Annotated in this window: 112 protein-coding genes and 1 other annotated feature (2 of these 113 running past the window's edge); of the genes, 37 read left to right on the plus strand and 75 right to left on the minus strand. The window is 41.6% G+C overall.

Features of this window, described 5'->3' with window-relative positions:
- The 7 genes from polA to AKG37_RS03625 form a co-directional block, all read right to left on the minus strand.
- Positions 1 to 1,506: the 5' portion of a DNA polymerase I gene (polA, locus tag AKG37_RS03595; protein WP_060697588.1), read on the minus strand. The gene continues 1,134 nt to the left of window position 1, outside the view; the window shows 1,506 of its 2,640 coding nt (coding positions 1–1,506); it begins with the start codon at positions 1,504 to 1,506; its stop codon lies off the left edge, out of view.
- Positions 1,507 to 1,761: 255 nt separating this feature from the next.
- Positions 1,762 to 3,504, minus strand: a complete 1,743-nt coding sequence (gene pnpS / locus AKG37_RS03600; RefSeq protein ID WP_060697589.1) for a two-component system histidine kinase PnpS — start codon at positions 3,502 to 3,504, stop codon at positions 1,762 to 1,764.
- Positions 3,497 to 4,225 (minus strand): response regulator transcription factor, encoded by a 729-nt coding sequence (locus tag AKG37_RS03605; RefSeq protein WP_060697590.1) that lies wholly within the window; start codon positions 4,223 to 4,225, stop codon positions 3,497 to 3,499. The genes pnpS and AKG37_RS03605 overlap by 8 nt, the downstream gene beginning before the upstream one ends.
- Positions 4,226 to 4,411: 186 nt before the next feature.
- Positions 4,412 to 5,350: a malate dehydrogenase gene (gene mdh, locus AKG37_RS03610; RefSeq protein ID WP_034320949.1), complete on the minus strand. Its 939-nt coding sequence runs from the start codon at positions 5,348 to 5,350 to the stop codon at positions 4,412 to 4,414.
- Between the two features lie 34 nt (positions 5,351 to 5,384).
- The gene (gene icd / locus AKG37_RS03615; protein ID WP_060697591.1) at positions 5,385 to 6,656 is read right to left on the minus strand and encodes an NADP-dependent isocitrate dehydrogenase; all 1,272 of its coding nucleotides are present in this window, start codon (positions 6,654 to 6,656) and stop codon (positions 5,385 to 5,387) included.
- Between the two features lie 149 nt (positions 6,657 to 6,805).
- Entirely contained in the window at positions 6,806 to 7,924 is a 1,119-nt protein-coding gene (citZ, locus tag AKG37_RS03620) for a citrate synthase (RefSeq protein WP_060697592.1), read from the minus strand.
- Positions 7,925 to 8,299: 375 nt separating this feature from the next.
- Positions 8,300 to 8,764: a DUF441 domain-containing protein gene (locus AKG37_RS03625; protein WP_007501699.1), complete on the minus strand. Its 465-nt coding sequence runs from the start codon at positions 8,762 to 8,764 to the stop codon at positions 8,300 to 8,302.
- A gap of 100 nt (positions 8,765 to 8,864) precedes the next feature.
- On the opposite strand from AKG37_RS03625, the gene ytvI reads away from it, so the two are divergent.
- Positions 8,865 to 9,983: a sporulation integral membrane protein YtvI gene (ytvI, locus tag AKG37_RS03630; RefSeq protein WP_060697593.1), complete on the plus strand. Its 1,119-nt coding sequence runs from the start codon at positions 8,865 to 8,867 to the stop codon at positions 9,981 to 9,983.
- Positions 9,984 to 10,006: 23 nt separating this feature from the next.
- Here the strand turns inward: ytvI and AKG37_RS03635 are convergent, their stop codons facing one another.
- The 7 genes from AKG37_RS03635 to dnaE all read right to left on the minus strand — a co-directional run bounded on the left by AKG37_RS03635 (position 10,007) and on the right by dnaE (position 20,436).
- A complete protein-coding gene (locus AKG37_RS03635) occupies positions 10,007 to 10,396 on the minus strand; it encodes an FxsA family protein (protein ID WP_060697594.1) in 390 nt (129 codons plus the stop codon).
- A gap of 99 nt (positions 10,397 to 10,495) precedes the next feature.
- Positions 10,496 to 12,256, minus strand: coding sequence for a pyruvate kinase (gene pyk, locus AKG37_RS03640; RefSeq protein WP_060697595.1), 1,761 nt, complete (start codon positions 12,254 to 12,256; stop codon positions 10,496 to 10,498).
- A gap of 27 nt (positions 12,257 to 12,283) precedes the next feature.
- Entirely contained in the window at positions 12,284 to 13,243 is a 960-nt protein-coding gene (pfkA, locus tag AKG37_RS03645; protein ID WP_060697769.1) for a 6-phosphofructokinase, read from the minus strand.
- Between the two features lie 341 nt (positions 13,244 to 13,584).
- Complete coding sequence (gene accA, locus AKG37_RS03650; RefSeq protein ID WP_060697596.1) at positions 13,585 to 14,562, minus strand: acetyl-CoA carboxylase carboxyl transferase subunit alpha; 978 nt, start codon at positions 14,560 to 14,562, stop codon at positions 13,585 to 13,587.
- Positions 14,547 to 15,422: an acetyl-CoA carboxylase, carboxyltransferase subunit beta gene (gene accD / locus AKG37_RS03655; protein WP_060697597.1), complete on the minus strand. Its 876-nt coding sequence runs from the start codon at positions 15,420 to 15,422 to the stop codon at positions 14,547 to 14,549. Before accD ends, accA begins: the two co-directional genes overlap by 16 nt.
- A 304-nt stretch (positions 15,423 to 15,726) precedes the next feature.
- Positions 15,727 to 16,959 (minus strand): NADP-dependent malic enzyme, encoded by a 1,233-nt coding sequence (gene ystJ, locus AKG37_RS03660; RefSeq protein ID WP_060697598.1) that lies wholly within the window; start codon positions 16,957 to 16,959, stop codon positions 15,727 to 15,729.
- A gap of 141 nt (positions 16,960 to 17,100) precedes the next feature.
- On the minus strand, positions 17,101 to 20,436 hold the full coding sequence (gene dnaE / locus AKG37_RS03665; RefSeq protein WP_060697599.1) for a DNA polymerase III subunit alpha: 3,336 nt from the start codon (positions 20,434 to 20,436) through the stop codon (positions 17,101 to 17,103).
- A gap of 137 nt (positions 20,437 to 20,573) precedes the next feature.
- Here dnaE and ytrH point away from each other — a divergent pair, with 137 nt between their 5' ends.
- From ytrH to AKG37_RS03680, 3 genes are all read left to right on the plus strand, one after another.
- A complete protein-coding gene (gene ytrH, locus AKG37_RS03670; protein ID WP_024424798.1) occupies positions 20,574 to 20,915 on the plus strand; it encodes a sporulation membrane protein YtrH in 342 nt (113 codons plus the stop codon).
- Complete coding sequence (gene ytrI / locus AKG37_RS03675; protein WP_060697600.1) at positions 20,912 to 21,415, plus strand: sporulation membrane protein YtrI; 504 nt, start codon at positions 20,912 to 20,914, stop codon at positions 21,413 to 21,415. Before ytrH ends, ytrI begins: the two co-directional genes overlap by 4 nt.
- 106 nt (positions 21,416 to 21,521) lie before the next feature.
- Positions 21,522 to 21,707, plus strand: a complete 186-nt coding sequence (locus AKG37_RS03680) for a YtzJ family protein (protein WP_012010870.1) — start codon at positions 21,522 to 21,524, stop codon at positions 21,705 to 21,707.
- 52 nt (positions 21,708 to 21,759) lie between these two features.
- On the opposite strand, the gene AKG37_RS03685 is transcribed toward AKG37_RS03680, so the two are convergent.
- Complete coding sequence (locus tag AKG37_RS03685) at positions 21,760 to 22,701, minus strand: DHH family phosphoesterase (protein WP_060697601.1); 942 nt, start codon at positions 22,699 to 22,701, stop codon at positions 21,760 to 21,762.
- Between the two features lie 147 nt (positions 22,702 to 22,848).
- Here AKG37_RS03685 and AKG37_RS03690 point away from each other — a divergent pair, with 147 nt between their 5' ends.
- On the plus strand, positions 22,849 to 23,151 hold the full coding sequence (locus AKG37_RS03690) for a YtpI family protein (RefSeq protein ID WP_003216665.1): 303 nt from the start codon (positions 22,849 to 22,851) through the stop codon (positions 23,149 to 23,151).
- 37 nt (positions 23,152 to 23,188) lie between these two features.
- On the opposite strand, the gene AKG37_RS03695 is transcribed toward AKG37_RS03690, so the two are convergent.
- From AKG37_RS03695 to sppA, 14 genes are all read right to left on the minus strand, one after another.
- On the minus strand, positions 23,189 to 24,511 hold the full coding sequence (locus AKG37_RS03695) for a CBS domain-containing protein (protein WP_060697602.1): 1,323 nt from the start codon (positions 24,509 to 24,511) through the stop codon (positions 23,189 to 23,191).
- Between the two features lie 147 nt (positions 24,512 to 24,658).
- Positions 24,659 to 25,342 (minus strand): metal-dependent hydrolase, encoded by a 684-nt coding sequence (locus AKG37_RS03700; protein WP_060697603.1) that lies wholly within the window; start codon positions 25,340 to 25,342, stop codon positions 24,659 to 24,661.
- A gap of 64 nt (positions 25,343 to 25,406) precedes the next feature.
- Positions 25,407 to 26,162 (minus strand): SDR family oxidoreductase, encoded by a 756-nt coding sequence (locus AKG37_RS03705; protein ID WP_060697604.1) that lies wholly within the window; start codon positions 26,160 to 26,162, stop codon positions 25,407 to 25,409.
- Positions 26,163 to 26,257: 95 nt separating this feature from the next.
- Positions 26,258 to 27,163: a phosphotransferase gene (locus AKG37_RS03710; protein ID WP_060697605.1), complete on the minus strand. Its 906-nt coding sequence runs from the start codon at positions 27,161 to 27,163 to the stop codon at positions 26,258 to 26,260.
- A gap of 118 nt (positions 27,164 to 27,281) precedes the next feature.
- Positions 27,282 to 28,655: an argininosuccinate lyase gene (gene argH / locus AKG37_RS03715; protein WP_060697606.1), complete on the minus strand. Its 1,374-nt coding sequence runs from the start codon at positions 28,653 to 28,655 to the stop codon at positions 27,282 to 27,284.
- The gene (locus AKG37_RS03720; RefSeq protein ID WP_048239076.1) at positions 28,652 to 29,863 is read right to left on the minus strand and encodes an argininosuccinate synthase; all 1,212 of its coding nucleotides are present in this window, start codon (positions 29,861 to 29,863) and stop codon (positions 28,652 to 28,654) included. Before AKG37_RS03720 ends, argH begins: the two co-directional genes overlap by 4 nt.
- Positions 29,864 to 30,036: 173 nt before the next feature.
- The gene (locus AKG37_RS03725) at positions 30,037 to 30,552 is read right to left on the minus strand and encodes a MogA/MoaB family molybdenum cofactor biosynthesis protein (RefSeq protein ID WP_060697607.1); all 516 of its coding nucleotides are present in this window, start codon (positions 30,550 to 30,552) and stop codon (positions 30,037 to 30,039) included.
- A 105-nt stretch (positions 30,553 to 30,657) separates the two neighbouring features.
- The gene (locus tag AKG37_RS03730; protein ID WP_060697608.1) at positions 30,658 to 31,842 is read right to left on the minus strand and encodes an acetate kinase; all 1,185 of its coding nucleotides are present in this window, start codon (positions 31,840 to 31,842) and stop codon (positions 30,658 to 30,660) included.
- 229 nt (positions 31,843 to 32,071) lie between these two features.
- Positions 32,072 to 33,046 carry a class I SAM-dependent methyltransferase gene (locus AKG37_RS03735; protein ID WP_060697609.1) on the minus strand — a complete coding sequence of 325 codons (975 nt, stop codon included), beginning with the start codon at positions 33,044 to 33,046 and terminating at the stop codon, positions 32,072 to 32,074.
- Between the two features lie 88 nt (positions 33,047 to 33,134).
- Positions 33,135 to 33,635 (minus strand): thiol peroxidase, encoded by a 501-nt coding sequence (gene tpx / locus AKG37_RS03740; RefSeq protein ID WP_060697610.1) that lies wholly within the window; start codon positions 33,633 to 33,635, stop codon positions 33,135 to 33,137.
- A 113-nt stretch (positions 33,636 to 33,748) separates the two neighbouring features.
- Positions 33,749 to 34,201 (minus strand): GerW family sporulation protein, encoded by a 453-nt coding sequence (gene ytfJ, locus AKG37_RS03745; protein ID WP_007501733.1) that lies wholly within the window; start codon positions 34,199 to 34,201, stop codon positions 33,749 to 33,751.
- 14 nt (positions 34,202 to 34,215) lie between these two features.
- A complete protein-coding gene (locus AKG37_RS03750; RefSeq protein WP_060697611.1) occupies positions 34,216 to 34,923 on the minus strand; it encodes a DUF2953 domain-containing protein in 708 nt (235 codons plus the stop codon).
- Positions 34,924 to 35,021: 98 nt separating this feature from the next.
- The gene (locus tag AKG37_RS03755; protein ID WP_060697612.1) at positions 35,022 to 35,546 is read right to left on the minus strand and encodes an RDD family protein; all 525 of its coding nucleotides are present in this window, start codon (positions 35,544 to 35,546) and stop codon (positions 35,022 to 35,024) included.
- A 14-nt stretch (positions 35,547 to 35,560) separates the two neighbouring features.
- Complete coding sequence (gene sppA, locus AKG37_RS03760; RefSeq protein WP_060697613.1) at positions 35,561 to 36,562, minus strand: signal peptide peptidase SppA; 1,002 nt, start codon at positions 36,560 to 36,562, stop codon at positions 35,561 to 35,563.
- Between the two features lie 445 nt (positions 36,563 to 37,007).
- Here sppA and AKG37_RS03765 point away from each other — a divergent pair, with 445 nt between their 5' ends.
- The 8 genes from AKG37_RS03765 (at position 37,008) to AKG37_RS03800 (ending at position 45,376) form a co-directional block, all read left to right on the plus strand.
- Positions 37,008 to 37,811, plus strand: a complete 804-nt coding sequence (locus AKG37_RS03765; RefSeq protein WP_060697614.1) for an NAD kinase — start codon at positions 37,008 to 37,010, stop codon at positions 37,809 to 37,811.
- 100 nt (positions 37,812 to 37,911) lie between these two features.
- Entirely contained in the window at positions 37,912 to 39,354 is a 1,443-nt protein-coding gene (locus AKG37_RS03770; protein WP_060697615.1) for a DEAD/DEAH box helicase, read from the plus strand.
- Positions 39,355 to 39,543: 189 nt separating this feature from the next.
- On the plus strand, positions 39,544 to 40,599 hold the full coding sequence (gene desA, locus AKG37_RS03775; protein WP_060697616.1) for a Delta(5) desaturase DesA: 1,056 nt from the start codon (positions 39,544 to 39,546) through the stop codon (positions 40,597 to 40,599).
- 117 nt (positions 40,600 to 40,716) lie between these two features.
- Positions 40,717 to 41,853 (plus strand): sensor histidine kinase, encoded by a 1,137-nt coding sequence (locus tag AKG37_RS03780; RefSeq protein ID WP_060697770.1) that lies wholly within the window; start codon positions 40,717 to 40,719, stop codon positions 41,851 to 41,853.
- Positions 41,850 to 42,449 carry a response regulator transcription factor gene (locus AKG37_RS03785; protein ID WP_058838277.1) on the plus strand — a complete coding sequence of 200 codons (600 nt, stop codon included), beginning with the start codon at positions 41,850 to 41,852 and terminating at the stop codon, positions 42,447 to 42,449. The genes AKG37_RS03780 and AKG37_RS03785 overlap by 4 nt, the downstream gene beginning before the upstream one ends.
- 199 nt (positions 42,450 to 42,648) lie before the next feature.
- A complete protein-coding gene (locus tag AKG37_RS03790; RefSeq protein ID WP_060697617.1) occupies positions 42,649 to 43,572 on the plus strand; it encodes an iron-hydroxamate ABC transporter substrate-binding protein in 924 nt (307 codons plus the stop codon).
- A gap of 110 nt (positions 43,573 to 43,682) precedes the next feature.
- On the plus strand, positions 43,683 to 44,372 hold the full coding sequence (locus AKG37_RS03795) for a response regulator transcription factor (protein WP_060697771.1): 690 nt from the start codon (positions 43,683 to 43,685) through the stop codon (positions 44,370 to 44,372).
- Positions 44,372 to 45,376, plus strand: coding sequence for a sensor histidine kinase (locus AKG37_RS03800; protein WP_060697618.1), 1,005 nt, complete (start codon positions 44,372 to 44,374; stop codon positions 45,374 to 45,376). The genes AKG37_RS03795 and AKG37_RS03800 overlap by 1 nt, the downstream gene beginning before the upstream one ends.
- A gap of 72 nt (positions 45,377 to 45,448) precedes the next feature.
- On the opposite strand, the gene AKG37_RS03805 is transcribed toward AKG37_RS03800, so the two are convergent.
- Together AKG37_RS03805 and AKG37_RS03810 are read right to left on the minus strand one after the other, a co-directional pair.
- Complete coding sequence (locus AKG37_RS03805) at positions 45,449 to 46,699, minus strand: FtsW/RodA/SpoVE family cell cycle protein (RefSeq protein ID WP_060697619.1); 1,251 nt, start codon at positions 46,697 to 46,699, stop codon at positions 45,449 to 45,451.
- Positions 46,690 to 47,034 (minus strand): PadR family transcriptional regulator, encoded by a 345-nt coding sequence (locus AKG37_RS03810; protein ID WP_060697620.1) that lies wholly within the window; start codon positions 47,032 to 47,034, stop codon positions 46,690 to 46,692. The genes AKG37_RS03805 and AKG37_RS03810 overlap by 10 nt, the downstream gene beginning before the upstream one ends.
- Before the next feature lie 336 nt (positions 47,035 to 47,370).
- Between AKG37_RS03810 and AKG37_RS03815 the strand changes: the two genes are divergently transcribed.
- On the plus strand, positions 47,371 to 48,132 hold the full coding sequence (locus AKG37_RS03815) for an ABC transporter ATP-binding protein (protein WP_060697621.1): 762 nt from the start codon (positions 47,371 to 47,373) through the stop codon (positions 48,130 to 48,132).
- Positions 48,122 to 50,059 carry an ABC transporter permease gene (locus AKG37_RS03820; protein ID WP_060697622.1) on the plus strand — a complete coding sequence of 646 codons (1,938 nt, stop codon included), beginning with the start codon at positions 48,122 to 48,124 and terminating at the stop codon, positions 50,057 to 50,059. The genes AKG37_RS03815 and AKG37_RS03820 overlap by 11 nt, the downstream gene beginning before the upstream one ends.
- A gap of 38 nt (positions 50,060 to 50,097) precedes the next feature.
- On the opposite strand, the gene AKG37_RS03825 is transcribed toward AKG37_RS03820, so the two are convergent.
- Together AKG37_RS03825 and AKG37_RS03830 are read right to left on the minus strand one after the other, a co-directional pair.
- A complete protein-coding gene (locus AKG37_RS03825) occupies positions 50,098 to 51,450 on the minus strand; it encodes an amidohydrolase family protein (protein WP_060697623.1) in 1,353 nt (450 codons plus the stop codon).
- Positions 51,451 to 51,555: 105 nt separating this feature from the next.
- On the minus strand, positions 51,556 to 52,143 hold the full coding sequence (locus AKG37_RS03830; protein ID WP_060697624.1) for an NAD(P)H-dependent oxidoreductase: 588 nt from the start codon (positions 52,141 to 52,143) through the stop codon (positions 51,556 to 51,558).
- A 117-nt stretch (positions 52,144 to 52,260) separates the two neighbouring features.
- On the opposite strand from AKG37_RS03830, the gene AKG37_RS03835 reads away from it, so the two are divergent.
- On the plus strand, positions 52,261 to 52,692 hold the full coding sequence (locus tag AKG37_RS03835; RefSeq protein ID WP_060697625.1) for a MarR family winged helix-turn-helix transcriptional regulator: 432 nt from the start codon (positions 52,261 to 52,263) through the stop codon (positions 52,690 to 52,692).
- Positions 52,693 to 52,816: 124 nt separating this feature from the next.
- On the opposite strand, the gene AKG37_RS03840 is transcribed toward AKG37_RS03835, so the two are convergent.
- From AKG37_RS03840 to AKG37_RS03860, 5 genes are all read right to left on the minus strand, one after another.
- On the minus strand, positions 52,817 to 53,431 hold the full coding sequence (locus tag AKG37_RS03840) for a LysE/ArgO family amino acid transporter (RefSeq protein WP_060697626.1): 615 nt from the start codon (positions 53,429 to 53,431) through the stop codon (positions 52,817 to 52,819).
- A gap of 123 nt (positions 53,432 to 53,554) precedes the next feature.
- Positions 53,555 to 55,135, minus strand: a complete 1,581-nt coding sequence (mbcS, locus tag AKG37_RS03845) for an acyl-CoA synthetase MbcS (protein ID WP_060697627.1) — start codon at positions 55,133 to 55,135, stop codon at positions 53,555 to 53,557.
- Positions 55,136 to 55,361: 226 nt separating this feature from the next.
- Positions 55,362 to 55,574 carry an alpha/beta-type small acid-soluble spore protein gene (locus AKG37_RS03850; RefSeq protein WP_024424829.1) on the minus strand — a complete coding sequence of 71 codons (213 nt, stop codon included), beginning with the start codon at positions 55,572 to 55,574 and terminating at the stop codon, positions 55,362 to 55,364.
- 88 nt (positions 55,575 to 55,662) lie between these two features.
- Positions 55,663 to 56,868 carry a tRNA uracil 4-sulfurtransferase ThiI gene (thiI, locus tag AKG37_RS03855; protein ID WP_060697628.1) on the minus strand — a complete coding sequence of 402 codons (1,206 nt, stop codon included), beginning with the start codon at positions 56,866 to 56,868 and terminating at the stop codon, positions 55,663 to 55,665.
- 4 nt (positions 56,869 to 56,872) lie between these two features.
- The gene (locus AKG37_RS03860; protein WP_060697629.1) at positions 56,873 to 58,015 is read right to left on the minus strand and encodes a cysteine desulfurase family protein; all 1,143 of its coding nucleotides are present in this window, start codon (positions 58,013 to 58,015) and stop codon (positions 56,873 to 56,875) included.
- A 185-nt stretch (positions 58,016 to 58,200) separates the two neighbouring features.
- Here AKG37_RS03860 and brnQ (AKG37_RS03865) point away from each other — a divergent pair, with 185 nt between their 5' ends.
- Both brnQ (AKG37_RS03865) and brnQ (AKG37_RS03870) read left to right on the plus strand, forming a co-directional pair.
- Positions 58,201 to 59,544: a branched-chain amino acid transport system II carrier protein gene (gene brnQ, locus AKG37_RS03865; protein WP_060697630.1), complete on the plus strand. Its 1,344-nt coding sequence runs from the start codon at positions 58,201 to 58,203 to the stop codon at positions 59,542 to 59,544.
- Positions 59,545 to 59,747: 203 nt separating this feature from the next.
- The gene (gene brnQ / locus AKG37_RS03870; protein WP_060697631.1) at positions 59,748 to 61,091 is read left to right on the plus strand and encodes a branched-chain amino acid transport system II carrier protein; all 1,344 of its coding nucleotides are present in this window, start codon (positions 59,748 to 59,750) and stop codon (positions 61,089 to 61,091) included.
- 40 nt (positions 61,092 to 61,131) lie between these two features.
- Here brnQ (AKG37_RS03870) and ezrA read toward each other — a convergent pair whose 3' ends face one another.
- Entirely contained in the window at positions 61,132 to 62,835 is a 1,704-nt protein-coding gene (gene ezrA / locus AKG37_RS03875) for a septation ring formation regulator EzrA (protein WP_060697632.1), read from the minus strand.
- Between the two features lie 338 nt (positions 62,836 to 63,173).
- Here ezrA and hisJ point away from each other — a divergent pair, with 338 nt between their 5' ends.
- Positions 63,174 to 63,989, plus strand: a complete 816-nt coding sequence (gene hisJ / locus AKG37_RS03880) for a histidinol-phosphatase HisJ (RefSeq protein ID WP_060697633.1) — start codon at positions 63,174 to 63,176, stop codon at positions 63,987 to 63,989.
- Here the strand turns inward: hisJ and refZ are convergent.
- Entirely contained in the window at positions 63,959 to 64,624 is a 666-nt protein-coding gene (gene refZ, locus AKG37_RS03885; RefSeq protein ID WP_060697634.1) for a forespore capture DNA-binding protein RefZ, read from the minus strand. The two genes, hisJ and refZ, sit on opposite strands and share 31 nt — an antisense overlap.
- A 126-nt stretch (positions 64,625 to 64,750) precedes the next feature.
- Between refZ and AKG37_RS03890 the strand changes: the two genes are divergently transcribed.
- The 3 genes from AKG37_RS03890 (at position 64,751) to AKG37_RS03900 (ending at position 66,965) form a co-directional block, all read left to right on the plus strand.
- On the plus strand, positions 64,751 to 65,248 hold the full coding sequence (locus AKG37_RS03890) for a GAF domain-containing protein (RefSeq protein WP_060697635.1): 498 nt from the start codon (positions 64,751 to 64,753) through the stop codon (positions 65,246 to 65,248).
- Positions 65,249 to 65,547: 299 nt separating this feature from the next.
- Positions 65,548 to 66,150 (plus strand): 30S ribosomal protein S4, encoded by a 603-nt coding sequence (rpsD, locus tag AKG37_RS03895; protein WP_060697636.1) that lies wholly within the window; start codon positions 65,548 to 65,550, stop codon positions 66,148 to 66,150.
- 266 nt (positions 66,151 to 66,416) lie between these two features.
- The gene (locus AKG37_RS03900; RefSeq protein WP_060697637.1) at positions 66,417 to 66,965 is read left to right on the plus strand and encodes a hypothetical protein; all 549 of its coding nucleotides are present in this window, start codon (positions 66,417 to 66,419) and stop codon (positions 66,963 to 66,965) included.
- Positions 66,966 to 67,016: 51 nt separating this feature from the next.
- On the opposite strand, the gene AKG37_RS03905 is transcribed toward AKG37_RS03900, so the two are convergent.
- The 3 genes from AKG37_RS03905 to AKG37_RS03910 all read right to left on the minus strand — a co-directional run bounded on the left by AKG37_RS03905 (position 67,017) and on the right by AKG37_RS03910 (position 68,438).
- Positions 67,017 to 67,583: a cysteine hydrolase family protein gene (locus AKG37_RS03905; RefSeq protein WP_060697638.1), complete on the minus strand. Its 567-nt coding sequence runs from the start codon at positions 67,581 to 67,583 to the stop codon at positions 67,017 to 67,019.
- 71 nt (positions 67,584 to 67,654) lie between these two features.
- Positions 67,655 to 67,786, minus strand: a complete 132-nt coding sequence (locus AKG37_RS19265) for a hypothetical protein (RefSeq protein WP_273700870.1) — start codon at positions 67,784 to 67,786, stop codon at positions 67,655 to 67,657.
- Positions 67,787 to 67,859: 73 nt separating this feature from the next.
- Complete coding sequence (locus AKG37_RS03910; RefSeq protein ID WP_413597980.1) at positions 67,860 to 68,438, minus strand: esterase/lipase family protein; 579 nt, start codon at positions 68,436 to 68,438, stop codon at positions 67,860 to 67,862.
- Positions 68,439 to 68,709: 271 nt separating this feature from the next.
- Between AKG37_RS03910 and AKG37_RS03915 the strand changes: the two genes are divergently transcribed.
- A complete protein-coding gene (locus AKG37_RS03915; protein WP_060697640.1) occupies positions 68,710 to 69,051 on the plus strand; it encodes an antibiotic biosynthesis monooxygenase family protein in 342 nt (113 codons plus the stop codon).
- Positions 69,052 to 69,165: 114 nt separating this feature from the next.
- Here AKG37_RS03915 and tyrS read toward each other — a convergent pair whose 3' ends face one another.
- Both tyrS and acsA read right to left on the minus strand, forming a co-directional pair.
- Positions 69,166 to 70,434: a tyrosine--tRNA ligase gene (gene tyrS, locus AKG37_RS03920; protein WP_060697641.1), complete on the minus strand. Its 1,269-nt coding sequence runs from the start codon at positions 70,432 to 70,434 to the stop codon at positions 69,166 to 69,168.
- Between the two features lie 53 nt (positions 70,435 to 70,487).
- Positions 70,488 to 70,726 (minus strand) — a binding site (T-box leader).
- A gap of 60 nt (positions 70,727 to 70,786) precedes the next feature.
- Positions 70,787 to 72,511, minus strand: a complete 1,725-nt coding sequence (gene acsA / locus AKG37_RS03925; RefSeq protein ID WP_060697642.1) for an acetate--CoA ligase — start codon at positions 72,509 to 72,511, stop codon at positions 70,787 to 70,789.
- A gap of 155 nt (positions 72,512 to 72,666) precedes the next feature.
- Between acsA and AKG37_RS03930 the strand changes: the two genes are divergently transcribed.
- The 3 genes from AKG37_RS03930 to AKG37_RS03940 are packed head-to-tail and all read left to right on the plus strand — an operon-like array spanning position 72,667 to position 75,137.
- Complete coding sequence (locus AKG37_RS03930) at positions 72,667 to 73,299, plus strand: GNAT family N-acetyltransferase (RefSeq protein WP_060697643.1); 633 nt, start codon at positions 72,667 to 72,669, stop codon at positions 73,297 to 73,299.
- A gap of 39 nt (positions 73,300 to 73,338) precedes the next feature.
- Positions 73,339 to 73,980, plus strand: a complete 642-nt coding sequence (locus tag AKG37_RS03935) for a CBS and ACT domain-containing protein (RefSeq protein ID WP_060697644.1) — start codon at positions 73,339 to 73,341, stop codon at positions 73,978 to 73,980.
- The gene (locus AKG37_RS03940; protein ID WP_060697645.1) at positions 73,977 to 75,137 is read left to right on the plus strand and encodes an acetoin utilization protein AcuC; all 1,161 of its coding nucleotides are present in this window, start codon (positions 73,977 to 73,979) and stop codon (positions 75,135 to 75,137) included. Before AKG37_RS03935 ends, AKG37_RS03940 begins: the two co-directional genes overlap by 4 nt.
- 40 nt (positions 75,138 to 75,177) lie before the next feature.
- On the opposite strand, the gene ccpA is transcribed toward AKG37_RS03940, so the two are convergent.
- The 11 genes from ccpA to AKG37_RS03995 all read right to left on the minus strand — a co-directional run bounded on the left by ccpA (position 75,178) and on the right by AKG37_RS03995 (position 87,123).
- Positions 75,178 to 76,179, minus strand: a complete 1,002-nt coding sequence (gene ccpA / locus AKG37_RS03945; protein WP_024424851.1) for a catabolite control protein A — start codon at positions 76,177 to 76,179, stop codon at positions 75,178 to 75,180.
- A 453-nt stretch (positions 76,180 to 76,632) separates the two neighbouring features.
- Complete coding sequence (locus AKG37_RS03950) at positions 76,633 to 77,709, minus strand: bifunctional 3-deoxy-7-phosphoheptulonate synthase/chorismate mutase (protein WP_060697646.1); 1,077 nt, start codon at positions 77,707 to 77,709, stop codon at positions 76,633 to 76,635.
- A 382-nt stretch (positions 77,710 to 78,091) separates the two neighbouring features.
- Positions 78,092 to 78,415 (minus strand): bacillithiol system redox-active protein YtxJ, encoded by a 324-nt coding sequence (gene ytxJ / locus AKG37_RS03955; protein ID WP_060697647.1) that lies wholly within the window; start codon positions 78,413 to 78,415, stop codon positions 78,092 to 78,094.
- A gap of 33 nt (positions 78,416 to 78,448) precedes the next feature.
- Entirely contained in the window at positions 78,449 to 78,919 is a 471-nt protein-coding gene (locus tag AKG37_RS03960; protein WP_060697648.1) for a YtxH domain-containing protein, read from the minus strand.
- 26 nt (positions 78,920 to 78,945) lie between these two features.
- Positions 78,946 to 79,365, minus strand: a complete 420-nt coding sequence (locus AKG37_RS03965; RefSeq protein ID WP_060697649.1) for a DUF948 domain-containing protein — start codon at positions 79,363 to 79,365, stop codon at positions 78,946 to 78,948.
- A gap of 416 nt (positions 79,366 to 79,781) precedes the next feature.
- The gene (gene murC / locus AKG37_RS03970) at positions 79,782 to 81,080 is read right to left on the minus strand and encodes a UDP-N-acetylmuramate--L-alanine ligase (protein ID WP_060697650.1); all 1,299 of its coding nucleotides are present in this window, start codon (positions 81,078 to 81,080) and stop codon (positions 79,782 to 79,784) included.
- A gap of 302 nt (positions 81,081 to 81,382) precedes the next feature.
- The gene (locus tag AKG37_RS03975; protein ID WP_060697651.1) at positions 81,383 to 84,136 is read right to left on the minus strand and encodes a DNA translocase FtsK; all 2,754 of its coding nucleotides are present in this window, start codon (positions 84,134 to 84,136) and stop codon (positions 81,383 to 81,385) included.
- Positions 84,137 to 84,332: 196 nt separating this feature from the next.
- On the minus strand, positions 84,333 to 84,938 hold the full coding sequence (gene ytpR / locus AKG37_RS03980; RefSeq protein ID WP_060697652.1) for a YtpR family tRNA-binding protein: 606 nt from the start codon (positions 84,936 to 84,938) through the stop codon (positions 84,333 to 84,335).
- A gap of 16 nt (positions 84,939 to 84,954) precedes the next feature.
- Positions 84,955 to 85,767: a DUF1444 domain-containing protein gene (locus tag AKG37_RS03985; RefSeq protein WP_078060967.1), complete on the minus strand. Its 813-nt coding sequence runs from the start codon at positions 85,765 to 85,767 to the stop codon at positions 84,955 to 84,957.
- Between the two features lie 20 nt (positions 85,768 to 85,787).
- Complete coding sequence (locus AKG37_RS03990; RefSeq protein WP_060697653.1) at positions 85,788 to 86,108, minus strand: thioredoxin family protein; 321 nt, start codon at positions 86,106 to 86,108, stop codon at positions 85,788 to 85,790.
- Positions 86,095 to 87,123 (minus strand): PTS sugar transporter subunit IIC, encoded by a 1,029-nt coding sequence (locus AKG37_RS03995; RefSeq protein WP_060697654.1) that lies wholly within the window; start codon positions 87,121 to 87,123, stop codon positions 86,095 to 86,097. The genes AKG37_RS03990 and AKG37_RS03995 overlap by 14 nt, the downstream gene beginning before the upstream one ends.
- Before the next feature lie 200 nt (positions 87,124 to 87,323).
- Between AKG37_RS03995 and AKG37_RS04000 the strand changes: the two genes are divergently transcribed.
- Positions 87,324 to 87,770, plus strand: a complete 447-nt coding sequence (locus tag AKG37_RS04000) for a YtoQ family protein (RefSeq protein WP_060697655.1) — start codon at positions 87,324 to 87,326, stop codon at positions 87,768 to 87,770.
- A gap of 109 nt (positions 87,771 to 87,879) precedes the next feature.
- On the opposite strand, the gene AKG37_RS04005 is transcribed toward AKG37_RS04000, so the two are convergent.
- Positions 87,880 to 88,953 (minus strand): M42 family metallopeptidase, encoded by a 1,074-nt coding sequence (locus AKG37_RS04005; RefSeq protein ID WP_060697656.1) that lies wholly within the window; start codon positions 88,951 to 88,953, stop codon positions 87,880 to 87,882.
- A gap of 199 nt (positions 88,954 to 89,152) precedes the next feature.
- Here AKG37_RS04005 and AKG37_RS04010 point away from each other — a divergent pair, with 199 nt between their 5' ends.
- Positions 89,153 to 89,467 (plus strand): PepSY domain-containing protein, encoded by a 315-nt coding sequence (locus AKG37_RS04010; RefSeq protein WP_003217759.1) that lies wholly within the window; start codon positions 89,153 to 89,155, stop codon positions 89,465 to 89,467.
- 41 nt (positions 89,468 to 89,508) lie between these two features.
- On the opposite strand, the gene AKG37_RS04015 is transcribed toward AKG37_RS04010, so the two are convergent.
- The 3 genes from AKG37_RS04015 to trmB form a co-directional block, all read right to left on the minus strand.
- Positions 89,509 to 91,206, minus strand: a complete 1,698-nt coding sequence (locus AKG37_RS04015) for an NAD-dependent malic enzyme (RefSeq protein ID WP_060697657.1) — start codon at positions 91,204 to 91,206, stop codon at positions 89,509 to 89,511.
- Between the two features lie 73 nt (positions 91,207 to 91,279).
- Positions 91,280 to 92,128, minus strand: a complete 849-nt coding sequence (locus AKG37_RS04020; RefSeq protein WP_060697658.1) for a YtnP family quorum-quenching lactonase — start codon at positions 92,126 to 92,128, stop codon at positions 91,280 to 91,282.
- Positions 92,129 to 92,243: 115 nt separating this feature from the next.
- Positions 92,244 to 92,885 (minus strand): tRNA (guanosine(46)-N7)-methyltransferase TrmB, encoded by a 642-nt coding sequence (gene trmB, locus AKG37_RS04025; protein WP_060697659.1) that lies wholly within the window; start codon positions 92,883 to 92,885, stop codon positions 92,244 to 92,246.
- Positions 92,886 to 93,073: 188 nt separating this feature from the next.
- Between trmB and AKG37_RS04030 the strand changes: the two genes are divergently transcribed.
- Complete coding sequence (locus AKG37_RS04030; protein ID WP_060697660.1) at positions 93,074 to 93,349, plus strand: YtzH-like family protein; 276 nt, start codon at positions 93,074 to 93,076, stop codon at positions 93,347 to 93,349.
- Here the strand turns inward: AKG37_RS04030 and AKG37_RS04035 are convergent.
- The 4 genes from AKG37_RS04035 to thpR form a co-directional block, all read right to left on the minus strand.
- Complete coding sequence (locus tag AKG37_RS04035; protein WP_060697773.1) at positions 93,346 to 94,146, minus strand: phosphotransferase family protein; 801 nt, start codon at positions 94,144 to 94,146, stop codon at positions 93,346 to 93,348. The genes AKG37_RS04030 and AKG37_RS04035 overlap by 4 nt on opposite strands.
- A 285-nt stretch (positions 94,147 to 94,431) precedes the next feature.
- A complete protein-coding gene (locus AKG37_RS04040; RefSeq protein WP_060697661.1) occupies positions 94,432 to 95,361 on the minus strand; it encodes a YegS/Rv2252/BmrU family lipid kinase in 930 nt (309 codons plus the stop codon).
- Positions 95,362 to 95,410: 49 nt separating this feature from the next.
- Positions 95,411 to 96,346 carry a hypothetical protein gene (locus tag AKG37_RS04045; RefSeq protein WP_060697662.1) on the minus strand — a complete coding sequence of 312 codons (936 nt, stop codon included), beginning with the start codon at positions 96,344 to 96,346 and terminating at the stop codon, positions 95,411 to 95,413.
- A gap of 25 nt (positions 96,347 to 96,371) precedes the next feature.
- The gene (gene thpR, locus AKG37_RS04050) at positions 96,372 to 96,923 is read right to left on the minus strand and encodes an RNA 2',3'-cyclic phosphodiesterase (RefSeq protein WP_060697663.1); all 552 of its coding nucleotides are present in this window, start codon (positions 96,921 to 96,923) and stop codon (positions 96,372 to 96,374) included.
- 94 nt (positions 96,924 to 97,017) lie between these two features.
- Here thpR and cysK point away from each other — a divergent pair, with 94 nt between their 5' ends.
- Positions 97,018 to 97,947: a cysteine synthase A gene (cysK, locus tag AKG37_RS04055; RefSeq protein ID WP_060697664.1), complete on the plus strand. Its 930-nt coding sequence runs from the start codon at positions 97,018 to 97,020 to the stop codon at positions 97,945 to 97,947.
- 42 nt (positions 97,948 to 97,989) lie between these two features.
- On the opposite strand, the gene AKG37_RS04060 is transcribed toward cysK, so the two are convergent.
- Positions 97,990 to 98,622, minus strand: coding sequence for a Type 1 glutamine amidotransferase-like domain-containing protein (locus AKG37_RS04060; RefSeq protein WP_060697665.1), 633 nt, complete (start codon positions 98,620 to 98,622; stop codon positions 97,990 to 97,992).
- 29 nt (positions 98,623 to 98,651) lie between these two features.
- Positions 98,652 to 100,052, minus strand: coding sequence for a dipeptidase PepV (gene pepV, locus AKG37_RS04065; protein ID WP_060697666.1), 1,401 nt, complete (start codon positions 100,050 to 100,052; stop codon positions 98,652 to 98,654).
- Between the two features lie 94 nt (positions 100,053 to 100,146).
- On the opposite strand from pepV, the gene AKG37_RS04070 reads away from it, so the two are divergent.
- Complete coding sequence (locus AKG37_RS04070) at positions 100,147 to 101,445, plus strand: NCS2 family permease (RefSeq protein ID WP_060697667.1); 1,299 nt, start codon at positions 100,147 to 100,149, stop codon at positions 101,443 to 101,445.
- Positions 101,446 to 101,812: 367 nt separating this feature from the next.
- Entirely contained in the window at positions 101,813 to 102,034 is a 222-nt protein-coding gene (locus AKG37_RS04075; RefSeq protein ID WP_008356419.1) for a DeoR family transcriptional regulator, read from the plus strand.
- 69 nt (positions 102,035 to 102,103) lie between these two features.
- Here the strand turns inward: AKG37_RS04075 and AKG37_RS04080 are convergent, their stop codons facing one another.
- A complete protein-coding gene (locus tag AKG37_RS04080) occupies positions 102,104 to 102,820 on the minus strand; it encodes a pseudouridine synthase (protein ID WP_060697668.1) in 717 nt (238 codons plus the stop codon).
- An 18-nt stretch (positions 102,821 to 102,838) separates the two neighbouring features.
- Positions 102,839 to 104,461, minus strand: coding sequence for a putative polysaccharide biosynthesis protein (locus AKG37_RS04085; protein WP_060697669.1), 1,623 nt, complete (start codon positions 104,459 to 104,461; stop codon positions 102,839 to 102,841).
- 175 nt (positions 104,462 to 104,636) lie between these two features.
- Here AKG37_RS04085 and AKG37_RS04090 point away from each other — a divergent pair, with 175 nt between their 5' ends.
- The 4 genes from AKG37_RS04090 to AKG37_RS04105 all read left to right on the plus strand — a co-directional run bounded on the left by AKG37_RS04090 (position 104,637) and on the right by AKG37_RS04105 (position 108,428).
- A complete protein-coding gene (locus tag AKG37_RS04090; RefSeq protein WP_060697670.1) occupies positions 104,637 to 105,905 on the plus strand; it encodes a BaiN/RdsA family NAD(P)/FAD-dependent oxidoreductase in 1,269 nt (422 codons plus the stop codon).
- Positions 105,905 to 106,102 (plus strand): hypothetical protein, encoded by a 198-nt coding sequence (locus AKG37_RS04095; protein ID WP_060697671.1) that lies wholly within the window; start codon positions 105,905 to 105,907, stop codon positions 106,100 to 106,102. Before AKG37_RS04090 ends, AKG37_RS04095 begins: the two co-directional genes overlap by 1 nt.
- A gap of 140 nt (positions 106,103 to 106,242) precedes the next feature.
- Positions 106,243 to 107,775: a glycine betaine transporter OpuD gene (opuD, locus tag AKG37_RS04100; protein ID WP_060697672.1), complete on the plus strand. Its 1,533-nt coding sequence runs from the start codon at positions 106,243 to 106,245 to the stop codon at positions 107,773 to 107,775.
- 128 nt (positions 107,776 to 107,903) lie between these two features.
- Positions 107,904 to 108,428, plus strand: a complete 525-nt coding sequence (locus tag AKG37_RS04105) for a CbrC family protein (protein WP_060697673.1) — start codon at positions 107,904 to 107,906, stop codon at positions 108,426 to 108,428.
- 45 nt (positions 108,429 to 108,473) lie between these two features.
- Here the strand turns inward: AKG37_RS04105 and AKG37_RS04110 are convergent, their stop codons facing one another.
- From AKG37_RS04110 to AKG37_RS04140, 7 genes are all read right to left on the minus strand, one after another.
- Positions 108,474 to 108,656 (minus strand): sporulation protein Cse60, encoded by a 183-nt coding sequence (locus tag AKG37_RS04110; RefSeq protein WP_003217582.1) that lies wholly within the window; start codon positions 108,654 to 108,656, stop codon positions 108,474 to 108,476.
- A gap of 104 nt (positions 108,657 to 108,760) precedes the next feature.
- On the minus strand, positions 108,761 to 109,072 hold the full coding sequence (locus tag AKG37_RS04115; RefSeq protein ID WP_060697674.1) for a rhodanese-like domain-containing protein: 312 nt from the start codon (positions 109,070 to 109,072) through the stop codon (positions 108,761 to 108,763).
- A 52-nt stretch (positions 109,073 to 109,124) separates the two neighbouring features.
- Positions 109,125 to 109,808 carry a YesL family protein gene (locus AKG37_RS04120; RefSeq protein ID WP_060697675.1) on the minus strand — a complete coding sequence of 228 codons (684 nt, stop codon included), beginning with the start codon at positions 109,806 to 109,808 and terminating at the stop codon, positions 109,125 to 109,127.
- Between the two features lie 24 nt (positions 109,809 to 109,832).
- Positions 109,833 to 111,122, minus strand: coding sequence for a Gfo/Idh/MocA family protein (locus tag AKG37_RS04125; protein WP_060697676.1), 1,290 nt, complete (start codon positions 111,120 to 111,122; stop codon positions 109,833 to 109,835).
- Positions 111,123 to 111,139: 17 nt separating this feature from the next.
- Positions 111,140 to 111,664 (minus strand): hypothetical protein, encoded by a 525-nt coding sequence (locus AKG37_RS04130; RefSeq protein ID WP_060697677.1) that lies wholly within the window; start codon positions 111,662 to 111,664, stop codon positions 111,140 to 111,142.
- Positions 111,661 to 112,773, minus strand: a complete 1,113-nt coding sequence (locus AKG37_RS04135; RefSeq protein ID WP_060697678.1) for a glycoside hydrolase family 88/105 protein — start codon at positions 112,771 to 112,773, stop codon at positions 111,661 to 111,663. Before AKG37_RS04135 ends, AKG37_RS04130 begins: the two co-directional genes overlap by 4 nt.
- An 18-nt stretch (positions 112,774 to 112,791) precedes the next feature.
- Positions 112,792 to 113,757 carry an ABC transporter permease gene (locus tag AKG37_RS04140; RefSeq protein WP_060697679.1) on the minus strand — a complete coding sequence of 322 codons (966 nt, stop codon included), beginning with the start codon at positions 113,755 to 113,757 and terminating at the stop codon, positions 112,792 to 112,794.
- 231 nt (positions 113,758 to 113,988) lie between these two features.
- Here AKG37_RS04140 and AKG37_RS04145 point away from each other — a divergent pair, with 231 nt between their 5' ends.
- On the plus strand, positions 113,989 to 115,343 hold the 5' portion of the coding sequence (locus AKG37_RS04145; RefSeq protein ID WP_060697680.1) for a helix-turn-helix domain-containing protein. It continues 946 nt past the right edge of the window; only the first 1,355 of its 2,301 coding nucleotides appear in the window; it begins with the start codon at positions 113,989 to 113,991; its stop codon lies beyond the right edge, outside the window.

Below are 115,343 nucleotides of genomic sequence, written 5' to 3' on the forward strand. Positions count from 1 at the left end.
GCGCTCAATATCTACCTTTACTCCAAGGGATTCCATTTCACCTAAGATGAGGGCAAGCGGGAGCTCTAAATCTTCGTACAGTTCATGCTGATCATTTTTTTCTAACGCTTCAAGTGTTAAATCATGCAGAGCAGAGATCGCCGCAGCTTTTCGTCCAAGATGTTCCTTCAGTTCATCTTCAGGTGGAATCGCCTGCTTCGCTCCTTTTCCGTACACTTTTTCATCAGAAAGAGCGATATTGAGGCCATATTCCTTCGCTACACTTGCAACGTCCTCATAGGATTTCTGAGGGTTGACGACATAAGAGGCGAGGAGGACATCGTTATCGACACCCTTTAGATCGACATCATGCCATCTAAGGGCGACAACAGCTCTTTTTGAATCAAAGACCCATTTCTTTTTCGTTTCATCCTGTGCCCATTGTTTGAATACGTTTGATTGAAGCGCATCTTCTTTTGTGATAAAAAACGCACCGTTTTCATTATGGATCGCAAAACCGATCAAATCCGCTTCATGATAATTATCTCCAAGCTGCTCTACCACAAGCGCCGCATGGTCTGTGAGCATCTCATCTGTTACATCTGTCATTTTTTTCACTTCTAATGCTTCTACTTCGACCTGTTCACCTGTTTCTGGTGCTTCTCCTAGGCGCTCTAGCAGCGTTTGAAAGCCCAGCTCTTTATAAAGAGAGATCACTTGCTCCATGTGAGGGCCTTCATATGCGAGATCCTTACTTGATACGTCAATTGGCGCTTCTACAAGAATCGTTGCGAGTTTTTTACTCATCACCGCTTGCTCTTGATATTCTTCAAGCTTTTCTTTTAGCTTTTTCCCGCTAACCTCATCAATATGTTCAAGCAGGTTCTCAACCGTTTCAAACTGCTTTAACAATTTAATCGCTGTTTTTTCACCTACACCTGGCACTCCTGGGATATTATCAGAGGAATCTCCCATCAAACCTTTCATATCGATGATTTGATCTGGGCGAAGGCCATATTTCTCTTCAATATGAGCCGGGGTGTAATATTCTACTTCTGTGATGCCTTTTTTCGTAATAGCCACCGTCGTATGATCTGTTGAAAGCTGCGTTAAGTCTTTATCTCCTGAGAAAATTTTGACTTCAAAGCCGTCTTTTTCTGCCTCCACAGCCAATGTACCGATAATATCATCTGCCTCATATTGAGGAAGCTCGTACCTTTTCACCTGATAGGCATCCAATAGTTCACGAATAAACGGCATTTGTTCTGACAGCTCTGGCGGCGTTTTTTGTCTTCCACCTTTATATTCTTTAAATGTCTCGTGGCGGAACGTTGTTTTTCCCGCATCAAATGCGACGAGCATATGGGTTGGTTTCTCGTCCTCAAGCATCTTCATCAGAATCATCGCAAAGCCATAAATGGCGTTTGTATGTACACCTTTATCATTTGATAATAGCGGCAAAGCAAAAAAAGCTCGATAAGCGAGACTGTTTCCATCCACTAGTACTAATTTCTTTTTGTCTGTCATGTTTTAATCCTCCATCGGCTGAGCAAATCCAGCCGTCTCTTTCACACATTGTATCATCATTTTATCAAAGTTTATTTTGAAAAGAAAATAGTCGAACCCGCATAAAAAAAGGGACGAAAACAACAAGTGTTTTCGTCCTTACATAATTGGCTCCTTGGATGAAGGGGTTCCTATTCATCCTACCAATGATTGTTTAACTGAGCATGAATTCATTGTAAAGATCATGTAAATTTTAACGTGTCTTTCCTTTTTTCTCTATGTCGATCTCAGGCTCACTGTAAAAGTCGTTCCTTTGCCTTGTTTGCTATGGACTGAAATCGTCCCTTCATGCGCCTCGACAAGGTGTTTGACAATAGCAAGACCAAGCCCTGTACCGCCTGAATTTCTACTTCTATCTTTATCAATTCGATAAAATCTCTCAAATATTCTTGGAATCTCACTTTTCTTCATACCGATTCCTGTATCTGCTACATCAAATTCATAGGCGCCTTTCCGCGGTCTTGCCGAGATGGTGACACTCCCCCCCTCTGGGGTATAGGTAAGGGCATTATTCACGAGATTGAGGAAGATTTGCTTCAATCTCAGCGGGTCTGCCATCACATAGGCCGGCTCTTTTGGGACACGCACTTGTAATTGTACCCCTTTTTCTGCGGCCTTTTGTTTTAAGAGCACTTCAATCTCTTGGATGATTTCTGTCGCATTGGCGTCTTGAATATTCAGTTTAAAATGCTGTTGTTCGATTTTAGAAAGGTCGAGTAAATCTTGTATGAGAGTTTCTAGGCGGACACTCTCTTTTAGAATAATTGAGAGAAATTGTGTCAGTGCTTCTTTGTCATCAATCGCTCCATCAAGAAGAGTTTCGGAGAACCCTTTTATTGACGTAATCGGTGTCTTTAATTCGTGAGATACATTAGCAACGAAATCTTTTCGCATCTGCTCTAGCTGCTTTGTTTCTGTCACATCATGAAATACAAGGACAATTCCTTTCCATTCATCGTCTGTACTTAAAATGGGGACACCATCCACTTGGAAATAGCGGCGTTCAATGTCAACCGCTAGGCGTAAAAACTTCCGCACCTTCGTTTCTGTCATAAAAATTTCGTCAATCAGCTCAATAATCTCTTCATGTGTAAACGCTTCATGATACAGCTTGTGCATGTAAATGTGCTTTTGCACCTTAAACTGCTTACGGAAGGTTCGATTGACTAGGTTGATATAACCCATTTTATCAATCAAAATAATCCCTGCTCCGATGTTTTCAATGACTGTTTGCAGACGGTCTCTCTGCATTTCCCCAGTACTTGTCATTTCCTGAAGGCTTTCTGCCAGACGCTTCATGGATGTATTAAGCTCACTTGTTTCAATGATCAGCTCTTCATAATGATTCGTATCATAGTTCCCGCGTTCCAGCTGTTTGGCTACCTTTGTGGCATAATCTATCGGTTTTACATATTTCATCGACATACGGTATCCAAAGAAAACGATAATAATAATTGCCGAGCCAAGACATACGGCTAATGCGAGCCAAAGCTGGCCATCAATTTCATTTAAAGGCTGGAATGACGCATGGAGAAATAAATAGCCTACCGGTTCGTTTTGTTTCAGTATAGGGACTGCGTAATGAAACAGCGCAACCTTCTCATCCTCAATGACGACTCCTTCTGTTTGAAGGCGTTCATTATTCAATGTGTCTTGAATGATGCCCCTTTGCTCTGCTTGACCCGTTGTATGTATGATATTCCCCTTTAGATCCACAATCGACGCATTCATATCGAGATGCTGCTTTGCTTGATTAAGGACCTCCTTGTTTTGCTTCGCCTGCAGATCATCACCATTCATGGAAGAAAGAAGAAAGCTCGATTCATTTTCCATTCGTTCCGTTAATTTTGTTTCATAAAAAACATGGAACATGTGATCCAAAAAAAGGCCCAGTGCAACAAACACAATAAAAAGGAGGAAAATAAGTCCCGAAAATAAGCGGGTTCTCATTTTACTCATTTGGCTTTGGCTCCTCCAATTTGTAGCCTAAGCCGCGAATGGTTTTAATGTATGTTGGTTTTTTCGTATTTTTTTCAATTTTGTCTCGTAAGTGGCTGATATGTACATCCACAATACGAGTGTCACCTGCAAAGTCATAGTTCCAAACGGCACTTAGCAGTAGATCACGTGTGAGAACACGCCCTTTATGCTTGGCTAAATAGAGCAGCAGTTCAAATTCCTTTGGCGTAAGTTCTAGACGTTCTTCTTGGAAATAGACTTCGTAGTGTTCTGGTAAAATGCGCAGTTCTCCAATTTTGATTTGGTCTGCAATGAACTCTTCCTTCTCCTCTTGTGTAGGGGCAGGCTGAGATTGCTGCGCTCTTCTCAAGATGGCTTTTACCCGAGCACCCACTTCTCTAGGACTAAATGGCTTTGTCATGTAATCATCGGCGCCAAGTTCAAGACCGAGCACCTTGTCAAATTCATCGTCCTTTGCTGTCAGCATTAAAATAGGGAACATCATTTTTTGAATTCTCAGTTGTTTGCACACTTCAATGCCGTCCATCTTCGGAAGCATTAAATCTAATATGATGAGATCAGGCTGTTCACTTGCTGCTTTTTCAAGCGCTTCTTCCCCGTCTCTTGCTGTGACGACATCATAGCCTGCCCTTTCAAGGTTATAGCTAAGAAGTGTTACAATCGATTCTTCATCATCCACAACTAATATTTTTTTATTCATGTTGTGCCTCCAATTAGTGATTTCCCCTGCATCCGTTTTTTTGTATCTTATGTGAAAAGCGAGAAGTCATGCTTTCTCTTTCATTTTAACGAAAGCTTAACAAGAGGACAATTTAAAATTTCGAAAGATTTGTTTTGTAAACAAAAAGAAGGCTCCTCATAAGAGAAGCCTCCTTTTTTATTCATATTAAGACAATACTTTCATGACGTTCTTAACAGATTCAACAGAACGGTCAAGCTGACTTCTTTCTTCTTCTGTCAGTTCAAGCTCAATGATCTGCTCAAGGCCGTTTCCACCTACGATTGTTGGTACACCAAGGTAAATGCCTTCGTAGCCATATTCACCTTCGAGGTATGCAATCGTTGGCATGACGCGGCGCTGATCTTTTAGAATCGCCTCAACCATTTCTACTAGTGAAGCAGCAGGTGCATAATAGGCACTACCGTTACCTAATAGGTTCACGATTTCGCCGCCGCCTTTTCTTGTTCTTTCAACAATCGCATCAATGCGATCTTTTGGAATCAATGTTTCAAGCGGGATACCGCCTGCATAAGAGTAACGAACAAGCGGAACCATGTCATCGCCATGTCCACCAAGGACAAAGCCCGTCACATCTTTAACAGATAGGTTTAATTCTTGAGCAACGAACGTACGGAAACGTGCTGTATCAAGAATGCCTGATTGTCCAATGACTTTTTCTTTTGGTAATCCTGATTCTTTATAAACTGCATATGTCATTGCATCAACAGGGTTTGTTAACACAACAATAATGGCTTCTGGAGAATATTTAACGATTTCGCGTGTCACGCTACGCATGATTTTTTCATTTGTTGACACGAGATCGTCACGGCTCATTCCCGGCTTTCTTGCAATTCCTGCCGTAATGACCACGACATCAGAACCGGCTGTATCTTCGTAGTTAGAAGTGCCTGTAATGTTCGCATCGAAGCCTTGAACAGGGCTTGCTTCCAGCATATCAAGAGCTTTCCCTTTTGTTGGGTTCTCAAGCTGCGGGATATCGACCAATACGACATCCGCTAATTCTTTTTGAGCTGTTAGAAATGCTGTAGTTGCTCCGGTAAAACCTGCTCCGATAACAGATACTTTTTTACGCTTGTTTGCCATTTCCTTTTTCCCCTTTAACTTTAAAGTTTAAGAATCAAGACAAGTTTTTGATGAGCTCGTCAGCAAACTCAGAACATTTCACTTCTGTTGCGCCATCCATTAATCTAGCAAAATCGTATGTGACGACTTTAGATTCAATTGTTTTTTCAACAGATTGAATCACTAGATCAGCTGCTTCCTGCCAGCCAAGGTGCTCAAGTAAAAGCACGCCTGATAGAAGAACGGAAGATGGATTCACTTTATCTAGACCAGCATATTTTGGTGCTGTTCCGTGAGTCGCTTCAAAAATAGCGTGTCCTGTTTCGTAGTTGATGTTCGCACCTGGTGCGATACCAATTCCACCAACTTGTGCTGCAAGTGCATCAGAGATGTAATCTCCATTTAAGTTCATTGTAGCTACAACGTCGAACTCAGCAGGACGAGTTAGGATTTGTTGAAGGAAAATATCTGCAATGCTGTCTTTGACAATGATTTTGCCTGCAGCTTCTGCTTCACTTTGCGCTTTGTTTGCCGCATCTTTTCCATCTTGTTCTACAATACGATCATATTGTGCCCATGTAAAGACCTTGTCGCCAAACTCTTTTTCAGCCACTTCGTAGCCCCAGTTTTTGAAAGCACCTTCTGTAAATTTCATGATGTTTCCTTTGTGAACAAGCGTCACAGATTTACGGCCTTGGTCAATTGCATATTGGATAGCCGCTCTGACAAGGCGAGATGTTCCCTCTTCAGAAACTGGCTTGATTCCGATACCTGACGTTTCTGGGAAACGGATTTTGTTCACACCTAATTCGTTTTGCAAGAAGTCAATTAACTTCTTCACTTCGTCTGATCCTTTTGCATACTCGATTCCAGCATAGATATCTTCTGTGTTCTCACGGAAGATGACCATATCTGTGTCTTCTGGACGTTTCACAGGAGATGGTACACCTTGGAACCAGCGAACTGGACGTAAGCATGTGAATAAATCTAGCTCTTGTCTAAGTGCCACGTTTAATGAACGGATTCCTCCGCCAATTGGCGTTGTCAGTGGTCCTTTAATCGCAATTAAGTATTCACGAATGTCTTCAAGCGTTTGCTCAGGAAGCCACTCTCCAGTTTTATTGTAAGCTTTCTCACCTGCATATACTTCTTTCCAAGTGATTTGTTTTTCACCTTTATATGCTTTTTCTACAGCTGCTTCAAGTACTCTTGATGCTGCTTTCCAAATGTCAGGACCGATTCCGTCCCCTTCGATAAACGGGATAATTGGATTGTTTGGTACATTCAATACGCCGCCAGTAACTGTAATTTTTTCGCCTTGTGACAATGATATTACCTCCCAGGTTATGTAGTGAATATTTGAAACTTCTCAGCTTGATGTCTGCAAACAAAGAAGTTTTTCACGTGATTCGTTTTTGTGTTGATATGGAGGCTGAATTAGTTGATTGAGATCAGCCTCCGCTTATTCTATAAACATTAGTCTCTTTCACTGATCGGAACAAAAGTTTGAAGATCAGGTCCAATGTAGTCAGCTCTTGGACGGATAAGACGGTTGTTGTCATATTGCTCTAGAATGTGAGCAATCCATCCAGAGAATCGGCTGATCACGAAAATTGGTGTAAACAAGTCATGATCAATACCTAGACTGTGATATACAGATGCAGAATAAAAATCAACATTTGGTGGAAGATTTTTCTCTGATGTCACGATTTCCTCTGCGCGAACAGACATTTCATACCATTTCGGCTCGCCAGTGAGGTTTGTTAAACGCTGGCTCATTTCTTTTAGATGCTTTGCACGCGGGTCACCTTGACGGTATACGCGGTGGCCAAAGCCCATAATTTTTTCTTTCTTCTCTAGCTTACCATGAATATAGGAATCTACGTTTTCAACTTCGCCAATTTCTGAAAGCATCTTCATCACGCCTTCATTCGCGCCGCCATGAAGTGGTCCTTTCAGCGCACCGATAGCCGCTGTTACACCAGAGTAGATATCTGATAGTGTAGCAACACATACACGTGCTGTAAATGTCGATGCGTTTAATTCATGATCCGCATGTAGAATGAGCGCCTTATCAATCGCTTCAATTTCTACTGGTGATGGCTCTTCGCCATTTAGCATATACAAGAAGTTCGCAGCATAGCTGTATTCTTCTTTTGGCTGTACAGGCTCAAGTCCTTTGCGAATGCGTGAAAACGCAGCGACTAGTCCAGAAATTTTCGCCTGTAAGCGAATCGCCTTTCTGTAATTCGCTTCTTTGTCCATAATCTCTGATTCGTCATCGAGTAAACCTAGTAAGGATACCGCCGTACGAATCGCAGACATTGGATGAACCCCATTGAGTGAATAAGATTTAAAATGCTCAATGATTTCTTGCGGAATCTGAGCATTTTCATTGAGCTGCTGTTTTAGTTCGCTCAACTCTTTCTCATTCGGCAGCTTTAAGTGCCATAACAGGTAGACAATTTCTTCGAATGTAGCTTTTTCAGTTAGATCATCGATATTGTACCCTACGTAAGTAAGAGTATCATCAATAATTGAGCTTACAGATGAAGTTGTTGCCACGATACCTTCAAGACCTCTAGTTGCTGTCATGTTTAATCTCCCCTTTTTAAAAAGATTCCCCTTCGTTGCAGAATTCTCACTTTTGAAAGCGCTATCCAATCCGAATAAGATGGCAGCTTCAGAAAAGAAAATGCTTACATTTACCTATACGGTTAGAGCGCTTTTAGCCTCATATCTCTTGTGTGATCAATGAGTTCAAAATTAAGCCTATTCCCATTATAAACAATAATCAGACATTTGTTAAATGTTTAACTATAATTTTTTTTGATATTTTTTTTTCCAGTCTCCCATATAAGGCATGGAATAAAGGGATTTTGCTTCTTTTAATATATTTAATTATGTTTTTTTGCAAAAGCTCACACAAGAAAAAAATAAAAAAAGAAAGTGACATGAGCCACTCTCTTTTCATCCGCTGAAAAATTTCACAGCCTGCATCGCCAAATAAGCAATTCCTGCCCCGATGAGCGGACCGACAGCCACACCTTTAAATAAGCTGACTGCTAAAATCGTACCGAACACAAGGGCTGCTGTAATATGCGGATCATTTTCGAGTAGCACAATGCCGTTTTTTGCAATGAGTGCTACTAATATACCCGCTCCAAGTGCTATCCAAGCATAGGAAGATTTCATCGCTTCACCAAGCTGCTTAAATCCAATGTCACCTGTTGCAATCGGAACGAGCACAGCAATTGTAATGACGGTGACCCCCCAATTGATGCCTTTAGATTGGAGAACCGGAAAAATTTTTTGATCCAGACCGATCAGTTTGATCGCAATCAGCACAGAAACCGCTAATATTAACGAATTGTTCTTTGCAATAAGTGCAATAACAAGTAAAAGAACCAAAAATAAATTTGCTTGAGTAAACATACGCCGCCCCTTCCTTTCTTTTTATTGCGACCTTTTCATATTACTAATCTTTTTGAATAAAATGAAGTATCGGACATGCTGTTTTTTTGGAGGGGATTGTGTGAATCACACCTATGTAGCCATTTTTCTGCGAAGTTTGATGATGATCAGCATTGCCATTTTTGCGGTTGTCTTTTTATATCAGTCTTTTCCGTTTTTATATCCTTTTTGGATCGCCCTTATTGTATCCTGTTTGATTCATCCAGCCGTATGCAAAATAGAAGAGATCACCGGGATGCCAAGAGGATTGGTTGTGGTCATTGTTCTATTGCTCTTTTTAGTGGCAGCTGCCGGCTTCATTACGCTTTTAATAGCAGAGCTGATTTCAGGAAGTGCCTATTTAGCAAAGGTGCTGCCTAGCCATCTTGATCAAATGATGAATATTGTGGAGCGATTTTTCACAGATAAGATTTTGCCCTTATATCATGATGTAACAGCCCAATTCAACACACTTCAAGCAGGTCAAAAGGAATCCATTTTGGGACAAATTCAAGCACTCGGTGATGAAGCTGCCGCAAAAATCGGGACTTTTCTTTCAAAAACACTTGAGCTCATTCCGGCTTTTTTAGGTCTTTTGCCTGATGCAGCAGCAACACTGTTATTTTCTGCCCTGGCGACTTTTTTTATCACGAAAGATTGGTTTACGTTAAAATCATATGGCTCACGTATCTTTCCCGCAAAATGGATGGAGCATACACGCGCTATTTTAACTGAAATAAAAAAAGCCATTACCGGTTTTATGAAGGCTCAGCTTCTGCTTGTAGCCATGACCATTGGTATCGTATTGATTGGACTGATCATTTTAAAGGTCGAGCATGCCCTCGTGATTGCTTTATGTATTGGGCTCGTCGATCTACTTCCATATATCGGTAGCGGCACCGTTTTTCTACCGTGGATTATTTATTCTGCTATGACAGGAAACCTTTCACTCGCCATCGGGCTGGGTATTTTATATATTGTCGTGCTCATTCAAAGGCAAATATCAGAGCCAAAAGTCTTAAGTAAATCCATCGGGCTTAATCCTTTAGCAACGCTTGTGGCGCTGTTTGTCGGGTTAAAATGGTTTGGTTTTCTTGGACTTGTCATTGGTCCCGCTTCCCTTGTCGTATGGCAGGCGTTTCGTAATGCAGGTGTTTTCAAAGATATTTATCAATACATTCGGTATGGCATGCCAAAGTAAAAGAGACCTCGCCTGAAGGTCTCTTAACGGATAATCGTATAGCGATTGCGATTAGACATGTTTCTAAGCCAGCGTTCAAAGAGCGGCTTGATCCGCTTTCTCGTCACCGGAATGAGCAGCAAGGCCCCGATGAGATCTGATAAGAATCCTGGGATGAGCAGCAGCAGACCGCCAATGAGAATACAAAAACCATCGACAATCGCACCCCCTGGCATCTTGCCATATTGTAAATCTCGCTGCACTTTTTGGAAGGCTTCTATTCCTTGCTTTCTTGCAAAATAAGCACCTAATGCACTTGTCAGCACAATAAGCAGCATTGTTGGTAAAATGCCAATGATTTTACTTGAGATTAAAAATAAACTAATTTCCACCGCAGGGAACAGAATCAATAATAGTAGAAAATATTTCTTCAACCATATCACCTCATGGGGTATCTTTCATCGAAAGCTGTTTACTTTTTTTAGTGTAACATAAAAAAAGAGAGGAGTCAGACAACTCCCCTCTTGTATGATTTAAAGGACGCTCGCACGGCCTTTATAGATCGCTCCGCGTGCTGGATCTACTGTAATCTCTTCGCCTTCTTTTAACAATGTTGTTGCGCTGTCAAGACCGACAATCACTGGAATGCCAAGGCTGAGGCCAACGACTGCTGCATGGCTTGTTAAGCCGCCTTCTTCTGTGATAAGGGCAGATGCTTTTTCTAAAGCTCCCATCATATCACGGTCTGTGCAGTTTGCGACTAGGATGGCACCATCGTACATTTTTTCGTCTGCTTCTTTTCCGCTTTGTGCAATGACAACCGGTCCGAATGCAGATTTACGTCCAATTCCTTGACCTTTCGCAATGATGTCACCGACAACATATACTTTCATTAAGTTCGTTGTCCCTGTTTCACCAACTGGCACACCTGCTGTAATCACAATTAAATCACCGTGTCTTACATAGCCTGTTTCAATAGACTTCTCTACTGCATTTTCAAGCATTTCATCAGTAGACGTCGTTTTTGAACCGCTCTTTGCAAATACACCGAATACGAGTGATAGCTTTCTCGCCACTGATTCGTTTGCTGTGACTGCTACGATTGGTGCTTTTGGTCTATATTTTGAAATCATTCTCGCTGTATGTCCACTTTCCGTAGGTGTCACAATGGCTGCCACATCAAGCTTCATCGCTGTATGTGCAACAGATTGACCGATGGCATCAGTAATGCTGACTTCTACTTCTTCGCTTCTGCGAGAAAGAATGGCTTTATAGTTGAGCGCATCTTCTGAACGTGATGCAATATTATGCATCGTTTGTACAGCTTCCACTGGGTATGTTCCTGCTGCTGTTTCACCAGAAAGCATAATCGCATCTGTGCCGTCAAAAATAGCATTTGCCACGTCGCTTGCTTCCGCACGAGTTGGACGAGGGTTACGCTGCATGCTGTCCAGCATTTGAGTCGCTGTGATGACAGGCTTGCCTAAGCGATTGCATTTTTTGATCAGCATTTTTTGAACAAGTGGTACTTCTTCTGCCGGGATCTCTACACCAAGATCTCCACGAGCAACCATTAACCCGTCTGATACCTCAAGGATCTCATCGATGTTATCAACGCCCTCTTGGTTTTCAATCTTAGGAATGATTTGAATGTCAGCCGCATTATTCTTTTCAAGCAGCTCACGAATTTCAAGAACATCAGAAGCTCGTCTCACAAAAGAAGCAGCGATGAAATCGACGCCTTGTTCAATACCAAACAGAATATCATTGGCATCCTTTTCTGTAATACCTGGCAGGTTTACACTGACGCCAGGTACGTTGACGCCTTTTTTATTTTTAAGCGTGCCTGTATTCATGACCTTTGTGAGTAGCTCTTTGCGGTCCTTGTTAATTTCTTTCACTTCTAAACCAATTAGACCATCATCTAGTAAAATTGTTGAGCCTACTTCTACATCATGAATTAATTCTTCGTATGTCACACTAATTTTTTCCGTATTTCCAACAATGTCTTCCATACTAACGATAAGATCAGTACCAGCAACCAGCTCAATTGAGCCGTTTTCAACTGTACGTGTACGGATCTCTGGACCTTTTGTATCAAGAAGGATCGCAATGTCCTTGCCTAATGTTTTACCTGCTTTACGTATGTTTTCAATGCGTGCACCATGCTCTTCAAAATCTCCATGAGAGAAGTTTAGTCTGGCTACATTCATTCCTGCTTCAATCAATTCAGTCAGCTTTTCAATGCTTTCACTTGCTGGACCGATTGTACAAACGATTTTTGTCTTTCTCATCACTGTTCCTCCTAAGGTCTTCTCGTTTTATATAGAGAGCTCTTGTGAAAGTCGGTACATATTTTTATCGACTGTATGTTTTTTATCTAAGATTTCTAAAATATCGTGATGGACAAGTTCATTGCTTTGAATGCCCACACAGCGTCCGCCTTTTCCTTCAAGAAGAAGTTCGACTGCATATGCGCCTAAACGACTTGCCAGCACACGGTCAAACGCACTTGGAGAACCTCCGCGCTGAATATGCCCTAAGACAGATACACGTGTATCAAGGCTTGTCTCTTCTTCAATCCGCTTACCAAATTCAACACCGCTGCCTACGCCTTCCGCCACGATGATGATACTATGCTTCTTGCCGCGTTCGTGTCCTCTTCTTAACCTAGCAATAATTTCGTCCATGTCATAATCTGCTTCAGGAATCAAAATAGATTCAGCTCCACCCGCAAGACCTGACCAAAGAGCAATATCACCAGCATGTCTTCCCATTACTTCGACTACGTATGTACGTTCATGAGATGTGGCTGTATCACGAATTTTATCAATGGCGTCAATGACAGTGTTCAATGCTGTATCAAAGCCAATAGTGAAATCAGTACCTGGAATATCGTTGTCAATCGTGCCAGGGACACCTACACATGGAAAACCGAGCTCTGTTAATTTCTTCGCTCCCATAAATGACCCGTCTCCACCAATGACAACAAGTCCTTCAATACCGAATTTTTTTAAGTTTTCAATACCTTTTTCACGACCTTCAACTGTCTTGAATTCAGGACATCTTGCCGTGTAAAGTTTTGTTCCTCCACGATGAATGATATCGCCTACTGAACCTATTTCGAGTTTTTCAATTTTACCGTTAATTAGACCTGAATATCCATTATAAATACCGTAAACTTCAACATTATGGTAAATTGCTTTTCTTACAACTGCGCGCACAGCTGCATTCATTCCTGGGGAATCCCCACCGCTTGTTAAAACTCCAATACGCTTCATCTTTTTCACCTCAGAGACCATATATGAAATAAACATACCATTTCCACTGCTTGAAAACAATCGTGAGCAAATCTGGATGTTTTCAATACGAATTTCTAAAACCGTACTTATTATACAATTAAATAAACCGTTTTTAAACAAAAGTTAAGAACGTCATGAAAGTAAATCTCTCTAAAACTTGCATAGACAAGCGCTACAAACCTTATCATATCAGGGTTTTCAGACGTTTCAAATTTTATGAAAACAAAAGAAAATTATTTTCAAATAGCGCTTACATGAGAAGGGTTTTCATGAAAAAAGATGAAAAAAAATAAACGCCAGCCAAAAAGGCTGTCGTTTATTTAGTTTACCCCAATATATTGATTTTCAATCGATACTTTCCCGATTGCTTTGTATTTTTGATATCTTTGTTCGACTAGTTCTTCAGGCGTTAGTTTGAGCAAAGATGTAAGTGACTGTTTTAATACTTTTTCCATGTAGGCTGCTTGTTGTTTCACGTCTCGATGTGCTCCACCTTGCACTTCTTTAATAACATCATCTATAATATCTAATTCTTTTAGGTCTGGAGCGGTAATTTTCATTGATTCTGCAGCTTTTTTCGCAAGTGATGAGTCCTTCCAGAGCAGTGCTGCTGCACCTTCAGGTGAAATCACTGAATACGTTGAGTTTTCCAGCATGAATAGGTGGTTTCCTACGCCTAAGCCTAGAGCACCGCCGCTTCCGCCTTCTCCAATGACAATACAGACAACTGGTACACGAAGTCCTGCCATTTCGAATAGGTTTTTCGCAATTGCTTCACTTTGCCCGCGTTCTTCAGCTGCTTTACCAGGATAAGCTCCTTTTGTATCAATAAAGCAAATGATGGGGCGATTAAATTTATCTGCTTGTTTCATCAAGCGCAACGCTTTACGGTAGCCTTCTGGATGAGGCATTCCGAAATTACGGCGCAGGTTTTCTTTTGTATCTTTACCGCGCTGATGACCAATGACAGTGACAGGAAGACCTTTAAACGTGGCAATTCCTCCAACGATCGCTTCATCATCACCATAAAAACGGTCACCGTGACATTCAAAAAAGTTGTCAAACAGCTCTTGAATGTAATCGAGAGTTGTTGGGCGCATTGCATGCCGAGCAATCTGCACTCTGTCCCACGGCTTTAAATTTGTATAAATGTCCGCTTCAAGCTTGCTCAGACGTGTTTCAAGACGCTCAATTTCTGCACTTAAATCCATTTCTGAGTTTTGTGTGAACTTTTTCAGTTCATCAATTTTCGCTCGAAGTTCAATGACAGGTTTTTCAAATTCTAGTTCTCCAGCCACTCTCGTTCACCTCCTGTGCTGTGTAATGCTAAGATTCGGCCTAACGTTTCCTTCATCTCTGCACGATGGATCACAGCATCAAGCTGTCCATGCTTCAATAAAAATTCAGCCGTTTGGAAGTCCTCTGGAAGGTCTTCACGAATTGTTTGTTCAATGATTCTGCGTCCTGCAAAACCAATTAAAGCACCAGGTTCTGCAAAGTTATAATCACCGAGAGACGCAAAACTAGCTGATACACCGCCAGTTGTTGGGTTCGTCATCACAGAGATAATCAAACCTTTGTCCTCACTGAACAGCTTTAATGCTGAACTTGTTTTTGCCATCTGCATGAGACTGAGAATTCCCTCTTGCATTCTCGCTCCGCCAGATGCAGTAAAGATAATAAACGGCACCTTGTCCGCTTTTGCTTTCTCGATCGCCAGTGTAATTTTTTCACCAACAACCGATCCCATGCTGCCCATACGGAACGTGGCATCCATGACAGCAATTACAGCAGGCTTGCCTTCGATTTCACCTTTACCTGTGACAATGGCTTCATTCAAAGATGTTTTTTCTCTGTCTTTCTCAAGCTTTTCTTCGTAGCCTGGGAAACCGAGCGGGTTTTCTGAAATGAGGTGCCCGTTAAATTCTTCAAATGTGCCTTCGTCTAAAAGGCTTTCGATACGCTGTTTTGCATTCATTTGCAAATGTCTGCCGCAATTCATACAAACACGTAAATTTTTATCTAGTTCTTTGGTGAGCATTATTTTTTTACATTGCGGACATTTGGTCATGATGCCTTCAGGCACATCTTGACTTGCCTGTTCAGAGGGTACAGATGCATATTTTTTCTTTTTACTGAAAATATTCTTGATTGACAAATGACTACCTCCCTTTTTGAAGGGTTTTTTCTTTACACGCACATCCACTATTATAGGACATGTCATTACTGTACCGAAACTATTGTACTTTTTTTGTCAAACGCTGTCATCCTTCATTCAATTTTTTCAGTGGGGAATTGATGAGAAATGAGTATGTGTTTGGGGCGCTGAGCAGTTGATATGTGTGAGTTGTGAACGTCTACAAAAAAATCTCATTCCGGATGAAAAAATTTTCGCGTAAGAGAGGAAATGGTGCACGTTTTCTCTCAAATTTGAGAAAGAACGTGCACACTTTTCCGATTGATTATTCGCCGATAATCGTTAATTTTCTTGTTTTTTCAGCGACAGTTTCTGGGTCGACTTTGATTCTTGCAACGCCAGTTTCCATTGCTGCTTTTGCTACCGCTTTTGCTACCGCTGGTGCCACGCGTGCATCAAATGGTCCAGGGATAACGTATTCAGCTGACAATTCTTCGTCTGACACAAGAGAAGCAATCGCTTCAACAGCTGCAATTTTCATTTCTTCGTTAATGTGTGTTGCACGTACATCTAATGCTCCGCGGAAAATCCCTGGGAATGCAAGTACGTTGTTCACTTGGTTCGGGAAGTCAGAACGGCCAGTTCCTACAACACTTGCACCTGCTGCATGTGCATCTTCTGGCATGATCTCTGGATTTGGATTAGCCATAGCGAAGATGACAGGATCTTTTGCCATTTTCCCAACCATTTCTTTTGTTAAAGCGCCTGCTACAGAAACTCCAATAAAGACGTCTGCTCCTTCAATCACTTCTTCTAACGAACCTTCTTTGCGGTCTTGGTTCGTGAATTTAGCTACTTCGTTTTTCACTGCATTCATACCGTTCGGGCGGCCTTCGTAAATGGCGCCTTTTGTATCACACATAATGATATCACGTACACCGAAATGATATAGAAGTTTAATGATTGCAATTCCCGCTGCTCCAGCGCCGTTTGCCACCACTTTGATTGAAGACATTGATTTTCCAGATAGTTTCAATGCATTCACAAGACCTGCTACTGTAACAATCGCTGTTCCGTGCTGGTCATCGTGGAAAACTGGAATGTTTGTCTCTTTTTTCAAGCGTTCTTCGATGATAAAGCAGTTAGGAGCTGCAATATCTTCAAGGTTCACACCGCCAAAAGTTGGTTCAAGAAGCTTCACTGTTTCAACGATTTTGTCTACATCGTTCGTTGCAAGCGCGATTGGGAAGGCATCTACGCCTGCAAAGCTTTTGAATAATACAGCTTTTCCTTCCATTACTGGAAGAGATGCTTCTGCACCAATATTTCCAAGCCCTAAAACAGCGCTTCCGTCTGTGACAACAGCGACCATATTGCCTTTCATTGTATAATCATACACTTTGCTTGTGTCGTCATAAATATCTTTACATGGTTCTGCAACACCAGGTGAATAAGCCAAGCTCAAGTCTTTCGCATTTTTCACTTGTACTTTTGATTTTGATTCAAGTTTACCTTGGTTCTCTTTGTGCATATGTAATGCTTCTTCTCTTAATGACATGTGATGAACACTCCTTCAAGTGGAAAATGATTTAATGATTTGCTAAGTTGATAAGCACATACTGGCAGTTTTAAATAAACAGAATCTTTAAAATGATAACACAATAGGTGAATTTGTAAAACATATTCAGGCGATTTGTCATCATTTAATCACAACGTTTTGTTCACCGAGCAGTTCTTTTAACTGGAAAATCACAGCATGATCTGCATGAACTTTGTATGCATCTGGAAGTCTCATCGTCTTTTTTTGTTTCTCATAATACAAATAGACATCTGCTTCTCCGCTGTGCATCGAGATCACTCGTTTTACTTGCTCTAGCAGCTCCTGCGTATGCTTCTCTTCTTTCACCCGAATGTAGATAGACTCTTTTCTTTTCGTGCCCATCTCTTCAAGCAGGCCAGCTTCTTGCACGATGATTTGACTGCTGTCATTTCTGACATCTATTCTGCCTTCAACATAAAGCATGGCGCCCTCCTCAAGTAAGGGGGACAGCTTTCTAAATTGCTCTGGAAAGACGACGCCTTCCATTTCTCCCGTTTCATCCCCAAATGTAACAAATGCCATCGATTGTCCATTTTTTGTCCGTATCGATTTCACTTTTGTCAAAAGACCACCCATTGAGATTTTTCGCTTTATATAGGAAGAAAGTCTGATGATCTCCACTGCACCATTCTCTCTTAAGCGGTCTCGGTACGCTTGTACAGGGTGATTTGATAAATATAGCCCGAGTGCCTCTTTTTCAAATTGCAGGAGATCAACAAGCGGCAGTTCTTCTATCTCCGCATATTTTGGCTTAATGGAGAAGGTTGTATCCCCAAGAAAGTCCAGTTGATCCTCTGGATTTAAAAATGACACGTGGTCTAACGCAATATCTATTGATGCTAATAACGAAGCACGATTAGGATAAAGCTCATCCATCGCTCCTGAAAAAATGAGCGCTTCAATCGTTTTTCGGTTGACACTCTTTGATGAGACTCTTGCGCAAAAATCAAATAAATCTTCAAACGGCTTTTCCTGTCTTGCTCTGTATATATCCTTTACAGCTGACACTCCGACATTTTTAATCGCTCTTAAGCTGTAGCGGATCTCCCCTTTTTCAACCGTAAATGGAAATTCACTCTTATTAATAGAAGGCTTCAACACAGATATCCCTTTTTCCTTCGCCTCATAGAAATATTGAGCGACTTTGTCTTCATTTCCAATTACACTCGTTAAAAGACCGCACATAAAATATAACGGATAATGCGCTTTTAAATAAGCAAGCTGAAAGCCAATCATGCTATATGCAACAGCATGGCTTCTATTAAAACCATAGTTTGCAAATTTGACGATTAAGTCATAAACGTCATTTGCAATGTTAACAGGATACTCCTTTTTTAGGCATCCTTCAACAAAATGGCTTCGCTCTTCATCAAGGACCTTTTTATCCTTTTTCGAAACAGCTCTTCTTAATAGATCTGCCTCGCCCAGCTGGAAGCCTGCCATCTTCGCTGCAATCAGCATAATTTGTTCCTGATAGACAATGACCCCATATGTATCCTTTAATATGTCATACAAATCAGGATGCGGGTAGGAAACATTGACTCTGCCGTGCTTTCGATCGATAAAAAGCGGGATATTCTCCATTGGTCCTGGACGATAGAGCGCATTGACCGCCACGATGTCTTCTAAACTAGACGGTTTCAGCCGCCGTAGCACCTGACGCATTCCTTGTGATTCAAGCTGGAAAATCCCAGTTGTATCTCCCGCTGATAACAATTCAAACGTTTTCTGATCCTCATATGAAATGTCACTAAAGTTAATGTGGACGTTTTCCTGTCTTTCAATCTGGTTTTTAATGGATTCAATTAATGTTAAGTTTCTTAGTCCTAAGAAATCCATCTTTAAGAGTCCAAGATCTTCTAAATAGTTCATGGCATACTGCGTTAAATACACACCTTCATGACCGTCTTGAATTGGAACGACCTCTGTCAGCGGCTCCTCGCTCAGCACAACACCAGCTGCATGTGTCGAGGTGTGCCTTGGCAAGCCTTCTACCTTTAAAGCGGTTTGGAAGACCTGTCGAAGCTCTTCAGACTGCTGGAGCATCGTTTTTAATTCAGGAGATCCAGTCACCGCTTCTTTCAGCGTCGTTCCTGGCTTTGGTGGAATTAGCTTGGCAAGACGGTCCGCTGCCTTTGAATCAATCCCCATCACACGTCCAACATCTCTTAAAGCAGCCTTTGCCGCAAGTGTTCCAAACGTAACAATTTGCGCTACATGCATGTCTCCGTATTTATCTTTTACATAAGAAATGATTTCATCTCTTCTCGTGTCGGGGAAATCAATGTCAATATCCGGCATGCTGATTCGCTCTGGGTTTAAGAAACGTTCAAATAAAAGACTGTGACGGATCGGATCCACATCTGTAATAAACAAAACATACGCAACAAGTGAGCCTGCTGCTGATCCCCGGCCAGGACCTGTGACAATACCTTGATCATGCGCATACTTCATAAAATCCCACACAATGAGAAAATAATCACTGAAATTCATTTTTTGGATAATGCTCAGTTCGTACTCAAGTCTTTTGACATACGTTTCATTTGAAGCAATCTTTCTTTGCTTCATCCCTTCTGCGCACACTCTTCGTAGAAACTGATCTGCAGTAGATTGATCAGGAGTTGGATAAGATGGGAGTTTTGTCTGCCCAAGATTTAAATCGACCTCACATCGGTCTGCGATCTCCACCGTCCTTGTCAGCAGCTCTCGATCATCCGTATACCATTCCAGCATTTCTTCAAAAGATCTAAAATGCTTTTCTCCTCGGTCTTCCTCTATCTCTGAAAGCTGCTGCCCAGCTTTAATAGCCTTTAAACATGTATAGGCTGTTTTATCTTCTCGATTGATGTAGTGGACATCCCCCGTCGCAACAAGAGGAATATCCGCACTTTGTGAGACATCCCGCAATTTTCCGGTAAGCGATTCGTCTTGCTGAAATGGCTGAAGTGCGATGTACACATGTCCCTCGCCGAATATATGCTTCAATTGCTTTGCCGCTTCATGCGCTTCTTCTATCTGATCATGCTGCAAAAGCGTTTCAATATAGCCTGATACGCCTGGTGTGATGGCAATGAGCCCGCGGTGATAGCTTTTAAGCCATTTTTCCTTCAGTCCGGCTTTTGATTTTGATTTCAGCACACTGCTGATTTTGATCAGATTTTGATAGCCTTCATTATTTTTTGCAAGGAGTACCAAGGGATAAGCCTCTGTCTCCTGTTCATCTATGAAGACAGAAGCTGTTAAACCAATGACCGGCTTGATGCCATGTTTTTTACATTCCTTATAAAATTCTACCGTTCCATACATCACATGGTCATCGGTAAGAGCGAGCGCCTTGCAGCCAAATTCTTTTGCTTTCAGCACAAGCTCCTTTACTTTAGCTGCACTGCTTAACAAGCTGTATCCACTGTGGACCTGAAGATGAACATAAGACATGCTAAATCCACTCCTTTCGTCTAAAGTCATTCTTTCATTATAAAACGCGATGCGGTGAGAAACAAATGTTCTTTCTTTTCTGTCCGTTCATACTTGTCCAGCACACACCATATATTGAATAGAGTGAGGTGGACAAAATGGATGTGAAGGAAGCTTTTATTCCGAATTTTATTAGCTGTTATTTTATCGCACTTGGGGTTATTTTGGGTGGTGCTATTATAGGCGGTGTTGGTGCGTATTTATCCGGTCAGCCGCCCTTATCCATTATTACTAGTCTTGCCAACCGTTTAAAGATTTGGGCGCTTGTCGCCGCTATCGGTGGCACATTTGATGCCGTTTATAGCTTTGAACGAGGTATTTTTGAAGGAAACACACGAGATATTTTCAAGCAGATTTTATTAATTATCTCTGCCATGGGCGGTGCACAAACAGGGTATCTCATTATTACGTGGCTCACCCAGGAGCATGTGTCATCATGAGGGTGCCGGAGCTGTACAAACGTCCAGGCTGGCAGCGTTTTTTTGCAGGAATGATGTTTGGTGCAATTGTGAGCTGGCTCATTTTCCTCTTCACATACGGAACCTTTCAGGAAAAGCAAGTGACACTGCTGAGAAGCCAGCAGCACCATATGGACAGCTTGAAAGAACAAATCACACTCTATCGGGAAGATCTGCATAAGTTAAACGAGGATAATAAGCAGCGGCTTCTGATCCAAAGCGTAGATGTTCATCTCGTAAATCGTGAGCAATATAAAATCCCAGAGCCAGATACGCTAAAGTTTGAAGATCAGGTCAAGGAGGATATATCAGAAGTCATTACAAAGGATATTGAAAGTGTCTATAAAACAAAGGAATTACTAAAGCGGACTGTGGAAAACAAAGAATATATGATTCGGGAAAAGGCATACCGCGCGAAAGTGACAGAGCTGACAATTTATACGAAGCTTTCACTTGAAGTGCGTATTTCATTTGCTGAATAAATGATGTGGAATTTTTATGAATTTCTGCCCTCAATGATCGCTTTTCACGCTTCAATTTTATACACTAAAAGTAGAACGAGATCTTAAATAGAAAGAGGTGAGGACAATGGAGGTTTACAGCTATCGTCAAATGGCACGAGACAAAGCAGGCCGGATCAAAGACGGCATGTGTGCTTATGCTGAGACAGAAATGATGGCTCATTTAATTAAAAAAGAATTAAAGCATCAAAATCTCCAAGCCTATGAAGATTCAACTGACATCGGCTGCTGGTTTATCCCTGTATGCAAGTAACCCTTTTCTCCATGACAAAAAAAGAGAGAAGGGACTTGAAATCCCTCCTCTCTTACGATGATGATTTACATACTTCTTCTAAATCACGCAAAATCTCATCTGCTACCGCCCAATCATAAATGGACGCACCAGCTGCAAGCGGGTGGCCGCCGCCATGATATTTTTTCGCAATGGTGTTAATGACAACGCCTTTAGAACGGAATCTGACACGAATTTGATCGTTTTCTTCCACAAAAAAGACCCAAGCCTTAATCCCTGCAATATTTCCTAATGTCCCAACAAGCTGTGATGCTTGCTGCGCTGTCGTTTGGAACGATTCCAAAATTTCACGCTTAATGAAAACAGATGCGACCCCATTTTCTGACAAAGAAATATGTTGAAAAATATAGCCATTTAATTTCACGACATTCAAATCTGTCTCATACAATTGATTGAAAAGCTCGGAAGATGAAAACGGATATTCGATGAGTTCCCCTGCGTATTTGAGTGTCTTTTTCGTTGTGTTTGGGAAAAGGAAGCGGCCTGTGTCTCCTACAATGCCGGCATAGATCAATTCAGCCGCCTTTGTATTCAGCTGATATCCTTCTTCTTTCCCCTCTAAATACAATTCATAAATCATCTCACTCACAGAGCTTGCCTCTGTATCCACCCAAAGCAAATCGCCATAAGGATCTTCATTCGGGTGATGGTCAATTTTCATCAGTTTATCGCCCATTGAATAGCGCTGATCATCAATTCTCGCTTGATTGGCCGTATCACAGACAATGACAAGGGCTCCTTTATACACGTCATCTGGTACCTCATCGAGTTCATATAAAAATGAAAGGGATGGCTCCGGGGTTCCTGTCGCATAAATATTTTTTTCTGGATAGGTGGCACGCAAGATTTCCGTAAGGCCGCACTGCGATCCATACGCGTCTGGATCTGGTCTTACATGTCTATGGATGATGATGGTGTCATATAATGATATGGTTCTAATCAGTTCTTTTTTCATAAAAACTCCTTCTCATGCGATACTCTTTTTATTATTAAATCATAATCTATCGTGACGGAAAAGTGAGGAATAGACAATTTATTCTAGTAAGCAAGCCTATTTACGTTTAAAATAGGGTTGTAACCACTTACAATGGAGGCTTGGCACATGCTTGTTTTGATTGTGTTTATTATTTGTTCTGCCATGTTTTATTTATACTACAAAGCAAAAAATGTCCGTACAAACCGGCCAGTCGAGAAAAAATTCTGGTCGGCGAAATCCAGTATGGCCCTTGGCTGCTTTGTCCTGCTTTTCGGTGTGAATCAATTATTTTTAAACCGCTCGTCACTCGCATTTGTCATTGGATTTATTTTTGTTGCCGTCGGTATCGGCAGTACGTGGGCTGGGTATAAAGCCTACAAGCATTACCTTCCGCTCTTTTTAAAGGAAGGCGAAAAAGATCACGCGTAATTAGGGAAGGGGCGACATGAGTTCGCCCTTTTTATGATTATCCTCTCTCCATCAGCTGCACCATCAGCATCGCTTTTCCTACGATATTCGATTGGTGGTACACCTCGACTTCCAGCTTTCCAAACTTACGTCCTACTTCTAAAATATTGGGCTTGATCTGTATGGTGGATTCCATTTGAACCGGTTTTAAGAAGTAGACCGAGAGACTCTCGACGATCAGCTCGCCCTTTTTATGAGATTTTAAGAAGCGGTTCGCGGATTCGATTAAAATTTGTGTGAACACCCCATATGAAATGTTTCCAAGCTGATTCGTCATTTGTGGTGTGACCTCGTATTGATAAACCGCATCTGCTTTTGGTTTTTCTGTATCCGTTTCTTTAAACCCTCTTGAGACAACATCATCCAGCTTTTCTCCGACCTGCGGCTGCTTTTGAATCATTTGCAGCGCCTTGAGCACATCCTGACGGCTGATCATCCCAATCAGCTTCGCATGATCATCTACAACTGGCAGCACCTCAATGCCCTCCCATACCATCATTTGAGCAGCTGAGGCGACAGAGGTCTTGCCAATGACCGTCAGCGGATTTTTTGTCATCACCTTTTCAATCGGTGTGGAGCGGTCATGGCCGGCTATATCCTTTGAGGTGAGAATCCCGTGTATTTTCATTTGGTTGTCTGCCACCGGGAAACGGCCGTGGCCAGTTTCATAATTCTTTTCATACCATTTTTCAAGCTTATCCTCTGGTGATAAATACACCGTCCGTTCTATCGGCGTTAAAATATCTTCCACCAGCACAATCTCTTTTTTAATTAATTGGTCATAAATGGCTCTGTTAATGAGAGCTGCTACGGTAAAAGTATCGTAGCTTGTCGATAAAATCGGCAGCTCAAGCTCATCTGCAAGCTGAATGATCTCATCATCTGTTGAGAATCCGCCTGTGACCAACACAGCCGCTCCTGCCTCTAATGCCTGCTTATGGGCATTGATTCGGTTTCCGACGATCAGCAGGTTGCCAGCTGCCGTATAGCGCATCATCGCATCCAGCTCCATCGCTCCGATGACAAATTTATTTAACGTTTTATGTAAGCCTGCTCGTCCTCCAAGCACCTGTCCATCAATGACATTGACCACTTCTGCATATGTCAGTTTTTCAATATTTTCTTTTTTCTTCTGTTCAATTCGAATGGTGCCGACTCGTTCAATGGTGCTGACGAATCCTTTATTTTCTGCATCTTTGATGGCCCGGTAAGCGGTGCCTTCACTCACTTTCATTTCTTTCGCTATGCGCCGGACAGAGATTTTCTCCCCGACATCTAAAGAATCAATATACGATAAAATTTGCTCATGCTTTGTCGCCAATCCCGTTCACCCTTTTTGTTTTCAGCGTTTTCATCTATGTTTCATTATAAGGGCAGGAGGCTTTTAATAGCAATTTGTCTTTTCTTTCAGCAAGATGAGGGCAAAGAAAAAAGCTGGCATGTGTGTGCCAGCTTCGTTCTTTACTGATTAAATCTCGACGGATTCTCCGCTGTTTAACACATGACCGACACCGCCGTGCAGACTGTCTGCAAATGCATGCGGGTCCTGTTCAATCGGCGGGAATGTGCTGTAGTGAATCGGAACGACCTGCTTAGCACGAAGCCATTCTGCTGCAATTCTTGCATCGTCCGGCCCCATGGTGAAGTTATCACCAATTGGAAGGAAAGCAAGGTCAATATGATTCAACTCACCAATCAGCTTCATATCTGAAAAGAGTGCAGTGTCTCCAGCATGATAAATCGTTTTGCCCTCTGCGGTAAATAAAATACCTGATGGCATGCCAGTATACGTAATCGTCTGTGCCTCTTCATCAATGACGGCTGAACCGTGGAATGCTTGCGTGAGCTTCACTTTACCAAATTCAAACTCACGTCCACCTCCAATAGAAAGAGGGTGCGTTTTCACCCCTTGCCAGCTTAAATACGTGGCAAGTTCAAAAGGCGCGACAATAAGCGCATCATTATTTTTAGCAATTTCAATCGTGTCACCGATGTGATCTCCATGCCCGTGTGTCAGTAAAATGACATCCGCTTTGACATCTTGCGGTTTGATATCCGTGAACTTATTTCCATTTAAAAATGGATCAATCCAAATATGGTATCCGTTTGTTTCAATGTGTACGGCTGAATGTCCATGATATGTAGCTTTCATGTAGTATGTCCACCTTTCAATTTTGATCTCATATCATTATTCCCTCTATAAAAAGTTGAAAAACTTAATGCCGGTGAATCACGTTAAGGCCGCCTGTTGCTTCAATGACGGTCCCTGTAATGAGGTCTGAACGGTCATCGCATAAAAATGAGATAATACGCCCGATATCCTCTCCAGTACCAGACCTGCCAATCGGCGTTTCATCGTCTTTGATCTGGCGTGCTTCTTCTATTGTCGACTCTTTCATGTCTCCAACGATTTTGCCTGGACAAATCATATTGGCTGTAATGCCGTTTTCGGCTTCTTCAATCGCAATGGTTTTCGTCAGTGACGCCAGTCCCACTTTTGCCGCTCCAAAGGCTGATCTGTGCATCCAGCCTGGCGCATGGTCTGCACCTTGAAAGCCGTATGTGATAATGCGGCCAAAGCCTTGCTTTCTCATCATGGGGATGACCATCCGGAACAAGTGGAATACAGCTGATAGGTTGCCTTCCATCATTTGATACCATTCATCTTCAGAGTAATCCGCCAGTTTCTTTCGTTCAAAAATATAAGGACCAGCATTGTTAATCAAGGCATCTATCCGCCCAAATCGCTCTGTTGCCAGCTCTACCATGTTTTTTAAATCTGCTTTGTTTGTCACATCTCCTTGGACAAATTGAAGCTTTTCTTCGTATTCCTGCAATTCTTCTTTCATCTGCCGGACAGCTTCATCATCACTTCGATAATTCACTGTCACAGAATACCCCATATTCAGTAAAGACTCGGTGACTTTCCTGCCAAGTCCTTTAGAACCCGCTGTTATTAATGCGTGTCGCACACAATCTCCTCCTAAAGCAAAGGTTGCAAGTTCATGTGTTTCTTTTGTTATCTTTACTTTACTATAAACCGGCATCTGACGCACTTATGAACCCTTTATCGATGCGGGTAAAACAATATTGGGTGATTCATCCACTTTTTCATATCCCATGAGCCATGGATATCGAGAAGCAGCGAAATAAAACGATAACATTCTCTCACCTCTTGAAGCTGGCGAGGAAGCGGGCAAATCTCCTCATATCCCAATTGAACCTCCTGTGCAGCTTCTTTCGTCAAAAGGTATTCCAATGCAATAAAATCAAACGAAGCTGGTCCAAATACGACATACTCCGTATCAACTAGACTCGTCACTTGATCATCTTTTTCAATATATTGTGACGGATCTAAATCAATTAAAATGAGACTGGCTGAATCAGGGGGTCTTAGCTTTTCAATTTTTCTTTGCACAATTTCTGCATAACACTGAAATTCAGCCTGATCAGCGTAATAGCGGCTTATGAGTTTGGATACAGCCTTTTTTAATAGAGGATGGAATTCTCTCAGATGCCTCTTTTCAGCCTCGTATACTGCACCAAAAGAGTGCGTTCGATATGAATGAAGATGTGCTAGTTTCCTCCCATAATCTTTATAAAAGTCTGATGAACGCCCCTCAAAAGATGTTAAAGGCGTTCCTTCTACTTTTTCCATGACATAATAATGTCTCCCTGCCTTCTTCACTTTACGAACAACTTCTGGAATATGAAAGGAATTCGTATGAGACAGTTTTTGATTGATTTGATCGATATGCTCTTGGACAGTATGGGCACTTACTCCATAAATCATATTGATCCCAAACATAAATTCACTTTCTTCCATTGCAGTTTTAGGTGATTTTATTACATATTCCGTTTGATCTTGTAAGGAGATAAGCCACACATCATTAGCCCGTCCGTCATATTGTTCTCCTAACGGTTTCATTGTTACGATCGGTTGATGAAACAAAGCCTCAAGGGTTTTCCTCATGATCTGCTGTCACTCCCTCTTCTGCTTGACGCTGGTATGCTTTCATTTTCTCCAATGATGATCAATCTCCTTGTTCCATAACAAAAAACCATCCGTATAAACGAATGGTTTTGGTAAGTTACGCTAGGCAGGCTTTTGCTTTTTCTAAAGCGAGCTGAATTTGTTTAAATCCTGTTCCGCCTGCACTTGTTCTTTTTTCAACAGCAACATACGGATCAAGAATAGTGTAAATGTCTTGTTCAAAAAGATCGCTTGCTTCTGTGAATGTTTCAAAAGGAAGATCCGTTAAGTAGATCCCTTTTTGAATACACGTATACACAAGTTTTCCAACGATCTCGTGTGCTTCACGGAATGGCATACCTTTTTTCGCAAGGTAGTCTGCCACTTCTGTCGCATTTGAGAAGTCTTCTTTTGTTGCTTTTTTCATGACATCTTCGTTCACTGTCATCGTTTGAATCATACCTGTGAAGATTTGCAGGCTGCCAGCGATGGTTTTCACTGTATCAAACATGCCTTCCTTATCTTCTTGCAGGTCTTTGTTATACGTAAGCGGCAAGCCTTTCATGATCGTAAGAAGCCCCATCAGGTTGCCATACACACGGCCTGTCTTCCCGCGGATCAACTCAGCCATATCCGGGTTTTTCTTTTGCGGCATCATGCTGCTGCCTGTTGCGTATGTGTCATCAAGCTCAATGAATTTGAATTCTTGCGAACACCATAAAATGATTTCCTCACAAAAACGTGAAAGGTGCATCATCACAAGACTGCTATTCGACAAGAACTCTAAAATGAAATCCCGGTCACTCACACCATCAAGGCTGTTTTCGTAAATATGGTCAAAGCCCAGCAGCTCTGCTGTATATTCACGATCAATCGGGAATGTCGTTCCTGCTAACGCTCCGCATCCAAGTGGAGACACGTTGATTCGCTTCAATGAATCTTGGAAACGTGCTTTATCACGTTCAAGCATCCAGAAATAGGCGAGCATATGATGGGCAAAGGAAATAGGCTGTGCACGCTGTAAGTGCGTATATCCTGGAAAAATCGTTTCAACGTGCTTTTCTGCCTTTTCTACAAGCACTGTTTGAAAGGAAGAGATCAGTTGAATGATATGCTCTACTTGGTTATTCAAATATAAATGCATATCGGTTGCGACCTGATCATTCCGGCTTCTCGCTGTGTGCAATTTGCCGCCAAGCGGACCTATCTCATCAATGAGCATTTTTTCAAGGTTTAAATGAATATCCTCGTAATCTACTGAGAAATCTAGTTCATCCGCCTCTGCCTTTTTCATGAGCGTATTCAATCCGTCTTTGATGGCAGCGGCCTCCTCATCGCCGAGGATACCGCATTTATTCAGCATACTTGCATGAGCAAGGGAGCCGGTCAGATCTTCTTTCACTAATTGTTTGTCGAAATGAATGGACGCACCAAACTCATCGACCCATTTTTCTGGTGTTTTTTGAAATCGGCCTCCCCAAAGCTTTTTCATGCTTTAACCTGCTCCTTTTTATTCACGATGCTGTTTACTTTTGTCGGTAAGCCCCAAAGGTTAATAAATCCTACAGCTGCATCATGATCGAATTCATCTGCTTTTGTGTAAGTTGCTAGATTTTCATCATAAAGTGAATATGGTGATTTACGTCCTTCTACAATCGCATGGCCTTTAAATAGTTTCACACGTACAACACCTGTTACGTTCTGTTGTGTTTCTTGTAAGAATGCATCTAGTGCTTCTTTCAGCGGTGAGAACCATAAGCCGTTGTATATTAATTCAGCCATTTTTTGTTCAACGATTGGCTTAAAGTGAGCGACTTCTTTAACAAGCGTTAAGTCTTCAAGCTCTTTGTGCGCTTTTAGAAGTGTGACAGCACCTGGGCACTCGTACACTTCACGAGATTTGATACCAACCAAACGGTTTTCAACGTGATCGATTCTGCCCACGCCATGCTGACCAGCAACTTCATTTAAATGAAGGATGAGATCAGATAATGAATACTGGATACCGTCAATCGCTGTTGGTTTTCCTTTTTCAAACGTGATTTCAATAATTTCAGGTGTGTCAGGCGTTTTTTCAAGTGGATTTGTCAGATCATATGCACCTTCTGGCGGCGCAGCCCAAGGATCTTCTAAAATGCCACATTCGTTACTTCTGCCCCAAAGGTTTTGGTCGATTGAATATGGGCTGTCTAAGTTAATCGGAATTGGAATACCGTGTTTTTGTGCATATTCGATTTCTTCATCACGAGACCATTTCCATTCACGCACTGGTGCAAGAACTTCTAGGTCAGGATTTAATGCTTTAATAGATACTTCAAAACGAACTTGGTCGTTTCCTTTTCCAGTACAACCATGAGCAACTGCTACTGCATTTTCTTTCTCTGCCACTTCCACTAATTTTTTTGCAATAAGCGGGCGAGATAGGGCAGATACTAGCGGATATTTTCCTTCATACATAGTGTGTGCTTGTAATGCAGTCAGTGCAAATTCTTCAGCAAATTCTTCTTTTGCGTCGATCATGTATGATTGAACCGCTCCAACTTGAAGTGCTTTTTGTTGAACGAATGCTAAATCTTTTCCTTCACCTACGTCCAGGCAGCAAGCAACGACTTCATAGCCTTGCTCTTGTAACCATTTAACTGCAACAGAGGTATCAAGACCTCCGGAATATGCTAATACGACTTTTTTATTTTGTGACATGATTGAAAAGCTCCTCTCGCTTGTTTTGATTCTGTGAATGTTTTTTGCATAAAAATAAGTTTTAATTTATAAACATGCATTTAGTATGTATACACTGTAACAAGGAAAAATTGTTTTTTCAACCCCTTTATGAAAAAAACTCTGCCAAATTTTCTTGGCAGAGTCATTTTGGGCTATTTTTGATCCTTTTCAAGCTCTCGTAAGACATGTGGAAGCTCTGGAATGATGAGTTTTGTCATCGCTAAACGAACGGCTCCGGTCGATCCTGGTGTGGCAAAGACCGCTTTTTGATTGATGACCCCTGCCGTTGCCCGGGACAAGATCGCCGCTGAACCGATGTCTTCTGTATAGCTGAGCATGCGGAAGATTTCACCGAAGCCAGGCAGTTCCTTGGAGAAAAGAGGGGTGATGGCTTCAATGGTGACATCCCTTGCAGCTATTCCTGTCCCGCCATTTAACAAGACCGCATCTATTTTCGCTTCGCTTGTTCCTTCCAGCACAGCGTCTTGAATGGCTCCAATATGATCTTTTACCACATCGTATGCAAGAACAAGATGTCCCTGTTCTTTGAGCAAATCGATCATCAGACGGCCGCTTTTGTCTGTTTCTTTTGTCCTTGTATCACTGACTGTGATGACTTTTACATAAAGTCTCTCTTTCGCCTCACGTTTATGTTCTGTCACGCTCATCTTTCGCACCGCTCCCTTTTGCTTCGTATTGGACAACATTATAGCATGCTGCTTTTAACAGAAAAAAGCTCTTTTCCAATAAGGAAAAGAGCTTTTCAAACTTGATTACGCTAAACGCATAACGTCTCTTGCAATCATTACTTCTTCGTTCGTTGGAATAACGATGACTTTTACTGGAGAGTGAGGGTAGCTGATGAATGCTTCTTCGCCTCTCATGTTGTTAAGGGAAGGATCCCAGTAAACGCCCATGAATTCTAGACCACGAAGTACACGTGCTCTGACTTCAGAACTGTTTTCACCGATTCCTGCTGTGAAGATGATCGCGTCTACGCCATTCATTCTTGCTGCATAAGAACCAATATATTTATGAATACGGCTCGCAAAAATATCAAGAGCTACTTCTGCACGGTCGTTTCCTTCTTCTGTTGCTTCTTCGATATCACGAAGGTCACTTGACAGACCAGACACACCTAAAAGACCACTCTTCTTATTTAAAGTAGAAAGCACTTCTTCAGCAGTATGTCCTGTTTTCTCCATAATGAATGGAATAAGGGCAGGGTCAATGTTACCTGAACGTGTACCCATTGCAACACCCGCAAGTGGTGTGAAGCCCATGGATGTATCGATTGATTTTCCGCCTTCAACTGCTGCGATACTCGCACCATTTCCAAGGTGGCAAGAAATCAAACGAAGCTCTTCTAGAGGGCGGCCTAATAGCTCTGCTGCACGCTCTGTTACGAACTTGTGACTTGTTCCGTGGAATCCGTATTTACGAATACCAAAGTTTTTGTAGTAGTCGTAAGGAAGGCTGTATAGGTAAGACTGCTCTGGCATAGTTTGGTGGAACGCTGTATCGAATACAGCAATCGCTGGTACGTCAGGCAGAATTTGTTTGAATGCTTTGATTCCTACAACGTTTGCAGGGTTGTGTAGTGGTGCAAGCTCTGAAAGCTGATCAATGTCATTGATCACTTCATCTGTTAAAAGAACAGAATCGCTGAATTTTTCTCCGCCGTGAACAACGCGGTGTCCTACGCCATCAATTTCATTAAAGTCTTTGATGATGTTAAATTCAGTTAGTTTTTCAAGTAGCATTTTGACCGCTACTGCGTGATCTGGAATATCTGTGACTTCTGTTTTCTTTTCTCCGTCTACAGAAATCGTGAAGATACTGTTGTCCATTCCGATTCTTTCCACAAGCCCTTTTGTTAAAACAGTTTCTTCAGGCATGTCGAACAATTGGAATTTAAGAGATGAGCTTCCTGCGTTGATTGCAATAATTTTGGACATTACTGTCGCTCCTTTTACTCAGTTGTTATATAAGGTTTCACGTTTTTTCCGGTGCTATATTCAACCTGTTTGACGGGTCTTTTATAGTTTAACGATAAGTCCGAAAAATATCTGACTTTTTCATTTAAACATTGAAAACTTTGCATTTCAAGTGCACCTTCCAACTGTTACCGCTTACATCAATAAGTCGTTATTTTCTGAATAGTAAAATAGCCAGAGATAACTCTGGCTATTCTTTCGTTTCTTTTTCTTCTATAAACCACTGGTCTAATTTTCTCATCACACCGACCATTGCTTCTTTCTGTGAGAAAGACGGCAGATTGGCAAATAGCATCCGTTTTGGTGCTTCCAAGCCTTCTTTTTTCTTTTGCATCACAAATAAGCTTTTGGCGTGTTTTTTGTCCTTGAACATTGAGACCGGCAGTTGAATTAACGCATTCATATACGCATGATCTTTGATGAAATCCTTTAATTGTACGCTTTCTTTTCCTTCAAACAAGTCGTTTGGAATGATGAAGAATAAGAAACCGCCTTCTTTCGTATAACGAAGGCTTTGTTCGATGAATAAATAATGCGCAAAGGCATGTCCTTCTTTCGCCTTTAATTCGAAGTCCTCTGCACGCTCATCATTTGGATAGTAGCCGACTGGCAGGCTGCATACAGTGACATCGACTGGTGAGATCAGAAGCGGCTCAAGGCTGTCCTGATGGAAAAGCTCGACTTCTTTCTCTTCTAAATTCGCCTGGGCCCAAGCAATTTTAATGAGCACATCATCAATTTCTGACGCAAAGCCGCACTTTGTTTCTGCCGTGAGGTTATTTAAAACAGCAAGCAGTAAGTTTCCTGTTCCTGCGGCTGGATCAAAGACAACGAGCTCTTTTTGTCCTTCTAAAAATTTATTGACTAAATAGCTGACAAACAGCCCAATCGTATCTGGCGTCATCTGGCGATTTGGATGGGAAATATCCTTTTGTCCTTTCAATACGGCGAACTGAAACGCTTTACGAATCTGCTCATGATCATAAGAAGCAAAATCTGCTTTCTCTATTAAATCCTTTAATAAACCGTTTCGATCATTTACTTGAAAAAAGGCTTCTCCTGCTTCAGCCAATGCTTCAATGTAGGAAATGCTCTGTTCCTTTTTTAATCGAATAGAAGCTGTATCGAGCAGTTCAAAAATAGTACTCACTTGATCTTTCTGCAATGCTTTTCTCTCCTCGCTTTGTTAAAAGCTATATGTTTTCATTGAAAAGAGCCCCAGGATGAAGCCGGAGCTCTTGTCGATGCTGCTTTTATAACAGTGATTTTGCAGCTTCAATGGCTTTTTCATAATTTGGGTGATTCGTTGCTTCACTTACGTATTCAGTGTAAACCACTTTTCCGTTAGGGTCTAATACGAAGACTGCGCGTGCCAATAAACGCAATTCTTTCATATATACTCCGAATGCTTCACCAAATGACATATCTCTGTGATCAGATAATGTTTCAACATTTTCAATTCCGTTTGCTCCACACCAGCGTGCTTGTGCAAATGGAAGGTCTGCACTAATCGTATAAATATTGACCGGACCTAAACCTGCTGCCTCTTCATTGAAACGTCTTGTTTGTGCGTCACACACACCTGTATCAATAGAAGGAATCACTGAGATGATCGTCACTTTTCCTGCTAAATCAGAAAGTGAAACTTCTCCGAGTGAGTTCGTTAAAACCGTAAAATCAGGAGCCTGCTCGCCTACTTTTACTTCTTTTCCTACAAGCGTTACAGAACTCCCTTTAAATGTGATCGATGCCAAAACAATTCCTCCCTTATCAAATGTATGGTTCTATCATAGTAGAGAAAGCAAAAAACTGCAAAGCCTAATCGTCCATTTTGAAAAAAAAGTTAACTGCAAGCGCAGTTAACTTTTTAAAGGTCTATGTCATCTAGTTTTCGTTCTTTATGACGATGCTCCCGCTCATCCTTCTTAAACATGTGCTGAAGACGTTCAATTGCTTGAGGAGCAGAATCCAATATTTTATCAAGCAGATGTGTGTGTTCATCCAAATGAAGCATTCGTACTCCGTTTGTTCCGACAATTAAGAAGGCGATTGGTGTAATGGACACACCGCCACCGCTTCCGCCGCCAAATGGGAGTCTCGGTTCTTTTCGTTCCTGTTCATCAGAACGTTTTTCTTTCTTTTGGTTCCCGTTAAATTCACTGCCGCCGGCTGCAAATCCAAAACCAACCTTTGACACAGTGAGAATGACACTGCCATCAGGGGTTTCGACTGGATCGCCGATGATTGTATTCACATCTATCATTTCTTTTAAGTTTTCCATCGCTGTCTTCATGAGACCTTGGATTGGATGATCTGCCATTTTCGGGTTCCTCCTTAAACAGATGATTCATTCTTCGTTGCTTGAAGAGAGGCACTTTTTCTCGCCTTTCTCCCTTTTAACCAATGGACAAGTAAACGAATGGCTGCAAGCATAGCATGTCCAATACGAAAATAAGCTATACATGTAAACTGAGTCTGTGACACATTGTGCTGAAAGGCCGGAATCACTTCATATACCGGTTTATGCTTAAAGGTGAGATGCTCCTGCATAAAGGCAAGGAGTGCTCCTTTCACTGACCACACACCACCAGCTGCTACACCTGTTAAAGCAGCGTCATGAAAGCCAATCCATGTCGACCAGTGAAATGATACGATTCTGATGTGAATGAAGAACTTGCGCATGATCCGGTTTAAATCAACAATCTCTTTTGTGATGCGCTCCATTTGATGGAGGATTTGCTTCATATCACGTTTTCCCACTTTTTTATGCATGGATTCATTTTCGTGACTTGGCGTTTTGGTGCTCTTCATTTTCTTTTCACGAATATCAATCGTTTGATCTTCCGCATTGACCCTCACCATTGGGATCTCTTTTTTGAGTCTGACCATTCCATATAAGGTGATGACCTTCAGTGCAATATGGTCATCGTCGTTTGTATGCGAAAAGTCCAGTGAAATGGTTACTTTCATGAAAATCAACAAGATCACAAGAAACAAAAACGCTGCGATCCAAACGTAAAGCACTGTGCTCACTTCCTCCATAACAAATGATGCTTCCCCTACGATTATGGCTCTCATTCTGGATTTTATACCCAATCATGAAAAAAGAGTTTGACCGGTCCCCGGCCAAACTCCTCTGATTATACGTTTGATTCTGTTTTTTCATATAAATGTTCATGAACAACCACCGTATCGGCGAAGTAATCATGAACCCCTTGCTTTTTCGGTGAAAATCCAACGACCGCATAGAGAACAAAGATCGTATTAATGTAGCGTCCGACAATCTCTCTAAAGAAAATAACATCCCAAGTCAGCTTCTTCTCAGGCTGAAGTGAGACCACTTTAATCCCAAACACCATTTTGCCGAGTGTTTGCTGAAAAATTTTTGTCATGATGGCGAAATAAAGAAGGAACACAATCGTTGTTGTGATGGAAAATGGAGAAAACCATCCCCCTCCTTTGGACCAGCCAAACAGACTAAAGATTGGAGAAACCGTCAAATGGTTGACACCCCAGACGACGAGCCAATCAAGAATAAACGCCCAAAATCTAATCCAAAAACCTGCAAACGCCTGTGCTTCAATTGAAGCACGCTTCACAAATACCGGCTTTGATTCTTCCTCTTGGCTGCGGCTTTCGCTTACTTCATCGAATGTAGAATCCATCTATGATCCCTCCTTTATTTTGAATAGAGATACATCGGTTTAGACCCATTTGAGCCAGCCAGTGTTTCTTTTAAATTTAGAAAATCAATTTCACTTTTAAAGAGTTTGCTTGCACTCATGTTGAAGAGAGAATTCCAGCCAAAGCTTTGAGAATAGCTGATCACTGTTGCTCCTTTTAAGCCTTTTTCATTTTTCTTCATCGCTTTTAATGCATCTTCATAATAGCCAAGCTCATCGACTAATCCGTTCGATTTCGCCTGTGTTCCATCATATACTCGGCCGTCCGCAATTTTCTTGACGTCCTGTTTTGACATGCCGCGTCCTTCAGAAATGACTTTGACAAATCCTTCATAAGAGTTATTGACCATGCTCTGCATGATGTCGCGCTCATCTTTTGTCATATCACGGTCTGGAGACATGATGTCTTTGTATTTTCCGCTCTTAATCGTTTCATATTTAATTCCCAAGTTATCTGCGAGCTTTGAATAATTCAAACTTTGCATAATGACACCTAACGATCCTGTTAATGTTTCAGGTGAAGCAAAGATTTTCTTCGCTGGAGTTGACACATAGTAGCCGCCAGAAGCTGCCATTGAACCCATGGATACGTAAATCGGCTTTTTCGCTTTTTTCACTTCTTCTAATTTTTTATGTATTTCAGCACTTTCATAGACACCGCCGCCAGGAGAGTTTACACGCAAGAGTACACCTTTTACAGAAGCATCCTCTTTCGCTTTATCCAGCTCCTTCAAGAATGCACGATGATCATAACCTTCTCCACCTAATAGGCTTGATGCACCGCCATTATCTTGAATCGTTCCATTAATCTCAAGAACAGCAATTTTACCTGCGCTGCTACCATCCTCTAGTACCTTCTCTTCTATTTCATCCCCGAATTGATAGCTCATTTTATTGTCATTGAAGCTGTCGAACAAGGCCATCGTGACACTAATCACGATAGAAAATCCGAAAACACCTAGTGCAATGATCAACGCTACCCATCTTTTCGCATTCATCTTTTTCTCCTCCTTTTTGTCTCACTTCAGTCATACGAATACTCACATGAAATGTTTCACAGGAATTGTGGTTTTTTTACATTTCATGTAGGCATATGATAGCACCTCTCTTAAATACCGTTCAACTTTCCATTGCCTGCAATGATATGTGTGTGACGAAAAATTGGCTTTTTTATCCTCTCCCTGCACCTAATAGGCTATATCTCCACCGCAACGAAACACCTAAACCATTCTTTCATAAGAAAACAACTATTCAATTATGCTCAGACTTCAGCCGTTTTGAATCACTTACATCGACTCATTTCTAAAAAGCGAATGCGATCATTCATCGTTCTTTCTAATATTTTTACTTTCATATGAAAAAAGTGTAAAATGTGAGCAAGGGTTTTCATGTAAGCCCTTTACTACTCGAAATCTATTTTTGACAACAAAGGGGAGAACGTCAATGACAGACAATCGTCGCAATGTATTTTTCTTTTACAAAAAAGATCATGAATTGGATGGACACATTTCTTCTCTCGAGAAGGTCGCTACCGATCAAGGCTTTCACGTCGTCAAGCGTGCAGAGGATGCCCATATTATTGCTTCAATTGGCGGGGATGGCACATTTCTTCAAGCGGTCCGTAAAACGAACTTCCGGGATGACTGCTTGTATGTAGGGGTATCAAAATCAGAGAATACGCACCTATACTGCGATTTTTCTTTAGAGCATTTTGATAAAATGATTGACGCCATGAACACTGAACAGATTGAAGTGAGAAAATATCCGATCATCGATGTAAGCGTTGACAGTACAAATCAGTTCCATTGCTTAAATGAACTGTCGATCCGCTCCAGTATTATTAAAACATTTGTAATCGATGTGTATATAGATGACTTCCACTTTGAAACATTTAGAGGCGACGGCATGATTATTTCTACTCCAACTGGCTCAACGGCTTACAATAAATCCATAAGCGGCGCCGTGGTTGATCCGATGCTTCCTTGTATGCAGGTAACAGAGCTTGCATCGCTGAATAATAACTCATATCGTACACTTGGCGCTCCTTTCATCTTAAGCAGTGACCGCAAGCTGACTCTAAAGGTGGTGCAGGATGGAAACGATCATCCAATTATCGGGCTTGATAACGAAGCGCTCGGCACAAAGCACGTCAAACAAATTGACATTGGCCTTTCAGGAAAAGTGATTAAAACGGTGAAATTAAAAGACAACTCTTACTGGGAAAAAGTAAAACGCAGATTCCTTTAATCAAAAAGCTCCTTCATGGGGCTTTTTTTTATGTTTTTTCATTCACGGTCATGGTTATGGTATGATGTCACAAGTATGAATGTACGAAAAGGAGAACACGATGACATTACACCATTTTGATCAATATCCATTAAGCGATGAATTGAAACAAGCGTTAGAAGCGCTTCACTTCCATACACCTACACCCGTTCAGCACGAGACATTATCCGTTGCTTTTTCAAAGCAGGATTTAATCGTCAAATCTCAGACTGGTAGCGGCAAGACCGCAGCCTATGGCCTGCCGATTTGTGAAATGGTTGATTGGGCTGAAAATAAACCGCAAGCTCTTATCCTCGTTCCAACACGAGAACTCGCGATGCAGGTTAAACAAGACCTCACAAGCCTTGGGCGATTGAAACGAATCAAAGCCGCAGCCATTTATGGAAAAGCCCCTTTTCAAGCGCAAAAAGTAGAGCTTTCACAGAAAAATCATATTGTATGCGGGACACCAGGCCGAATTTTGGATCACCTTGAGAAAGGCACTCTTTCTTTAGAAAATCTCAAATTTTTCGTGTTAGACGAAGCCGATGAAATGCTGAATATGGGATTTATTGATCAAGTCTCTTCTATTATTCAATATCTGCCGCCAAAGCGCATGTCGATGCTGTTTTCAGCGACGATGTCTGATGACATGAAGAAATTGAGCGAACAGTTTTTACAATCACCAACCGTCATTGAGATCGCACGTGAAGAAACGTCTGTACCACAAATCACCCACACCGTGATTGAAACGGAAGAAGAAGCGAAATTCTCCCTTCTTCAGCGGACGATCGTCATTGAAAATCCAGATAGCTGCATTATTTTCTGTAATACTCAAGACCGGGTGAATGAGCTCACGTTGAAGCTGGACGAATGGGATGTGCCCTGTGACAAAATTCACGGCGGCATGAGACAGGAAGACCGCTTTGATGTCATGGATGAATTCAAAAACGGTGAGTTCCGTTATCTCATCGCAACTGATATAGCAGCGCGGGGAATTGATGTCAGTGATATGACGCATGTTATTCATTATGATCTTCCCTATGAAAAAGAGCGCTATATACACCGGACTGGTAGAACAGGCAGAGCAGGAAAAAGCGGAAAAACGATTGCCTTTATGACAAAGAATGCAAAGCCGCTTATTGAGGAATTAAAGCAGGATGCCGGTATTGATTTTCAGACTCAGCCTTATCCAACGAAGGAAGAAGCAGAGCAGCATGTAGAAAGCTTTGAAAAAAAGATTGAAACGCCTATTCAAAAGGAAAATAAACAGGCAGGCGTTGAGAAGAATATTATGAAGCTTTATTTTAACGGCGGGAAGAAAAAGAAGCTTCGTGCTGTTGATTTCGTTGGGACCATTGCCAAAATAGAAGGCGTGGAATTCGATGACATTGGGATTATTACGATTCAAGATACGAAAACGTATGTAGATATTTTAAACGGAAAAGGCCCTCTTGTGCTGAATGCCATGCGCCACACAACTATTAAAGGCAAGCAGTTAAAAGTACATGAAGCTCGTTCATAAAAAGTAAAGGCCATGCGCCTTTACTTTTTTATTGTTGATGAGAAGAGCTCACAAACCGTGATGCCATCAGCTTTTTTGATGTCAGACATGACAAATGTCATGTTGCATACATGATGGGTGCTACTATGAGCATGACACGTTTCCTTCTATACTTTGAAGTAGAAAGAAACGGAAAGGACTTGAACGTTCATGACGACTTCAACAAACACACAGCAGCAAGCCAGTTTACGAAAACAAGTTGGTCAATTCTCTGGTGCTGATTCGAAAAAAAGTATTATTCAGCTTTTCAATACATTTGTTCCTTTTTTTGGACTTTGGTTTCTTGCCTATTATAGTCTAAACATCTCCTACGTTTTAACCCTCTTTATTGCGGTGATTGCAGCTGGTTTTTTAGTACGTGTCTTTATTATTTTTCACGACTGCTGCCACCAATCCTTTTTCAAGCAAAAGCCGCTGAATCACCTATTCGGTTTCTTAACAGGTGTACTCACTCTTTTCCCTTATCTTCAATGGCAAAGAGACCATTCCATTCACCATGCTACAAGCAGTAATTTAGATAAACGTGGTACTGGTGACATTTGGCTCCTGACAGTAAAAGAATATCAAGAAGCGACGAAATGGACGAAATTCCGCTACAGATTTTACCGTAATCCTTTTGTGATGTTTATTTTAGGTCCGATCTTTGTATTCCTTATTCAAAACCGGTTCAATGTAAAAAGCGCCCGTAAAAAAGAGCGCTGGAACACGCATTTGACAAACGTAACCATTCTTGCGCTAGCAGCCGCAACATGCTTTCTATTTGGCTGGCAGGAGTTCCTGCTCGTTCAAGGTCCGATCTTCCTCATCTCAGGATCTATCGGTGTATGGTTGTTTTATGTCCAGCATACGTTTGAGGATTCTTACTTTGAAGCAGATGAGCATTGGAACTATGTGCAGGCAGCTGTTGAAGGAAGCTCGTTTTACAAATTACCAAAGCTTCTTCAATGGTTAACAGGTAATATTGGCTACCATCATGTCCATCATTTAAGCCCAAGGGTGCCGAATTATCATTTAGAGCATGCCCATGAGCAAAGTGAACCGCTGCAAAATGTCCCAACCATCACGTTGAAAACAAGTATTGAATCCATGAAATTTAGATTGTGGGATGAGGAAACGAAAGCATTCGTTACCTTCAAAGAGGCGAGGCAATCTAAAAAGATGAACGTCCCTGTCATCAAAGGAGACATTCTGAAGAAAAATGCATAATTGGTTCAAGCTCTTTCTTACACTAGAAGGAGCTTGTTATCATTTACAGGATGCAGCCGCATGTTGAATTTGATAAAGTAAGGAAAAAGAATGAAAAACGAAAAAGGTGGCACACGGATGAAAAAACAGTTTAAAATTCAAAAATTGCATGGGATTTCCCCCTATATATGGGCCATTTTTTTCATCCTGCCCTTCTATTTTATCTTTAAAACACCTTCGACTTTAGGCATTGTCATCGGCATTATTTTGAATGTCGTCTTTTTCGCTGTGTATCGTTTTGCCTTTGTCGCAAAAGGATGGTCTGTATATGTCTTCGGCCTTCTCTTGATCGCCATTTCAACTGGTTATGTGATGCTCTACAGCTATATTTATTTCGCTTTTTGCATCGCCTATTTTAACGGGCATATTAAACGAAAAGTCCCCTTTTATATCTTGTACTATATCCACCTGGCGAGCGCCGCGGTTGCAGTGAACTTTAGTCTGATCTTAAAAAAGGGCTGGTTTCTTACACAAATCCCTTTTGTCGTCATCACCCTGATTAGTGCGATCCTTCTTCCTCTCAGCATTCGGAGCAGGAAGGAACGGGAACGGCTAGAGGAGAAATTAGAATATGCCAATGAACGAATTGCAGACCTTGTAAAGCTTGAAGAAAGACAGCGCATTGCACGTGACCTGCATGACACCCTCGGTCAAAAGCTTTCTCTGATCGGTTTAAAGAGCGATCTTGCCCGGAAACTCGTGTATAAAGATCCTGAACAGGCGCGTGCCGAACTCAAAAGCGTGCAGCAGACTGCCAGAACGTCTCTTAATGAAGTGCGGAAGATTGTTTCCTCCATGAAAGGCATCCGAATCAAAGATGAAATATCGAACATTGAGCAAATTCTCGAAGCAGCCGGAATTGAACTGATCTATGATGAAAAGGAAGCACCGAAACACATCTCACTTCTGAACGAAAACATTGTGAGCATGTGCATCAAAGAGGCGGTAACAAATGTCGTCAAACATAGTAACGCGACTGTCTGTAAAATCACCATTCACCAACAATCAAAGGAAGCCATCATCACCGTCGAGGATGATGGAACATTCAAAGGAAATTACCCGCCCTCTCAAACAAAAGGACATGGCCTTTTAGGAATTAGAGAAAGATTGGAATTTGCAAATGGCCGCCTGCGTGTTGAGACAAAGGACGGGACAAAGCTCATCATGAGCATTCCAAATGATTCAGCAGCAAAGGAAAAGGAGGGGATAAAATGATCAACATCTTTATCGCAGAAGATCAGCAAATGCTGCTTGGTGCACTCGGTTCACTTCTCGATTTAGAAGACGATATGACGGTGGTTGGGAAAGGCACGAATGGCCAGGATGCCATCGATTTTGCTAAAAAACACGCTGTTGATATTTGCTTAATGGATATTGAAATGCCGGGAAAATCCGGACTGGATGCAGCGGAAGAGCTCAAAGGATCAGATGTGAAAATCATTATTTTGACAACCTTTGCCCGCTCTGGTTATTTCCAAAGAGCGCTAAAAGCTGGCGTCAGCGGCTATATGCTGAAAGACAGCCCAAGCGAGGAACTCGCAAGTGCGATTCGCAGTGTGATGAAAGGGAAAAAGGTGTATGCCCCTGAATTAATGGAAGACTTATATAGTGATGAAAATCCCTTAACCGAACGAGAAAAATCGGTCCTTGAACTCGTCGCAGACGGTAAAAACACAAAAGAAATTGCAAAAGAACTCAGTATTAAAAGCGGCACTGTTCGCAACTACATTTCCATTATATTAGATAAGCTAGAAGTGAAAAACCGCATCGAAGCCATTACACGATCAAAAGAAAAAGGCTGGTTTAAATAAGAAAAAAGATCAGGACACACGCTGCCTTGGTCTTTTTTTTGATAAAAAATCTCTTCTTTATTTTTTATCACCAGCTATCAAAATGTCATTGACAACAGCCCACAGTCCTATGATATGATATCCGAGTGATAATAATTATCATTATCACTAATTCAACCAAATATACGGCTATGTGCCGATTTCAAAGGAGTCTACTTTCATGAAGAAAATATTGTTCCCTCTGATGCTCATCATTGTACTTGCGTTGAGCGCATGTGGCAATAGCAGCAGCTCTTCCTCAAATAAAGGAAATCAATCAACATCATCATCAGACAAAATTACATATCAATCTGAAAATGGCCCTGTGAAGCTTCCAGCGCATCCAAAACGTGTCGTTGTTCTTGGTTCTTTCGCAGGTAATGTATTGTCACTTGGTGTGAACGTCGTCGGTGCTGACTCTTGGTCAAAAAAGAACCCGCGCTTCCAAAAGGAATTGAAAGATGCGGAAGAAATATCGGATGCAAATGTAGAGAAAATCATGAAGCTAAAGCCTGACGTCATTATTGGCTTAAGCGGTGCTAAAAATGTAGAAAAACTCGAAAAGATCGCACCAACCGTTTTGTTTACGTATAACAAAGTCGATTTCCTACAACAGCAAATTGAAATCGGTAAAGTATTAAACAAAGAAAAAGAAGCCAAAGCTTGGGTAAAAGATTTCAAAAAACGCGCAGCTGAAGCTGGAAAAGAAATCAAAGCAAAAATTGGTAAAGATGCAACAGTTTCTGTCTTTGAAAGTGGCACAAAAGAGCTCTACGTCTTTGGAGATGCATGGGGCCGCGGAACAGAAATCCTCTATCAGGAAATGAAATTGAAAATGCCTGAGAAAGTGAAAGAAAAAGCATTAAAAGCCGGCTACTATGCAGTTTCGCAAGAGGTCATTCCTGAATTTGCTGGAGATTATATGATCATTAGTAAAAACAGCGAAATGGACAATTCCTATCAAAACAGTAAAATTTACAAGTCCATCCCAGCTGTCAAAAAACATCGTGTGTATGAGGCCAATGCAGAAGAATTCTATTTTAATGACCCGATCACACTTGAATACCAACTCTCATTCTTTAAAAAGCACTTTTTAGGTAAATAAGCTGAAGCAAGGGATCTCTTCCCTTGCTTTTTTCTTGTCTACTTCTAGCGGCAGCGCTTTTTTTTCGATACAATGACATACAAGCGAATACAAAAAGTGTGGTGCTGATTTTGTTTAAGATTTTACTGATTGAAGATGATACAACCCTCTTCCAAGAAATCAAAGAACGTCTAGTCAACTGGTCCTATGATGTCTATGGGATTCACGATTTCAACCAGGTTCTGCAGGAATTCACTTCTGTCCAGCCTGATCTCGTCATTATTGATATACAGCTGCCGAAATATGATGGCTTTCATTGGTGCCGGATGATTCGGCATCATTCAAATGTTCCGATCATCTTCTTATCATCAAGAGACCACCCTGCTGATATGGTCATGTCGATGCAGCTCGGTGCAGATGATTTTGTTCAAAAACCCTTTCACTTTGACGTGCTCATTGCCAAAGTGAGTGCGGTTCTTCGGCGTGTGCATGATTATAATGCAGAACCGGCTAGCCTAAAGGTATGGTGCGGCGCTGCCATTGACCTAGAAAAAAACACCGTAACAAATGATCACGGTGAAGTTGAATTAACGAAAAATGAGTTGTTTATTCTCAAGGAATTGATTCAGCATAAAAATCATATCGTCAGCCGGGAATCACTCATTCAAGCATTGTGGGAGGATGAACGGTTTGTTAGTGACAATACATTGACTGTAAACGTCAATCGTCTTCGAAAAAAACTAGACGAGATTTCCCTTGGAGCCTTCATTGAGACAAAAGTAGGTCAAGGCTATCTTGCGAAGGAAAAGGATGATCAATGATGCTGCAAGCATTTTTAAAAGAACGAAGAAGCTGGATTCTTTTCTTTCTTAGTTTGCAGCTCCTCATTCTGTTCGTAGCTTACTTGGATACGACCATTCCCATCGCTTCTCTTTTCTATATTGTGATATTATCTATATTTCTCATGATCGTCTTTCTCTTTTTTCGTTACCGAAAAGAAACAGCGTATTATGAAAGGCTGAAAGAATGGGATGATGATATTGATCATCAAATACGGCTCACTCCCTCTTCCCCATTTGAACAGCTCATACATGATGCAACGACAGAGCAAATTGCACGCTACCGGCAGATGGCAGCAGAGCAGAAAATCGCCCTTGAAGAAGAAAAGGATGAATTGCTCTCATGGATACATGAGGTCAAAACACCGCTCACAGCAATGCGCTTAATGATTGACCGCTTAACAGAGCAGCCGCTGAAATCGAATATGACGTATGAGTGGCTCAGAATTCATTTATTACTAGATGCCCAGCTTCACCAAAGCAGAATACGTCATATTGAAAATGATTTATTTATTGAAAAGCTGGACCTGCAAAACATCATAGTGAAAGAAATCAAAGCGCTTCAATCATGGTGCATGCAAAAAGGAATCGGCTTTGAACTCACGCTAGAGGAACGTGGCGTATTAAGTGATACAAAATGGCTATCCTTTATGATCAGACAGGTGCTCACAAATGCAGTCAAGTACAGCCAATCATCCGATATTGTCATCCAAAGCAAGCGAATGAACGACCAAGTAGTGCTGACGATCACAGATCAAGGCAGAGGAATTGACCCAAGAGATATATCTCGTATTTTTGAAAAGGGCTTTACCTCAACAAGACATCACAATGACACCGCCTCTACAGGAATGGGGCTCTATTTAACGAAAAAAGGAGCTGACGCTCTTCATATGACGATCGAGGTCAACTCCGCGATAGATCAAGGCACAACCTTCACCTTCATCTTTCCGAAAAAGAATGATTTTGTTCATATTGCGAGCATGTAAAAAACAATCGAGTCACACCCAAACTCTTCGCGTCTGGCGAAAAACTAGCGCGAAGAGTTTGAGGTGATTGACTCAGGAAATACTCCCCGCTTCTTGTTGAGAAACATCTCCCATCTGTCTTCGTCTATAAATACTTAAGATCATCCCAACAGCCATCAGTTCTAGAAGAATATGCGAACCTCCATAGCTCATGAAAGGCATCGACACTCCAGGTAACGGCAGCAAGCCAAAGTTTGTGAAAATGCTTAAGAGACATTTTGCTGCAAACACAGCGGCTATACCTGTCATGACCATTTTGCCATAAGCCATATTCACTCGTAATGCTGTATGAAATACTCTGTAAATAAAGATGACAAACAACATAAGAGCCATCAGCCCTGCTAACCAGCCAAATGAATAAATGATATATGTAAGCATCCAATCCGTGTGAACCTCAGATATAGCAAATAATGGAGTGATCTGAAACCCGTTTGAGCTGAATTCATGAACTGTGCGAAGGTACCAGCCTGCTTGAAAAAGAGAAAATAATTCAAACATTAGATATAAAACGCCTGCTGCTGTCAGCGGAATGATTTGTCTTAAACTTGCGCTAGACACATACATCACGGTTAAGCACATAACCAGACAGATAATGGTCGCAGGAAGAAAGCCAATCGTACTGATTAACATCATTGGTAAAGCCACAATCCCTACTCCAAGCAGGGCCTTGAACTTATTCCCCCAATTCCAAGTGTGAAAGATACCGGCTAAAGAAATAGCTAGAAGAAATGGCATAACCTCAGTCAAATTCACTGATATATCACTTATTCTTAAAAAAAGAATACCGTTCACTCTTGTCCCAAATATCATGGAAAGAACCAGCGTTCCGAGCGTTACAATGTATAAATGCCAAGAGTATTTCAATAAGCGCCGATAATCGAATGAAAACAAGATAAACATAAGCACTAAACCAATTAGATAAAAGACAAGACTTTTATAAAAAATATTCGTGTTTTGAAGATCTGTAAATTCAGAATGAAACTGCAAAAAGTACATGACAAGCAGCCCGCAAGAACATGTAGCTAACACGAGAAGAATCATTTTAAGATCCATTTCGGTTTTATGTGTTTCATGAAGCTGCGTCCCGAGAATGGCCGCATCACCAATTTGGTCCAACGCTTGATCTACCGCCTCTTCTTCAGACATCCCAGCATTCATGGCTTCCTCTTTTAACGTGTATAGATGATCCATCAGCTCAAGTTTTACACTCGAATGAACATCTTTATTTTTGATAAGTTTACATACACTATGAATATACTTCTCAAACTTTTTTTCTAATCCCATGCGATTTTCTCTCCGTTCAAAACGCCATCGACTGCATGTTTGAAAACATTCCATTCTTCTTTCTTTTCCTGTATGAATGCTTTACCTTGTTCATTTATTTTGTAATACTTTCTTTTCCGGTTCCCATTCCCCTCGCCCCAGTAAGAGATAATGAATTCTTTCCCCTCCAAATTGTGCAAAATCGGATAGATTGTTCCTTCTTTAAAGCTGAAAATCCCTTCCGACTTCGCTTCCAATTCTTTAATCATTTCATATCCATACATCGGCTTTTCATTTAGCAGGCTTAAAATAAGGGTAGCTGTACTTCCCTTTAGAAGCTCTTTACTTACTTTCATTCTTTTAGTTACCTCCAATACATAGATTTACTATGCATATATTTAATATGCATATCATACATGAATATAATGATCGTGTAAAGCTACAAAACGCCATCATGATAAGAAAAATCATAGAAGAATGATACATACGAGTGAAAAACAGATAAAATAATGGATAAGAAAACTCGCCCTGCATAAGAAACGGATTGACATAAAATATGTGAATGGTTTAAAAAACAAGCATGTGACAACAATGTCACATGCTCGTCTGTTTTGTTCGCCAAATCGAAGGAAGTTCAGCAAGCTTCTTTTTATACTAGAGATATCAATTAAATAGAAAAAGGGGTTCAGCAAATGAACATATTAGAAGCTCGCAAGATTTATAAAAGCTACGGAAATAAATTCAACAAACAAGAGGTACTGAGAGGCATTGATTTGACCATTGAAGCCGGAGAATTCGTCAGCATCATGGGGCCATCAGGCTCGGGGAAAACGACCCTTCTGAACGTATTGTCTTCTATCGACCATGTATCCAGCGGATCGATTCGTATCGCTGATGCGGAGATGACTCAAATGAAGGATCAGCAGCTTGCTGAATTCAGAAAAAAAGAGCTTGGCTTTGTTTTTCAGGATTATAACTTACTTGATACGCTCACGGTCAAAGAGAACATCCTTTTGCCTTTATCCATCTCCAAAACACCTAAAAAAGAAGCTTTTGAACGTTTTCAACAGCTTGCAGAAGACATGGGAATTTTTGAACTAAGAGACAAATACCCGAATGAACTTTCTGGTGGACAAAAGCAGCGGACATCAGCGGTTCGTGCCTTCATTCATGAACCAAGTCTTATTTTCGCGGATGAACCTACTGGGGCGCTTGATTCCAAATCTGCATCTGATTTGCTCAACAAACTGCAAGATTTCAACCGCAAACGTAAAGCAACCATTGTGATGGTAACACATGATCCTGTCGCAGCCAGCTATTCAAGACGCGTGATTTTTATCAAGGACGGACAGATTTATACTCAGTTGAATAAAGGCGCTTTAGAGAGAAAAATGTTTTTCGAGGATATTATGAAAACGCAAGGTGTTCTGGGCGGTGTGAAGCATGAACATTAATCAGCTCATCTTCCGTAATCTAAAGAAAAATTTAAAAAATTACTATTTATATGTGTTTGCTCTCGTGTTTAGTGTGGCGCTCTACTTTTCTTTTGTCACCTTGCAGTACTCACCAGCACTTGATGCTGTAAAAGGCTCCATTAAAGGCGGCGCTTCAATTAAAGCCGCTTCGGTTCTACTCATTGCCATCGTCGGTATTTTCCTGCTATATGCGAATAGCATTTTTATTAAGCGCAGAGGAAAAGAAATAGGTCTCTTACAGCTCATTGGTATGACGAAACAAAAAATTTCCAGACTGCTCAATGCAGAGAACTTTATCCTATACGTGACAGCCATGGCTATCGGCATCGTTGCCGGCTTTATCGGTTCAAAGCTGATGTTGATGGTGTTATTTAAAGTGACTGGTGTTAACGCCATTGCCAATCTGCATTTTTCAGGCATGGCCCTTCTGCAAACACTCATTGTCTTTTTCATCATCTATGGATTGATTATGCTGAGAAATAGACGTTTTATTAATAAACAGACGATTTTATCTTTGTTTAGAACAACATCTTCGACAGAACAGCGTGTGAAAAAGATCTCTGTGTTTGAAATCATCATTGGAGTTTTCGGTATTGTCTTGATCAGCTCAGGCTATTATATTTCTTCTAAGCTTTTTACCGGCTCATATACGTCCATGCTTGAGTTACTTTTAGCCATGATTTATATTCTAGCCTCTGTCATCATCGGTACCTTTCTTTTTTACAAAGGCTCTGTTTCTTTCATTGCCAATATCGTACGTAAAAGAAAAAATGGCTATCTCGCCATCCATGAAGTGTTATCTTTGTCATCCATTATGTTCCGGCTAAAATCAAATGCACTGCTTTTAACGATTATTACAACCGTATCTGCACTTGCCATCGGTTTGCTGGCTCTTAGCTACATTTCCTATTACTCAGCAGAAAAAACTGCTCAGCAGCAAATTCCAGCTCATTTCGTCATGGGCTCAGAAAAAGAAGCAGCCACCTTCACTCGTGCACTTTCTGACAAACATATTGCTTATGATCAAAAGCAGGTCAAAGTGATTCAAGCGAAATTTGATGCGAAAAAAATCATGGATTCAGAGTTGAAAAATATGAAGAATGATCCAGGCGTATTGACACTACCTGTGATCAGTGAGAAAAATGCACCAAATCTTCGTGTGGAGAACAACGAAGTTATTTTAAGCGGCTACAGTGATCTATTAAAGAAATTCATGCCGATTCAAAGCTCAGGCGATGTGAAGCTTCTCATTAAGAAACCGCTTGATTTGAAAGTCATAGATATGAAGAAAGATTATCTCATTTCTTACAACTTCACTTTTGGCGGTCTGCCTGTTGCCGTCGTGAGTCAAAATGTTTTTGAGCAGCTCGACCAACAGAAAGATCCTAAGCTGCAGCTTGAGAATAGCCAATATAACGCAGTCAATATAAAAGATGATAAAAATCTTGAACAAGCAAATAGCGTGTTTACATCTTTAAAACTAAGTGACAACAGCATGTCTCAATTAGCTTCAGCTCAGCAGCAAAAACAAACAATTGGACTGATGATGTTTGTGGTCGGATTTTTAGGTCTTAGCTTCCTAGTGACATCAGGCTGTATTTTATACTTTAAACAAATGAACGAAAGTGAAGAGGAACAAAGCTCCTACACGATCTTGCGTAAGCTTGGTTTTACTGAGAAGGACCTATTAAAGGGCATTCGGCTCAAACAGCTATTTAATTTTGGGATTCCTCTCATCATCGGATTGCTACACAGCTACTTCGCTGTACAATCAGGCTGGTTTTTATTCGGCGGTGAATTGTGGACTCCAATGCTCATCGTTATGACGATTTACACTGTTTTATACTCTGTCTTCGGATTCCTGTCTGTCCAATATTATAAAAAGGTCATTAAAGAATCATTGTAATGAATTCCCCATAGGCAGCTGCCTATGGGGTTTTTTATTTATGATGGAGTTGATTCAAACTTGTGTGATAAAATATGGTCTCTTGCCGCATAAGCTTTTCGTTTGACCTCTTCAAGGTCCACACCGACAAGCTTCCCGTTCTGTTTCACTGCTTTTCCAGCCACATAAACAGAATCAACATTAGAAGGATGTGCTGTTTGAACAACCGCTCCAGCTGGATCTGTCACCGGAAGAAGATTCATGCTTGTCCGATCGATCAAAATGAAATCAGCTTCCTTTCCAGGTGTAAGCGACCCAATTTTATGATCAAGCTGTAATGCACGAGCCCCATTGATCGTCGCAGCCTCAAGCATTTGATGAGCAGACAACCCAAGTTCAGGTCCCGGCATGATCCCATCCATCAACAACGATTGATTTTGAATTGCGCGCTCTGCTTGAAGACCGAATTTCATTTGGGCAAACAAATCTCCGCCTGTCGCTGTCACTACGTCTACACCGAGCGTTGGAAGAACACCTTGTTCAATCGCGAGTCCTGTGACAGGATAACCGTGACCCATCATCATTTCAATTTCAGGGGTAATGGAGATAGAGCTTCCGCTGTCTGCCAGCATCTTCATTTGATCCGCATCGATTGCGTTAATATGCACCATGTTCAAATCCGGTCCGAGCAGCCCTGCTTTGTGAAGCCGCTCAATCGATCGATCCTCCGCTCCCCAATTTCCAAAGCCGATGTGCATACTGCATAGAGCATCTAGAGACCGAGCTGTTTCAATTTCAAATACCGACGTCTCCCATGAAGAAAACTCTGGGCCGCGAATCGCAAGTCCCATTGTTAAAAGCTGATCTGATGATTGAAAATGCGCTTTTTTCACACGTGCTGCGTACTCCATATTGGTGAGCGTACTCTCCCGATCCCAATATTCAGCATCTCCAGAGGAGCCAAAAGCAAATACAGCTCGAATGCCCGCATCTTTTAATCCTCCAATGAGCTCTTCTGTATGATCCATTGAATTGATCATCGTCCAGTCTAAAAACGTTGTCACGCCTGCATCTAAAGCCTCTAATGCCCCTAAATAATTTGCGATTCGATCGTCGGATGGGCGTCTCATCGCTCCATAATTGCCATAATATATTTTGCTCAAATATGTCTGCAATGACCAATCTGTTCCTATGCCCCTGATAACAGACTGCCACACATGCCGATGTGTATCCACAAGACCTGGCATGATCACCATATCGGACGCATCGATCATGTCAGCATCAGGTGCTTCAATGGAAGGTCCGACTTCTAAAATGTGTGCCCCTTCAATTAATAAATCTCCCTTTTCCAAAAAACCTAAAGATGGATCAAGTGTTAAGATAGCTGCATCTTTAAACAATGTTTTCTTCATCCATATCCCCCTTTTCAAATGACGAGGATGAGTAACCCCCACCCTCACTGTCATTTTAAAACAGAACAGGATCAAATTAGAAGGAAAGTGACTTATCCTATTAATTTATGAGCTGATGTTTCTGAAATAGTTGTATATGCGTTTTAATTTGATGTCATGTTTTCCTTTTGGACTTTCCATCATACCAAACTCAAAGAACTTCACAGGTTTGATCCCGACATATTGTAAAAGCGCTCTTTTCATTAACATCTTGTGTGCATTTTGTAAAAAGAACAAAGGATAATTGGTCGGTCCTTGCATCGTCGATACACAAACGGCGCTTTTCCCTTTTAATAAACCTTCTGGCAGCAATCCGCCTGTTTGACGATAGGCGAAATTCGCAGCAAACAGACGATCAATGAAGCCAAACAGCATAGCTGGCGGCCGCCCCCACCAAATTGGATAAACAAACACGATTTTATCCGCCCATTTGATCTTCTCCTGATACTCGCGAATATCAGGGTCTTTATGCATATCACGCCTTCTTTTCTCTTCATTAAAAACGAGGACAGGATCAAATTTTTCTTGATATAAATCAATGATTTTCACTTCTTGAACGATTGGATTTTCTTCACTGCCTCTGACAATTTCTTTGAAAAAAGCACCATTCAAACTATTGTGATGAGGATGAGTATAAATAATGAGGACATTCATGTTTTTTCTCCTTTAGTTATCATTTGATAATTAAATAATACATCCCACGTACTTTGTTGTCAAATGATAATTGTTTTTTGATAATAAATTTGATATGTTACATAGGAGGTGATTAACATGCAACATCCACATTTCTTCAACGAATTCGTAGCATTTGCTTCTACTTTTTCAGAGTTAAAACATGATCTGATGAGCAAAGTCAAACCACCGGAATTAACAACCTTACAATATTTGATTTTAGAGCAGTTAGCGGTCAGCGAACCGCTTACCCCTAGTGAAATCGCAGACTGTCAGCATATGTCTCTTCCAAATGTCAGCAGAGAACTAAAAAAGCTTTACGAAAAACAATTCATTGATAAAGAAGAAGACCGAGACGACAAACGAAAGCAAGTCATTATGCTTTCTGACAAAGGCCGTACTTGTATGAACGAGGCATTCCAGCATATCGAAAGGATGATCATAGACAGCCTATCTCCATCAGATATAGAACAAATGGATGACATCGTACAAGCTCTCCGCCTATTAAATCAAACGATATTCAAAAAATGACCTAATGAAAAAAGCATGAGCGCTATTCTCATGCAAAATTGGGTGGCTGCACCGTCAACTTGCACACAAAAAAGCGCTGGATCTCTACATCCAAACGCTTCTTTGTTTTACTCTCTAAGTACCTTTACACAATCAATTGGTACGCAATGTATAGCGCAACAAGCCAAATCATAACCGCTGAAGCCTTATTAATACGGTTCATCCACTTGCCGTTTGTATCTAATTTACCTAGCATTTTCCCTAAAAGAGCAAGCCCAATAAACCATAACCAGGACACAATGATACAGGCGATTGTAAACGCCAGCTTTTCTGCCCCGCTATATTGAAGTGAATTCGTCCCAATGACACCAATGGTATCGAGAATCGCATGAGGATTTAATAATGAAACGGAACAGGCAAATACAATTTGTTTTCTCGCAGGCATTAATTCCAGCTTTTCTTGATCACCTGATGTTGAGCTTGTATTCCATACGGACCATCCCATATAAAGTAAAAAGAAAAATCCAATGATAAAAAGGCCGACTTGCAAGATAGGGATGGTGAGTACAACGACGGAAACCCCAATGACAGCTAGAGTAATTAAAAATGTGTCACATAGAGCAGCAGTGACGATGACAGGCAACACCCGATAGAATCGTGGCTGAAGCGCACCTTGTTGAAATACAAATACATTTTGCGCCCCCAAGGGTAAAATGAGACCAAAGGCAAGCACAATTCCATGAATGATCGCAATGAACATCTTCTAACATTCTCCTTTTTCAGCAATTCCTACACATTTTAACATAAAACCTCGTATTCGCTTTCGATGATTTTGTACAAAAAAAGCGCTGGATGCTTCCATCCAAACGCTTTTCTTTAATCATTATTTACCTTTTCGTGCAAGCTCTCTTTCTCTCAGCTCTACACGGCGAATTTTCGCAGACGGTGTTTTTGGCAGTTCGTCAATGAATTCGATTTCTCTTGGGTATTTGTAAGGTGCTGTTGTGTTTTTCACATGTGTTTGCAGCTCTTTGATCAGTTCATCACTTTGATCAGTTCCCTCACGAAGGACGACATATGCTTTGACGATGGATCCTCTGATTTCATCTGGGCTCGCCACAACCGCACATTCCTTCACTGCTGGATGCTTGATCAGCGCATCTTCTACTTCAAACGGTCCAATTGTATAGCCTGAGCTGACAATGATATCATCTCTGCGGCTTTCAAACCAGAAGTACCCATCTTCGTCTTTTTTCGCACGGTCACCCGTAATAAAGTAATTCCCGCGGCGCTGCGCCTTTGTACGCTCTTCATCTTTGTAATATTCCTTAAATAGAGCCGGTGTTTCGAGATGGACCGCAATGTCACCAATTTCTCCAGGAGCGCAGACGTTTCCGTCCTCATCAATGATGTCCACTTCATTGCCAGGGGTTGGTTTCCCCATACTTCCTGGTTTGATTTCCATTCCTTTTAGCACTCCTACAAGCAGTGTGCTTTCAGTTTGGCCATAACCATCTCGTACTTCTATATCGAAATGCTTTTTGAATGTATCAATGACTTCACGGTTCAGCGGCTCTCCTGCTGAAACAGCACTATGCAGCTTCGGCAGCGCGTACTGGCTCAAATCATCTACTTTCGCCATAAAGCGATATTCTGTCGGTGTACAGCATAGGACATTGATTTCATTTTTTTGAAGCAGCTCTAAGTATGTATTTGGATTGAATTTGCCTCCGTATACAAAGCCTTCCGCTCCACTTCCTAACACAGATAAGAGAGGACTCCACACCCATTTTTGCCAGCCTGGTCCTGCTGTCGCCCACACTTTGTCTCCTTCATTAATGGAAAGCCATGCTTTGGCAGCTGTACGTAAATGTGCATACGCCCACCCATGTGTATGAACAACCCCTTTAGGGTTACCTGTTGTACCTGATGTATAGGATAAAAAAGCCATGTCTGTGCGCTTAGTATCTGCCAACTCAAGTTCGTTTGATTGCTCTTCCTTTTGCGCTAGAATGTTTGTCCAGCCATGATCGTTTTCACCGATTGAGAATGTTTTAAAATCGTTTGGCTGTTTGGTTCCGTCGAACGATTGAACGAATGAAGAATAAACGATCGCTCCCTTTGCTTCAGCGTGTTCAATTCGGTAATCTAAATCTTTCGCACGCAGCATTTCCGAACAAGGAATGACAACCATTCCTGTTTTCAAAATCGCTAAATAAATGCTGTATGCCTCTAGCATGCGCGGCACCATCACAATGATTTTATCGCCTTTTTTAAAGCCTGCATTTAATAAAACATGTCCAATTTTATTTGCCTCTTCCACTAAGGCTGCATATGTCACATGCGCTTCGTGGCCATTTCCATCCTGCCAGTGCAGGGCCATTTTCTCCTTGTCATGACTGAACGCTTCAATCTCACTGACTAAGTTATATTGTTCTGGTGCAATTAAGTCTTCTCTTTTCATGGTACAGCTCCTTTTAGCCTCTTTCTTATGAAACGAAACATGTTTCAATTTACCTATTCTAACACTCATAACTGAAAAATGCTTGAATTAGGACCTACTCCTAGTATTATGCCATAATTTTTTCAATCCGTCTTCTTTTTTGAAAATATTCTAACTATTTATAAGTACAAAAAGAAAAGAGCGGGAATGATCCCGCTCATAAGCCATAGCTTTTTAATTGTGTGTCTTAGAAAGATCCGCCACCCATATGTTGTTGAGCGTAAGATACAAGACGCTTAGTGATTTCTCCACCAACTGATCCGTTAGCGCGAGATGTTGTTTCTGCACCAAGGTTTACACCAAATTCAGAAGCGATTTCGTACTTCATTTGGTCGATTGCTTGTGCAGCGCCTGGTACTAGTAATTGGTTAGAACTGCTTTGTCTGTTTTGTTGAGCCATGTGTTCTCACCTCCTTGTGAATATAGAATGTGTAGAAACACATGACTTCATGCGATTGATTTTATGGTAATTATTATGAAATTTTTATTTAGAATAAATCAGCGAATTCGTCTGCCGCTTTCTGTTCATTTGTCACGATGATTGTTTCCATTTGCTCCACTGCCTCATCCAGCATCGGCTCGAAATCAGCAAAGCTTTCGTAGCGTTCCACTTTCTCAAGCTTTGGTTTTGTTTTAGGAGACGGTGGCGTAAAAATTGTACAGCAATCCTCAAAAGGCTGAATACTTGTATCGTATGTTCCAATTCGTCTCGCTTCATCAATAATGTCATTTTTATCAACAGCAATAAGCGGGCGGATAATTGGTGTATTGGTCACATGATTAATGGCATACATGCTTTCAAGTGTCTGACTTGCGACTTGACCAAGGCTTTCACCGGTAACAATGGCAAGAGCATCACGCTTCTCTCTTATTTTGTCAGCTATTTTCAGCATCATTCTTCTTGTCGATGTCATTGTATAGTTTTCAGGTACTTGTTTGTGGATCAGTTCTTGAATTTTTGTAAAAGGTACGATGTGAAGCTTCACTTCGCCTCCATATGCTGCTAGGCATTCTGCAAGATCAATGACCTTCTGCTTGGCGCGTTCACTTGTATATGGCGGGCTAAAGAAATGCACAGCTTCAATTTGAATTCCGCGTTTCATTGCTTGATAGCCGGCAACTGGGCTGTCAAAGCCACCTGAAAGCATGAGCATCGCTCTTCCGCTTGAACCAACCGGCAGGCCGCCTGCACCTTTGACATCTTTAAAAGTAATGTACGTTGCTTGCTCTCTGATTTCAATGCGTAAATGTACATCCGGCTGTTTCACATTAACCGTTAAGTTTTCCGTATTCCTTAGAACATGTCCGCCAATTTCGCGGTTCATTTCATTTGAATCAAGTTCAAATTGTTTATAAGAGCGTTTCGTGGAGACTTTAAATGTATTTCCTTGTTCATACACTTCTTGAATCGCTGTTAGTGCCGCTTCTTTAATCGCATCTAGATTCGTCTCACATTTTACTGCCAGACTAAAGCTTTGAATGCCGAATACACTTTTGAGCTGTTCTGAAATCGGTTCAGGGTCTTCTCCGTTCAGCATAATCGTGATACGATCTCGATCAGAAGCGTACTTTAATGCTTCAAAATCCTTTAAAACGAACCGGATATGCTGTCTTAGTTTTTCAATGAATTTCTTTCTATTCTTCCCTTTTGTTGAGATCTCACCAAAACGGACTAAAATATGATCATATTTCATGCTGTTATCTCATTCCTTTTAATTTTTTCACACTTTGTGCGATCGATGTGATGATTTGCGGCGTTAGCTCTGGTCCTTGTCCATACGTCAAACTGATTCTCATACTGCTTTTCGCCACTTCTTCTGGTTTTCCCATGGCAAGCAGTACACGGCTCGGCTCTTTTTTCTTGGCTGAGCAGGCGGATGTTGTCGAGACATACATCCCTTCTTTTTCAAGCATATGGAGGAGAACTTCAATTTGAATACCCGGTACTGAAAAATTTACAATATGCGGTGCACTTTGCGTCAGCGGTGTGTTCATGACAATGCCTTCTATTTCTCCAAGCTGTTTTTGCAGCTGCGTTTTTAAATCCAGCATCTCATCATGATGCTTTTCGAGCTGTTCAAATGAATGTTTCATGGCTTTCGCTAAGCTGACAGCTCCAGCAGGGTTTTCAGTTCCCGAACGCAGTCCCAATTCCTGCTCTCCTCCAGTAATGAAAGGAGCGAGAACGACACCTTTCTTTAAAAAGAGCGCTCCTGTGCCTTTTAAACCGTGAATTTTGTGGCCTGACATCGTCAGAAGATCCACATCCAGCTGTTTACTGAGAGCTACCTTGCCCATCCCCTGCACACCGTCGACATGAAATAGCGCGCTGCCAGTATGCTCACGAATGATGCCAGCTGCCTCTTCAATCGGCTGAATGGCACCTGTTTCGTTATTGACGTGCATCATGCTGACAAGCACTGTATCAGGGCGAAGCACCTCTTTTAAATGAGTTATATCTGCATGGCCATGCTCATTTACTTGAATATAGGAGATATCAAAGCCAAATAAAGCCTTCAGCTGTTCAAATGATTCAATGACAGAGGGATGCTCTATTGCTGTGGTCACAATGTGTTTGCCCTGATTCATTTTGGCAAGAGCTGCTCCTTTAATGGCGATGTTATTCGCTTCCGTTGCACCTGAAGTAAAAATAATCTCATATTGTTTCAAGCCTGTATAGTGAAGCATTTGTTTTCTCGTTTCGTTTAACAGCCGGCTTGCATCTATTCCTAGCTGATGAAGCGAAGATGGATTTCCAAAATAACGCTCACTCACTTGCTGATATACTTGTAAAACCTCTGGGTACGGTTTTGTTGTTGCACTATTATCAAGATACATCATGACGAACTCCTTATCCTCTTGCATTTAACTGACATCATCAAAATCCCTTATTTTTGAAAACCAAGCGGTATATTGACAACCTAATCAATTCACTATATCATGCATAGTGCCATTGTCATATTTCATCCATAATTGACAGAATATTTAAATATGGTTGAAAAATAAAATAATAAGGGGGTAACCTTATGAAAAATAAGTTAAGTCAAACAGACACATTAGCCATTGGCTTAATGTTGTTTGCACTCTTTTTCGGCGCAGGCAATATGATATTCCCGCCTGTACTTGGACAATACGCAGGTGAAAACGTGTGGCTTGCGATCGGTGGGTTTTTACTAACAGGGGTTGGACTTCCGCTCTTAGGCGTCATCGCCGTTGCCCTGACAGGAACTGGAGCAAAAGGGCTTGTTGATAAAGCGCATCCTGCATTTGGTACCATTTTCACCGTCATTTTATATTTATCCATTGGGCCGTTTTTTGCGATTCCTCGTACTGGAACAGTTTCATATGAAATTGGACTGGCACCGTTTCTTTCTGAAGCCCAGTCTGAATCATGGATTCCATTATTGTTGTTCTCAATTGCCTTTTTCGGCATTACCTATGCCCTTGCTTTAAATCCATCGAAGCTTGTTGATCGAATCGGTAAAATTTTAACACCAATTTTACTCGCTGTCATTGCTTTAATTGTGATAAAAGCAATCGCGACACCAATGGGTGGAATTGGCAGTCCCCATCCATCCTATGAAGGAAGCCCGTTGTTTACCGGCTTTTTAGAAGGCTATAAAACGATGGATGCTCTTGCTTCAATCGTTTTCGGAATTGTCGTTGTTACAGCTGTGAAAGAGCGTGGTATTACAGAGCGTAAATCTCTTGCATCCGCTTGTATTAAAGCAGGACTTGTCGCAGCTGCTGGACTAGCCCTTGTGTACATATCACTTGCTTATGTCGGAGCATCCAGTCCTGAGGCAACAGGAATGGTCGGGGCAAATGATGGCGGTAAACTCCTTTCGCTTGCGGCGAACTTTTTATTTGGTTCTGCTGGAAATATGGTGTTAGGGGCTGCGATCTTATTTGCATGTTTAACCACAAGTATTGGACTAGTCTCATCATGTGGGGAATATTTCTCGACACTTTTCCCTCGTTTATCGTATCGTACAGTTGTTTTGATTGTGTCTTTATTTAGTACATTTATAGCGAACCTTGGACTGGCGCAAATTATTTCGCTCTCTGTTCCGGTTCTTGTTGCAATTTATCCGCTAGCCATCGTGATCATTCTCTTATCTTTTCTTGATCGCTGGATCAACGGAAGACGAATCATTTATATCGTTTCACTCATCTTTACAGGTATCTTTGCTGTGATCGACGGATTAGTGGCAGCGAAGATACCGCTTGGCGGGTTACATGAATTTTTAGAAGCAGTGGTTCCTTTATACAAGCTTGGAATCGGCTGGGCCATCCCTGCCGTTCTAGGAGCCATTGTCGGCCTACTCATTTCCTTATTCACAAGTCCGCCTAAACAGCTTGCTTCATAAGCTTCAAACATCCCTTTCCATAGGTGAAGGGGATGTTTTTTATTGTTCTCCATATACTAATATAGAAAAATTCATGACTTTTGTATGAAAACAGATGTTGACATCAGGCGTACATCCTTTATAATTAGTGAATGTTAATGAAGAACGGTTTTAGCAACTAATTAACAGAATATTTCAACATAATATTGGAGGCTTTATATTCAATGAAGGCAACATTGTCGACGAAAGATACGGTTATTATCGGTTTTATGCTATTTGCTCTATTCTTCGGCGCCGGAAATATGATTTATCCACCAGAGCTTGGCCAGTATGCAGGAACAAACGTATGGAGAGCTATGGGCGGATTTTTATTAACGGGTGTCGGTTTACCTCTTCTTGGAATTATTGCGATCGCTTTAACAGGGCGTGATGCAAAAGGACTTGCAGATAAGGCACACCCAGTGTTTGGAACAGCATTCACTGTTATTTTATATTTATCTATTGGACCGCTGTTCGCTATTCCGCGTACAGGAACGGTCTCATACGAGATTGGTGCATTGCCATTTTTATCAAGTATACCACCTTGGCTATCACTTCTTTTATTTACACTTATCTTTTTTGGTATTACGTATTATCTTGCTTTAAATCCAACGAAAATCGTGGATCGTGTTGGGAAAATTTTAACACCGATTAAATTTACGATTATCTTGATTATCATTGTGAAAGCAATTTTGACCCCGATGGGTGTAATTGGTACTCCAGATGTATCATATAGTAATGGATCGTTTTTCAAAGGATTTTTAGAGGGCTACAAAACGATGGATGCTCTTGCTTCTATAGTATTTGGAATTGTTGTCATCAATGCGATTAAAGGACGCGGCGTAACAAGTAAAAAGGCACTCGCTTCTGCTTGTATCAAAGCTGGTTTGATTGCAGCTGCCGGATTAACCTTCGTTTATTTATCACTTGCGTATTTAGGTGCTTCTAGTACACATGCCATTGGGTTCGTTGGAGACGGCAGCAAAATCTTGGCTCAGTCTTCTCAATTCCTTTTCGGCAGTCTAGGAAATATCGTGTTAGGTGCTGCGATTACAGTCGCTTGTTTAACAACAAGTATCGGCCTTGTCACTTCATGCGGAGAGTATTTCTCAAAATTACTTCCTAAACTTTCTTATAAAATGGTCGTGACACTTGTTACATTATTTAGTTTCATCATTTCTAACTTTGGACTTGCTCATATTGTTGCTTTCTCTGTTCCAGTCTTAACAGCGATTTATCCGCTGGCGATTGTGATCATCGTTCTATCACTTGCTGATAAATGGCTTGGACATAGAAGACCAGTATATGTCCTCTCGTTAATTTTAACAGGGTGCGTCAGCTTATTTGACGGCTTAGCCGCAGCACAACTTCCGATCGGTCCAGTAAAAGACATCTTCCAAACAGTGCTGCCTTTTTATGATCTTGGCATTGGCTGGCTTGTCCCTGCGATACTTGGAGTCGTCATCGGTTTTGTGATCTCACTTTTCACTTCTTCTGCTTCAGAAGAACGTCAGGAACAGGCGTCATAATACAAAAAAGCTGAAGTCCTATTAATGGACTTCAGCTTTTTTATTGATGCTGATATTCTTTTTCTTGCTGAGCTAAAAGCTTCTGAACCGCTCCAGGTGATGCTTTTTCCACAGCAGCTGCTGCTACATCAAATGAACCGTTATAATCATAGGCATAAAATTTTCGCTCTGCCTCTTTTAATTGTTCTGAAAGAATGTGGTTTTGGCTTCTAAAACGATTGCCGTATTGAATGATTCGTTCAATTTGATCAACTTTAGTGAGCATTTCTTCTGTTTCACCCACGACATTTCTTACTGTGTCAGAGGCTTCTTTTAATTGTTGATTCACAGCCGGCATATTGAGCGGCAGGTTCTCCAGCTGCTCGTGCACTTGCTGAATCATCTCCTGTGCTTTTTCTGCCCGCTCTTTTATGTCAGCAGGTACACCCGGAATATTGCTTTTTTGCAGATGGCGTACTGTATCTGTCAGCATCGTTTTGAGCTCAGCCAGTGTTTCTCTCGCTTGTAATTCTTCTTTTCTTAATGATTGAAGATGCTCTTTAAACGTGTCATGCAATGCTTTTGCATCATCGATAAAGGTCTCCAGTTGATGGATCTCATCCATTAATAATGAATATGCTACATGGTCACGATCGAGCTTCTCACGAATTTGTTTCATCAGCTTTTCGATTTCTTCTAAGCGTTTTTCAAACGCCTTCTGTTGATCGAGCTCACCGGCTGTCAGTTTGTAGCTTTCTTTCACAAGAGCTGTTTCTGCCTTTGTTTCGGTGTGATCCTGCTCGAGCTTTTCAAATGCTTCCGTCAGCTCAGGCATTTTGCTTTTGATTTCCTGACCTGCTTCTACTTCCGCTTCCAGCTGATCATACAGTGTCTGAATCGCATCATCAATCATTTGCAAAATGTTTGATGCCTCATCCATATTGAGTTCATCAATAAGCAGTTTTTCCGCACGGGTCAGCTGTTTGTTTAAGTTCTCAAGCTCTTTAGTGATCTGGATGTGCTCAAGCTTGTAGCCTTTGTCTGTCATTTCTTTATATCCGTCTTTCAGCTTCGTCAGCTGGCCTGGTACGGTTTGTTTACAGTCTGCAATGAGCTTCGGTACATCATTGATATACAGTTGAAGCTGATCGAGTCTGCGGTCTTGCTCAAGCAAAATCTTTCTTGCTTTCATGTAGTTGCCGTTTTCTGTCTCTTCCTCGTACTGCTTGATCCCTTCCCATGCCTCGTCTAAGTCCTGCTCCATTTTGTCATAAAGGGTGCCGTATAAATGGCTGTACGCAAGCAGATTTTTTCGAACCGTTTGATATTGTTCTTTGACCTTTTCAATGTCTTTGCGATTTTGCTCCTCACTTGTGACAAGGTCTGCAATCTCTTTTAAAATGTCTTCAATGTTCGAATCAGCAGCACTCAGCAAGTCCTCAATGTGCGTTAGAACCTGCTTGGCTTTGGAGAATCGATATTTATCAGAATACTCTTCTGCATCATATAATAGCTCCTCTACCTTTGGAAGATGGGCTGTGACGATATCGTCCCACTCTGCACGCCATCTTTCAAAAAATTGCTCTGTTTCTCCGGTCATTTTTAAATGTTTGATTTTTGAAATTTCTTCTACAATTGATCTGTTTAAAATTTCAATTTTCCATGCTTCCAATCGGTCAATCTCTTTATATATATTTTTTCGCAGGAAATAACCGACTGAAAACAAAGCAAGCAAAATGACAATTAAACCGATGATTAACTCCATAATGAGCCCCCTTGTTGTGATCTAAGTGATGTCAGGGTAAAGTGTCCCGAGTAGACCTGAGAACCCTTTCGTGTCCGCTTTGCAATTGTTTTTATAAGCAGGATCGTATGTTTTCCAATACCATCCATTCACGGTTTTATGTATGTTTTTTCAAGAAAGTATTTGAGCGCTTTCTATCTTTTGATCACTCGTATCGATGTGACCTGCTTTTATGTATGCGGAAGCTGTCGTTTTCATTGTTATTATGATACCATGTAACCAGCATTTTGGGTCATGATTTTTCATTATTTTCGCTGATAAACATTACGTTTTTCAAAATATCAACAAGAGGTGACGACATGCTGAAACAAGATGCACATCTACACACACCATTTTGCCCGCACGGCTCGCTTGATCCTTTTCATTCTTATATTGAAAAAGCCATCAAAAAGGGATTTGATTCCATAACCTTTACCGAGCATGCCCCGCTGCCTCCATCGTTTCAGGACCCAACACCTGAGCAGGATAGTGCCATGAAGCTCCAAGACCTTGAAGCATATCTCACAAAACTTGCTGAGCTGAAACAAGAGTACAAAGGACAATTAATAGTAAAAACTGGGCTAGAGGTTGACTATATCAAAGAGTATGAAGAGGAAACAAGAGCCTTTTTAGACTGCTACGGTCCAGAACTAGACGACGGCATTTTATCTGTTCACTTTCTTCCTGCTGGCGATAATTATATTTGCCTTGATTTTGACGAGCATGCTTTCCAGCAGCTAATAAGCATCTATGGCAGCATCGAACAGGTCTATCAAAGCTACTATGACCAAATTCATTCTTCCATTCTATCATCTTTGGGTCCCTATAAGCCAAAGAGAATCGGTCATATCACCCTTGTCCAGAAATTCAAACAGCTTTTCCCATATGAGATGTCATCAGAACTTTGTCAAAAGGTCACCCTTTGTCTAGAAGAAACGGCAAAAAAAGGCATGTCCTTAGATTTTAATACATCAGGTCTTCGTAAAACATATGCCAGAAGTATCTATTTAGATCAATGGATGATTGATCTTGCAAAACAGAAAAAAATTCCGCTCATATTCGGGTCAGATGCCCATCAAGCGGAAGATCTCGGATATGCTTATGATCAATTCGAGGACATCATGAGCTTGAGATGAGAATCTAATGCCGGCTCTTTTGGTTCTAGCAGATGATGAAGTGAGCGGCTCAGCTCCTTAAAGTACATTTGATAGAAATACGGCTCACTTGGATTCAGATAAAGCACCTCTGTTAAATATTGCGGCTGTAAATATGGCATCATGAGAAGTGATTTCAGCTGAATCATAAAGGATGAAAGTGAAAGCTGCTCACAAATAACATGGGTGCTTTTTCCTTTTTCGATGATCAGCTGAAACAAATACTTTTCTTTTGTTAAATATGTCGACATGATTTCTCTAATGAGCGTCGAATCAATCGTCACCTCTCGATAAACGAAACGGGTTAATTGACGGTGCTCGTGCTGATAAGATAAAATATCAAAAACCACATGAAGTAAGCATTCTTTTGCGTGACGGGTTTCCATGTGATGGATATGTGTTTCAATCATGTGAATGTAGCCTTCATAAAAATCGGCTACGAGCTGTTCAAGCAGCCCCCCTTTTCCTTGAAAGTAATAAGATATATGGGCAACGTTGACGTTTGCTTCCTTCGCAATCTCACGGACAGAGGTTCCAGAAAATCCTTTTTGGTTAAATAGTCTGATGGCAGCATCAATAATACGGTCTTTTGTTTGCACACTTGTTGATGTTTTCATCCGCTCACCCCTCTTCATGAGTACATACTTCAAGATGAAGGCGGAAGTTCCTTTTACAATTGCTCGACAAATCCCACATACGAGACGCAAGTTATGTATTTTTAAGATAGAAAGTAGGAGATTTTCATGTTTCATGTCGAAAAACAGTCTGGCGATCCGTCAAAAGACTATCAATTGCTTGTTAAACAGGTAGAAGCCATTACTGATGGTGAACCTGACCTGATTGCCAATTTGGCAAATGCAGCTGCGCTGCTCTATCACTCACTTCCTGAAGTCAATTGGGCAGGTTTTTATTTGGCAAAGGGCGGCGAGCTTGTGCTTGGACCGTTTAACGGACTGCCTGCATGTGTGCGCATCCCTTCTGGTAAAGGCGTTTGCGGTACAGCGTTTGCGACAGGTGAAGTGCAGCGTATCGCTGATGTGCATGCATTCCCTGGACATATTGCATGTGATGCAGCATCACAATCTGAAATTGTCATTCCGCTCAAGGTCAATGGAGAAATCATTGGGGTGCTCGACATTGACAGCCCAGTGAAAGACCGCTTCAGTGAAGTAGATGAGACTTACCTTATTCAATTTACAGAGATTCTTCAACAGGCGTTATCCGTCTCTTTGGATGCATAATCGAATAGAAAAAGCAGACACATTGTCTGCTTTTTTATTTTCCTTTGTTTGATGGTGAAGTTCACTTCTGCCTCTAAATAGGTTGACTTCTCCTATCCAGCGTCATATAATAGAGTTTGTGTGAAATATGGCAGCCTTTTTGTTCGGCTTTTTTGTATCATTTTGTTCCTTCTATAGAAGGTGCATCTTGTAACTCCCTGCTGCTGGAGCGAGGATGCATGAAAACATAATGACGAAAAAGAGGAAGAACAGACGGTTTTTATTTTTCACAAATAAAAACAATAAGGAGGAGTCACATTATGGCTCGCTATACAGGTCCAAGTTGGAAGATTTCCCGCCGTTTAGGCATTTCATTAAGCGGAACAGGTAAGGAACTTGAAAAACGCCCTTACGCTCCAGGCCCACATGGTCCAGGACAACGCAAAAAACTATCTGAATACGGTTTACAATTACAAGAGAAGCAAAAGCTTCGTCACATGTACGGTGTCAACGAACGTCAATTCCGTACACTATATGACAGAGCTGCTAAACTTCCTGGTAAACAAGGTGAAAACTTCATGATCCTTCTTGAAACTCGCCTTGACAACCTAGTATACCGTCTTGGCCTTGCTCGTACTCGCCGCCAAGCTCGTCAGCTAGTAAACCATGGTCACATCCTTGTTGATGGAAGCCGTGTAGACATCCCATCTTTCTCTGTGAAACCAGGTCAAACGATTGCTCTTCGTGAGAAATCTCAAAACCTTTCAGTAGTGAAAGAATCAGTTGAAGTTAACAACTTCGTTCCTGAATACCTTTCTTTCGATGCTGAAAAGCTTGAAGGAACTTTCACTCGTCTTCCAGAGCGTTCTGAATTAGCGCCTGAAATCAGCGAACAACTAATCGTTGAGTTCTACTCTCGTTAATTTCATTACTTCTCTAAGAGAGAGCAAACAAACCCTAGATACCTTGATTGTTCAAGGATTTCTAGGGTTTTTTGTTTCGCGTAAATTATATAACGTAAAAACGAATGTATGACAGACCCTCATTCTTACTTCAATTAAACCTGTCTTAATTTTTATATACAAATATAGGTAATATTTCATTGAATTGCCTTTTTTCTATTGGTACAATATTGATAGATGACATATCAGTCGTTTGGTCTTCTATAGTACGCAGATGGAGGAGTTCCATGTATAGTATCACAATCATTCTATTTTTACTTTTAATCTTAGCAATGATCGCCTATTCTCTTTTAAGAAAAAAACAAATCATAGATGAACCACCCAATAGATTTGCTGCAAGTCTGTTTATCTTCCTGCTCTTTTTTTCTATCTGCTTTGTGATCGCCGTTCCTAGTATATTGCTATACATCACCGTTTTAGGTGTGAATTTTCTTTTTGGAGAAACCATCACGTACGATTCGTTTTTTTCTTTGATCTCTTTCTCTTTGTTAGTGAGTGTCATCGTCGTTTTTTGGTCACCAGTCCTTCTATTCATAGGAAAAGGACTGGCTTATCTCCTTAAACTTCCTGTATGGCTCACTTATGCTTTGGAATGGGTAAGTTCTTGGATCGTTTTACATCTCTCTATCAAGTATGTCCTTTACTTAAATTTAATGAATGTATCGATAGGGGATTCCGGCATATTGATCTTATCATTCTTTGTCAGCTTTATATTTATTGAAATTGATCTCGTTTACTCACGTATGAAGCAACGTAAACAATCGCTAGACACATAGACTTCGTATGAAAAAAAGCTCCTAGATATTTTACTAGGAGCTTTAAACCGTTCATTCTTCACTTGTCCATTTTGCGAGTAGCTGCTCTGTTGTCAGGACCGTCGCAAATTCATCATGCAGTGTTGCAAGTGAGAGCCGATGGATCGTTTCTGGGTCAAAATATGTACCGGTTTGATCTGTTAGTCCAAAGGCGGCTGTTGCATCTGAGATTAGGTACGTATCAAAGCCAAGATTTCCGCTCATTCTTGTTGTTGTTGATACGCAGTGAGGTGTTGTGAGTCCTGCGATCACGACAGTGTCAATCTGGTTTGATCTTAGTTGTTCCTCTAAGTTTGTGCCTATAAAGCTGCTGTTGACTTTCTTTTGGATGACCATTTCTTTCTCTAGCGGTCTGGCAATCTCTTTGAAAAGATGTCCTTCATTTGCCGGATGAAATACAGAGTCCGGATTGTCAGCTGTATGCTGAATATGAATCACTTTCCAGCCTTTCTCTCTCCAAAATGTTAATAGACGGCTGATATTCTTCTCTGCCTCTAGATTATTCCGTTCTCCCCATTTTTCATGCTCAAACGCCTTTTGTACATCAACAATGATTAAAGCTTTTTGATTCGTTTGCACAAACGCCCACCTCCGAAGATTCTTATTCACTACATGTAGTGTAAGTAATGGTGAAGGTTTTGTACATGTTTTTATTTCTCTTCATCCTGTTTTGCTTGTTTTTTGCATCCAAAAACAAACCACACACTGGCCATGATGTAATAGATCCCAATGATTGATATGCAGTTAGACAGCACCTCACCTACTTGAACTGATTTGATCATCTTCATCTAACAGCTGTCGTATATCGCGTGACATCAAAAAAGACAGCATAAGCCTGCTGTCTTTTTTCATTATTTAATTCGTATTCTGTCCTCCGCCGTTCAGTCCTTCTTTAATATACCCTTTGACTTGGCTTGAGGTTAATAGACCAATATGTCCAACGCCATGGATTTGGACGTTTTTTGCACCAATTAAACGAGAAAGGCTGTTAACGACGATGAGATCGGCTGAGCTATAGACGGATGTGTAAAGAATTTTTTGATTTGGATCGGTGCCTGGTAAGGCTCTGCTTGAAACGAGTCCGTTTGCTCCACCAATTGTGACAACGTTTTCAATTTTATCTCCGCCATCTAGATTTTTAATATAGTATAATGTGTTCGCCCCACCCATACTATGAGCCACAATATCTACTTTTTTGGCACCCGTTTTGTTTAACACATCTTGGACGAATTTAGATAGACGCGGACCATTGTTGCGGTTATTTCCTGTTTTGTCTATGAAATCGATAGCATATAATTGGTTTCGATCCCAGCCTTGTCCAACCAAGTAACTTTTAATCGAAGCAAAGTTATAAGAGGCACCACCAATACCATGCACCATCACAACCGGATTATGCTCAGCCGCCTTCACCTCTTTCGGCTGGATAAAAGCCATTGAACCAATAACTAATGCAAGTGCAACGAGAATTTGCAAACTTCTTTTCTTAAATAGAATCACTTTCATTCCCCCTTATTCATCTTATTCCCCTCTATTTTATATAATATAAATATGTCAGAAAAGTGAACAAGGTAATATTTATGAAATGATTAAACAGCACTATAAATAATCAAAAAGCATCTTGGACTTTTTTAAATCAAACCTAAAAGACTACGAGATCTATTTTCTTTCATATATAATACGAATAGACAAAAGGAGGTTCTACTAGATGCTATTTAGGCAAACACCTGCCCCACCCTACTATGCCGTGATTTTTACATCAAAACGAACAAATGTCGAGCAGAAAGAATACGCTGCTGCTGCTCAAAAAATGGAAGAATTAGCGAAAGACTTAGACGGGTTTCTTGGAATTGAAAGTGTACGAGATGAACATGGTGTTGGGATCACTGTTTCTTACTGGGATTCATTAACAGCAATCAAAGAATGGAAAGCACATACAGCACATCAGCGTGTTCAGAAAAAGGGGAAAGCAGATTGGTATGAATCCTATACCACCCGTATTTGCAAGGTCGAACATGCTTATACAAACGAAAATTCACTCCTTGAATAAGAAGCAAACGATTGTAAAATAATCAGCCAACATCAGCTTGATTCCTATTTCTAAAAAAGAAAAGCACCTCAATGTATACCTACATTTGAGGTGCTTTTGTTGTTTTATTAAGATTTATTTATATGTCACAAGGAAGTATTTCTTTTTTCCTCTTCTTAAGACAGTAAATTGGTTTTCAATTCTGTCTTCAGTTGAAAGGACATAATCTTTATCGGTTTGTCTCTCTCCGTTGATGGAGACAGCACCATTTGTAATATCTTCACGTGCTTGACGTTTTGACGGAGACAGCTTTGATTCCACAAGTACATCGACAAGTGTTAATTCTTCTGTGCTGCTTTTCTCCATTGATGGAACATCCTTAAAGCCTACTTTCACTTCTTCAGCTGTAAGAGATTTGATCTCACCTTTAAATAGCGCATTTGAGATGTTGACTGCCTGTTCTAGTGATTCCCGGCCATGTACAAGCGTTGTCACTTCCTCTGCTAGACGGCGCTGTGCTTCACGTTTTTCAGGTGCTGTTTGCACTTTTTCTTCGTACGATGCGATCTCTTCTTTCGATAAGAACGTAAAGTATTTTAAGTATTTCACGACATCACGGTCATCTGTGTTGATCCAGAATTGGTAGAACTCATAAGGAGACGTTTTTTCTTTATCTAACCAGATAGCGCCGCCTTCTGTTTTACCAAACTTTGTTCCGTCTGCTTTTGTGACAAGCGGCATCGTTAGACCGAATGCTTTTGCCCCTTCTGCTTCAGACTTACGGATTAACTCAAGTCCAGATGTGATATTGCCCCACTGGTCACTTCCGCCAATTTGCAGCTTACAGTTTTCATTTCTGTAAAGGTTTAAGAAGTCTAAAGATTGCAGGATCACGTAGCTGAATTCTGTGTACGAGATTCCTGTTTCAATACGTGAGCTGACGATATCTTTTGCCAGCATGAAGTTCACACCGAAGTTCTTTCCAATATCACGAAGGAACGTGATGACATTCATTTGGCTGATCCAGTCGTAGTTATTGACGATAACAGCTGGGTTTACGTCTGCTTCAAAATCAAGAAACTGCGACAGCTGTCCTTTGATTTTCTCTGTCCACTGCTCTACGATTTCTGCTGGATTTAGTGAACGTTCTGCTTTTTTAAAGCTAGGGTCGCCGATTAGTCCAGTCGCGCCGCCAACAAGAGCAATCGGGTGATGACCTGCTTCCTGGAATCTGCGTAATGTTAAAATTGGCAATAGGTGACCTATGTGTAAGCTGTCAGCTGTCGGATCAAAGCCGGAGTAAAGCTTGATTTTCTCTTCTGCTAATAATTTTGTTAAGCCTTCTTCATCTGTTTGCTGCTGAATTAATCCTCTGAATGATAACTCTTCCATCAATTGACTCATATCCAATTCTCCTTTTTTTACAATTCAACATAAAAAACGCCCCTTCGAATGAACGAAGGGACGATATATATCGCGGTACCACCCTGCTTAAAAGACAAAAAACCTTGTCTTTTCACTTACACTGATAACGGATAGATCCGTTCTTTCACTAATCAGGGCAACATATATGCTCCTTTTCGTAAAAGCGGTTCGTGAGGGTAATTCGAATATCTCTTTGTACTGACTCGCACCAGCCGTCAGCTCTCTTGGACAGGGAAAGATGATTCTACTGAATCTCAGTCAAAACCTTTTCATATTCAACTAATGTCATTTTTAACATACTTTCGATATCAAGTCAACTGATGAAAAAATGTTAATCTTCCATTGTCGAAAGGTCGCCAGCCGGTAAATTCAGCTCCCACGCCTTTAGCACACGTCTCATGATTTTTCCGCTTCGTGTTTTTGGCAGTTTGTCTTTAAACTCAATTTCACGCGGTGCTGCATGTGCTGCGAGTCCTTTTTTCACAAAGGTACGAATCTCTTCTTTCAGCTCATCTGTCGGCTCATATCCGCTTCTGAGCGCAATAAATGCTTTAATAATTTCGCCGCGGACTGGATCTGGCTTTCCAATGACACCAGCCTCTGCAATGGCCGGATGTTCGACTAATTTACTTTCCACCTCAAATGGACCGACCCGCTCTCCTGAAGTCATGATGACATCATCGACACGTCCCTGGAACCAAAAGTATCCGTCTTCGTCCATATAAGCTGAATCTCCTGAAACATACCAATCTCCCGGCATAAAGTACGATTCATATTTTTCAGGATTGTTCCAGATCGTATGCATCATAGAAGGCCAGCCTTTTTTAATAGCGAGGTTGCCCATCCGGTATGGTGGAAGTTCATTTCCGGCATTATCCACAATCGCCGCTTCTACGCCTGGAATTGGTTTTCCCATCGAGCCTGGCTTGATGTCCATGCATGGATAATTACAAATTAGCTGTGCACCGGTTTCTGTCATCCACCAAGTGTCGTGTATTCGTTTGCCAAATACAGCATCTCCCCAGCGGATGACTTCTGGATTAAGAGGCTCTCCTACACTTAAAACATGACGAAGCGAGCTGAGGTCATATTTTTGAATGAGATCATCCCCTGCCCCCATCAGCATTCTAAAGGCGGTCGGGGCACTGTACCAGACGGTCACACCAAGTGATTCAATGGTTTCATACCACGTATCTGGATTAAACCTGCCGCCTAAAATCACATTCGTTGCCCCATTGAACCACGGTGAAAAAATACCGTACACTGTGCCTGTTACCCAGCCTGGATCAGCTGTACACCAATAAACGTCATTTTCTTTCAGATCAAGCACCCATTTACCAGTCTGGCCTTGCTGCACCATCGCACCATGGACATGAAGTACACCTTTTGGCGTACCGGTTGATCCTGATGTGTAATGTAGCAGGAAGCCGTCTTTTTCATCCATCCATTCAATCTCAAGTTCCTTTGCTGCCTCTTCAAATGCGTCTTCATAGTGAATTGTCCGCACACCATCGATGTCTTCATTTTCACCACCAACAATGATGACAGATTCAAGCTTCGGAAGCTCTGCAAATGGAATTCGCTCAAGCAGATCAGGTGTTGTCACGATGACCTTTGCCTCGCTATTTTCTAAACGGTCTTTGACGGCTCCTTCCATAAATGCCTCAAATAACGGACCAGCGATTGCACCAATTTTGACTGCACCAAGTAGAAGGAAATAGAGCTCGGGTGATCTTGGCATAAAGATAAACACGCGATCCCCTTTTTGCACATGTGCCTTTTCTCTGAATAAATTTCCCGCTTTGTTCGTATTGATTTTCATATCCCTGAACGTATACTTTTCATCCCGCTGTGAATCTTTGTAGTGAAGCGCCACCTTGTTCTTACGAAACGAGTCCGCATGTCTGTCAATCGCTTCATAGGCTGCATTTATTTTTCCTGTTTCATACCAAGAGAAATGTTTTCTTGCTTCCTCCCATGAAAAATCTTTGTATGCCTGCTCATAATCATGTAAATGATAATCCCCTTTTACTGATGGTAGCGTTTCCAATTTCATCAAACAGTCCCCCTTTGCATACGTTTACAATGACCATTATAGTATAGATGACTTTTTTTCTCAATTTTTAAAAAACTTATAGTGAAACCGTTTTAATTCTTGCAAGATTTAAGATAAAATAGAGACGACTCACTAGAATTTGAGGCGGTGGATACGTGGAGCATCCTAAAACTTATTATTCAAAAACCATTGAGCGAGAAACAGATTCCATCCTCATTGAAGGACCGGTATCTGCATCAGCGCTTGCGAATTACACGTTTCATGAAGGACTAACGGCTTTTCGCACGCCTGAGGAACAGAAACAAGCACTTGTTGAAATAGCAAATCTTCCAGAAGGACGTATTATCATTGCAAGAGTGGATGAGCTTGTCGTAGGCTATGTCACGTATTTGTACCCTGATCCGCTTGAGCGCTGGTCAGAGGGCAACATGGACAATTTAATTGAGCTTGGCGCAATTGAGGTCGCCCCTCCATTTAGAGGATGCTCGCTTGGCAAGCATTTACTTGATGTGAGCATGATGGATGAACAAATGGAGAATTACATCATTATTACAACTGAATATTACTGGCATTGGGATTTAAAGGGGACAAAGAAAAATGTGTGGGAGTACCGCAAAATGATGGAGAAAATGATGAACGCAGGCGGCCTTGTCTGGTTTGCAACAGACGAGCCTGAGATCAGCTCACACCCTGCCAATTGTTTAATGGCCCGAATCGGCAAACATGTGAGTCCTGATTCAATTGAGCGTTTCGATCGTCTTCGATTCCATCAGCGCTTTATGTATTAACGTTCAATTCGTTTTTTTGGCAAAGGGGATTGGTAAACAATGATGATTGAACAAATTATGGAGCGTGATGTGATCACGCTGCGAAAAACCGATACGATTGAAGAAGCCATTCAAAAGATGAGTGCACATCACATTCGGCATATTCCGATCGTATCTGATCAAGGATCTGTCATTGGGATGGTGACAGATCGGGATATTAAAAATGCCAGTCCAAGTATTTTCGAAACAGAAAAAAGACAGCTCTTTATTCAGCGCCCTGTTGAAGAGATCATGGTATTAGAGACAATCACTGCTCACCCGCTTGATTTTGTTGAGGAGATTTCAAGTGTCTTTTTCGAGCACGGTATTGGCTGCCTTCCAGTGGTGAGACGCGGAAAGCTTGTAGGCATTATCACAAAGACAGATTTGCTTCGTACGTTTGTCAAACTGACAGGTGCAGATCAGCCTGGATCACACTTAGAGGTTGAAGTGGAGCAGATGACAGAAGGCCTCGCAGATATTACGGCCATTTTAAAGGAGCAGCATATTCAAATGCTGAGTGTGCTTGTATACCCGCATGCAAATGATGCCTCTAAAGTGCTCGTATTCCGCCTTCAAACCATTCATGCAGATCATGTGACGAAGCTGATTCGTGCAAAAGGCTATAAGGTGCTCTGGCCTATGGAGCAGACGATCAAATGAAGGAAGCGACCTTTGTTTTTTCACCATCTTTTCAAACGTACCAGTTTCACCAAGATCATCCCTTCAATCAGCTTCGTGTCTACTTAACGTACGATCTCCTTCAAAAAATGAAGGCATTAACAGACGATGAGATCGTCGCACCTCGTATGGCTACTCTAGAAGAATTAAAGCTTGTCCATACAGCAGATTATATCCAAGCTGTGCAGCGGGCAAGTGCAGGAAAGCTGTCTACAGAAGAGGGTGAACGCTACGGTCTTGGCACCGAGGATACACCGATGTTTGCTGGCATGCATGAGGCGGCATCTCTCCTTGTTGGCGGAACATTAACAGCGGTTGATCAAGTGATGCTCGGTCATTCGCAGCATGCACTCAATCTTGGCGGCGGGCTCCACCACGGATTCAAAGGACGTGCATCTGGCTTTTGTATTTATAATGACAGCTCTGTGGCCATTCAATATATTCAAAAGACATATGGCGCAAGAATTTTATATATTGATACGGATGCTCATCACGGCGATGGTGTACAGTTCAGCTTCTATGACGACCCAGAGGTATGTACGGTTTCCATTCATGAAACGGGACGCTACTTGTTCCCTGGAACTGGACAAGTACAGGAAAGAGGTCATGATAAAGGATATGGCTTCGCCTATAATATTCCGCTCGATGCATTTACAGAGGACGAATCGTTCCTCGAAGCATACCGAACAGCAGTGACTGAGATTGCTGCTTTTTTTAAACCAGATGTGATTTTGACTCAAAACGGGGCGGATGCACACTACTATGATCCGTTAACTCATTTATCTGCTACCATGAAAATATATGAGGAAATTCCTAGACTTGCCCATGAGCTTGCACATCAATATTGTGATGGTAAATGGATTGCTGTTGGTGGAGGTGGATATGATATTTGGCGCGTCGTTCCAAGAGCGTGGGGACGCATTTGGCTTGAGATGAAAGGTATTACACCGCCGACTGAGCTTCCTCAGGACTGGATTCAAACATGGAATAAGCAATCGCCTGTCACCCTTCCACCCGCGTGGAGAGACCCTGACGATTTATATCCACCGATCCCAAGAAAGGCAGAGATCACAGAAAAGAATGCTCAAACAGTAGAAAAAGCACTCATGCCTGTCAGAAGAGAAAAGAAAAAAACATAAGAAAAGCAGGCTCCCTATGAGGGAAAGCCTGCTTTTTGTATTATTTTGTTGATTGTCTTTCTTCAATTCTGTGCGGAAGCTCAACAATTTGATCGTCTACTTGTTCTTTGTTCATCAGCTTTGTCAGTAGTCTCATTGCGACAGCACCAATATCATATGTCGGCTGAACAACTGTTGTCAGCTGAGGACGCACCATGAGAGAAAGTCTTGTGTTATCAAAGCCAATGACTTCTAAATCTTCAGGAATGGATACACCTCTGTCTTGTGCTCCGTGAATGACACCTAAAGCCATTTCATCTGTAGCCGCAATAACAGCTGTCGGCTTGTCAGACTGCTCAAGCAGATGAGCAAGTGCTTCAATTCCAGAATCATAAGAGTAATCACCTTCAGCGACGAGGGCATCGTCAAACGCTATGCCCGCTTCTTCAAGCGCACGTTTATAACCCGCAAGCTTTCTCACTGAATTAATTGGTTCTGACATTGGACCAGATACGAATGCGATTCGTTTATGTCCTTTTTCAACTAATAGCTGAACTGAATCATAAATCGCCTGCTCGTAGTTAATGTTGACGGATGGAGTTTGAGCCTGCTCTTCAACAGATGCAGCAAGAACAATCGGCACAGGAGAGCGCTTAAATTCTTCCACATGCACATCTGTGATGTTTCCGCCCATAAAGACAATCCCGTCTACTTGTTTGCCGAGCATCGTATTTAACAAATGAAGCTCTTTATCTGTATTTTGATCTGAGTTGCTCAAAATGATGTTGTATTTATACATCGTCGCGATATCTTCAATACCACGTGCAAGCTCTGAATAAAAAATACTTGAGATATCTGGGATGATTACCCCGACTGTCGTTGTTTTTTTACTTGCAAGGCCTCGTGCCACTGCATTCGGACGGTAGCCTAGGCGATCAATCGCTTCAAGCACCTTTTTTCTTGTTGTTGGTTTTACGTTCGGATTACCATTCACTACACGTGATACCGTTGCCATACTTACATTTGCTTCTCTTGCTACATCATATATTGTAACATTATTCACATAAATCACTCCTTCAAATACACTTCATATCTATAGCATTCACCAATTGATTAGAGACATGTCAGATACGAGGAAAATAATATCCTATTTGTCATTAAAACGATGAAAAGAGACACATAATTTTTCAATCTACATCAAAATGACATTCTTTTATGAAATTATACACGTTTTTGTGTCATATGAAAACGTTCCCTTTCTTTTTATAACTAAATTAAACAAACTTTAATCAGTTTGTTACCTGTATATTGAATCATATTTCATAAAAAGTCAGCGGGAACATCAGCTATGACAATGATCTTAGCAGATTCTATCGAATTTTAAAAATGAAAACATTGTGAACAAGCACTTTTTAGGGTTGCAATGTGCTTTTTACCTTTCATATCCAATCTTCATGGTATTTTCTCCATAAAAAAGCCGCCGGGCAGTCATCCGGCGGTTTTTTACTATCTATGATTACGCGTGAATGTTGACAAGTGGTCTTAACGCATCTAACCATTTTTCGAATTGTGGAATGTCCATTTGCTGCGCTGAATCAGATAGAGCAACAGATGGATCTGGATGTACTTCTGCCATGACACCGTCTGCTCCAATCGCAAGAGCTGCTTTCGCTGTTGGAAGGAGAAGATCTCTACGTCCAGTTGAGTGCGTCACATCAACGAAGACTGGTAAATGTGTCTCTTGTTTCAAGATTGGCACTGCAGAGATATCTAGTGTATTTCTTGTCGCTGTTTCGTATGTGCGGATACCGCGCTCGCAAAGGATGATTTGATCATTTCCTTGAGCGATGATGTATTCAGCTGCATTAATGAACTCTGAAATAGTTGCAGCAAGACCGCGTTTTAGAAGAACTGGTTTCTTCACAGAGCCGGCTTCTTTTAATAGCTCGAAGTTTTGCATGTTACGTGCCCCAATTTGGATGACATCAATATGTTCGATCGCTTCTTCAATATGAGCAGGGTTAACGATTTCACTAATAACAGCTAGACCGTATTCATCCGCTACACGCTTTAGAATCTTTAGACCGTCTACACCAAGTCCTTGGAAATCGTATGGACTTGTGCGAGGTTTAAATGCGCCTCCGCGGAGTAGTTTTAATCCTTGCTGTTTCGCTGCTGCCGCAACTTCTGCGACTTGCTCGTAGCTTTCAACGGCACATGGTCCAACGATGAAGCGTTGTTTCCCATCACCGATCGCTTCCCCATTGATGTTTACGATTGTATTTTCTGGTTTTTTCTTACGAGAAACAAGAAGTGCTTTGCTGTGGTCATCTTCTTGAAGCTCTAGACCTGCTTTGAAAATCTCTTTAAAAATATGCTGGATGGTTGAGTTTTCGAACGGTCCATCATTTTCTTCAAGAATTTGGTTCAGCATCGTGCGCTCTCTGACAGGATCATAACGGTTGACACCTTGCGCTTCTTTCGCCTTTCCAATTTCTTTTACAATGTTTCCTCTTTCATTGACCAGTTTTAAGATTTGAAGATTTAGTTCATCTGCTTGCTGTCTCAATTGTTCTAGTTCATTGTTGCTCATTTTTGTCATCCTTTCCTCTGCCTGCTCTCGCTTTTTATTTTTTCATTCTTTCATGATAGGGTTTATTATAAACAAAGATTTCGGAATTGTCACGAAAATCTTCTTTATTACCCAAACGCTTTTAAGCGGTAAAGTATTGTATGTAAGAGTATAGCATACTTTTGGTTCAAGTAAACCTTTTTTTATAAAAAAAAACGTCAGCCGCTACTGACGTTTTAACCATTTGTGATCTTTTCAGCGTGATAGAAAACCTTTGCAGTCTAGGAAGGGCGAGCACCGGAACGGAGCGAATTTGACATTCGTGAGTACCGGAGCGCAGACCTGACAAAGAATGCGTGGATTTGTCTACACGCTGAAACGCCAGCCACTGCTGACGTTTCTTCTACATATTATGTTCAAGCGCTTCTTTCGTAATGCTTGAGTGAGATGCATGCCACTTCACTTTTCCACCACTAAAGATGAGTGCTTGAGGACTTTCGTGCTTTACACCCGATTTTTCAGTTACATAGGATGAAAGCTCTCTTGTGTTTTGAATTTGCAAGAAATAAGCAGGCACGTCTTCATGTGCAGACGCAAATGCTTCAAACTCTTGAAAAGCCGCTTGGCTGATCGGACATGTCAAGCTGTGCTTAAAAAAGACAAACGTCCCATCTTGATTCGTTAGTTGATCAAACTGTTCTTCTGTTTCAATGAGTTGTTTTGACATGATGTTCTCCTTCTTCACTCCGAGCAGTGAGAGTTAGCCTTTAGTCGATTGTTCTACTTTTTCTTTTACATCTTTAATGCCGTCTTCAATTTCTGATTTTGCTTCTTGTGCTCGTACTTTTGCTTCATCTGCTACATCAGATGCTTCGCTTGCTAGATCAGCTGCAGCATCTTCTGCTTCACTTTTCACATGATTAGCTTTACCAGCTGCACGGTCTTTTATGTCTTTCACTTTGTCTAAAATCTGGTTTGACTGCTCTGCTACCAGCTGAGACAATTCAGACGTTTTATCTTTCGCAATCGTCACATATTCAGTGCCTCTTTCTTTTGCATCTGTTGCGAGTCGATCTGTTTTTTCTTTTAAAACATTCGCTTGGGTGTTCAAATCATCGCGAAGCTCTTTCCCTGACTTCGGTGCTAAAAATAATGCTGTTGTTGCACCAACAATTCCACCAATAAGTGTTCCGATCAAAAAGTCTTTGCTATTGATTCCGTCTTTGCTCATGATTATTCCTCCTATGCGAATATGGTTTATTTTTGGTGTTTACGCTGTTTCCATTTTTTATAAATTTCAAGTGCTGCGTTACTCCAGCTTACCACATCCGTGACTTTTTCTTGATTTCGTTCAACGGATGAAGAAACCGCACCAGCTGCCTGCTTTATGCTTGTATTAAATTGGTTGATCGAGCCGCCAATTCCCTGCACCGCATCCACAACTGTGCCTAGTTTTGCCGATTTGTCTTGAATATCTTCAGCAAGCTTGTTCGTCTTATGTAGCAACTGTGCTGTCTCTGTGGTGATGCCTTGCATCTGACCTTCAAGACCTTCTAAAGTTGATGCAACATTCTTTAATGTCAGCTGTAAAGATTTTAATGTTTTGGACAAATAGATGACAAGAATGAGGAAAGCAATTGCGATCAGTGCAACGCTTAGATATAGAATAATAATCATCTGATACCTCCTTTGCTGCGGGCATATTCAATTCATTACCCTCTCGTTGTATCATTCAAACATCGCCTAGAATGACCGATTGAATAATAATTCTACACTTATTCGCTAATTCCTGTCCACAGCGAACGAAAAAAAGCGGCACATGTTGACACATTTAGCCCATTTGTCACATTTTATTCAAAATAAAAAGTGCCGATTTAACGGCACTTCACATTATTGACAAAGGGCTAAAATGATTTATATTTTAGCCCTTTGTCTTCTTTTCAGCGTGATAGAAAACCTTTGCAGTCTAGGAAAGGCGAGTACCGGAGCGGAGCGAATTTGACATTCGTGAGCACCGGAGCGCAGACCTGACACCGAATGCGAGGGTTTGTCTACACGCTGAAGTGCCGATTTAACGGCACTTTTTGTTGCATTTATACAGCGACTTTTTCATAAGCACGCAAATATTTTTGAATGTCTCCTGCACCCATAAAGATGAGAATCGCATCTTCGTGCGCTTTCAGGACAGATGTATCATCTTCCTCAATCAATTTGGCCTGCGGGATTTTTTCTTGTAAATCTTCGATGCTCAGCTTTCCAATGTTTTCACGGGCTGAACCGAAAATATCACAAAGGTAGACATAGTCGGCTTTCTTAAGACTGTCAGCAAATTCGCCTAAAAATTGCTGTGTACGTGTGAACGTATGCGGCTGGAAGACAGCCACAATATCACGGTCCGGATATTTTTGACGTGCTGCTTCAATCGTGACCTCAATTTCAGTTGGATGATGGGCATAATCGTCAATTAAGACCTGTTCACCGATCACTTTTTCATTAAAGCGTCGTTTCACCCCGCCGAATGTCGTTAATGCGCCTTTGATGAGCTCTACATCAATGGATTCATAGTGACACAATGCAATGACAGCTAGCGAGTTGAGGACATTATGATTTCCGTAGGCAGGAATGTAGAAGGTATCATAAAACGTATTACGTACAAATACATCAAATGTAGTGCCTTCTGTGTTTTTCACAACATTGCGTGCTTGGAAATCATTTTCTTCGTTGAATCCGTAGTACACAACAGGTACCTTCGCTTGAATCTTAGGCAGATGTTCATCATCACCGCAAGCGATAATGGCTTTTTTCACTTGAAGTGCCATGTTTTGAAACGCATCAAACACGTCTTCAATATCCGAGAAATAATCAGGGTGATCAAAATCAATATTGGTCATGATCGCATAGTCTGGATGATAGCTGAGGAAGTGTCTGCGGTATTCGCATGCTTCAAAGACAAAATACTCGCTATTTTCTTTCCCCTTTCCAGATCCATCACCGATTAAGTACGAAGTAGGTTTTGCTGCTTGCATCACATGCGCCAGCAGTCCTGTTGTCGATGTTTTTCCATGAGCACCAGTAATCGCAACGTTTGTAAATGAATCCATGTATTCTCCAAGGAATTTATGGTAACGAATGACAGGAATCCCTTCAGAAAGGGCACGTTCAATCTCAGGGTGTGTATCAGGAAATGCATTACCTGCGATGACGGTCATCCCTGGCTGAATATTATCTGGGTCAAATGGTAGAATTTTAATATTTCTTTCTTCTAATGCTTTTTGTGTAAAGATATGTTTTTCGATATCCGATCCTTGGACAGTATACCCAGTATCATGAAGAATTTGGGCCAGTGGACTCATACCTGTCCCTTTTATTCCAACAAAATGATAAACAGTCATAATTGTACCTCCAACAAACGTCTATCTGACTTACAGTATATGACGCTCATTTCAATTTGCAACTTGTGATTTTTGCTTCTAGCCGATCACAGATTGCAGCTCCAAATTAAGATTTTTTCCGATCTTCCTATTCTAATCAATATTAACTATGATTAGTATCCGACAACTTTCCCATTTCTAACACCTGCTCCCGCTTATTTTCCATAAAAAAGCGTTCCAGCAGGCATGCGAAAAGCGTCCAATTCCAAAATTGCACCTATGTGCTATCATACCATGTTTATAAAAAAAATGAAGTGGTTTGTTTAGATCAGCTGTTCTAAATCACTCAGCGTCATCAGCACTTCTCTTGGCTTACTGCCTTTCGCACCAGAGATCATGCCCTCGCGCTCCATCATGTCAATCAATCTAGCTGCACGATTGTAGCCAATTCTAAATCTTCGCTGCAAGCTTGATGTACTAGCACTATTCTGCTCGATGGCAAAACGGCAGGCATCCATAAACAATTCGTCTTCGTCTGTAATCGCAGAGCCTTGGAGCATTAGTTCCTCCTGTTCGAAAAGGAACACTGGCTTGCGCTGCTTTCTTACATGAGCCACCACTTGATCAATTTCCCGATCTGATACAAAGTTCCCTTGCAGCCTTGTCGGCTTGCCGGAACCATTTTCTAAGAAGAGCATGTCTCCTTTTCCGAGAAGCTTTTCTGCCCCTGCCATGTCAATGATGGTTCTTGAATCAACCTGACTTGAAACAGAGAACGCAATTCTTGTTGGGATGTTCGCTTTAATGAGACCTGTGATGACATCAACTGACGGTCTTTGTGTCGCAATCAATAAGTGTATGCCGCATGCTCTTGCCTTTTGTGCAATTCGGCAAATGCTTTCTTCAACTTCATTTGGTGCGACCATCATTAAATCAGCCAGCTCATCAATTACTACGACGAGATAAGGCAGTTTTTCACCCATTTGTTTTTCTTTCACAAGCTCATTGAAACGTTTAATTTCTCTCACGCCTGAGTGTGCAAACAGTTCATAGCGTCTTTCCATTTCATCTACTACCCATTTCAGAGCAGCTGTTGCTGTTTTGGCATCGGTAATGACAGGGCTCACGAGATGCGGAATGTGATTATATGGCGCTAATTCAACCATTTTAGGGTCAATTAAGAGCATTTTCACTTCATCTGGTGACGCTTTAAACATTAAGCTCACTAAAATGGTATTAATGCAGACGCTTTTTCCTGAACCAGTTGCTCCGGCAATTAAGCCATGCGGCATTTTTTGCAAATCAACGACAACTGGCTGGCCTGAGATATCTAGTCCAAGTGCTGCTGTTAAAGGAGATGGATTGTCCCTAAACGCACTGCTTCTGATCATTTCTCTTAAGAAAACCATTTTACTGTGCAGGTTCGGCACTTCGATCCCGATCGTGTTCTTTCCTGGAATCGGTGCTTCAATTCGAATATCCTTTGCGGACAAACTAAGTTTAATATCATCTGACAGGTTCGTGATTTTGTTTACTTTGACACCCGGTTCTGGATGTACTTCAAACCTTGTCACAGAAGGGCCCTGCGTGACATGAACCACATTTGCTCTTACATTGAAATTTTTAAGCGTTGCATTGAGCAGCTCTGCCCGCTCTTTCACCCATTCCCCGTCCTCTTCTTTTTGAGCTGGAGGTACGTCTAAAAGGGCGAGACTAGGAAAAACATATCCTGGTGTATCGGCTGCTTTCTTTTGTCCTTGCACGCGCTGATCACTTTTTAACATCATGACGTTAAAAGGCACCGTAGAGGATTGACCGCTTGTGCGTTGTGGCTGAGGAGATGTCTGTTTTGGTTCTTCTTCTTTGACTTCATGCGCTTGTTCTTTTTGCTCTGGCTGCTCTATGACAGTTTCTGCCGCTTTAATTTCAGTTTGTTCCTCTGTTACTTGTTCTACTGGCATGACTTGAGCTTCAACCATTTCAGCTTCTTCCAGTACTTGATCTTCTTGCAGGTCGTGTTTGACTGGCTCAGCTTCTTCAAATGCTGGCGCTTCTTCTTGTTTGTCTTCTATCAAATCGGCTTCTATTTCTTCCACCGGTTGTGCTGCGATCTCTTCTGTTAACACAGCTTCTTCTGCTGGAATGTCTACTTCCATTTCAATGGCTGGCTCTGGCTGCGAAGGTTCCGGCGTTTCGAATGTCAGCATGTCTGTTTCCTCTGTAAGAGCTTCAAACGGATGGACAAGCTCGTCTTTTAATTCTTCGTTATCGCTGAAGACAGTCTGTTCCTGTTCCGGCTCAAACTCTGCCGGCTGTTCCTGATATTCTTCGGCTTGCTGCTTATGTAAGTCAGCTTCATGATGATCTTCTAGCTGCGAGAAGACAGGCTCTTTTTCCTCTGTTTGAGTGAGGGGCTCATCATTTAAACGTTCCATCGTCGATTGAACATGATCTTGATAAGCGAGTTCCTCTTGCAAAGTAAGCGGGGTGACGTCTGGCTGCTTGTCCGCTTTCTCTTCTGCTGGCGCTGAAACCATTTCCTCGATACGTTTTTCTTTCTGTATGGACGGGATGTTCATTTGCTGTCTGACATTTCGTTCACGCTCTGCCTCTTCTGATAACAGTGTGACACGCTGCGCTGTTTCTCCTGCAGCTTTCATTTGTGCTGAGGCTGTTTCTTCTTTTGCTTCTGTCCGTTTTGGGCGCATCTCCTGATGGTAGCCATAGATCGGTGATGGAATTTGCTCTGTTTTGAATGGCTTTTTATTTATATCAGGCTGTAACGTTTGCTTAGGCTGATAGGTTGTTTGCTTCGCCTTTGGCTGGCTTGGTTTAGCTCGTCTTCTCTCCTGCTTCACTCCGTCACGCAAAGGTTCATCTGGGACGAGCGGAAAGCGGAAGTTGCCTTTTGGATATTCATAATACACTTTCGTATCTTCGATTTTTTTATATTCTTTATGCTGTTCAAAAGCTGGCTGCTTAGGTGCAGCTAAGCCTTCTTCAGGTCTCTCAGCTTTTTCTTCTTTCTTTTCTTCTCCTAAAAATACACTGAAAAATTTATCTAACCAACTCATCATTTATCACTCACTTTAACTCCCCTTACGTTTTCTTGGGCGATTTTTAGTATACCATTGCTTTTTCATGCAGAAAAGCGAGAAAAGTGCCGCTTTTGACTGTTCGTGCTGTCTGTAGATGAAAAAAAGTCACTAAGTACGTACTTAGTGACTTTTGGTATAACACATTCTTCGCTCATATGTGCCCGTTTATGGGAGGTTAAGCCTGAAAGGGTTCGCCAGCTTGGTGACTTCCTTCTAAAACTAGAATCCCTTTTTCAGCAGGCGCGTCTGGAAGATCTAACTCTTTTGCTGAACAAATCATTCCGCTTGATGGAACCCCTCTTAGCTCAGCATCTTTGATGACCAAACCGCTTGGCATGACTGCGCCGACCTTCGCCACCACGACATATTGGCCTTGGTCAACGTTTGGTGCACCGCACACAATTTGTAAGGTTTCATCGCCAACATCTACTTGGCAAATGTTTAATTTATCAGCATTTGGATGCTTTTCTTTTTCCTTCACATAACCAACAACAAATTTTGGTGATAGATCTACAGTTAGCGTTTCACTGACACCGTTGCGATTTAAAATTTCATTAATATCTTGAACCATTGTTTCAGAAAGCGGGACAGACCCGTTTTCTTCAATTTTCATGTAAGTGGATGCGTTGAAGATATTAAAGCCTGTTGTTTCCTTTGTTTCTTGATTAAAGATTCTTACGACATCTCCAAACGTCTCATGACCTACTTCTTCTCTCGTCACATCTTTCAATGAAATAAGGAGTGTGTCGCCTACACCTTCTGCATTATAAAAAACATTCATTCTTCAAAATTCCCTTCTACTGCTGTTTTGGTCTGCTTTTTGCAAGAATAAAGATCGGTTCGAGCTTGCCCTCGTCATATAAAAATGACAATGCAGTAATCGGAACCGTACCGCTGGCGAAGAAGCTCATCGACATCTGTCCTAAAATATCATAGCCTGATTCATTGCGAACATCTGCAATGATGAATACATCTTGATGCGGGACAGAAATCGCCATCTGGCCTTCTATTTTTTGCGCGTATTCTTGTAATAGCGATTCATTTAAAAGTCTGCTGGCATCATATCCGTCATTTGCACGGAAGAAATAAAAACGGTTGCCTGCCACTTCATCCATTTTCACCACAGTTTCAAGCGAGCGGACGTTGAAGCTTGCGGTTTCCCTGATTCGCTCTTTTGTCCAGTTTTCCTTTTGAAGCATCTTCTCATCGATTAATCTGTAGGTGCTTCCAAGATCAAGTGCATAATAGATTCTCGTTTCAGCTGTATGCTCATCAAACACGAGCGGAATCCCATCACTTGATGCCTCAGGAAAGGAAGTGGAACGAATAACCGGATAAATCTGCTTTTCTTTCCCCGAGATGTGCTGCGCTTCGCCTTTCATAGCGCTTAGCGCTTCTTTCACATAATAAACAATCTCATCAATTGTTTCATCAGGCTTCACTTCCCACTTTGCGATGATTGGCGGAAGCTCTAGTGTGATGCCTTTGCCTGTTTGTTTATCTTCAATACGAAGTGTATCTTTTTCCCGATCAAACTGGTGTGACCAGCTGTCATTCGTCAGACGGCTTTTGAGTTCGTTCGCAAGCTGTCTTGATGTCATTTTTGCCATAGTGTTAGACTCTCCTTTCGTTATTTAGAAAGAGAATCTGTTAAAAATGCTTCAATCTCTTCCTTCGTCTTACGATCTTTGCTGACAAAGCGGTTAATCTCTTGCCCGTTTTTAAAGACTAAAAAGCTTGGAATGCCGTAAATGTCCCACTCTGCACAAGTGTCAATGAACTTGTCTCTATCGACATAGAAGTACTCAAATTCTGGGTAGTTCGCTTCAAGCTCTGGCAAGAATGGCTCAATAAATGTGCAGTCTGGGCACCAGTCAGCTGAAAATAGCAATACCGTTAAGTCTTGTTGGATCACTTTCTGTAATTCTTCGTTTGATTCAATTTTTTTCATGTTTTATTCCTCCAGTTTGTATGGTTAAATCTCCGAATTGTATATAGCCTTTCTTTCTCATCCATTCTGATACTACCAAACTAATCACTGCCGGGCCAACGATATGCAAGAGAGCTATCGCCAGAAATACAGATGGATGAAACCCCATCACTGTCAGGGTCATGAGCTGTCCCACAAGGCCGCTTGTTCCCATACCTGCTCCTGCCGCATTATTGACCATCCCAAAGCCAATAATACCAATTGGCGCAAGAATTAAGCCTGCTACCGTCGGTGGAATCAAGATAAGGGGGTTTTTCACAATGTTAGAAAGCTGCAACTTTGACGTCCCAATGCCGACAGCTGCAAGACCGCCAAAGCGATTTTCTCTAAAGCCTGAAGCAGCAAAGCCGACCATTTGAGCGCAGCAGCCAATTGTTGCAGCACCAGCAGCTGTTCCGCTTAAGTCAAGCATGAGCGCAAGTGCAGCACTTGAGATAGGAGAACTGAGAGCAAGTCCAACAATGGTTGCTACTAGCATGCCCATGATGAGCGGACTTTGGTCTGTCCCCCACATGATAAGCCTGCCAAGCCCTGTCATCATTGCCTGAATACCAGGACCGATGAAAGCAGCAGTGAGAAAGCCTGTGATAATGGTCACAAGCGGCGTTAAAATAATATCAATTCTTGTCTCACCACTGACAAGTTTGCCTATTTCCACCCCAATTAGAGCAGCCACGAAGCTTCCAGCTGGTCCCCCAAGCTCTGCTCCAGCGGCACCTGAGACAACACTTGCAAAAATGATTAATGGAGAAGCATTTAAGCGATAAGCAACTGCTACGCCAATTGCCGGTCCCATCAGCCCCATAGCAAGCGTACCCATTTTCACAATGAGAGAAAATGATAACAGACCACCTGCTGTTTTTAAAATCAGACCGACTACTAATGTAGCAAATAGACCTAAAGCCATATAAGAGAGTGCATCAATGAAATACACCTTTGGCGAAAGGGAGATTCCCTTTCTTTTTAAATAAGTCATCAACGTCGTCTTCCTGCTTTCTCATAGGAAAGACGAAATGGCCTGTCCTTCCCATTATATGTAGTATTCTTACGATGAAAAATAGTCTCTACCATGAATATCATAATCATATTTTTTTTGCTTTATCAAGCACTTCTTGTGTAACATGAAAAGAAACAGGGCAAACCTTTACTAAGTTTGTGCAAAAGGAGGAGATCGTTATGCAATTAACCATCTATTTAGCTGGAGAAATACATAGCCAGTGGCGTGATGAAATCAAGGAGAAAAGCCAATCCCTGAAGCTGCCGGTGACATTTGTCGGTCCAATGGAGAATCATGACCGCTCAGATCAAATTGGTGAGGATATTTTAGGTGAGCAGCCGAATGCCATTTTCAAAGATGATGCTGCTTCTGATTTAAACAATTTTCGTACTGAGATTTTATTAAACAAGGCAGATGTCGTCATCGCCCGATTTGGTGAGAAATATAAACAGTGGAACACAGCCATGGATGCCTCTGCTGCTATTGCAAAAGGAAAACCTCTTATTTTGATCCGCCCAAAAGAGCTGCACCATCCATTAAAGGAACTTTCAAACAAAGCGAATATCACTGTGGAAACCGTGAATCAAGCGATCAAGGCATTATCTTACGTGTTTGAACAGCAATAGCTAAAAGCGTGTTAGACAACCTTTGCAGCACCGTCTCGCAATGAATGCGAGGGTTTGTCTACATACTAAAGGCTGCTCTCATTGAAGAGGCAGCCTTTTTCTATGACATTTATACCTGTTGATAAATAGAATCCACTGTGCTTCGATCACAATTTTTGACAAGGCGGACAATTAATTCTTTTGCCGCTGCGTAATCATCCACATGCAAAACAGAATGACTTGTATGAATGTAGCGTGCGCAAACACCAATGACAGCAGAAGGCACACCTTGGTTTGAAATATGAACACGTCCAGCGTCCGTTCCACCCGGTGATACGAAATATTGGTATGGAATGTTGTTTGTTTCAGCAGTATCGAGTACAAAGTCTCTCATCCCGCGGTGCGTAATCATTGTACGATCAAAAATACGCAGAAGTGTACCTTTTCCAAGCTGGCCGAATTGTGTTTTGTCACCTGTCACATCGTTTGCAGGACTCGCATCTAAAGCGAAGAATAAATCCGGCTGAATCATATTCGCAGCTGCCTCAGCCCCTCTAAGCCCTACTTCTTCTTGAACAGTTGCCCCTGAATACAGCTCGCATGAAAGGGATTCATCTTTTAATTCTTTTAATAATTCAATCGCAAGTCCGCAGCCATAGCGGTTATCCCAAGCCTTCGCTAAAATCTTTTTTGGATTCGCCATTGGGGTGAAAACCGTTGCTGGAACGATTTGCTGTCCTGGGCGAATGCCAAGCGCTTTTGCCTCTTCTTCACTGTCTGCACCTATATCAATCAGCATATCTGACGGCTTCACAGGTTTGCTTTTTTGTTCTGGCGTGAGAAGGTGAGGAGGTGTACTTGAGACGACACCAGGAATTGGCCCTTGATCGGTATGAACGTCCACACGCTGAGCCAGCATGACTTGACTCCACCAGCCGCCAAGTGTTTGAAAACGAATCATCCCGTTTTTCGTAATCGCTGAGACCATGAATCCAACTTCATCCATATGACCCGCTACCATAATTTTCGGTGCGTTTTCCGGCCCCTTTCGTACGCCAAACACCCCGCCAAGACGATCCTGAATAAGTTCATCAGAATATTGCTCAAGTTCTTTTTTCATAAAAGCACGCACATGGTGCTCATTTCCTGGAGCTCCTTGTAATTCTGTTAAATTTCGGAAAAGCGATAATGTTTCTTCGTTCATTCTACAGTTTACCTCGTTTCTATGTAATGACCATATATATTCCTATAAAAATAACACTCACTTTATACTATAAGAATTCTTTCGGTTTTCCAAGTATCTCTCGAGAAATTTTGAATATGCTTTCAAGTATTCGGATTCCTTAACATCAATGGACAAGTTTTGTATAATGGAAAAAACAGCAATACGGAGGTGCAGCACGTTGAAGTTAAAACATGTTCTGATTGGTGCGAGTATTGGCGTAGCCGCTGCAATTGTTGCAAAGAAAGTATTTTTCCCTACGTATATCTCGTCTGAAAAAGCGTTAAAAATTGTAAAATCTGCTTTTAAACAGCGCGGCCCGATTGATGGCTCTTGGATTTATACTGTACCAGAACCGTATACCGTAAATGGTGAAACGATTGATGTGTACAAATCTGGCATTACCCGCTCTGCCTTTGGCGAGCTTGAACAGTATGAAGTGATGATTGATGCCAAAACAGGCATGATTGTAGACGTCATCGATTCTGTTGCATGATCAAGAAAGCTTCGCAAAGACGTGTCCTTGCGAAGCTTTTTTTATATAGCTTTGATTTTTTTGTACACAGGATGCCACATCGCGTCCTGAACAGCCTGAATGAGATCATCAGGCGTTTCTTCTGCAATTCCTTCATCGATAGCTGCCTGTGCCACACGGACAGCAACTGTGGCTGAAACGGTACGAAGCTGATCAACACTTGGCAGCATCGCTGCTCCCGGCTTCCCAACACTAACCATGCTTGCAATGGCTTCAGCACTCGCAACAAACATACTGTCTGTCATCAATCTGGCTTTAGATACAATCGTGCCAAGACCAAGTCCAGGAAAGACAAGGGCATTATTCGCTTGTCCAATTTCATATGTCACACCATTGTATTCAACAGGATCAAATGGGCTTCCCGTCGTTACAAGGGCGCGTCCTTCTGTCCACTCGATCAAATCTTTCGGCTTAGCTTCTGAAAGAGGTGTCGGATTCGACATCGGTAAAATTGCAGGACGCTCCACGTGTGACGCCATTTCTTTGACAATTTCCTCTGTAAATGCTCCTCCTACAGTCGAGGTGCCAATTAAGATCGTTGGTTTCGCCTGCTTGACGACCTCTAATAGATCAATCGAATGCTTTGGACCATTACGGGCATAATCCTTTACTTCGTCTGAACGCCTTGCATACGGCTTTTGAAAAGGCTGAATGTCAGGTGAATCATCTGTGAGCAGCCCCGTTTTATCAATACACCAGAAATGATCATAAGCTTCATCTTCTTTGACTCCGTCTCTGACAATGGCATCACGGATTTGCTCGGCTATGCCAATACCTGCCGTACCCGCTCCAAAAATGACGATTCGATGATCTTTTAGTGGAACTTTCGAAGCTTTTGCACATGCCAGAACCGCAGCAAGTGAAACGGCTCCAGTCCCTTGAATATCATCATTAAATGTACATATACGATCCTTATATTTTTCCAATATCGCACGAGCATTCTTTGTACCAAAGTCTTCCCAATGAAGGAGTGCATTTGGAAAAGTGGCACGGGCAAGCTCAACATATTGATCAATGAACTGGTCATAGCGCTCTCCTCGAACGCGGGAGTGTTGATTTCCAACATAAAGCGGATCATTCAAAAGACTTTCCTGATTCGTTCCGGCATCAAGGACTACTGCCAGCACGCGGCTAGGATCAATGCCTGCTGCGGCTGTATAAACAGCGAGTTTTCCGACTGAAATGGCAATCCCGCCAACACCCCAGTCTCCAATGCCTAAAATACCTTCTGCATCAGTTGCAACGATTAAGTCAATTGATTCATCGACTCCATATGAGGCAAAAATCTCTTCCATGCCTTCTAGATCATCAATGGATAAATAAAGCCCCCTAGGCTTTCGATATTCATGGCTATAGCGCTGAATAGCCGTTCCTACTGTTGGCGTGTAGACAATCGGAAGCATTTCTGCCAAGTGCTCATTAAGTAATTTGTAAAAAAGCACTTCGTTTCTGTCATGTAGCGATGTCAAATACACATTTTTCCCAAGTTCATCCGGCTGTGCCTTAAACTGCTCATATGCCCGCTTTGCCTGATCCTCTAAAGTTAGGACCTTAGGCGGGAGAAATCCCTTTAACCCAAGCTCTTCCCGCTCTTCCTTTGTAAATGCAACCCCTTTGTTTAAATAAGGGACTGACATGAGCTCCATCCCTCTTAAAGGTGTTTCGATCACATGATCATGTACACGATAAAATTGGTTCACCTGCACTCTTCCTTTCACAAGTTCATTTTGTCGTTATTTTGTGTGAAAGGTGAAAAAACATACAGGTGATCTTTTATCTTCCTGTTTCTCTTTTGATTTCGTGTGTGATTTGCCCGTCTTCGTCCCATTTTACTGCACGGTAAATGGCATCATGATAAAACAAGAACCAGGCATTTTTTTCTTCTGCAAATGCCTGCCACTTTTGCTTAGCTGGAATCGAAGTCATTGGGTAATCATCATATGCTAGAACCCAGAGTGGATTTTTATGAGCATGTGTTGGCATGATATCGGCTAAATGAATGGCTGTCTCGCCCTCACTTGTGAGTGTTAAGATGCTATGACCATTGCTGTGACCACCTGTATGGTGCAGCTGAATGCCTTCTGTCACTTCAATGCTTTCTTCAAATGTAACCACTTGATCTGCCACTGGCTCCCAGTTTTCTTTCCAATATGTATTTCTTGATCGGATGTTCGGCGCTCTCATTTCATCCCATTCGATTTTCGATGTGATGATTTTTGCTTGCTGAAAAACAGACACAAGCTCGTCACCCTCACGTTTTGTTAATCCGCTGGCATGATCGAAATGCAGGTGTGTCATTAATACGTAATCAATGTCTGATGGCCCCAAGCCAAGAGCCGCTAAATATTCTTCCAATTTGGTTTCCTCTGTTACGCCGTAATTGCGTTTTTGTTTATCTGTGAGCTTTCCTGATCCAATACCAGAATCCACTAACAGATGAAGGCCATTCCACCGAATGAGAATTGGATCACACCGTAATTCAATTTGATTGCGGTCATTTACCGGGTATTTTTTTGACCATAATGGCTTTGGCACGACACCGAACATTGCACCGCCATCCATGTGCGTATCTCCACCGTTTAACCAAAACAGTTCCATTCCACCTATTTTCATTGTCTCCATGACTGTCATCCCTCCTTTTTCTATCGTAGCAAATACAGCCAAAAATCGCATGCACGAATCTTTTCATGAAAAAAGCTGACTGCTATTTGTTTTGCAGTCAGCTTGATGCTATTTGTTATTCTGGGAATTTGACCTCTGATCGATAAATAGGTTGTCCCATAGACGAGAATTTCTCTTCATATTCAGTCATAACATTTCCTTCTAAGCCATCCTCATGTAAATCTAGGCTGACATACGTTAAAAGAAGGCCATATGCAGAAAAACTTGTTAAGGAATATTCAAATAACCTGCGGTTATCTGTTTTGAAGTGTAATTCACCGCCTGGACGGAGAATATGTTCATATCGCTCTAAAAAGGCTTTAAACGTCAATCTGCGCTTTTCGTGTCTTGCTTTTGGCCACGGATCGGAGAAATTCAAATAGACCCGGTCAATCTCATTTTCCGCAAACACATCTGTCAGCGTCTCAGCATTGATGTTCAAAAGCTTTACATTTTCAACATCTGTCTCTTTGATTTTATCTACTGCTGTCACAATGACACTTTTAAATAACTCAATGCCAATATAGTTGATATGAGGATGAAGCTTGCCCATTCCAGCAATAAAGCTCCCTTTTCCTGTCCCAACTTCAATATGGATTGGATGATCATTTCCAAACAGCTCATGCCATTTCCCTTTATGTTGCTCCGGGTTTGCTAACGCAATATGAGCATTCTCAGCTAAGTAATCATCAGCCCATGGCTTATGTCGCATTCTCAATTTGATACACCTCTATTTTCTTTACATTTTATCAAGATACCACGAAACATAAAGACCCGCAAGACAGCAACTCCTATGTCCATATGAAAAAGACCAGCTCTTCGCTTGGCTGGTCTGACGCATGTATAAATTGGGCGCTGAATGCACAGTTTAACCTCATAAATGACACGCAGGAAAGGAGCATACGTATGGGTTTAAACCGTCAACATCAGCTTCAATTAGTCAAAGATATTTTAACCGATCACCAGCTGGATTGCTGCGGGACTGTTGCAGAATATGAACAGGTGGGACGTGTGATTCAATTAATGCTGGCAAAAGAAGATTTGGATGCTGACGTCCGTCAGCTATTAACAGATATTTATGATTACAGCCAAAAGGGCACCTCTGTCAGTTCAATTGATGCACATATCGAGGCGCATCAATCTCATCTATCTGACTGGGTCGAGAACATTCCACTGTCTTAATGGATGTTTAACCGTTTTAAGAGTGCATTCAGCTCGACTTGCACTTCTTTTTGCGCCTTATCATTTCCTTTTCTTTTATGCCAAACAACAAACGATACGGTTTCAGCGAGCACGTACCACGCCATTCGTTTTCGCAAATTGTCCGTCAGCGGGGCGCCGTACATAGAGAGCCAGCTTTCCCAGTTCTCTTCCTCAACATAATGGTATAAAAGCGGTCCAAGATCAATCGCTGGGTCCGCAATCATCGCTCCATCCCAGTCAATTAAATAGAGCTGGTTTTCATCTGTGAGCAGCCAATTATTATGATTGAGGTCACAATGACAGACGACCTTATCCTCGAAATGGACTGCCTCCACATGCTTCTCTAAGTACTGGATGGCATGCGAAATGTCTTGTGAATCAATTTGCTCTTTTAATATGGACTGTTTCAGATGCATCAGAATGGATTCTGGGTCTAGAGAGTGTTTCTCTAATCGTTTCAGCATATCGAGCAATTCTTTTGATGTATGAATTTTTCTTAGTTGCTCTGCTACAGGACGGTCGTTCATGTCCTTTGGCTTCAGCTCTCTGCCGCTCAGCCAGTGCTGTGCAGTAATCACGTCCCCATTTTCCATCCGTTTTGTCCAGACAAGCTTCGGCACAATGCCTTCAGCTGACAAAACCGCAAGAAACGGTGACGTATTGCGTTTTAAAAATAGCTTTTGGTCATTGTGTGTTGCGAAGTACGCATCTCCCGTAGCGCCTCCAGCAGGAGAGATGTGCCATTCGCTACCTAATATTTGTCCCAACCAGTTCATATCAATTTTCAACCCATCATTTCTTAAAATATTTTAAATCTTGCTTTTTTAGTCGACAAAATTCAGCCGATTGAAGGTCAATTGGCTGTTTCTTTTTTTATTTATATGATCATAAAAACAAAAAGGACAGCTATTGAGAATGAGATGCTAAACAATAGCCGTCCTATAGATTTTATCGTTACCTTCTTATACTCGTCAAGCAAAACTAAAAAATCAGGACAAGAACCTTACGAAAAAGAAGGCTTTTTTCATGGTTCTTTAACTGCGATATACACCGCAAGTTCGTTAAGCACGTAATTTTAAGGATCGTTCACTTGCCTTCACAAAGACAGGCGTTGCACCAATCACTTCTCCATCTGCGTGAAATAGAATTTTTTCATCTGCCTCCAAGTACGCCTGCTCATGCTGAAACAGGGTAACCCCCTCCATCCCAAGATGCTTTCGAAACACCATTGCACTTAGAAACAAGAGGACTTTGAATGGATTCAAATCTGTGACAACAATCGTTTGAAAGCCTGGCTGCCTCGCACTCACTTCCGGCGCTGCTTCCAGCCCTCCTCCGTAATACGGGTGATTGCACACGATCACAAACCATACTTGTCGAAAGACCTTCTTCTCATTTTCAATAAACAGCGCAAGGTCAAACGGCTTAAAGGACCATAAAGAATGGAGAAATGACAGCGGGTAGATGATAAAGCCAAGCCCCAGCCGTTTCAGCCACTTTTTCCCTCTAAAATGCACCGTTTTCCTCAGTACATGTGCATCGAATCCCACACCGATATGATTGAGAAAAAGAACAGATTGCGGACTTTCGGCATGGTCTTGAAAGGAACCGAGAGAAAATGTTTTGGTGAGCATTCTCTTTTGCTTTCTCACTTCTTTTAGGACGTCGTGACGGTGGATACCGAGACCCTTCGCAGCATCATTCCAATGACCGGCAGGGACAAAGCTAAGCTGCACATGATCGATTTCCTTTAAGCCATTCAGTACTTCATGAATGGTGCCGTCACCACCAATGACAATCAAGCGCTTCAGCCTGTCATCTTGCATGGCGCTAATTTGTCTTGCCAAAACTTCCGCATGGCCCTCATGCTGGGTGAGAAACGATCGATAAGAGATCTCCACCTTCTGTAATTCCTTCTCTAAGCTCCTCCATGTGCGGAGTCCTTTTCCATGTCCTGCTTCTGGATTAACGATAAAGTACCATTCATTCATATATTAGCTCCACTCAGGTCTCAATTTTTCGTGACCTTTCCTCATGTCTTTAATCGAGCCATTCCTGCCTTCTTTTACTGTCTGATTCACCATAAGCAAGCAATGCCTTTGTTGCCTTAAATTGCTGATGTTTTGTCGGCGCCGTATTTTTCCGCTGCTTTTCAAACCACTCTTCCGCTTTCTTCTTATCGACAACCTCCATCCCATATGGAACTTCAGGTAAATCAATATAAGAGGTACGGCTGATCAGGATTTTCTTCACAGGAAGGTCTACACCACTTTGCTGTAAAATCTTTGACACGACAGTGCCAGAGCGCAGAAGGCTTGCGCAAGGATTCAAGACAGACTGAACAGCTTTCCCAGTCGCCCTCTTTTCCCAAAAACGTTCCTTCGTTCCGATATAGACGCTGTCTGGCTCTGCCTCTAAGAAGGATAAACAGATCACTTCGAGCGGCGTAATGAGTACCGGACATAATTCCATCTCGGCTTTTTGAATGAGCAGCACCGGCTTGTACATCACAAAATAAGAATCCGGAAGCTGCCTTGCAAGCATACGCAGCTTTTCATCATACCGAATATGATGGGAGACGGTTGAAATATGTGAAATCGTCGAGCTTGCCCATTTTAATTGCACGTCGTAGAGATGATCCTTAAAAAAGTGAATCAGCTGCGTTTCATCGGTAGGAACGTTTTTGAAAACCCCCTGCTCTATATCTGTCGGCTCGTTAAAAAGACTCAGGTCCCGTTCCTTTTTCATATCGGCTTCTTTTTGCTTTCTCTTTAAGGAGAATTTCTTTCTCTTTTCTTCCTCTTGTTCAGACGCTTGTTCAGACATTTGGTCTAACGGCTGCTGCGCCTCCTCCTTTGAAGCCCTTTTCAACTCGTCCCATCTTTGTTTTTTCAATCGAATGAATTGATTGATGTAGTGATGCGGGTCTTGTTCATATCGTGATATATAATCTTGAATTTTAATAATTTGCGCCATCTGCTGTTCACTCCAACTTCTAAAATCATTTATGTAGTGTAAATTGTTTGATTGCGTGATAACGCGGGGTTTCTTTCGGACGTATTTCAAATAAAGTAATACGAGAAACCTCCATCACATATGGCTCTTTGCTTAAAGGCGCTTGTTCTCTATAAGAATCATCACCATTCCATTTACGCGCGATCGTCATATGCGGATGAAACGGTCTTTTTTCAACAGGATGTCCTGCTGACATGACGGCTTCTTTCACCTTTTCTCTTAACTGCATGAGCGGCTCATTTTCAATTGGCTTTGCAAAAAAGACTCTTGGGCGCTCCTTTGTACCAAACTGCCCTAACTCTTTCAGCGCTAGTGGAAATGAGGCAGCTTCGTTTGAAAGAATGTCGATCAGCTGGATGATCTTTTTTAAGCGCTCTTCTGGAATGGCGCCTAAAAATACAAGGGTCACATGATAATCATGTGGTGCTGTCCATTTTTGAAAGGACAGTCCACTTCTTTGATCCAAGTCTTGTTTGATTTGATGCGCAAGTTGTTCAGGGATGTGAATCCCTATAAAATAATGACGGCTTTCTGACACAATATCACCTGTCCTTTTTTAACAAACTTTACGAATCCCCATTGATGATAGTATAACTAAAGAAATGCGGAATGAGAAGAAAGGGTGTCATATCATGAAGGTTGCACAAAATATAGCAGAGTTAATTGGCGATACACCGCTTGTCAAATTACAGCGGCTTCAGCCCAAAAATGCCGCGGCTGTTTATTTAAAGCTAGAAGCATTCAATCCTAGCGGAAGTGTCAAGGACCGCGCGGCTTACAATATGATTATCGAGGCAGAAAGACAAGGAAAACTCACAAAAGGAGCAACCATTATTGAGCCTACGAGCGGAAATACAGGGATTGGTTTAGCCATGAATGCCGCCGCAAGAGGCTACAAAGCCATCCTTGTCATGCCTGATACGATGACAAAGGAAAGAATCAATATTTTGAAGGCATACGGGGCGCAGGTCGTCTTAACCCCAGGAGAAGAAAAAATGCCAGGCTGTATCCGCAAGGCTGAGGAACTGGCTGCTCAAATTCCTCATAGTTTTATTCCCATGCAATTTGATAATAAGGCGAATCCAGATGCGCATAGAGGAACAACTGCAGTCGAAATCATTGAAGCTGTGAAACAACTTGGACAGCCCCTTGGAGCCTTTGTCGCAACAGCTGGGACTGGCGGCACCATTACAGGAACTGGAGAGGAATTAAAGAAGGCATTCCCTCACTTGACCATACGTGTGGCAGAGCCAAAGGGATCTCCAGTCTTATCTGGCGGGGAACCTGGCAAACATAAGCTCGTTGGCACAAGTCCAGGGTTTATCCCCCAAATCTTAAATGAGGATGTCTATGATGAGATCGTGCAAGTAAGCGACGAAGATGCATACCACATCACACGGCAGCTCGCCCAGCTTGAAGGTATTTTAGTAGGACCATCCTCTGGAGCGGCTTGCTATGCAGCCATTGAAACAGCTAAGCAATTGCCAACAGATCAAGTCGTCATCTGTATGACAGCAGATACGGGTGAACGATACTTATCAAGTGATGTTTTTCAACATTAAAAAAGGAACAGGGCGATGAATCCCTGTTCCTTTTTCTTCGTTTCACAGTTGCGATGATTTGACCAGCTTCACCTCAGCCTGCTCACCAGTGATGAGTAAAACTTGCTCATCAGTAAGCGGGCATAGATCGAGCGTTTGCTGATGCTTCTCCATTATGTGCTGCGCGGCCTCGCCTAAATAGGCGTTGTGCACATGCAGTACTGGATAGCGGCTGATTTCATTGAAACCTTGAAATGATGAAAGCTCCGGCGCCTTCTCCTGATCATCCATCAGGGAGATATATTCAATGCTTGGCGCCATGATAATACTCCCAGCAGATTCTCCGATGTACAGCTTGCCATTGTTGATTTCTTCTTTCAACACGTCATCGAGACGATGCTTTCTCAACTCGTGCAATAAATAAAAAGTGTTGCCTCCTGAAACGTAGATCACATCATTTTGTTTGATCAGCTGTGTGATCTCTTCGGCAGACTGTTCATCTATATGCACAATCTCAAGCTGCATCCCTAATTGCTGAAAGGCTTCCTTCGCCGCCTCCACATAGTGCGTGACTTCCTCTACAGCACTTGCCGTCGGAAAGAAAGTCACACTCTTTCCTTTTAATGATTCACCCGCAAAGTCAGACAAGAGAGAATAGCTGTCTTTGAATGAAGAGCATAAGAACATTTTTTTCACTATGAATCCCCTCTTTTCTTTTCCTTTTTTTATTTTGCCAATTCATACATAGCTTGTGCATAAAGAGCTGTTGCTCTCAGTAAGTCATCAATTTCAATGTATTCATCCTTTTGATGGGCACAATCTGGTCTGCCAGGGAATAGAGGCCCAAAGGCAACACCCGCTTCTAAAGATCTCGCATACGTTCCTCCCCCTATGGCAATCAGAGTTGCAGGATCTCCAGTTTGCTCCTCATATACCCGCTGCAAAGTTTTCACAAGGGGATGATCTTTTGAAACATGATGCGGAGGGCTGTCGTCAAATTTTAGAAGGGATGCCCCTTTTATGCTTTCAATTCCTTTTTTGACGTCCTTGCCGTCTGCTGTCACTGGATAGCGGACATTTAACCCTAGCTTTGCTTCCTCGTTTTGTGTATAGCGGATTGTTCCCACATTCAAGGTCAAGTCTCCGCTAATCTCATCCTTGCAAGCAATCCCCAGCTTTTGTCCTCTTGTATCCTGATCAAATAAAGCATTGATCTGGGAAGTAAAAGCAAGTCCTTGCTCATCTAATTCGTGTCTGCATAAGAAATTCGCCATATGAATGCCCGCATTTGTACCATGCGCCGGTTCCATGGCATGAACAGATACCCCTTTTAATGTGAAATGGAGTCCATCGGCTGTGCTCTTTACTTCACCTGATAATTGATGATCAGCAAGATAGGCTTCAAATGCTGTTTTTAATAATTCAGCATCGTGTTCCTGCGTAGCTGTAACAGCCGCAGCTGCCTCATCTGGCACCATATTCAGCCTCATACCTGATGTAAATTGCTTGAGCGTATAGCGCTGATGATCCGCTGTTTGTTGATATGTAAATGACACAATGGCATCAATGATCCCTTTTTCCGCATGAATAATTGGAAAATCGGCATCTGGTGCAAATCCGATTTGCGGCATCGCCTCATGCTTGAAATAATGGTCCACACAGCGCCAATCGCTTTCTTCATCTGTTCCAATGATCATTCGGATTTTTTTCGATAGCTGCAGACCAGAATCCTTTAATATCTTCAGTGCATAAAAAGCAGCCATGGTTGGGCCTTTATCATCAATGGCACCACGTGCAAAAATTTTATTTTCTCTTATGTCCGCTGAAAATGGCGGGGTTGTCCAGCCGTCACCAGCAGGCACAACGTCCACATGGCAAAGCACTCCTACAATGTCTTCGCCTTCGCCGTATTCAATATGACCTGCATAGCCATCGACATTCTTGACTGTAAAGCCTTCGTCTTCCCCTTTTCTTAGCATATACTGAAGGGCATCATCGACTTTTTCACCAAAAGGCTTTCCTTCTTTACCGCCTTCTTCATCAAGAACACTTTCAATTTGTAAAAAAGATTGTGTGTCCTTGATCAAGTTGTCTTTTTTTCGTATTACTTCAGCTTCCCAATTCATTTTTCCATTCCTCCTTGAAAAAAGGTTGCAATCCACCCTTAAAACGAATATTATATATATTGTTTTGTAATAATGTTCGTAAATGGAGGATTTTATGTTTCAGTTAAAAGAAAATCAAACCAACATAAAGAAAGAATTAATCGCTGGTATGACGACATTCTTTACCATGGTATATATTGTAGCCGTCAACCCAGGAATTCTTTCAAAAGCAGGCATTCCTTTTGACCAAGTCTTTACTGCAACAATTATCGCTGCTGTCGTCGGTACGCTTTGGATGGCACTATTTGCAAACTATCCGATTGCCATTGCACCAGGCATGGGACTGAATGTCTATTTCACCTTTACCGTTGTCGGTGGTGGCGGCATCAGCTATCAAACAGCGTTCAGTGCGGTATTTGTTGCTGGTATACTCTTTATTATTTTATCGTTAACCTCCCTTAGAAAACAACTGATTGAAGCCATTCCAGATAATTTAAAGTACGGCATTACAGCAGGCATCGGGCTGTTCATTGCGTTTATTGGCCTCAGACAGTCTGGTATCATCGCTGCTGATCCAGAAAACCTGGTGAAGCTTGGTAACTTAAGCTCGCCTGTTGTTATTTTAACGCTTGTCGGCTTAATGATTTCGGTTATTTTAATGGTTCTTCAAATCAATGGTGCGCTGTTTATCGGCATGCTAGCGACTACATTGATTGCGCTCGTGACAGGCCAGCTACATTTCCCTAAAATGCTGATGGACATTCCTGCACTGCCTGAAGGCATGCTGATTACAAATCCAATCTCTGCCTTTGGTGACGTGTTCTCTCATCATTTGTATGCTGTCGTCTTCTCCTTTTTACTGGTGACGATTTTTGATACGACAGGTACAATGATTGGAGTCGCAGAACAAGCCGGATTAATGAAAAATGGCCAGCTGCCAAAAGTGCGCAGAGCCCTGCTCGCTGACTCTGCTGCAACAACGGTTGGTTCTATGTTTGGTACAAGCCCAACCACTGCTTATATTGAATCGTCATCAGGGGTTGCTGCTGGCGGAAGAACTGGACTGACTTCTTTAACGGTCGCTGCATTGTTTATTGTGGCATTATTTTTCGGCCCGCTCGTTCAAGCTATTTCTTCTTTACCAGCGATCACATCACCTGTTTTAATCATTGTTGGCTGCTTAATGATGAACTCAGTGTCACGCATTCGCTGGAACGAACTAGACGAAGCATTCCCTGCTTTTCTTGTCATTCTTTCGATGCCACTGACTTCTAGTATCTCTACAGGGATTTCACTTGGATTTATTTCATATCCACTTGTGAAATTGGCAAAAGGGAAATGGAAGGAAGTCCATGTACTTGTTCTCATCTTTGCGATCTTATTTTTCATTCAGCTCTTTTTCTTAGAAGGATAACAAATAAAAAAGGCACATCCTTACATGGAATGTGTCTTTTTGCCTTCACTATTTTTTATTTTGTAAATTTTCTGTGTTTATTTTTTGGACGTTTGAATGTGTCCACTTCTTTCGTATCCCTTGTGATTATTGGGTTGTAACCGGATTCAAATCATGATATATACCATATTTTATTTCATGTAGACAAGTTTAAAAACACGTAAAGTTGACTTTTTGGTGGAACTAGATGCATAATAACGTGTATAATAGAATAAAACATTAAGAAACACGAACATTTACCATTGTTGCATGTCCTTATTTCGCAGTTTTAGTGTAGTAAGTTGTGGTTAGTCAAGTCCATCCGATCTTATTGATAGGGAGTGGTTTTTTGAAACCTTCAACAAACCGTATGATGACTCGAATTAAATCAGTTTATATGTTCATTCAAGAGAAAGGTCTTGTGACGACACAAGAGCTGGTTGATGAATTCGGGATCACACCTAGAACCATTCAAAGAGACTTAAACGTGCTTGCCTATAACGATCTTGTTCATAGTCCAAGCAGAGGCAAATGGGAAACAACAAGAAAAAAAGTAAAAATATCATCTTAAGCGTATAATGGATTGTCCATATAACAAAAAGAACCGGCGATGTGCCGGTTCTTTTCTTTTGTTCTAAATCTATTCACGATTGATTAAGCTGTCTAATTCTTCATCCGTCAATTCACGGTACTCTCCAGGTGCTAGATCTTCATCTAAAGGGACAGGACCCATCGACAGCCTTTTTAAAAAGACCACTTCATTTCCTACCGCTTGCGCCATCAGTTTCACTTGATGGTACTTCCCTTCAGTAATCGTTAAACGGATGCGTGTATCTTCGTCTTCGTTCGCATCTACTTCAACCTTGGCCGGCTTCGTATGATAATCATCTAAAATGACAACGCCCTCTTCAAGACGCTTGATATCTTGATCTCCTAAAGGATATTTCAAATGAACTTCGTACGTTTTCGGCACATGTTTTTTTGGAGAAAGTAATTGATGCGCAAGCTGGCCATCATTTGTGAGGAGAAGGAGACCGACCGTGTCCTTATCCAGTCTCCCCACTGGGAAGGGCTCCCTTGCGATATCCTCCGGCTCGAGTAAATCAACAACCGTTTCATCCCGCAAATCTTCAGTTGCTGAGATAACACCGTCTGGCTTGTTCATCATTAAGTAAATGAATTCTTTATACTCTACACGCTCTCCATGTACAAGCACTTCATCATTTGATGGATCAACATGATCTTTCACCTGCTTTGCCACTTCCCCATTCACTGTGACCGCTCGGGCCTTGACAAGTTTTTTCACATCTTTTCTTGAACCAAAGCCGCTGTTAGCAAGCAATTTATCAAGCCTCATGAATATCCACCTCTTCTTTTAACTCTTTTTTCTTAAAAATCTCGGCATACGGCTCCCTAATACACGCTCTAGTAATCCTACCTTATAAGACAAGAACATATATACACCGCCGCCAGTGATCATGGAAATTAAAATGACGATACCCGCTTGTACAATTCCGCCTTCATAAGAAATCACTTGGCTTACAAGCTGACATGTCATATAAGCCACTACGGCCATGATCGCCGTTAAAATACCAATGAGAATAAAACGTTTGAAAATCCTGCGGAACGAATAGCCGGCATGGCGTTTAATCATGATAAACATATACAAGATGGACGCACTGTAGCCTAGTGCCGTTGCCAGCACAGAACCATTTCCTTGCAGCCAGCTGATCAGCGGAATGTTCAGAACCGTTTTAATAATGATCCCTAACAAAAGACTGACGATAGCAAATTTTTGTTTGTTAATCCCTTGCAAGATCGCTGCATTAATGGTGAATAAAGAAAACAATAATGCAACAGGTGCATACCAAAACAAAATGGAGATCCCAATCTCAGGATGAACCGACGGATAGAAGAACCAATAAACCGGTCCAGCTAATGCTGAGATACCAAATGAAGCAGGCAGCACGAAAAATAAAATGATCTGCATTGTCTGATCAATTTGTCTATTGAGCAGTTTGTAATTACGTGCTGTAAACGACTCCGTAATCGTCGGAATCAAGGTTAAGCCAAACGCTGTTGCGAGTGACACAGGAATCATTACAAGCTTTGGTAAATATAACGTCACGATGGACAATACCGCTGTACTAATATCCTGATGTCCTGAGGCAATCATGGCTCTGTTAATTGTATTTGTGTCAATATAAGAATAAATTGGAATCGCAAGTCCAACAAACACATACGGTGCCGCATAGCTAAACAGCTCAGTAAACATTTGCCTATACGATAATTCAGAGTGAGCGCCTGTATTCGGCTGCATGGATAAGAGCCGGTCCTTCCGCTTCAGCCAATATAAATAAAGCGTGAATAAACCGCCAAATGCACCGATCAGCGCAGCAAATGTTGCGTATCCGACAGCAATAACAAGCCCGCCGTCAAGCACCTTTAATATAATAAACGTCGCTGTTAATAGGAAGATGATTCTGACAAGTTGTTCAATCACTTGTGAAACAGCTGTCGGCCCCATCATGGAGTGTCCTTGGAAGAACCCCCGCACAAGACTCATGATTGGCACAACCAAAAGCCCTAAACTGACCATCCGAATCACATATACCACTTGATCGACAGTCAAACCGCCTGTTTCATTCGATCCGCCAAGCTGAATCTTAGCAAAAATCGGTGCGGACAAATATAAAATAGAAAAGGCGATCATCCCGGTGACAAGCATGACCGACATACCCGCCCTGAACATTTTCCTTGTTGTCTCATAATCACCGATCGCATTATATTTGGAAACAAATTTTGATACCGCTGTTGGAAAACCAAGTGTAGCAATACTTAAAAAGATCGTATACTGATTGTATCCATATTGGAATAGCGCACCACCAGTCGCTCCGACCATTGCGCTAAATGGAATTAAGTAAATCATACCGAGAATACGAGAGAGATACGTCCCTATCGTTAAAACCAACGTACCACGAAGCAGTTTATTAGACATGTGCTTAACCACCATTTTTCTAATGAATATTCAACTTAACTATTTTACCACATCATTTCAACGCACAGGTAACAAATCCAATACAGAAGTCACAAAACCAATCAATTCATATTTCAGCCTTCCCTAATCTTCGTTATAATAGAAAAATGACTGAAAGTAGAAAGAGGAATGTAACATGAAACATTATGATGTCATTGTCATTGGCGGTGGACCTTCTGGACTGATGGCCGCGATTGCATCAGCAGAACACGGTGCGACAGTTCTGTTAATTGACAAAGGAAACAAACTTGGCAGAAAGCTGGCCATTTCTGGCGGTGGACGCTGTAACGTCACCAATCGCCTTCCAGTAGAAGAAATCATCAAGCATATTCCCGGAAACGGCCGTTTTCTATATAGTGCATTTTCTGAGTTCAACAATGAGGATATTATTTCATTTTTTGAAAACCTTGGCATTGAACTAAAAGAAGAAGACCATGGACGTATGTTCCCTGTCTCAAACAAAGCACAGTCTGTCGTGGATGCCCTTTTAGACAGGCTCCGTGCCCTCAATGTCACCATTCGTACGAACGAAAAGATTAAAACAGTTCTGTATCAAGACGGACAAACAGCTGGAATTGTTACAAATAATGATGAAAAAATTTCAAGTAAGGCTGTTGTGATTGCTGTTGGCGGAAAAAGTGTACCTCATACCGGCTCTACTGGCGACGGCTATGCATGGGCAGAAGCAGCCGGGCATACGATTACAGAGCTCTTCCCAACAGAAGTACCTGTCACATCAGATGAACGTTTTATTAAAGAAAAGGTGCTTCAAGGTCTTTCTTTAAGAAGTGTGGCTGTCAGTGTTCTCAATAAAAAAGGGAAACCCGTCGTCACACATGTCATGGATATGATCTTTACTCACTTTGGTTTATCAGGTCCAGCTGTTCTTAGATGCAGCGGATTTGTTGTGAAAGAATTAAAAAAGCAGCCGTCCGTCCGTCTGCAGATCGACTTATATCCGAAGCTGAATGACGAGGAGCTGTTCCAAAAGCTTCATCGAGACCTAAAAGATGAACCGAAAAAAGCCATTAAAAATGTCCTCAAGTCTTGGATGCAAGAACGCTACTTATTGTTCCTTTTAGAGCGGAACGGCATTGATCCTCAGGAAACGTTTTCTGGACTAGCCAAGGATAAACTGCGTGCGTTTGCCCATGATTGCAAACATTTCATCGTTCATGCAAATGGTACACTTTCTTTGGACAAAGCGTTTGTGACAGGAGGCGGCGTTTCTGTGAAAGAAATTGAACCGAAGAAAATGGCCTCTAAAAAAATGCCCGGTCTTTATTTCTGCGGAGAGATTCTAGACATTCATGGCTACACAGGCGGATACAATATCACGTCAGCACTTGTGACAGGCAGACTTGCCGGTCTGAATGCTGCATTAGAAGCAAAGGAGAGAGATTAATGATCAGACGCGCACTTCCGATTGTACTTGCAGTCGTTATCAGTTTAACAGCAGCTGTTATCTTGAAGCTGTCTATTACCCCATTAAAAATCGCCATTGTTTTGGCATTTACCGTTTTCGCTGTTTGTTTAAAAGAATATGTCTACCGTCTGCGCAAACGAATTGAAGAAAAGTCATCTTCACATATCGATGGTTGATAAATGGAAGTAAAACATGTTACGGTAAAGTAGAGGTCGAGTGAGAAGCTCGCCTCTTTTTGTTTGAAATTAGTTGGGTTCGGGGATATTAAACAAAATCCTCTGCTTAAACGTGTAGAACAACAGGAGAGTGAGATGGTGTGAAAAACGTATCAAGTGTATTTTGGATTGTGATTGCGATCACATTTGTTGCCGTCATGTGGGGAGCGTTTTCTCCAGAAACACTGCAGAATGTGACAGATCAAATTCAAACATACATTACAAATGACTTTGGCTGGTATTACTTGTTAGTGGTATCACTGCTTGTCGGCTTTTGTCTATTCTTTATCTTTAGCCCAATCGGTAAGATTACGCTGGGTAAACCGGGAGAAGAACCTGAATTCGGCCTATTTTCTTGGTTTGCGATGCTATTTAGTGCCGGTATGGGAATTGGTCTTGTTTTTTACGGAGCAGCTGAACCGATCAGCCACTATGCCATACAGTCACCAACAGGTGAGACTGAAACGGCACAGGCATTCCGCGATTCCCTTCGCTATACATTTTTCCACTGGGGGCTTCATGCATGGGCTATTTATGCCATTGTTGCACTTTGCATTGCGTACTTTAAATTTAGAAAAAATGCACCTGGCTTAATCAGTGCAACGCTTCAGCCCGTTTTAGGAAATAAAACGAATGGATGGATTGGGAAAACCATCGATTGTATTGCGGTATTTGCAACTGTAGTTGGTGTTGCGACAAGCCTAGGGTTAGGCGCGGCACAAATAAATGGTGGATTGAATTACCTATTTCATATTCCAATTGCCTTTAGCACACAATTAATCATTATCTTGATTGTGACGGTGCTCTTCCTTGCATCTGCTTTAAGCGGGATTGGAAAAGGCATTAAATACTTAAGTAATATCAACATGGTATTAGCAGCTGTTCTGATGTTTTTCTTACTTTTGGCAGGTCCAACTGTTTTTATCTTAAATTCATTTACTGACTCGATTGGGCAATACTTATCCAATATCGTTCAAATGAGCTTCCGTCTATCTCCAAATGACCCTGAAAAGAGAGAATGGATTAATGGATGGACGATCTTTTATTGGGCATGGTGGATTTCTTGGGCACCATTTGTTGGAATCTTTATCGCAAGGGTGTCACGCGGACGAACAATTCGAGAATTTTTAGTCGGTGTCTTAGTCGCTCCTTCTATCTTAGTATTTCTATGGTTCTCGATTTTCGGTGTATCTGCGATGGACTTACAGCAAAAGAATATTGTCGATGTTGCAGGTCTTTCAACAGAAACGATGCTGTTCGGTGTACTAAATGAATATCCGCTGGCGATGGTCACATCGGTGCTAGCCCTCATTTTAATCGCTGTATTCTTTATTACATCAGCTGATTCAGCTACATTTGTGCTTGGAATGCAGACAACCTACGGATCATTAAACCCTTCTGGCAGTGTCAAAGTCAGCTGGGGCATTATCCAATCGGCTGTTGCTGCCGTGCTTTTATTTTCAGGAGGACTTGAAGCCCTGCAAAATACAGCCAAACTCGCAGCCTTACCGTTCTCCGTTGTCATTATTTTGATGATTGTCTCATTGTACAAGTCACTGAATGATGAACGAAGAGCCATCAAACAAGCCGATAAAGTCAATAAGCCACGAAGTCCAAGAGTAAAAAAAGCATAATTGCAAGTAAAAAAAAGCCGTTCCTCATTCGAACGGCTTTTTTTCATATAGACAATTTAAGATTGTTGCTTGATGGAGGATTCCTGTAAAATAGAGTTGAAATCACATTCTACATAATGGAGGTTTATATGACGTTACCTACGTTCAAGTACAACCCAGACCCAATTTCGTTAAACGTGATAAAAAAAGAACACACGACATGTCCTGTTTGTGAGAAAGAAAGAGATTATGTATATCAAGGTCCATTTTATGCTGTCGAAGATGTAAAGGGAATTTGTCCTTGGTGCATTAAAGATGGATCAGCCGCTAAAAAATATGATGGAATCTTTCAAGACGATGCGAGCTGTGATGACGTCGATCAAGAGGAATATATAGATGAACTGATCTTCAGAACCCCAGGTTATCGCGGGTGGCAGCAGGAATATTGGTTAAGCCATTGTGGAGATTTTTGCGCAATCGTCCAGTATGTTGGATGGAAAGAGATTGAACATTTAGAGGAAGAACTCGCCGAGGATATCGAAGACATTTGCAGCGGCGAAGGACTCACGAAAGAAAACCTAAAGCAATGGCTCGTCAATGGAGGAGACTTACAAGGCTACCTCTTTCAATGTGTCCACTGCAACAAGCATCGTTTATATATTGATGCCAGCTGATCAAAGAAAAAAGGACCTTTCAAACAGGTCCTTTTTTTGATGCGTCTATTTTTTATATAAAATGAGTGCAGAAAAACAGTAGAGCTGTTCTCCCCCTTGCTCACAGATCACCGCTACATTGTACTTGATGTCAATAATTTGGTCGTCATCCATTCCTTTTAAAAAGAGATTAATTTCGCTCTGCAAATCTTTCTCGTGCTCTTCATCAAAAACAGCTACCTTTAGCACATATGCCACTCTCCCTTCTCTCGCTACTCTATCTTTATGCACATAGAGAGAGGCATATGAACAAAAAAAGCCTTTCATCATTGATAAGATGAAAGGCCTTCTTTTTACAGCTTCGGTTTTGTTTCCCCTGTCCAAGCAAGCATTCCGCCAACGACATTGGTCGCTTGGTAGCCTTGATCTTCTAGGTAATAGCAGACATTTTCACTACGTTTACCAGAGCGGCAAATAATATAATATTCCTGCGTTTGATCGAAGGCATCCAGTTTCTCAGGGATATCTCCCATTCGAATGTGGACTGCTTCTGGAATCATCCCTTCTGCTACCTCTTCATCCTCACGTACATCGATAAGCTGAATGGCGTCATCTTGCTCCAGCTTTTGTTTTAATTCTTCTATTGAAATTTCTTTCACTGACAACTCTCATCTCTCCTTTTATTCACGGTGACACCATTATAGCAAATGATTCACATCACTGCGTATTCACCCGCTTCGATTGAAGGAAAGACGGCAGCCGTTTCTTCACTTCGGCTGTCTGCTGCTCACTTTCAAACTCTACCTTTTTAAATACTTGATACGCCAGCCACATATGACCATAGGCGAGTATGCTCACGCTAAAAAACGGCACGATTCCCGGCAAATAAGCAAAGAGAACAAACAGCACAGCCGAGAAAACGAGCATAGAGAGTGTGTATTGCAAGTATGAGATACCAAGCAGAAGAGAGAATTTTAAATAGAGACGTTTTTTCCAATCGTAATGAGCAAGCAGTGGAAAAATATAAAATAAGCTCACAATAAACAGAAAACCAAAGATATAGATGCCAAAGCGAAGCACATGTAAGAACCAGCTCGTCGGATAAATATAAGCAAGGTCAACATAAATAATCGTTCCAATGATGAATAGCACCACGCCAATTATATTAGAGCGGAAAAACTCCTCCCGGTATACCTTCCAAAAAGTGCGTGAAACATTGACTTGCTCATGCCCTTGTATCCACTTTCTCATGACGGAAAATAACGCTGTGGTCGCAGGCATCAATCCAAAGATGCCAAGCCCTAGGATGGTGAACATCAGCCATAACAAATTCGTATAGGCGAGTCTCATCACCCATTCACACAACCGCAGCATTCTGCTCATTGAGCCATCATGATCCATCTCTTTCCCCTCCTCTCCTTCTCATTACACCGTCTCTTTATGAAACAATTCTTCTATTTCAATTGGGCGTTTCTCTAAAACAGAACGCCACATGCCTTCTCCAAGTGCAATCGAATAAGCACCAGCCTCTGCTCCTGCTGATATATCATAGTGAATCAAAGGATCTTTTCCTATAAATAAATCGGCCAAAAGCAGAGGATCTCCGCCGCCATGTCCGCCTGGCTGCTTCACGACTTCAATCGTCTCCTTTGATCCAAACATCGGGTAATAAGAAATCGTTTGTTCCGGAAATTGAAAAGGTATCCTTGATGGCACATGAAACTCATTTGTTTCAATACGTCCCTTCGTCCCATTAATGGCAAGCCGGTAGCCTTCATATGGTGCTGAAAATTGAATCGAATAGCTGAGCAGAGCCCCTTTGTCATAAGCCACTGACGCCACATATGTATCCTCGATATCAATTTCCTGATCAAAAATGCAGGCATCTGGGCGATAATTTGAGTACTGCTGCGTTTGCTCCTGACCAGATTCAATATGATCGTCCTCCACCTTTGAACGCTCCACCCGCGGGTTCCATCTTGCTTCATAATGACATGTATCCTTCACATGACATGTTCCGCAATACCTGTTTTCCTCCCCCTGCAAAGGATTCCAAGGGCTTTCGCTCCCATAATAGTTCAGCGCCCCGTAAGCAAATACTTGCTTCGGTTTTTGATCAATCCACCAATTGACCAAATCAAAATGATGCGTCGATTTATGAATAGACAGCCCGCCAGAGAATTGACGTGTGCGGTTCCATCTTTTGAAATAACTAGCACCATGATACGTATCAATGAGCCAGCTCAGTTCAACAGATGTGACCCTTCCAATCTTCCCATCTAAAATGAGTTCTTTTACCTTTCGATGAAAAGGATTGTAGCGATAATTAAAAGTGACTGTGACATTCCCCTTACTTTCCGCCTCTTTTTCCATCACCTTTCTAGCGTCTTCTGCTGTTGTCACCATTGGCTTTTCAGTGATGACATCAAGATCATGCTCAAGTGCCTGCATAATATACGTGACATGTGTATCATCTCTGCCTGCCACAATCACGATATCTGGCTTAGTTTCCTTGATCATCTGATCAAATGCATCTTCATGAAAAAACGAGACGCCCCGCAGTGATGGAAAACGCTCCTGACAAAGTGTATACCGATGATGATCTATATCTAGAAGCCCTGTAATCCTGTAATGCTCTTTGAAATCCTCGGTGAGCGGTTGAATAAACATATTGAACGCTCGATGACTGAGCCCGCAAACCACGACCCGTTTCACATTCCCCACCCCATTTTCTATCGATTTTCACGAAGCTGTTTCATGAGAGAGAGCGCCTCTTTCGACTTGTCAGCATACACAGGAATGAAAGCGACCATATCTCGGTGTAATCGAAAGGTATAGCCGTTGAGCTTTTTCGTTCCTTTATTGATTTGTACTGCATAATCGACCGTTTCCCCTGTCTTTTTGTCCTCGACCGTATATGGTCCTGCTGCTTGCTCACCTATTCTCATTTCTTCGAGCAGCTGAAAGCTTTCAGGATCATCATACGTTCTAAACATTTCTTCTGGGACAAGCATCACGTCTCCCTCTTTTGACGTAATTTCAACAAGAAGCTTTTCAGGAATCGCCGGAAAGATGTGGACGTTATAAGCCGCTTTTTCCGGCTGAAAGGCCTTCTCCACTAATTGATCTTTCATCCCTTTTGACATATCAGAAAAAATCAGGACATCGATCCCGTTTGTTTTCTCCTGACAGGCAGATAAACAAACGGCAGCAATGAAACTGATGAGCCATACAGCGGCTCTTTTTTTCCTCTTCATGCCTTTTGAAAAACAGACAGCTTTTCTAGCTCAGTTAACGCCATAATAAAAGCGCCTGCCCCGTGCAAGTCATTTGTGCTCCGCTCTCTTCCAACGTAATAATCATAAAATCCTGCAGATGTTCCGATACAAATATCATTGATGGTAAAATCACCATTTTCTTTCTCAGCCGTCTTATGCTGGATTAAACCTTGATATGCTTTGACCACATGATCAACATAACGGAGACTCACATATCCTTCATTCATGGCTTTTGCCATGGCGTATATGAATAGGCATGACCCTGAGCTTTCAAGCCAATTGTCGCTATTCTTGCCTTTATCAATGATTTGATGCCAGAGCCCAGTTTCATCATCCTGATACTTTGCCACACTTTCCAGCATATCTGTCAAAGTATCCTTCCACACCTTCTGTCCTTCATGTCCCTCTGGCAGATCCTCGATCATATCGGCTAATGCAAGGACATACCAGCCAAACGATCTTGCCCAAAACTCCGGGGAACAGCCTGTCTTTTGATCAGCCCATGGCATCACTTTTCGTTCATCCCACGCGTGATAATACAAACCTGTTTGTTCATCCTTCGTATGCTTTCTCATGAGATGCTCTTGATGAATGACCATTTCCACGAGTGACTTTTCACCTTTAAGCCGAGCATACTTTAAAGCAAAAGGCCCGCCCATATAAAGACCATCCAGCCACATTTGATAGGCATAATTGTCTTTATGCCAAAATCCTCCCTCAGACGTACGGTTCAATGTGCGATAAAGCCCGCGCAGTTTATCCGCTGCCAGCACATATCGCTGCTCTCCCGTTCTTTCATAAAGAGGGAATAAAATAAGTCCTGCTTGAATCGCATCAAGCTCATCCCTGCGAAATAAGAAATTTCCGTACTCATCAATGAGTGAGTCCGCATAGTTTTTCACATAATCGAAATACGCCTCGTTCCTCGTTGCTTCATATAGCTTCAAAACGCCGCAAAGAAAAACGCCTTGATGATAATGCCATCTTCCAGCTGGCGGCAGCTCAATAGGTGTATGCGCTTTTATTATGGTTTGTGCTAATTTCTCTGCATGCTCAAGCGGTGATCCTTTTTCAATCGATAATGTCATTGTTCTTCATCTCCCTTTTTAATAAATACCTTCTTCCCCGAATTTCTTCGCTAAACGGTTCGCCATCATGACCAAAATAAGGCCAACAGCTGCTTTAAATAAACCAACAGCGGTACTATAGCTGAATTGTCCCTGCTTAAGACCAGCTGTATAGACATACGTATCAAAAATCTCTGCCACTTCCCTGTTCGTTGCGTTCAGTAATAGATAGACATGCTCAAAGCCAAGCTCGAGCGTATCACCAATTTTTAAAATAAGCAGAACAACAATGACACTTTTAATCGCAGGAAGAGTGATATGCCACATTTGTCTCAGTCTGCCCGCTCCATCCATTTTCGCTGCTTCATATAGCTGCGGATCTACTGCTGTAATCGCCGCAAGGTAAATGATCGTCGACCAGCCTGCTTCCCGCCAGATCACCTGTAAAATGTACATTGGTCTAAACCATTCCTGACTAAGGAGGAAGTTAATCTTTTCCCCTCCAAAGAAAGCAATCAATTCATTGATTAACCCGCCATCCACCGTTAACAAAACAAAAGATAAGGACACAACAATGACCCATGACATAAAGTGAGGGATATAAATCATCGTCTGTACAAACTTCTTAAACAATGCCAATCTCACTTCATTTAAAAGAAGGGCTAACAAAATAGGAATTGGGAAGAAAATCACCACATTCATGGCAAATAAAATCAGCGTATTTTTTAATAAGATGAAAAATGTTGGTTCTGTAAACAAGCGAATAAAGTGTTTGAAGCCCACCCACTCACTGCCAAGAATGCCGAGAAACGGCTGGTAATCTTGAAAGGCAATGATCAGCCCCCACATTGGCACATATTTAAAGACAAGAAAATAAATGAGCCCCGGCAAGATCATTAAATACAAAAATTTTTGACTAAGCAATTGATTAAGTAAGCGCTTTCTTTTTTCTTTCTTCAAAGCTGCCGCAGGCACACCCTTGGCAGTGACATCCTCTGTTTTCATGAATAAAGCCTCCCCTCATGCTGATGCATGTGTTAACTGTATCTTAAGGATGAAAAATCCGTCTACAATCATATCATCAGATCATATTTTCATAGGTGAAGCTACTCAAAACGTTACATAAAACATAAGAAAATGATCCTAATCTCAGAAAATGATTATTGACAAACCTACCAGATTTTTGGATTAATAAATTAAGGGGAAAAGATTGTTTCGTTTGAAATGGGGGGTTTTATGAAAAGAAGGCAGTATAAATTTTATTATAAGCTTGTGACGTTTTTTTTCATGCTTAGTACGATTCCTGTTATCATTGTCGGTATTTTTTCTTATCAGCATTCCCAAAAAACAGCTCTTGAAAATATCTCAAATGAAAAGCTGGACAGCGTCAAACAAACACAATCCACAATTGAGCATATTTTAAAGACCGTTGATCATTCTCTCACTCACTATGTCAGTTCGCCGCCTCTCCTTCAAACACTGGCAGAACCTTTAAATCCAGACCAATTCCAGCTTTATAATCAAGTACAGCAGGAACTGAACTACCTGCAAACCTTTGACACCGATCTTTCCAACATTACACTCGTCAGTAAAATGGAAGACTGGTACATGAACAATTCGGGACTTTATCATGTTACAAACGGAGAACAAGAAAAAGCGTTAACCTCTTACCTCAATATTCCAAGTCACTCCAGCTGGGCACTTGAAGAGAATAATTCACTTGTTGCGACCAAAGAAGGAAAAACGTCCTTTTGCAAGTACAATGTGAACTTAATCAAACAGCTGCCTATGAACAGCGTTCAAAAAAAAGGAATTGCTGTCGCCAGCATTCCAAGCTGCGTGATTGCTGAGAACATGCCTGATTTCTCCCAATCTGATAGTATGTTGGTCATTGATACAAACGGAAAAGTGCTACTACATAATCGCAAAGAACAAATTGGTGAATCGCTAAATAATCAAGGTTTCGTCAAACATGTGCTCTCACTAGAAAAACGATCAGGGCAGTTTGACATGAAGATCGACGAACTAAACTATCAAATCACATTTCAAAAATCAGATTATAACGAATGGACGTACCTCTCCTTTGTTTCCATTCCAGAACTCAAGCAGCAAACGAAATCAATTGGGTGGATTACCTTTATTATCTGCGCTATTTTGTTAGCGCTTTCATTACTGTTTTCATGGTTTGGTTCTAGACACTTTTATAAGCCCATCCGCTTATTATACGAGTCCTTTGCACGCAATGAATCTTTTTTGCAAAAGCAGCCTTTTCAAAATGAATTTGAGTTAATCGAATCGAGTATTAAACAAATGAAAGATCAAAACCATGATTTAGAGGAACGTATTGAGCAGCAAGTGACACACTTACAGCAATACTTTATGGTACGGCTGCTGCTTGGAAAGCTGACAGAAGAAGAAATTAACAACCGTTTTCAAAGCTTAGGCTTTCCTCAAGGCTGGTCACATTTAGCCATGCTAGTGACTCAAATCGATACATTAAAAGGAACACCGTATGAAAAAAAGGATGCGGACTTGCTTTTATTTGCGATCAATGGACTGATTGAGCAAATTATTCCGAAAGAAGAGCACCT

It is taken from the genome of Bacillus australimaris (assembly GCF_001307105.1).
In the GTDB taxonomy this organism is placed as follows: domain Bacteria; phylum Bacillota; class Bacilli; order Bacillales; family Bacillaceae; genus Bacillus; species Bacillus australimaris.

Bases quoted from the DNA above. Each gene is read 5' to 3' on its own strand.
- AKG37_RS03805 (WP_060697619.1), bottom strand. From the start codon at position 46,699: ATGGGATTAGAAAAAAAGTTTGAGAAGTATATTCATAGTGTATGTAAA.
- AKG37_RS03800 (WP_060697618.1), top strand. From the start codon at position 44,372: ATGCTGCAAGCATTTTTAAAAGAACGAAGAAGCTGGATTCTTTTCTTT.
- desA (WP_060697616.1), top strand. From the start codon at position 39,544: ATGACGACTTCAACAAACACACAGCAGCAAGCCAGTTTACGAAAACAA.
- AKG37_RS03680 (WP_012010870.1), top strand. From the start codon at position 21,522: ATGGAGGTTTACAGCTATCGTCAAATGGCACGAGACAAAGCAGGCCGG.
- AKG37_RS03785 (WP_058838277.1), top strand. From the start codon at position 41,850: ATGATCAACATCTTTATCGCAGAAGATCAGCAAATGCTGCTTGGTGCA.
- AKG37_RS03755 (WP_060697612.1), bottom strand. From the start codon at position 35,546: ATGGATTCTACATTCGATGAAGTAAGCGAAAGCCGCAGCCAAGAGGAA.
- AKG37_RS03750 (WP_060697611.1), bottom strand. From the start codon at position 34,923: ATGGAGGAAGTGAGCACAGTGCTTTACGTTTGGATCGCAGCGTTTTTG.
- AKG37_RS03765 (WP_060697614.1), top strand. From the start codon at position 37,008: ATGACAGACAATCGTCGCAATGTATTTTTCTTTTACAAAAAAGATCAT.
- citZ (WP_060697592.1), bottom strand. From the start codon at position 7,924: ATGACAGCAACTAGAGGTCTTGAAGGTATCGTGGCAACAACTTCATCT.
- thiI (WP_060697628.1), bottom strand. From the start codon at position 56,868: ATGAAATATGATCATATTTTAGTCCGTTTTGGTGAGATCTCAACAAAA.
- AKG37_RS03915 (WP_060697640.1), top strand. From the start codon at position 68,710: ATGCTATTTAGGCAAACACCTGCCCCACCCTACTATGCCGTGATTTTT.
- AKG37_RS03815 (WP_060697621.1), top strand. From the start codon at position 47,371: ATGAACATATTAGAAGCTCGCAAGATTTATAAAAGCTACGGAAATAAA.
- AKG37_RS03860 (WP_060697629.1), bottom strand. From the start codon at position 58,015: ATGATGTATCTTGATAATAGTGCAACAACAAAACCGTACCCAGAGGTT.
- murC (WP_060697650.1), bottom strand. From the start codon at position 81,080: ATGACTGTTTATCATTTTGTTGGAATAAAAGGGACAGGTATGAGTCCA.
- AKG37_RS04140 (WP_060697679.1), bottom strand. From the start codon at position 113,757: ATGAAAACAGAGGATGTCACTGCCAAGGGTGTGCCTGCGGCAGCTTTG.
- AKG37_RS03910 (WP_413597980.1), bottom strand. From the start codon at position 68,438: ATGGCTTTTATCCAGCCGAAAGAGGTGAAGGCGGCTGAGCATAATCCG.
- AKG37_RS03935 (WP_060697644.1), top strand. From the start codon at position 73,339: ATGATGATTGAACAAATTATGGAGCGTGATGTGATCACGCTGCGAAAA.
- AKG37_RS04085 (WP_060697669.1), bottom strand. From the start codon at position 104,461: ATGTCTAATAAACTGCTTCGTGGTACGTTGGTTTTAACGATAGGGACG.
- AKG37_RS03730 (WP_060697608.1), bottom strand. From the start codon at position 31,842: ATGTCCAAAATTATTGCAATCAACGCAGGAAGCTCATCTCTTAAATTC.
- AKG37_RS03825 (WP_060697623.1), bottom strand. From the start codon at position 51,450: ATGAAGAAAACATTGTTTAAAGATGCAGCTATCTTAACACTTGATCCA.
- pfkA (WP_060697769.1), bottom strand. From the start codon at position 13,243: ATGAAGCGTATTGGAGTTTTAACAAGCGGTGGGGATTCCCCAGGAATG.
- brnQ (WP_060697630.1), top strand. From the start codon at position 58,201: ATGAAAAATAAGTTAAGTCAAACAGACACATTAGCCATTGGCTTAATG.
- AKG37_RS04020 (WP_060697658.1), bottom strand. From the start codon at position 92,128: ATGGAGACAATGAAAATAGGTGGAATGGAACTGTTTTGGTTAAACGGT.
- sppA (WP_060697613.1), bottom strand. From the start codon at position 36,562: ATGAATGCGAAAAGATGGGTAGCGTTGATCATTGCACTAGGTGTTTTC.
- AKG37_RS04120 (WP_060697675.1), bottom strand. From the start codon at position 109,808: ATGGATCATGATGGCTCAATGAGCAGAATGCTGCGGTTGTGTGAATGG.
- tyrS (WP_060697641.1), bottom strand. From the start codon at position 70,434: ATGAGTCAATTGATGGAAGAGTTATCATTCAGAGGATTAATTCAGCAG.
- mdh (WP_034320949.1), bottom strand. From the start codon at position 5,350: ATGGCAAACAAGCGTAAAAAAGTATCTGTTATCGGAGCAGGTTTTACC.
- AKG37_RS04000 (WP_060697655.1), top strand. From the start codon at position 87,324: ATGCAATTAACCATCTATTTAGCTGGAGAAATACATAGCCAGTGGCGT.
- AKG37_RS03985 (WP_078060967.1), bottom strand. From the start codon at position 85,767: ATGGCAAAAATGACATCAAGACAGCTTGCGAACGAACTCAAAAGCCGT.
- rpsD (WP_060697636.1), top strand. From the start codon at position 65,548: ATGGCTCGCTATACAGGTCCAAGTTGGAAGATTTCCCGCCGTTTAGGC.
- AKG37_RS04095 (WP_060697671.1), top strand. From the start codon at position 105,905: ATGATCAGACGCGCACTTCCGATTGTACTTGCAGTCGTTATCAGTTTA.
- AKG37_RS04130 (WP_060697677.1), bottom strand. From the start codon at position 111,664: ATGAAGAGGAAAAAAAGAGCCGCTGTATGGCTCATCAGTTTCATTGCT.
- AKG37_RS03770 (WP_060697615.1), top strand. From the start codon at position 37,912: ATGACATTACACCATTTTGATCAATATCCATTAAGCGATGAATTGAAA.
- ytfJ (WP_007501733.1), bottom strand. From the start codon at position 34,201: ATGGCAGATCATCCAATCCAAGGTCTCATGAAGACAGCGATGGAAAAC.
- AKG37_RS04070 (WP_060697667.1), top strand. From the start codon at position 100,147: ATGTTTCAGTTAAAAGAAAATCAAACCAACATAAAGAAAGAATTAATC.
- ytrH (WP_024424798.1), top strand. From the start codon at position 20,574: ATGGATGTGAAGGAAGCTTTTATTCCGAATTTTATTAGCTGTTATTTT.
- AKG37_RS03990 (WP_060697653.1), bottom strand. From the start codon at position 86,108: ATGAAAAAAATTGAATCAAACGAAGAATTACAGAAAGTGATCCAACAA.
- AKG37_RS03975 (WP_060697651.1), bottom strand. From the start codon at position 84,136: ATGATGAGTTGGTTAGATAAATTTTTCAGTGTATTTTTAGGAGAAGAA.
- AKG37_RS03890 (WP_060697635.1), top strand. From the start codon at position 64,751: ATGTTTCATGTCGAAAAACAGTCTGGCGATCCGTCAAAAGACTATCAA.
- AKG37_RS04030 (WP_060697660.1), top strand. From the start codon at position 93,074: ATGGGTTTAAACCGTCAACATCAGCTTCAATTAGTCAAAGATATTTTA.
- AKG37_RS03690 (WP_003216665.1), top strand. From the start codon at position 22,849: ATGCTTGTTTTGATTGTGTTTATTATTTGTTCTGCCATGTTTTATTTA.
- AKG37_RS03950 (WP_060697646.1), bottom strand. From the start codon at position 77,709: ATGAGCAACAATGAACTAGAACAATTGAGACAGCAAGCAGATGAACTA.
- AKG37_RS03995 (WP_060697654.1), bottom strand. From the start codon at position 87,123: ATGACTTATTTAAAAAGAAAGGGAATCTCCCTTTCGCCAAAGGTGTAT.
- AKG37_RS03780 (WP_060697770.1), top strand. From the start codon at position 40,717: ATGAAAAAACAGTTTAAAATTCAAAAATTGCATGGGATTTCCCCCTAT.
- AKG37_RS04090 (WP_060697670.1), top strand. From the start codon at position 104,637: ATGAAACATTATGATGTCATTGTCATTGGCGGTGGACCTTCTGGACTG.
- AKG37_RS03835 (WP_060697625.1), top strand. From the start codon at position 52,261: ATGCAACATCCACATTTCTTCAACGAATTCGTAGCATTTGCTTCTACT.
- AKG37_RS03965 (WP_060697649.1), bottom strand. From the start codon at position 79,365: ATGATTATTATTCTATATCTAAGCGTTGCACTGATCGCAATTGCTTTC.
- argH (WP_060697606.1), bottom strand. From the start codon at position 28,655: ATGAAAAAGCTTTGGGGAGGCCGATTTCAAAAAACACCAGAAAAATGG.
- ytxJ (WP_060697647.1), bottom strand. From the start codon at position 78,415: ATGTCAAAACAACTCATTGAAACAGAAGAACAGTTTGATCAACTAACG.
- AKG37_RS03830 (WP_060697624.1), bottom strand. From the start codon at position 52,143: ATGAATGTCCTCATTATTTATACTCATCCTCATCACAATAGTTTGAAT.
- ytpR (WP_060697652.1), bottom strand. From the start codon at position 84,938: ATGAATGTTTTTTATAATGCAGAAGGTGTAGGCGACACACTCCTTATT.
- mbcS (WP_060697627.1), bottom strand. From the start codon at position 55,135: ATGAAAAGAGAAGACTTAATTGCACCAGAACAATATAACTTAGTCAGT.
- AKG37_RS03810 (WP_060697620.1), bottom strand. From the start codon at position 47,034: ATGAAAGTAAGTAAAGAGCTTCTAAAGGGAAGTACAGCTACCCTTATT.
- AKG37_RS03940 (WP_060697645.1), top strand. From the start codon at position 73,977: ATGAAGGAAGCGACCTTTGTTTTTTCACCATCTTTTCAAACGTACCAG.
- AKG37_RS04040 (WP_060697661.1), bottom strand. From the start codon at position 95,361: ATGAATGAATGGTACTTTATCGTTAATCCAGAAGCAGGACATGGAAAA.
- AKG37_RS03710 (WP_060697605.1), bottom strand. From the start codon at position 27,163: ATGAGGAAAACCCTTGAGGCTTTGTTTCATCAACCGATCGTAACAATG.
- AKG37_RS03700 (WP_060697603.1), bottom strand. From the start codon at position 25,342: ATGAAAGCTACATATCATGGACATTCAGCCGTACACATTGAAACAAAC.
- pyk (WP_060697595.1), bottom strand. From the start codon at position 12,256: ATGAGAAAGACAAAAATCGTTTGTACAATCGGTCCAGCAAGTGAAAGC.
- acsA (WP_060697642.1), bottom strand. From the start codon at position 72,511: ATGAAATTGGAAACGCTACCATCAGTAAAAGGGGATTATCATTTACAT.
- dnaE (WP_060697599.1), bottom strand. From the start codon at position 20,436: ATGTCTTATGTTCATCTTCAGGTCCACAGTGGATACAGCTTGTTAAGC.
- AKG37_RS03790 (WP_060697617.1), top strand. From the start codon at position 42,649: ATGAAGAAAATATTGTTCCCTCTGATGCTCATCATTGTACTTGCGTTG.
- ystJ (WP_060697598.1), bottom strand. From the start codon at position 16,959: ATGTCATTAAGAGAAGAAGCATTACATATGCACAAAGAGAACCAAGGT.
- ytrI (WP_060697600.1), top strand. From the start codon at position 20,912: ATGAGGGTGCCGGAGCTGTACAAACGTCCAGGCTGGCAGCGTTTTTTT.
- AKG37_RS04105 (WP_060697673.1), top strand. From the start codon at position 107,904: ATGACGTTACCTACGTTCAAGTACAACCCAGACCCAATTTCGTTAAAC.
- hisJ (WP_060697633.1), top strand. From the start codon at position 63,174: ATGCTGAAACAAGATGCACATCTACACACACCATTTTGCCCGCACGGC.
- AKG37_RS04035 (WP_060697773.1), bottom strand. From the start codon at position 94,146: ATGAACTGGTTGGGACAAATATTAGGTAGCGAATGGCACATCTCTCCT.
- AKG37_RS03850 (WP_024424829.1), bottom strand. From the start codon at position 55,574: ATGGCTCAACAAAACAGACAAAGCAGTTCTAACCAATTACTAGTACCA.
- AKG37_RS03900 (WP_060697637.1), top strand. From the start codon at position 66,417: ATGTATAGTATCACAATCATTCTATTTTTACTTTTAATCTTAGCAATG.
- AKG37_RS03720 (WP_048239076.1), bottom strand. From the start codon at position 29,863: ATGTCACAAAATAAAAAAGTCGTATTAGCATATTCCGGAGGTCTTGAT.
- AKG37_RS04135 (WP_060697678.1), bottom strand. From the start codon at position 112,773: ATGACATTATCGATTGAAAAAGGATCACCGCTTGAGCATGCAGAGAAA.
- refZ (WP_060697634.1), bottom strand. From the start codon at position 64,624: ATGAAAACATCAACAAGTGTGCAAACAAAAGACCGTATTATTGATGCT.
- AKG37_RS03605 (WP_060697590.1), bottom strand. From the start codon at position 4,225: ATGAATAAAAAAATATTAGTTGTGGATGATGAAGAATCGATTGTAACA.
- pnpS (WP_060697589.1), bottom strand. From the start codon at position 3,504: ATGAGTAAAATGAGAACCCGCTTATTTTCGGGACTTATTTTCCTCCTT.
- AKG37_RS03960 (WP_060697648.1), bottom strand. From the start codon at position 78,919: ATGAGCAAAGACGGAATCAATAGCAAAGACTTTTTGATCGGAACACTT.
- cysK (WP_060697664.1), top strand. From the start codon at position 97,018: ATGAAGGTTGCACAAAATATAGCAGAGTTAATTGGCGATACACCGCTT.
- pepV (WP_060697666.1), bottom strand. From the start codon at position 100,052: ATGAATTGGGAAGCTGAAGTAATACGAAAAAAAGACAACTTGATCAAG.
- AKG37_RS04045 (WP_060697662.1), bottom strand. From the start codon at position 96,346: ATGGCGCAAATTATTAAAATTCAAGATTATATATCACGATATGAACAA.
- AKG37_RS03840 (WP_060697626.1), bottom strand. From the start codon at position 53,431: ATGTTCATTGCGATCATTCATGGAATTGTGCTTGCCTTTGGTCTCATT.
- ezrA (WP_060697632.1), bottom strand. From the start codon at position 62,835: ATGGAGTTAATCATCGGTTTAATTGTCATTTTGCTTGCTTTGTTTTCA.
- AKG37_RS03685 (WP_060697601.1), bottom strand. From the start codon at position 22,701: ATGAAAAAAGAACTGATTAGAACCATATCATTATATGACACCATCATC.
- AKG37_RS19265 (WP_273700870.1), bottom strand. From the start codon at position 67,786: ATGATCAAATCAGTTCAAGTAGGTGAGGTGCTGTCTAACTGCATATCA.
- AKG37_RS04005 (WP_060697656.1), bottom strand. From the start codon at position 88,953: ATGAACGAAGAAACATTATCGCTTTTCCGAAATTTAACAGAATTACAA.
- AKG37_RS03820 (WP_060697622.1), top strand. From the start codon at position 48,122: ATGAACATTAATCAGCTCATCTTCCGTAATCTAAAGAAAAATTTAAAA.
- brnQ (WP_060697631.1), top strand. From the start codon at position 59,748: ATGAAGGCAACATTGTCGACGAAAGATACGGTTATTATCGGTTTTATG.
- AKG37_RS03725 (WP_060697607.1), bottom strand. From the start codon at position 30,552: ATGAGCGTGACAGAACATAAACGTGAGGCGAAAGAGAGACTTTATGTA.
- AKG37_RS04080 (WP_060697668.1), bottom strand. From the start codon at position 102,820: ATGAGGCTTGATAAATTGCTTGCTAACAGCGGCTTTGGTTCAAGAAAA.
- AKG37_RS03625 (WP_007501699.1), bottom strand. From the start codon at position 8,764: ATGTTTACTCAAGCAAATTTATTTTTGGTTCTTTTACTTGTTATTGCA.